Source organism: Methylobacterium sp. 1973 (assembly GCF_040545035.1).
Taxonomy (GTDB): domain Bacteria; phylum Pseudomonadota; class Alphaproteobacteria; order Rhizobiales; family Beijerinckiaceae; genus Methylobacterium; species Methylobacterium fujisawaense.
Map to the genome: position 1 here is coordinate 1 of NZ_JBEPLA010000007.1, position 111,561 is coordinate 111,561.

Sequence of the window (111,561 nt, forward strand, 5' to 3'; positions counted from 1 at the left end):
AGAACAGGTCCGCCATCGCTACCTCCAGGCCGCAAAACGGCCGCCTGGAATCACAAAACGACAAACCCTGCAACGCCTTGGTTCGGTTCACACCCTAAGGCCGTCTCCTCTTCCAACTTGCGGGCTCGGACGAGATTGTCCTTGAACACCTGTACAGCGGCAGCCATCACACCGATTTCGTCGGTGCGCTGCGTGCCGACGACCGTAACCGCCAAATTGCCCTCGGACAGATGGCCCATGACCACGCGCAGGCTCGTCAACGGAGCCAGGGCACGACGCAACGCCAGCCAGAGGAGACCGACGGCGGCGAGTGTCACCAGAAGCCCTATGAGGACCGTCTGCCGGAGGGCCGCATCGACGCCGGCCAGGAAGTCAGACAGCTTCACGCCCACGTAGAGTATCCCGATGACGGTTCCGGCGGCGTCTCGGATCGGCTCATAATGCGCCAAGTAGGGCGTCCCCAGTACATCCACCTCCCCGCGGTACGGGACCCCTCGGCTTAGCACGGCCTCGTAGGCCGGGCCCGGCGCCAGCTTGGTGCCGACGGCGCGCGTGCCATCTGGCTTGATCACGTTGGTCGCCACGCGCGTGTCACCTCGAAAGATAGTCGCGGTGCCACCGATGATTCTTCGTACCCGGTCCACGGCGCTGTCGGCGGTGTCGATAGCGTGCGAGCCAACATACAAGCGGTCATCCCGGACGCTGAACGATCCAGCGGTGCCCTCATCCGAGAGAAGTTGCTGAAGAAGTCGCAGATTGTTGTCGAGCGAGGCCTCCGCGCGAGTAAGCAATTCACCACGCATTTGGACGATCAGCAGAGTGGCGAGACATGTTGTGGCGAAGATGAGTAACAGCGTGCCGAGTAAGCTGATTTTGATCGCTAGCGTGAGCTTTCGGCGCCGCTGCGGGATTGATGTCGTAGAGTTATTGCCCATCGCGCGGATGTCGGCCCTTCCTGCGAGTGCGCAGAACGTGCGTTAGGCCTACATTGATGCAGGTTGAATTCCTCAAGCGTTATCAGAGTAAATATTCGATTTAGATTGCATTAATGACTCTTTAATTTGCTTTTATAGAGCGTTCAACGCAACCTGGAGCGTCCGCTTTTGTAACATTTGCATCATCAGCTGAGCGGCTGGGTGGGGTTGGCGGCCGCATGGCAGCGCTGGGTACCAGCCCGATTGCGGTGATCTGCCCCTAGATCAAAGCCATAGCGATGGCCGCACTTAGGCAGCCGATCCCTAGGGCCATGAAGATCGTCGATACGGTTAGGGGTGATCGGTCGGGTCAGCTGGACAGTTGGGTCATGGGCTCGCAAACAGCGCTCATGATCGGCGGTTCCCGCTCAAAGTGCGTGTTCACTCCGCTGTGGCTGCTGAGTCACTATCCCCTTTTTCAACGACCGCTTCGGATGAGTTCCGAGGGCAACCTGGACGACCGACTTGGATCGGAACCGGCCGCCGCTCCGGTCGAACGGACCGAGCTTTGAGCCGAAAACAGATCAGTCGGCGGTCTGGACCGACCACGTGGCGTGACGAATACCCGGGGCGCGGGCCAGTTCGGCCGTGACGGCGTCGAGCTCCTCGGCCTTCACGGCGCTGGCCGTCAGGGTCGCCACCACATCCACCGCGGTCTCGCCCCGCTCCTCCACCTCGACGCTGCCGACCGGGTAGTTCGCCGCCTCCAGGCGCTCCACCAGCAGATCCTGCGCCGGACCGGCCTCGCCGGGCGCCGTGGTGACCTGGACCTCGTAGGTCGCCTCGGTGGCGGATTCGCGAATCGGCGCGCGGTTGATGGCATTCACCAGCGGCCGGAGCGCGGTGTTGCAGGCTAGAACCGTCACCATCACGAACACGGCCTCCAGGGGCAGGTCCGCACCGCAGAACGCCCCGACGGCCGCCGAGCACCACAGGGTCGCGGCCGTGTTGAGGCCGCGGACGTTCATGCCCTCCTTCATGATCACGCCGGCGCCGAGGAAGCCGATGCCGGAGATCACATAGGCCACCGTGCGGACGCCCCCGTCCGGGCCGGTGAGCCGCATGCCGAGATCCACGAAGGCGCTCGCTCCCACCGCGACCAGCACGGCCGTCCGCAGGCCCGCGGTGCGTTGCCGGTACTGGCGTTCGGCCCCGATGATCGTGCCGAGCACGAAGGCCACGAGCAGGCCGATGGCGGATTTCAGTTCTTCGGGGAGGGCGGTGTAGCTGATCATCCGCGGTCTCATGGGAGCGGGGAGGTGACGAAACCGTGACACCATGGCCCGGCCCGGATCCGTAAGCGTATCCGAACCGGGATTGACGGCCGCACCGGGCAGCGGGCACACCGGCAAGAGCCTGAGGATCCCTTAAGAATTCGGGACCCGGTCGAGGAGACGTGCAGGATGCAGCACACGGCCCGAGCGGCGGACGGGGTCCGCGCAAGATCCCGCAGCGCAAGATCCTGCCGCACAGGATGCGTCCGCGTATGAGCGGCGCCCTCGCCGAGCGTCGGCCCGACACCGTTCCCGACGACGCCCTGCACGGCCGCGTCATGGCGCTCCGCGAGGGGCTGGAGCGCGGCCTGATCGGCAGCGCCGGCCTCGTCGAGCGCCTGCTGATCGGGCTGCTCACCGGCGGCCACCTGCTGATCGAGGGCGCGCCGGGGCTGGCCAAGACCCGCGCGGTCAAGCGGCTCGCCGACGGGCTCGACGGCTCCTTCGCGCGCATCCAGTGCACCCCGGACCTGATGCCGGCCGATCTCACCGGCACCACCGTCTGGCGCCAGGACAGCGGCACGTTCGAGTTCCTGCCGGGGCCCCTGTTCCACGCCCTCGTGCTGGTGGACGAGGTCAACCGCGCGCCGCCGAAGGTGCAGTCGGCGCTCCTCGAGTCCATGGCCGAGGGGCAGGTGACGGTCTCAGGGACCACCCACCGCCTGTCCGATCCGTTCATGGTCGTGGCGACCCAGAACCCGATCGAGCATGCCGGCACCTTCCCGCTGCCGGAGGCGCAGCTCGACCGCTTCCTGCTGCACGTCGTGGTCGACATGCCCGACGAGACCACGGAGCGGGCGATCCTCGACCTCGTGGAGGGCGAGATCACCCACCACGTCGACACCATGACCATGCGGTTGTCGCTGGCGGATGTGCGCGCGGCCCGGGAGGCGGCGCTCTCCACCTACGTGTCGCCGGCCCTCAAGGACTATCTCGTGCGGCTGGTGGCGGCGACCCGCACCGATGCGGCGGCCCCGGACCTGCGCGCCATGATCGAGCACCCGGCCTCGCCGCGGGGCACCCTGGCGCTGATGATGGCCGGCAAGGCCCGGGCCTGGCTGCGGGGCCGCGACCACGTCATCCCCGAGGACGTCACGGACCTCGCCCGGGACGCCCTGTCCCACCGCATCGGCCTGACCTGGCGGGCGGCCGCCGAGGGCAAGACGGCGCGCGGCCTCGTCGGCGAGCTGGTGCAGCGGGTGCGGGCGCTCTGACGGTGTTCGGGCTCCGGATTCCGGGACGTGCTTCCCCGCCCCCCTCTGCGGGGGAGGAGACCCTGCGCGGCAGCGGGGAAGCGGGGCAGCGCGACGGGTCGGGAAATGGCGCCCGTCGCGACCCGTCCGGAAGCGTCGCTCCCCTCGCCCGACCCGGCCTGACGGCCGGGGCCCCCGCAAAGGGGGGAGGAACGGGAAGCGCCGCGGGCATCCACCTCTCGGGCGAGGCGCTGATGGGCCTGCGCCACCTCGCCCGGCGGGGTTCCGCGCCCGCCACCCGGACCCTGGCAGGGCTGCCCGGCGGCATCGTCACCCGGCGCCGCGGCCGCGGCTCCGAGCCGGAGGATGTCCGCCTCTGGTCCGAGGGCGACGACCGCCGCTTCATCGACCGCAACGCCACGGCCCGCACCGGGCAGCTGCATGTCCGCACCCACCACGACGAGCGCGACCGCGCCGTGGTGCTGCTCGCCGATTTCCGGCCCTCCATGCTGTTCGGCACCCGCCGGGCCCTGCGCTCGGTGGCGGCCGCCGAGGCCCTGGCGCTGCTCGGCTGGCGGGTCGCGGCCGATGGCGGCCGGGTCGGCCTCGCGGTGGCCTCGGCCGGCGCGCCGACCGTGCTGCGGCCGGCGGGCGGCGAGCGCGCCATGATCGCGGTGACCGGCGCCCTCGCCCAGGCCCATGCCGACGCCCTCGGGACCGAGTCCGGTTCGCGGGCCCACGCGGAGCCGCCGCTCGAGGCGACCCTCGCCCTCGCCCGCAGCCTGCTGCCGGCCGGCGGCCACCTCGTCATCGCCAGCGCCCTCGACGATCCCGGCCCGGGCTTCGACGAGCTCCTGACGCTGCTCGCCGAGCGGATCGCCATCCGGCTGATCCTGGTGAGCGACGCCTTCGAGCGCGCCCGGCCACCGGGATACTACCCCTTCGCCCTCGCGGATGGCCGCCGCGGGACCGCGCTGCCGACGGCGGCCGGGCCGGCGGGCGAATCCGCCGAGGCCCGGCTCGCCGACTATGCCCGGCGCGGCATCGCGGGCGTGCGCCTCGACGTCGAGACCGGCCCGGAGGCCTATGCGCCGCTCATGGAGCGCCTCGATGCGGTGCTGTGAGGTCCGACACGGCGGTCCGATCCGATGAACCCCGTCACTCCCGCCGAGATTCCCCTGTCCCTCGAACAGCTTCGGGGCCTGCATCTGCCCGGCGGCGCCGCCGGCGCCCTGCAGGGCGAGGTCGTCGCCGCGGCGGCTCTGGGCTTCCTCGCCGCCCTGCTGGTGGGGCTCGTCCGCTACGGGCGCGGCCGGGCGCGGGCCGGCATCCGCCGGGCGGCGCTGGCCGAACTCGCCCGGAGCCGGAACCTCGATCCGGAGGCGCGCCTCGTCGCCCAGGCCCGGCTCCTGCGCCGTCTCGGCCGGACCCTCGGCGGCGAGACCGAGGCCCGGGCGACGGGCGCCGACTGGGCCGCCCGCCTGGACGCGCTGTTCAGGACCGATTTCTTCACCCGGGGCGCCGGCCGGGTGCTCGCCGACGGGCTGTACCGGCGGCAGGATCCCGACCTCGACGCCCTGGACGCCGAACTCGGCCGCCTGATCGGACGGCTGCGGGCATGAGCGCGTTCCTGCCCGCATGGCTCAGCGCCCTCCTGTCGGCCTTCGACTGCGCCGCGCCCTGGGCGCTCCTGGCCCTCCCCCTGCCCCTGCTGGCCGCCCGCCTGATCCCGGCCGAGCCCGAGGGCGGCAGCGGCGCCCTGCGCGTGCCCGGCACGCTGGTGGGCGGGGCGCGCTCCGGCGCCGACCTCGCGGCCCGGGGGCGGCGGCGGGCCCTGCTGACCTGGACGCTCTGGATCGCCCTGGTGGCGGCCCTGTCGGGTCCGCGCCTCGTCATGCCGGCGGCCGCGCTCCCGGCCTCGGGCCGCGAGATCATGATCGCCATGGACCTGTCGGGCTCGATGGAGCGGCGCGACTTCGCCCTCGACGGCGAGACCGTGAACCGGCTCACCGCGGTCAAGCGCGTCGGCACCGACTTCATCCGCCGCCGGGCCGGGGACCGGATCGGCCTCGTGATCTTCGCCGACCAGGCCTACGTGGCGGCGGCCCTGAGCTTCGACACTGCCGCGGTCGCCCGCGCCCTCGACGAGGCGACGATCGGCATCAGCGGCCGCTCCACCGGGATCGGCGACGGCCTCGGCCTCGCCCTGCGCCGCCTGGACCCGCGGGATGCGGACGGCGAGGCCGCCTCCGGGAGGCAGTCCGGCGCCAAGGCCGCGAAAGCCGTGATCCTGCTCTCGGACGGCGCCAACAATGCCGGCCAGACCGCCCCCAAGGACGTGGCGGACCTCGCCAAGACGCTGGGCATCAAGATCTACACCATCGCGCTGGGGCCCCGCGACATGGCCGATGCCGATGGCGAGCAGGACGTGGTCGACACCGAGACCCTGCGCGACATGGCGCAGGCGAGCGGCGGCGAGGCGTTCCGGGTGCGCACCACCGAGGATCTGGTCCGCGTCGCCGACGCCATCGACCGGCTGGAGGGTGGCCGCGCCCTGGCTCCGCCCCTGCCCCTGCGCCGGGACCTCTGGCCCTGGCCGGCCGCCCTGGCGCTGCTGGCCGCCGCCGCCCTGCTGGCCAGCCGGAGGGGGGCGTGAGGGATCCACGTTTCGCCGCCTGTCCGGCACACGCCCTCATCCTGAGGTGCCCGAGCGCAGCGGAGGCCTCGAAGGAGCCCTCCCGCCGGCCGCGCGATCCCTGGAGCCCTCCTTCGAGGCCCGCTGCGCGGTCACCTCGGGATGAGGGGATCCGGGTGGGAGACGCCGCCCGATGAGCTTCCTCGACGCCTTCGCGCTGCTGCGCCCCTGGTGGTTCCTGGCGATCCCGGTGGTCGTCCTGCTGGCGCTCCGCGCCGCGTGGCGCTCGGCGCCGTTGGGCGACTGGGCCCGGGCGGTGGATCCGGCGCTGATGGCCCATCTCGCCCGCACCGGCGCGGTGCTGGGCGGCCGGCGGCAGGCGAACCTCGCCGCCGCCCTGGCGGCCGGGCTGATCGCCCTCGCGCTCACCGGCCCCGCGGTGGAGCGGGCGGACGGGCGGACCTTCCGCAACCTCGACGAGACCGTGATCGTCGTCGACCTGTCCCGCTCGGTCACGGAGGGCGGCAACCTCCAGGGCGTCCGGCAGGCCGCCGCCGCCGTCGCCGAGGCCGCCGGCACCCGGGCGGTCGCCCTCGTGGTCTACGCGGGCGACGCCTACCTCGCCGCCTCCCCCACCACCGACCGCGACAGCCTCGGCACCACCCTGTTCGCCCTCGATGCCGACACGGTGCCGGACCGCGGCACCCATCCCGAGCGTGGGCTGGCGCTGGCCCGCCGCACCCTGGCGGAGGCCAACGTCGTGGCTGCCGACGTGGTGCTGATCAGCGACGGCGACGGCATCGGCGAGGCCGCCACCCGCGAGGCCCGCGCCATCGCCGAGCACGGCTGGCGGCTCCAGGCGCTGTTCGTCCCCGCCGACAAGCCGCTGCCGCCCGGCGCACCGAAGCCCGACCGGGCCGCCCTCGACGCCCTCGTCCGGGCCGGCGGCGGCACCGTCGCCGACATCGCGACCCCCGGCCCGGTGCTCGACGTGGTCGGCGCCGGGCTCAGTCAGCACCTCGCGGCGGGCGGCTACGGCGTCCTGGCCTATGCGGATCTCGGGCGCTGGCTGCTGCTGCTGGCAGCCCTGCCGGTCCTGGTCCTGTTCCGCAGGAGCGCCTGATGCGGCTCACCCTCCCCGACACGGGCTTCGCCGTCCCGCTCCGCGCCGGCCTGCCGCCGCGCTGGCGCCGCCGCGCCCGGATCGCCGGCCTGGCACTGGCGGGGATCGGCCTCCTGGCGCTGCTCGCCGTCTCGCAGCCCCGGACCGGCTTCGGGCGCCTGCTGATGGGCCTCGGCCTGCCGGGGCTGGCCGCGGACGTCTTCGTCGATCCGGCCTGGCGCGCCGCCGCGCTCTACGAGGCCGGCCGCTACGCGGACGCGATCGCGCTGTTCCGCACCGGCGGGCGGCGCGCGAGCTACAATCTCGGCAACGCGCTCGCGAAGGCGGGCGACCTCGAGGGCGCGCTGGCGGCCTACGACGAGGCCCTGCGCTTCAACCCCCGCGACGCCGACGCCCAGGCCAACCGCTCGCTGATCGCCCGGATGCGGGCCGAGGTGATCGATCGCGGGCCCGGCGGCGGCATCGCCAACGGCACAGCCCAGTACGGTGCCCGCTACAACAACACCGCCAACCAGGACCAGAACAACGACATCAACGCCGCCTCCAGCGGCGAGGGGCTCGCCGGCAACAAGGAATCGAACGCCAGCGCGTCGCTGCCCGGCAACAGCAAGGTGTCCCGCCGGGGCAAGGCCGAGCAGCAATCGATCGACACCGGCAAGGGCCAGGCCCGGGGCTCGGCCGGCGACGCGGCGGGCCGGGGCCGGACCGGGGGCGGTTCCGCCATGGTGGCCGAGGCGCCCGAGCGCGAGGTCCGCCGGGTGACCAAGAGCTTCGAGGCCCACGAGATCCGACCGGACCGGCTCTGGCTCCAGACCCTGCCGGACGATCCCGGCCGCTATCTCAAGCTGCGCCTGCGCGCCGAGCAGACCCGCCGGGTCGAGGCCGGCACCGCGATTCCCGCCGGGAGCAACCCGTGGTGAGTTTTTCTGGGGTCTTCGAGAGGCGCGCCCGCGCGCTCCTCCTCCTCGCCTCCCTCCTCGCTCCCCTCCCCGCCCGCGCGGAGATCGAGCCGGGCGACCTCACCCTGACGGTGACCGCCGAACTGAACGGCAACAGCGCGCCTTTCTCCCGCGAGATGGTGCTCTTGAAGATCCACGGGGTCTACAAGCAGCCGATCCTGCTCGAGGAGGTGGTGCAGCCCTCCCTCGCCAACTTCTCCTGGACGCAGCTCGGCCGGGATCACTGGAGCAAGACCAAGCTTCCCGACGGCCAGAGCGCCATCGCGTTCGACCGCACCGTGGCGGTCTTCCCGCACCATGCCGGGCAGTTCACCATCGAGCCGTTCACCCACAAGCTCACCGTCAACGATGTCGGCGAGCGGCGGGTGGTCGAGGTACGCTCGAAGCCGATCCCCTTCCCGGTCGCACAATGGACCGAGCCCAGCGGCGGCCCCGACGCCAAGGAGCCCTGGTGGCTGCCGGCCAAGGACGTGGCGATCACCGATTCCTGGAGCCCGGATCCCGAGACCATCAAGGTCGGCGAGACCACCCGCCGGATCGTCACCCTGGAGGCGCAGGGCATGGTGGCGGAGGGCCTGCCGCCCCGGCCGGTCATGCGCACCCGCGGCATCATCACCTTCGCGGGGCCCGTCACCCGCGAGACCCTGCTGACCCCCTCGGGCCCCGTGGCGCGGGCCACCTACCAGTGGGACGTGAAGCCCGGCGTGCCGGAGATCATCCCCCTCGACGCCATCGCGATCCCGTGGTTCGACACCAACACCCGCACCATGCGCGAGACCGAGATCCCGGCCCGGCAGATCGGCGGCGGCCTGCCCGACCGGGAGACCGACCGGGCGCCCCCCGCGATCCCCTCGCCGCTCGTGGTCGCCGCCTCGGCGCTGGCCGCCTTCGGGCTGGGCTTGGCGCTGATCGGCTTCGGCCTTGGCCGGCCCTCCTTGCGCCTGTCTCGCCCGACCCGGCGCGCGCTGCAGGCGGCGGCCCGTTCCGGAGATCCCGCCGGGTTCCGCGCGGTCCTGGATACGGCGATGCGGGAAGCGCCGGATCTGGCTCGCATCTGGCAGGCGCGGCCCGGTCTTGTCGCATCCTTCGCGGCTCTCGACCGGTCGGTGTTCGGCGCATCGGGCGCGCCGGTCCCGGACCTGAGGGCATTGGCCAACGCCCTGTCCCGGTCCGAACCGGTCGCCGCTGCTGCGCGGGAACCGGACCGGCTCGCCCCCCTCGACGGTCCGGCCCGCTGACTGATCGTCGGCTTGTGAACGCGCCTCCGGGAACGGCGCGCCGCATGGCGGCTTGGGCTGCCGGCGCTGATCGCCACCGGAGATTTCGTTCATGCCCGCGATCCTGAACAGACCCGCATGTGCGCTGGCCGCGATGCTCGTCCTCGGCCTGGTCGTCCCCACCGCGCTGCCGTCGGCGGCCTTCGCCCGGTCCTCCGGCACCGAGCGCACGCTGAAGATGGTCGACACCGACAAGGACGGCACGATCGATCTGGCCGAGGCCCAGGCCGCGGCCGGCAAGGTCTTCGACGCCGCCGAGACCGACAAGGACGGGACCGTCGACGCCAAGGAGCTGAAGGGCCGGGTCAGCAAGACGGACCTGAAGGCCGCCGACACCGACAACGACGGCACCCTCGACCGCAAGGAATACCTCGCCCTGGTCGAGCAGCGCTTCAAGGCGGCCGATCCCGACAAGGACGGCACGCTCGACGCCAAGGAACTCAAGACCCCGGCCGGACGCAGCCTGCTGCAGCTCCTGAAATAGGCGCGGATCCCGGAGACCCGCCGTTGCACAGTCCATGAGCAAGTATTATTCCTGTGCAACGGCTCAAGTTCTGGGCAGGCATCAATATTTTGCACTATCTTGCTTCATCTGAATTGGCCTCGTAGGTTTCGGTCATCCGGGCGGCAAAGCATCGGATGAACCACCAGGGAGGAGCGCGATGGCACGCGCCAACGAGGTCAAGGACAGGTTCCGCGCGCGGCTGCAGGAGGCGGATGCCCGCAGCAACGACTTCCGCAAGAAACTCCTGGAGGAAGGCGCCCGGGCGCTGGAGCCGGTGGTCGGCGTCCTGAACCTCATGGCCGAGGTGCTCAACGAGGAGGACAACGTCCACGGCAGCATCACCGGCCTCGAGGCCAAGATCGATCAGGACAACTTCATCAGCCTCTGCGCGCGGCTGCGCGGGACCGACACCGAGCAGAAGATCAAGATCAAGTACGGTCCGGAACTCGGCGGCAGCAACTACATCTCGGTCTCGGGCCTGAACCAGCGCTACAACGAGCGCCTCGTGCCGGGGGCTGCGAGCTGCGCCATCGGCCGGACCGTCGGCAGCGACATCCAGCTCGACGAGCACCGGGGCGACGAGCTGGCCGAGGTGGTCCGCGAGGTGGTCGAGGATTTCTATGCCGCCCAGATCGAGCAGCGCAGCCACTTCGCCTACGCTCGCTGAGCCTTGCGGCTTCGCCGATCGATCCAGCACGGTGGGTTCATGACAGGGCGCGGGTCCGCTCTCGCACGGGAGGGGACCCGCGCCGATCCGAACCGATCTGTGAACCCGCCGCGCCCCCCCGACCCACCAGCGCGGGAGCCGGAAAACCGGATTCCCCTTCCCGGCATCCTGCGCTAAGCCTGTCCCGATGGGGATGGAGCGCCCCGACAACCGCCCGACTCGGAGGCCGGGCTGATGGCTCCTACCGCACGGGCGCGCCTCAGCCGTCCGCGGTGGGGCCGTGCGCCGAAGCCGCGACAGGACGTGGCTGCCCGACCGAACAGGAAGGGCCGGCATGATCAACACCCTCATCGTCGTTGTCGGAGCCGGGCTCGGGGGCGGGTGCCGCCACGGGATCAACGTGGCGGTCGCCCGGCTGCTGCCGGGCCTCGGCTTCCCACTGGCCACGCTGATCATCAACGTGCTGGGCTCGTTCCTGATGGGCGTGCTCGCCGAGGGCTTCGCCCTGCGCGGCGCGGCGGGTCACCCGGCACGGCTGTTCCTGACCACGGGCGTGCTCGGCGGCTTCACCACCTTCTCGACCTTCTCCCTCGACGCGATCAGCCTGTACCACCGGGGCGAGACCGCCGCCGCCGCCCTCTACGTTGGGGCCTCGGTGGCGACCGGTCTGATCGGGCTGGTGGCGGGCCTCACCCTGGTGCGGGCGGTCCTGAGCGGCAGCTGAGGCCGTCCCGGCTTCAAAAGGGCTGCGACCTCTTGCGGATCCGGGGCGGAGCCCGGGTCGTTCAGGGGCTCCGCCCCCGGACCCCGCCAAAGGGCTGAGCCCTTCGGAAACCCCTCTCAATCCGCGATGAACTTCAGCCGGTGGTCGCGGTAGAGGTCGACGATCGCCGCCGCGGTCTCCTCGATGGAGCGGCGCGTCACGTCGATGGTCGGCCAGCGGTTCCGGGTGAACAGCCGGCGGGAGGCGGTGATCTCGTCCGCCACCGCCGAGCGGTCGACGTAGAGGGACGATTCGTCGGCGTTGAGGCTGGAGAGCCGGTTCTGGCGGATCTGCACGATCCGCTCCGGCGAGGCGAACAGCCCGACCACCAGGGGCTTGCGGGCGCGCTCGATCGCCGGCGGCAGCGGCATGCCCGGCACCAGCGGCAGGTTGGTGGTCTTGAGGCCGCGATTGGCGAGGTAGATCGAGGTCGGCGTCTTCGAGGTCCGGCTGACGCCGAGCAGGATGACGTCCGCGTCCTCGAGATCCTCCGGCAGGTTGCCGTCGTCGTGGGCCAGGGTGAAGTTCATCGCGTCGATGCGCTTGAAGTACTCGGCGTTCAGCATGTGCTGGGCGCCGGGCCGGGCTGTGGTCTCGGCGCCGAGATAGGCGCGCAGCAGGTCGTGGACCGGCCGCAGCACCGACAGGCAGGGCGAGCCGGTCTCCCGGGCGACCTCCTCCAGCCGCTCGCCGAGGTCGCCCCCCACCAGGGTGTAGAGGACGAGACCCGGCGCCGCCCGGATCTCCGAGATCACCCGGTCGAGCTGCGCGGCCGAGCGCACCAGCGGATAGACGTGCTCGATCGCCGACACGCCCTCGTACTGCGCGGCCGCCGCGCGCCCGACATTGATCAGCGTCTCGCCGGTGGAGTCGGAGACGAGGTGGAGGTGGAAGTAGCTGCGGCCCATTCCGATCGCCTCTGCGGTCGCCTTTCGCGGCGCCCACGTTGTCCACCGCCGGCCGCCAGGGGAGTCGATGAGTGTGGATAGGATGCCCCGCCGGGCCGGTCCAGGGCGATACCGGTGCGCGCTATCGACTCCGCCGTTCACAGGCAGACGATCGGGGCGCATGGATTCCGCCTCACTGGGAGAATCCGGGACGCGTCCGGGGTCCGCACACGACTCGGCGTTGCCAAGGCGCTGTCGGATCTGGTCGTTCTCGCAAGATGGAGCAAATCCTTTAAAGCCTCGTTAACGGCGCGGCGCCGGGGACCGCCTGTGGACGCTTTTGTGCCCCCGTGATTCGGCCCCCCAAGAGAAAAAACAGAGTCCTAGATTCTCTCTTTTCTTTTCGAAGGGGCCTGTGTGGGGATCGGCGCGCCTCGACTCGACAGGAGGCCCGCCGACGGGCATGCGGGATGACGGATACGGGATGGGAACGACGATGACGGGGACGGAGCGCAAGTCCGAGCGGAAGGTGCTGCGCGTCCTCGACGGGGAGGCGATCGGTCCGCCCCCCGCCTGGATGATGCGGCAGGCCGGCCGCTACCTGCCGGAATACCGGGCGACCCGGGCCGAGGCCGGCTCGTTCCTCGACCTCTGCTACAGCCCCGACTTCGCCGTCGAGGTGACGCTCCAGCCGATCCGGCGGTTCGGCTTCGATGCCGCGATCCTGTTCTCGGACATCCTGGTCGTGCCCCATGCGCTCGGTCAGGACGTGCGCTTCGTGGAGGGCGAGGGGCCGCGCCTCGATCCCCTCGACGGCCGGGAGGCCTTTTCGAAGCTGCGCGAGGCCGGCGACCCGGCGGTGATGACCCATCTCGCACCGGTCTTCGAGACGGTGACCCGGCTGCGCGCGGAACTGCCCGGCGAGACCACGCTGCTCGGCTTCTGCGGCGCCCCCTGGACGGTGGCGAGCTACATGATCGGCGGTCGCGGCACCCCGGACCTCGCCCCCGCGCGGGCGCTGGCCGAGGGCGACACGACGCTGGTGGACGCGCTGATCGACCGCCTCGTCACGGTGCAGACCGATTACCTCGTGCGCCAGCTCGAGGCCGGCGCCGACGCCGTGCAGATCTTCGAGTCCCATGCCGGCACGCTGCCCCTCGCCGTGCCGACCTCCGACGGCACCGTCGAGCCCGTCGGCGACGTGGCGGAGAGCGCCCTGCCGGGCGCGCCCGCGGCGGACGCCCTCACCCGCTGGTCCCTGCAGCCGATCGCCCGGATGGTGGCGGGCGTCCGCGCCCGGGTGCCGGGCGCCAAGATCATCGTGTTCGCCCGCGGCTCGGGCCTCGACGGCCATGCCCGGGTGGTGCCGGAGACCGGCGCCGATGCCGTCGGCGTCGACTGGGGGGTGGACCTGAAGGCCCTGCGGGCGACGGTGCCGGCCACCACGGTGACGCAGGGCAACCTCCATCCCGAGACGCTGATCGAGGGCGGCGCGGCCCTCGACGCGGCGGTGGATGCCGTCCTGGAGGCGACCGCCGGCCGGCCGCACATCTTCAACCTCGGCCACGGCATCACGCCCCAGACGCCGGTGGCCCATGTCGAGCGGATGCTCGCCCGGCTGCGCGGCCAGGGTTGAGGCTGCGCCCGTGCTGTACGACTGGATCAAGGCCGGCCACGTCATCAGCCTGATCGCCTGGATGGCGGGCATGCTCTACCTGCCGCGGCTGTTCGTCTACCATGCGAGCCTGCCGCCGGGTTCGGAGGCGCAGAGCGCGACCTTCAAGGTGATGGAGCGCCGCCTGCTCAAGGCGATCATGAACCCGGCCCTGATCGCCACCTGGCTGTTCGGGGTGGCGCTCGCCTGGATGAGCGGCTTCTATGCGAGCCCCTGGCTCCAGGCGAAGTTCGCGCTGGTGCTGGCGATGACCGGTATCCATGGCTGGCTCGCCCGGATGGTCAAGGATTTCGCCGCCGACCGGAACACCCGCGGTCATCGGTTCTACCGGGTGCTCAACGAGGTGCCGACGCTTCTCATGATCGGCATCGTCATCCTGGCGATCGTCAAGCCGGGCTTCTGATCCCGGGTCGATTCACCCGGCTGCCGCGCTGCGCGGAGCCTTTCCGCCGCCGGGCCGTTTCCTGGCCATGCCGAAGCCGCTCGTCCTCGCCCTGGCCCTCGCCGCCCTCGCGGCTCCGATCGCCGCCCCGGCTGCCCGGGCCGCGAGCTTTCCGTGCGACAGGGCCGAGGCTCCGGACGAGAAGGCGATCTGTGCCCATCTCCCCCTCAACGACCGGGACGTCGAGATGGCGACCCGGTTCGAGATCCTGAAGAGCGTGCTGCCCATGGGCGGCCAAGCCAAGCTGCGCGACGATCAGGAGGCGTGGCTGACGGAGCGGCGCGCCTGCAGCGGCGACGTCGCCTGCCTGACAGCCGCCTACGACGGGCGGCTCAAGGTGCTGCGCGGGGTACTGTCCGAATTCGCCAAGCAGGGCCCGTAGCCGTCGCGGTGCTCCGCAAGGACACCACCACGACGGTCCGGCCTCCTCAGAGCCGCGCCAGCAGCCGCTCCGCCAGCGGGTTCTCGGCCGCGAAGGCATAGTCGACCCGCCGCACCGTCACGGCCCGCGCCCCCGCCTCGACCAGGGCGCCGGCGAGGTCGAACACCGCGCCCTCAGGGCAGCGCAGGACGATCTCGCCCTCCGGGCCCTTCGGGGCGCCGTAGGGCAGCTCGGCCTCGTGCAGGCCCGCCAGGGTGGCGAGGTCGATGGTGCCGCTCTCCGGCAGGGCGCCCCGCACCTCCCGGGTGGTCCGGGCGCGTTCCTCGGCGGCGATGCGGCCGAGCACGGTGCGGAGCGCCGCCCGCTGGCCCTCGCCCCAGGGCGCCTTCAGCGAGGCGACGAGGTTCGCCTCCGAGCGCAGGATGATGCCGTCGTCCAGCACCTTCAGGGCGTTGGCGGAGAGTGTCGCCCCCGTCGTGGTGATGTCGACCACGATCTCGGCCGAGCCCGCCGCCGGCGCCCCCTCGGTGGCGCCGAGGCTCTCGACGATCCGGTAATCGGCGACGCCCTTCTCGGCGAAGAACCGGCGGGTCAGGTTCACGTATTTGGTGGCGACTCGCAGGCGCCGCCCGTGGCGGGTGCGCATGCCGGCGGCGACCTCGTCGAGGTCGGACATGTCGCGCACGTCGATCCAGGCCTGGGGTACGGCGACCACCACGGTGGCGTTGCCGAAGCCCAGCGGCGTCAGCAGCTCCACTTGGCCGCGCACGTCCGGCAGGGTCTCGCGGATCAGGTCCTCGCCGGTGACGCCGAGATGGGCGGCGCCCGAGGCGAGCTGCGCGGCGATCTCGGAGGCCGAGAGGTAGCGCACCTCGACGTCGGGGACGCCGAGCAGCTTGCCCCGGTAGTCGCGGGCGCCGGCGCCCTGGGCGAGCTTCAGACCGGCCCGGCCGAAGAACGCGCTGGCGTTCTCCTGCAGGCGGCCCTTGGATGGCACGGCGAGGATCAGCGGCATGGCGGTCGCGTCCGAAGCACTCATCGGCCGGCTCCCGCCACGCGCGCGATCCAGAAGGTGCAGCCCACCGCGGGCAGGGGCGCCGGGCTGCCGAGATGGCCGAGCAGGCCGTCGTAACGGCCGCCGCCGACCAGGATCGGGCCCTGCCCTTCGGTCACCTCGAAGATGAAGCCGGTATAATAGTCGAGGTTGCGGGCGAAGCCGCCCTGGAAGCGGAACCGCTCGATCGGCAGCCCGCGGGCCGCGATGAAGCCGGTGCGCTCCTCGAACAGGTCGAGAGCGGCCGCGAGGGCGTCGTGGCGGATGCCCGCGTCGGCCACCAGCGCCCGCAGGTCGCGGGCGGCGGCATCCGGATGGCCGGCGATGGCCCGGTAGCGGTCGAGGAGCGCACGGTTCTCGGCGTTGAGCCCGGCCCCGCCATGGGCCTGCGCGGAGGCCTTGGCGAGGAAGCGCTCGGCGATCTCGCCGGCGCTGCGCCCGCCCACCGCCGAGATCCCGGCGATCGCCAGCACGTCCTCCACGAAGGCGCGCACGCCCCGCGGGTCCTGGCCCTGGATCGCCGCCAGCAGGCCCGCATGGGGATCCTCCGGGCGGGTCCCCTCGGCGCCGTTGGTGACCACGTCCAGCGAGCGCCCGGCGGCCAGCGCCCGGAGCGTCCGGCGCTTGGCGGCGGGCGGGACCGCGAGGCCGTCGAGGAGCGCCACGGTCAGCCCCATGTCGCCGAGCCGCACCGCCGGATCGGTCCGGCCGAACAGGGCGAGGCCCTCGAGGGCGAGACCCAGCACCTCGGCGTCGGCGGCCGGCGTGTCGGTGCGCCCGATCGACTCGATGCCGGCCTGGAAGAACTCGTCGGGCTCGTCGGCGGCGAGGCGGAAGACCGGACCGCAATAGCTGTAATCGGCCACCTGCCCGTCGGCCTCCGCCCGGTGGAGGCGACAGACGGGAATCGTGAATTCCGGCCGCAGGCACAGCTCGGCGCCGCCCGCATCCTGCGTGACGAAGATCCGCCGGCGGATGTCCTCGCCCGACAATTCGAGGAACGGCTCCAGCGGCTGCAGCACCGGCGGCGTCACGGGCCGATAGCCCGCCGCCGCCAAATGCGCGAGCAGCCGCGTGCGCGCCGCATCCCCCGCCCCCGTCTCGCCTGCCTCCGGTCGTGTCATCGGATCCATCCTCGCGGGCGCTCTGTAGCAACCGTGGCCGGACTTGGCGACACGTCGCAGGGCGGTGCGGTGCGCAGGACTGCGCAGGTCCCCGTACCGCGGACCGATACGCGCTACGGCGCCACAGACTTCACCCGCTCGGAGCAGCCGCTCAGAGCGGCCGGCCGCCGCCGAGACGCGCCCCGCGGGGGCGTCGGACCGGCTTGCGGCGGGCGATCACGGTCAGGGCCGGCGCTCCGGCGATCCCGGCGCTCAGGACGGGGGCGCTGCCGGTCCCGGGGGTGGCCTGGGCGACGGCGCTCGGCAACCGGTCGAGGACCGGCCGGGCGGCCCAGACGGGGCCTGTCCCGGCGCAGATCAGGCCGGCCGACAGGATGAGGATCTTCGCGCGCATCCCGACATCTCCCCCGACCCCTCCACGGAACCGACCGAGGATAACGCCGCCGGAGCCGCCGCGTTCGACCTGCGCGCCTCAGGCCTCCGAAGCCGTGAAATGCCGGGCCAGCACGGCGCGGACCTGCGCCACCAGATCGGCCTCCGGACACGAGATCTGCGCGGGCCGCGCCGCCTTCCACTCGGCGTTGCTGGCGATGGATTCGGCCGCCTGGGCACCCGCGATCAGGTCCTTGATCTGGACCTCGCCGGCCAGACGCTCGTTCGAGCCCTGGATCACCGCCACGGGTGCGCGCCGGCGGTCGGCGTATTTCATCTGCGCCTTCATGCCGGCGGCGCCGAGGTAGAGCTCCGCCCGGATGCCGTCGGCGCGCAGGAGCGCCACCAGCCGCTGGTAATCGGCCATGTTCTCCCGGTCGAGGACCAGCACCACCACCGGCCCGGGCGCCTCGGCGCCGGCGAGCAGGGGGCTGCCCACGAGCTGCAGGGCCGAGAACAGCCGCGAGACGCCGATCGAGAAGCCGGTGGCCGGGACCGGCTCGGACCGGAACCGCCCGACGAGCCCGTCGTAGCGCCCGCCGCCCGCCACCGAGCCGAAGCGCACGGTCTGGCCGTCCTCGTTAGTGACCGGAAACGTCAGCTCGGCCTCGTAGACCGGGCCGGTATAGTATTCGAGGCCGCGCACCACGCTCGGATCGGCGCGGATCACGTCGTGACCGTAGCCGGCGGCGGCGCAGAGGCGCATGATCGCGTGCAATTCGGCGATGCCCTCCCGGCCGGTCTCGGACGCGCCGACCGCGTCGTGCCAGCCGGCGAAGAAGTTCTCCCAGAACGCCATCTTGTCGGCGCCGTCCCCGGCATCGGCCTGGAACGACACGTAGGCGAGGATCCGGCCGATCGCCGCCGCGTCGAGGCCCGCGCCCTTGGTGAAGTCGCCGCTCTCGTCCTTGCGGCCGGCGCCGAGGAGGTCGCGCACCCCGTCGACGCCCAGCCGGTCGAGCTTGTCGATCGCCCGCAGGACCGTCAGGCGCTGGCCGGCCTTGTCGGGACCGGCGAGCCCGATCGCCTCCATGACGCCGTCGAGCACCTTCCGGTTGTTGACCTTGACCACGTACTGGCCGCCGAGCCCGAGGCGGTTCAGCGTGTCGGCCATCAGCATGCAGGTCTCGGCATCGGCCGCGACGCTGCCGGCGCCCACGATGTCGGCGTCGAACTGCATGAACTGGCGGAAACGGCCCGGCCCCGGCTTCTCGTTGCGGAACACGTAGCCGGCCCGGTAGCTGCGATACGGCTTGGGCAGGGCGTCGTAGTTCTCGGCGACGAAGCGCGCGAGCGGCGCCGTCAGGTCGTAGCGGAGCGACAGCCACGCCTCGTCGTCGTCCTGGAACGAGAACACGCCCGCGTTCGGACGGTCGAGGTCGGGCAGGAACTTGCCGAGCGCCTCGGTGTACTCGACGAAGGGCGTCTCCAGGGCCTCGAAGCCGTAGAGCTCGAAGCTCTTGCGGATCGTCTCCAGCATCCGCCCCTGCGCGGCGATCTCACCGGCGCGCCGGTCGACGAAGCCGCGCGGCAGGCGGGGCTTCAAGGTCTCGGCCTTCTCGGCCTTGGGGGTGTCGGCCTTGGACATGTGCGCGCGTTCGCTTCTCGCGGACCCGGAGCCCGGGTCCGGCATCGGATCTTGAATCGTCTCCGCCGGGCGGAGAACCCTTGGCCGGGCTCTAAAGCATGCCGCGCGAAAGGGGAATTCGGTTGGCGGGGCTTCGATTGGCGGGACTCAGTACGGCGCCGTCAGCTTGAGCCAGAGCAGGGCCGCGAGGCTCACCACGGCGATCGGCATCTGCAGCGGACGCAGGCGGGCATGCGCCAGCGGCACCTCGCCGGCGCGCGCCGCGATCGGGTCGAGGATCCCGATGGCGGCGTAGCCGAGGATCAGCATCGCCAGCGCCGGCACGGCCTTGCCCATCACCGCCGTGAACAGGCTGGCCAGCCCGAGACCGTACAGGATCAGCATCGTCACGAGCTGCGACACCTGCGGGCCGCCCTCGGTCCGGAAGCTGACGCCCCGGCGCACCCCGGCCAGGAACAGCAGGATCGAGGCCGCATAGAGCAGGGTGAACAGCGCCACCAGATAATCGAGAGGCTGGCCGTTCAGCCACCACGCCACCGCGGCCCCGACGGCGATCGGCACCATGGGGCCGAAGCCGAAGACGAGGTCGAGCCAGGGGATCCGGCGCGGCTCGCGCGTGGTGAGGGTGCGTCCGGTAGCGTCGTCGCGCATGGCGGTCAGGGGGGACTCTCGGTTGGACGGTCTGCTGCGCTGCAGCACCGGGACGGGGAACGGCCGCGCGCCGGCCCGGTTCCGATGACCCCGTCTGCGGGCTTGCCTCTCTAGCGCCGGCTCGGCGCCCCGGCGAGGCCCTTGCGGCCGGGCCTTTGCGGTCCCCGCGCCGGCATCCCGCGCCGGGCCCTTGAGTGCGGGCGAAAAAGGCGTTATCTCTACTGCGCCCTCATCACAAGGTCTGCGCCGCAGCGCGCCCGTGAGCCGCGAGGGTCCTGCCTCATCGGTTTCGCCAATCTGACCCCGGGCCCCTCGCCGCAGCGCGGCCCGCTCTTCGGCGCCCATCCCCCGGGTGCCTGGCACTGAACCGGCCCTCCCACCTCTTCCGTCGGTTGCAAGACACCCCATGACGCCAAACCCCGACGCCCTCGCCGACATCGAGACCGCGGAGCCGGCCGATGCGCCCACCATGCCCGCCGCCCTCGAGGGCGTCCGCGAGGTCAAGCTCCAGGACCTCAAGTCGAAGACGCCCACCGACCTGACGGCCTTCGCCGAGGAGGTCGAGGTCGAGAACGCCTCGACCATGCGCAAGCAGGAGCTGATGTTCGCCATCCTGAAGCAGCTCGCTGCCAAGGAGGTCGAGATCATCGGCTCGGGCACCGTCGAGGTGCTGCAGGACGGCTTCGGCTTCCTGCGCTCCTCCGACTCGAACTACCTGCCCGGCCCCGACGACATCTACATCTCGCCGACCCAGATCCGCCGCTTCGGCCTGCGCACCGGCGACACCGTCGAGGGCCCGATCCGCGGCCCCAAGGACGGCGAGCGCTACTTCGCGCTCCTCAAGGTCAACACGATCAACTTCGAGAACCCGGAGAAGATCAAGCACAAGGTCCACTTCGACAACCTGACGCCGCTCTTCCCGACCAAGCGGTTCAAGCTCGAGCTGGACAACCCGACCAAGAAGGATTTCTCCCCGCGGATCATCGACATCGTGGCGCCGATCGGAAAGGGCCAGCGCGCCCTGATCGTGGCGCCGCCGCGCACGGGTAAGACCGTGCTGATGCAGAACATCGCGCAGTCGATCACCCTCAATCACCCCGAGTGCTACCTGATCGTGCTGCTCATCGACGAGCGGCCCGAGGAGGTCACCGACATGCAGCGCTCGGTGAAGGGCGAGGTCATCGCCTCGACCTTCGACGAGCCGGCCACCCGCCACGTGCAGGTCGCCGAGATGGTGATCGAGAAGGCCAAGCGCCTCGTGGAGCACGGGCGCGACGTGGTGATCCTCCTGGATTCCATCACCCGCCTCGGCCGCGCCTACAACACCGTGGTGCCGTCCTCCGGCAAGGTGCTGACCGGCGGTGTCGACGCCAACGCTCTGCAGCGGCCCAAGCGCTTCTTCGGCGCGGCCCGCAACATCGAGGAGGGCGGCTCGCTCTCGATCATCGCCACCGCGCTCATCGACACCGGCTCGCGCATGGACGAGGTGATCTTCGAGGAGTTCAAGGGCACCGGCAACTCCGAGATCATCCTGGACCGCAAGGTCTCCGACAAGCGCATCTTCCCGGCGATCGACATCACCCGCTCGGGCACCCGCAAGGAGGAGCTGCTGGTCCCGCCGGATTCGCTCAAGAAGACCTACGTGCTGCGCCGCATCCTCAACCCGATGGGCGTCACCGACGCGATCGAGTTCCTGCTCGACAAGCTGCGCCAGACCAAGAGCAACAGCGACTTCTTCGACTCGATGAATACCTGAGGCGCCGGTTCAACGGGCATCCCAACCCGTCGCCTCCTCCTCGGGTGCGGCGCAGTCGCCTCGGAGGAGGGCTCCAGGGATCGCAGGGCATCCGGAGGCCTCCTTCGAGGCCTCCGCTGCGCTACGGCACCTCAGGATGAGGGGGAGGGTTGGAGGGCCGGTGTGCCTCTGTCCCGCCGCGGCACGGAAGCGACCGGCTCCGCGATGCGGCCGTTGACTGTCTCCTAACCCCTCCCTGCCAAGGTCCTCTTCGGGCGCCAGGTTGCGTATCGGCGCCGCGACAGCCCCGCCGGCCGGTCCATCCCGGCGGCGGGGCTCGTCGCAGCCCGCGCGATCCCCGGCTTGCACCGATCCCCGGATCCGTGACACTGGCGCGATGCTCCGCTCGCCCTGGACCGGTCCGGATCCGCTCCTCCTCGCCTCGACCAGCCCGACCCGGCGCCTCCTCCTGGAGAGCGCCGCCCTGCCGGTCGAGACCGCCGCCCCGGATGTCGACGAGCGCGCCCTGGAAGCGGGGTGCGCCGGCCTGTCCCCGCCCGACCTCGCCCTGGTGCTCGCCCGCGCCAAGGCGGAATCGGTGGCGGCGCGCCATCCCGGCCGGATCGTCATCGGCGCCGATCAGGTGCTCGATCTCGACGGCACCGTATTCCACAAGCCGGCCGATGCGCAGGCCGCCCGGGCCCAGCTCGCCCGTCTGTCCGGCCGCACCCACGCCCTGCATTCCGCCGTGGTCCTGGCCGGGGCGGTGCAGGACGCCTTCGTGGAGACCGCCCGGCTGACCCTGCGCCCCCTCGATGAAAGGGCCATCGCGGCCTATGTGGGCTGTGCCGGCGAGGCACGGGTGCGGTCGAGCGTCGGCGGCTACCAGCTCGAAGGGCCTGGGATCCACCTGTTCGAATCGGTCGTGGGCGACCACAGCACCGTGCTGGGCCTGCCGCTGCTGCCGCTCCTCGCCCGCCTGCGCGGGGCCGGGGTTCTGGATTTTTGAGGGAGCCTCCCCTTGGCCGGGCATGACCATTCCCACGACGGCCATTCCCACGAAGGCCACGCTCACGGAGGCCATTCTCACGGAGGCCATGCCCATGGCGGCCACGGCGGCCACGCGCACGCGCCGAAGGATTTCGGCACGGCCTTCGCCATCGGCATCGTCCTCAACACCGCCTTCGTGGTGATCGAGGCGGCCTACGGCTATCTCAGCAACTCCATGTCCCTGGTGGCCGATGCCGGCCACAACCTCTCGGACGTTCTGGGCCTCGCGGCGGCCTGGATCGCCGCCCTGCTGGTGCGCCGCCGCGCCACCGCGCGCTTCACCTACGGCTATCGCGGCTCCTCGATCCTGGCCGCCCTGTTCAACGCCGTGGTCCTGCTGATCGCCATGGGGGCGGTGATCTGGGAGGCGCTGGTCCGGCTGGTCCATCCGGAGCCGGTCGCGGGCACGACCGTGATGGTGGTGGCCGCGGTGGGAATCCTGGTCAACGGCCTCACCGCGTGGCTCTTCGTCAGCGGCGCCAAGGGCGACATCAACGTCCGCGGGGCGTTCCTCCACATGGCGGCCGACGCCGCCGTCTCGGCCGGGGTCGTGATCGCGGGCCTCGTGATCCAGCTCACCGGCTTCGCCTGGCTCGACCCGGCGGTCAGCCTCGTCATCGCGGCTCTGGTCGTCTGGGCGACCTGGGGCCTGCTGCGCGACAGCGTGGCGATGTCCCTCGACGCCGTGCCGCCGCAGATCTCCCCCGATGCCGTGACAGGCTTCCTCCTCGGACGGCCCGGCGTTGCCGGCCTGCACGACCTGCATATCTGGCCCATGAGCACCACCAGCATCGCCCTGACCGTCCATCTCGTGATGGCGGAGGGGCATCAGGCTCACGGCCACCCCGGCAACGGCTTCCTCAACGAGACCGCCGAGGGCCTGCGCACCCGGTTCGGCATCGGCCACGCGACGTTGCAGATCGAGGAGGCCGGCGGCCCGGCCTGCCGCCTCGCGCAGGATTGCGCGGCATGAGCGTCGCGAATCCCCGCGCCTTCGTGGTCGGCCACCCGATCGCCCATTCGCGCTCGCCGCTGATCCACGGGTACTGGCTCGCCGCGCACGGGATCCCGGGCTCCTACGAGCGGCTCGACGTGCCGCCGGCGGCGTTTCCGGACTTCATCCGCGCCCTGCCGGATTCGGGCTTCCGGGGCGGCAACGTCACGATCCCCCACAAGGAGGCGGCCTTCGCGCTGGCCGACACCCTGACGCCGCGGGCCAAGGCGATCGGCGCGGTGAACACCCTGGTGGTCGAGCCCGACGGGCGGATCCGCGGCGACAACACCGACGCGCCGGGCTTCTGCGCCCATCTCGACCACACCTTAGGCGCAGCCTGGCCGGCGCGGGCGGGCGGCACCGCCCTGGTGCTCGGCGCCGGCGGCGCCGCGCGGGCGATCGTGGTCGGGCTGGCCGAGCGGGGCCTGCGGCGCATCTGGGTCGCCAACCGGACCGCGGCCCGGGCCGAGGCGGTGGCGGCGCTCGCGCCGGGCATCGGCGCGGCGCTCGCCTGGGACGACCTGCCGGCGGCGCTCGCCGGGACCGGCCTCCTGGTCAACACCACGTCCCTCGGCATGAAGGGCCAGCCGCCCCTCGCCATCGACCTATCGCCCCTGCCGGCGGAGGCGGCCGTGGCCGACATCGTCTACGCACCCCTGGAGACGGAGCTCCTCGCGGCGGCGCGCCGCCGGGGGCTCGCGGCCGTGGACGGGCTCGGCATGCTGCTGCACCAGGCGGTGCCGGGCTTCGAGGCGTGGTTCGGCCCGCGCCCCGCCGTCACCCCGGCGCTGCGCGACCGGATCGTGGCGGATCTCGCCGGATGACCCCGAAGGCCGGATCCGGACCCGTCATCCTCGGGCTCACCGGCTCGATCGGCATGGGCAAGTCCGCCACCGCCCGGATGTTCGCCGACCGCGGCATCCCGGTTCACGACGCCGACGCCGCGGTCCACGCCCTCTACGGGCCCGGAGGCGCGGCCGCCGCGGCGATCGGCGCGGCCTTTCCCGGCGTGCTCGACGGCGACGGCGGCGTCGACCGGACGCGGCTGCGCGCCGCGGTGCTCGACGCGCCCGACCGGATGGCGGCGCTGGAGGCCATCGTCCATCCCCTGGTCCGGGCGGCCAACACGGACTTCCTGGCGCGGCACGCGGCGGCGCCGCTGGTCGTCCTCGACATCCCGCTCCTCTACGAGACCGGCGGCGCGGGCCGCTGCGACGCGGTCGTGGTGGTGAGCGCCCCGCCCGAGATCCAGCGCGCCCGGGTGCTCGCCCGCCCCGGTATGACCGAGGCGGCCTTCGCGGCGATCCTGGCCAAGCAGATGCCCGACGCCGAGAAGCGCGCCCGGGCGGATTTCGTCATCGACACGAGCCGGGGTTTTCCCGCCGCCGAGGCCGAGGTGGCGCGGATCGTCGAGCGCCTCACGGCGCATCGTGCGGAGCCGCACCACGGCACCGGATGACACGCCCGCGCGGATGAATATCTGCGGTTGCGTTCCGGGGGGAACACGAACGGCAGGATGGACGTGATGGCGCGGCACTCCGGCGGGATGGATCCGGTCCGGTCCGGCGGCCTCGGGGCCGCGACCCTTCTCGTGCTGCTGGCGGCCATGCCCGCGCAGGCCCAGTACGCCGCCAGCTGCCCCCCGCCGAAGAAGTTCGCGGCCGGCGCCTGCGTCACCGCCTGTCCGGGCGGCTACGAGGACCGGGGACCCGTCTGCGTCTACCGCAACACGTCCCGCTGAGGCGCACGGGAGCTTAACCCCTCCGCCTTATCCGGCTAGGGTCCGCCCCCACCCCGCGAGTCGCGAGACCCATGCTGCGCGAGATCGTCCTCGACACCGAGACCACCGGCACGGAGGCGAAGGGAGGCGACCGGCTGATCGAGATCGGCGCGGTGGAACTCCTCAACCACATCCCCACCGGCCGGAGCTTCCACCGCTATTGCAACCCGCAGCGGGCGGTCTCCGAGGGGGCGTTCAATGTCCACGGCCTGTCCGACGCGTTCCTGGCCGACAAGCCGGTCTTCGCGGAGATCGTCGGCGAGCTGCTGGCCTTCCTGGCCGACGGACGCCTCGTCATCCACAACGCGCCCTTCGACGTCGGCTTCCTCAACATGGAATACGCCCGGCTCGGCGCGAACGCCCCGCCCCCGATCCGGCTGGAGGACGTGGTCGACACCCTGCCGATGGCCCGGCGCAAGCATCCGGGCGCGGCCAACAACCTCGACGCCCTCTGCAGCCGCTACGGCATCGACAACACCCGGCGCACCAAGCACGGGGCGCTCCTCGACGCGCAGATCCTGGCCGAGGTCTATGTCGAGCTCCTCGGGGGCAAGCAGACCAGCCTCGGGCTCTTGGACGCGGAGCAAGCCGCCCCGGTGGCCGGATCTTCCGCCCAGGCCGTGGCCCCCGTGGCGCCCCGTCCCTACCGGAGCCGTCTTACCGATGCGGAGCGCGCCCGCCACGACGGCTTCCGCGCGAGCCTCGGTCCTGCCGCGATCTGGGCCGACTATATCGGGGCGGACGATCCCGTCTGATCCGGCGGTCTGATCCCTAAGCCTGCTGCGCGGCGCCGACGGTTGTCGCATTGCACAGGGGCGTTTATTGCAATGCACAAAACATCCTCGACACATCATCTCGCAGGATGGTGAGGGTCGGCTCATGCGATGCCCGTGCGGTGGCGCAGGCGCATCGGGTCCGGCCGTGACAGAGACATTGAGGCAGTGAGGCGCGCACGCATGACCGAGAATTTCGGCAGTCGCGACGGACAGCGCGACGACAAGACCGGCCTGTCGCCCTTCGCCGACATGATCGAGGCCACCCGTCTGACCGGCCTCGGTCGGCTCGAGGAGGCGACCGCCCTGATCCAGCGCAGCCTTGCCGGCCAGAGGGCCGCACCCGCTGAACACGCGTCGACAGACTCTTCCCCGCACCACGCCGATCCGTCGGCCGTGCCGCAGATTCCCGCAGCGGAATCCGGGACGCGGATGCGCGAGGTGGTGGGGCAGGTCGTGCGCGGCCTTGCACCGGTGCTGAAGGGCCTGGGCAACCCGCTGCGGCACCCCGCTCCGCCGCCCGCCGACCGGGGGGGCGGGACCGGGGGCCGCTTCGTCGCCCTGACCCATGCCGAGCCCGCCGGCACCCGCGAGTACAAGCTGTTCATCCCGAGCCATCCGGACGCGGCCGCGCCGCTGATCGTGATGCTGCATGGCTGCACGCAGAATCCGGACGATTTCGCCGCCGGCACCGGCATGAACACCCTCGCCGAGCGCGCCGGCGTGTTCGTGGCCTACCCGGCCCAGAGCCGTCAGGCCCATGCCCAGCGCTGCTGGAACTGGTACGAGCCCCGGGACCAGGGCCGGGGCACGGGCGAGCCGGCGATCATCGCGGGCCTCGCCCGCGCCATCATGGCGGAGCACCCGATCGACCGAGCCCGGGTCTACATCGCCGGCCTGTCGGCGGGGGGCGCCGCCGCCCTGAACATCGCCCGCGCCTATCCCGACCTCTTCGCCGCCGTCGGCGTGCATTCCGGCCTCGCGGCCGGCTGCGCCCGGGATCTCGGCTCGGCGCTGATGGCCATGCAGGTCGGCGCCCCGGGCCTCGGCACCGCCACGGCTTTCGGCAGCCCGGCCCCGGCCACCCGCGTGCCGACGATCATCTTCCACGGCGAGGACGACGGCACGGTGAGCGTGCGCAACGCCGATCAGGTTCTGGCCCAGGCGCACGTCGCCGGTCTGATCGCCCGGTCCGAGACCTTCGAGGGCCGCGGCCACCCCTTCACCCGCACCCGCTACCGGGACGAGGCGGGCCGGGTCGTGGTCGAGGATTGGCGGGTGCGCGGCGCCGGCCATGCCTGGTCCGGGGGCCGCCCCGACGGCAGCTACACGGACCCCGAGGGGCCCGACGCGTCCCGGGCGATGCTCGACTTCTTCGCCGAGCACCGGCTGGGACCGGCCCGGCGCCCGTAAGGGGTTTCCCCAAGGGCCGCGCACTCTGGCGGGTTGTCAGGGCGCGGCCCTGCTGTATCGCAGGGCTTTGCCCTGCACCCACAAAAGGTCCCGGACCTTTTGAATCCAGGACCTTCCAGGACCTTCCATGACCGCGACCGCCACCCCCGCGCCGATCCCGACCCTCCAGGGTCTCGCCGAGGTCGCCGACCGGTACGACCTGATCCTCTGCGACGTCTGGGGCGTGCTGCATGACGGCCAGAAGGCCCACGAGGCCGCCGGCGAGGCGCTGATCCGCTTCCGTGGCCGTCCGGGGGCGCGGCCCCGCCGGGTCGTCCTCGTCTCGAACGCACCCCGGCCCGGCGACGGCGTCGGCCGCATCCTCGACCGGTTCGGCGTGCCGCGGGAGGCCTACGACGCGATCCTGACCTCGGGCGACCTCACCCACGACCTGATCGCCGCGCGCCCGGGCGCCCGGATCCGGCATCTCGGACCGGAGCGCGACCTCGGCATCTTCCAGGGGCTCGACCTCAGCCTCGTCCCGGAATCGGAGGCCGACCTCGTCGTCTGCACCGGCCTGTTCGACGACCGCAGCGAGACCCCGGACGATTACCGGCCGGAGCTGGAGCGTCTGGCCGCCCGCGGGCTGACCATGATCTGCGCCAATCCCGACCTCGTCGTGGAGAGCGGCAACCGCCTGATCCCCTGCGCGGGCCTGCTCGCGGCGGCCTATGCGGAGATCGGCGGCCCCGTGGTCTATGCCGGCAAGCCGCACCGCCCGGTCTACGAGGCGGCCCTCGCCAAGGGGGCGGCCCTCACCGGGGCCCCGGTGGATCCGGCGCGGGTCCTGGCGATCGGCGACGCGATCCGCACCGACATCGCGGGCGCCCGCGGCTTCGGCATCGCCAGCGTGCTGGTGGCCCGGGGCATCCACGCGGAGGAACTCGGCGTCACGGCCGCGCATCACCGCCTGGGCGACGTGGCCGAGTGGCTCGGCCGGCAGGCGGTGCATCCGGACGGGGTGATCGAGCGGCTGGTCTGGTAGCGCCCTTCCGGACCTCGGCGTATTGCCGTCAGTCCAACTCTCTGAAATCCGCGACAAGCTTGACACCGCGCGGGAAATTGCGTGGATTTACGGGCGTGAATCGATCCCGCGTCCAACAATCAGCTCCGACATTCGCTTCGCTCGTCATGCGATTCGACCGGGAGACCTGTCCGGCTGCGGTGCTTTCGACGATCGGGGCCGGTGAGACGGCGGGTCTTGCGTGACCCTGGTCTCCGGACTGCCGGACTTCCTGCTCTATCTCGGCACCGCGACCGGACTGATCGGCCTCTACCTGCTGATCTACACCCTCGCCACCGCGCATAACGAGGTCGCGCTGATCCGCCGGGACGTGACGGCTGCGGCCATCGCGCTGGGCGGAAGCCTGCTCGGCTTCACCCTGCCGCTGGCGGTGGCGATCTACAACGCGCGGTCCCTGCTCGACTGCCTGATCTGGGGCCTGATCGCCCTCGTGATCCAGATCGCGATCTACTGGCTCGTGCGCCTTGCGGTGCCGGACCTGTCGCGGCGCATCGAGGAGGATCGCGCCGCCGCCGCGCTCCTCCTCGGCGCGGCCTCGCTGGCGGGCGGCGTCGTGAACGCCGCCGCGATGACCTATTGAGCGGCCGGTGACGGAGACCGCCCCCGCCCCCGCAGCCGTCGGCGCGCCCGAAACCGGTTTCGCCGCCGCCCGCCGCTCCAAGCGCTCGGCCGCCGTGTCGCTGGTTCTGGTCGCGGGCGCCGGCGCGGCCGCCCTGACCCTCGGCGGCCTCGACCCGTCCCAGCGGGAGGAGGAGGCGCTCGTCTACGGGACGCTCGGCGCCTGCATCGCCCAGCAGCTGCGCAGCGCCGAGGCCTGCATCGCCGCCTACAAGACCGCGCAGGAGGCCTATGCGGCGACGGCGCCGCGCTACGAGACCGAGGCCGATTGCCAGCGCCACCACGGGACCGGCGGCTGCACGCCGGGCGGGCCGGTCACGGAGGCCGCGCGCGGCCGCTACCTGCCGGTGATGGCCGCCTTCCTGATGGGGCGGACGGACGCGCAGGACCTGCCGGTCCAGCCGCTCTACCCGCACGCCCCCGAAGAGGAGCGCGACGCGGCGGAGGCGGGGACGGCCGGACATGGGGGCGGCTACTGCACCGGCACGGGCGGCCGGGTCGCCTATGCGGGCGGCGTCTCGCGGGTCCATGTCCCCGCCTCGGTCGCCCGCACCACGAGCACGACCCCGCGCACGATCAGCCGCGGCGGCTTCGGCGGCACCGGGCGGGCGACGGCGTTCTCCGGAGGCTCGGGCGGCCGCACGGGCGGTTTCGGAGGCGGCTGATGCGCCGGGTGGCGATCCCGGAGCGGCCCGACTGGCGGCTGCACGCCGCGCGGGCCGGCTTCGCCTTCCACACGTTCGACGGCGCCCCCTACTGGGACGAGACCGCCTACTACGCCTTCAGCCTCGCCGAGATCGAGGACGCCATCGAGGCGCCGAGCGCCGCGCTGCACGAGCTCTGCCTCGCCTTCGTGGACCGGGCGGTCCGCGACGAAGCGATTCTCGCCGCGCTGCGGATCCCCGAGCATGCCTGGGACGCGATCCGGGCGAGCTGGGAGCGGCGCGACCCCAGCCTGTATGGGCGCTTCGACTTCAGCTACGGGGGAACCGGGCCGGCGAAGCTCCTCGAATACAACGCCGACACGCCCACCGCCCTCTACGAGAGCGCGGTCTTCCAGTGGCTGTGGCTGGAGGACGGGCTGGCCCGGGGACGCCTCCCCGCCGGCGCCGACCAGTTCAACACCCTGCACGAGGCGCTGGTGGCGCGCTTCGCCGCCGTGGCGCCCCCGGAGGGCGTCGCCTTCGCGGGCTTCCCCGACGCGCCGGAGGATCGCGGCACGCTGGCCTATCTCCAGGATTGCGCGCTCCAGGCCGGCCGCGCCGCCCCCTTCCTGCCGGTCGAGGCGATCGGGCTCGCCGTGGACGGGCGCTTCGTGGACGCGGCCGGTGCCCCGATCGGCTGCCTGTTCAAGCTCTACCCGTGGGAATGGATGTTCGCCGACCCGTTCGGCCGCGCGGTCGGCACGGCATCGACCCGATTCCTGGAGCCGCCCTGGAAGGCGGTGCTCTCCAACAAGGGGATGCTGGCGCATCTCTGGGCGATGGCGCCGGGCCATCCCAACCTGCTGCCGACCTACTTCGAGGAGGACCCGGCCAAGGCCGCGCTGGGCCGGAGCTTCGTGAGGAAGCCCCTCTACGGGCGCGAGGGCGCCAACGTGCTGATCGTGCGCGACGGCGCCGTCGCGGCGCGCGACGAGGGTCCCTATGGCGGCGAAGGCTTCGTGCGGCAGGCCCTGGCCGCGTTGCCCGATTTCGAGGGCCGCCGCGCGCTGGTCGGCAGCTGGATGGTCGGCGATCGACCCGCCGGCCTGTGCCTGCGCGAGTCGGACGGCCTCATCACCACCGACCGGGCCCGGTTCGTCCCGCACCTCATCGCGCCGTGACCGGGGCCCGGGTCGCCGGTCACCGGCCCAGCGCCGCGAGTTCCCGCCGCATGTTCGACCGCGCCGGCCCCTCCAGCTCCGCCCGGGCCCGGTCGGTGACGAACAGCGGCCGGCCGGATGCGAGGGCCCCCCGCAGGAAGGCCGCGCGCCCCTGCCGGTAGGCGGCCTCGCCCACGACCGGGACGAATTCCCGCGCCACGCCCGCGGCGTAGCCGTCATAGGCGGCTCGGGCCGCCCCGAGGATCGCCATGTCCAGATCGAGGAAGAGCGCGACGTCCGCGGCGAGCGCGGCCGGGAGACCGTCCGGGACGGCGTGCCGCTCGGTCGCCAGGATCATCGTCTCGGCCGCCGCCAGCGTGGGTGCCGGGACCGCGCCCTCCAGCAGCACCCGCAGGAGCGCGGCGCTGCGGCGCTCGTTGTCCGGGGCGCCCGGCTGGTAGACGGCGTCGTGGAACCAGATCGCCAGTTCCACCGCGTCGGGATTCCGGACGGTCGCGCGGTGGGCGCGAAACGCCTCCAGGAGCGCGTCGATATGCGCCTGGCCGTGATAGACGCGCTGCGGCTCGGCCAGCCGGGCACGCAGGTCAGCCAGGATGCGGGGATGGCCGTCGAGCATCGTCCGATCCTCTATCCGATCCGCCTCCGCGGGACGAGACGGGACCGCACCGATCCGGGTTCGTCGATGGCCCGTCCGCGCGCGGTATGTCGAGCAACGTCCGGCCTGTCGTGGCCCGCCCCGGCGCAAATCCTGACATCCGCATGCGCTGCCCGGTTCAAGCGGCGCTGTGCGTCCGAAGGCTGAATCGGTCGCGTCCGGCGAGACCATCGTCTCCACATCCATGATCAATCATGCAATCTTCGATTTTGCGCAATGCAATGCCGTTGTCCGTGACAGGGTCTCTACTGGACGGATGACACCGGTTATCGCATCTGGTCTTCACGCCGGGCGCCGGCTACACGGGCTGAACGAATCCGGAGGATCCCCCGCGCCCATGAGAACGAGGACCCTGACAGCGACCACGTGGCTGGTTCTGACGACGCTGCTCGCCGCCGCCCCGGCTCGCGCACAGGCCCCTGCCTCCGCCCCCGCCTCCGCCTCCGCCCCGGCGGGTCAGGCGTCCAAGCCCGATGTCGATCCCGCGCAGGAGACGATCCGCAAGCTCAACGCCTATGTCGGGCTCCTCAACCGCACCCTGCGGGCGCAGGAATCGCTCAGCCGCTATCAGAGCTGGGTCAACATGAAGACTGGCCCGACCGGCCGCGAGCGGATCATCTACGGCCTCTACGGGCTCTACGATGTCCGCGGCGAGATCGCGAAGGCGGAGGCCGCGACGGCGCAGCCGCCCGCGATGCCGAACCTCGACGGCGCCATGACGCGCTACATCGCCGCCTACCAGGCCCTCGCGCCGACGATCACCGAGGCGGAGGGCTATTACGAGCGGCAGGATTACCGCGCGGACAAGATGGAGCAGGGCAAGGCGCTCCACGCCAAGCTCGCCGTCGCGGGGCCGGCCTTCCTGGCGGCGCGTGCCCAGGTCGACGCCGCGCTGCGGGTCGAGAAGGAGAAGAGCAACGCGCTGGAACTCGCCGCCATCGAGGCGCGGGAGGGCCGCAAGGCGCGCTGGCACGTCGCGAACGTGATGACCGAGGCGCGCAAGGTCATGGACCTGCTGCCCACCGACGCCAAGCCGGTCGTCGACATGGCGGCCTTCGAGGCCGCGCTCGGGCGCTACGCCGTCGCCGTGAAGGACCTGGACGGGTACAGCGCCGCCAACCCGAACGCCTTCCACGTGTTCGAGAGCCGGCCGCGCGCATTGCTCGGCAAGCTGCGCGAATTCGACGCCAAGCTCGCCAAGGCCAAGGGGGATGCCCGCCGCGGCGCCGGGCGCGACGTGACCTGGATCGTGAACGACTACAACACGATGGTCTCGACCGCGCAGACGGCCACGACCTTCTCGCGGTGATCGGGGGCGCCGTCAGCGGCTGTCCCGGCCCGGTTCCGTCAGCCGCAGCGAGGTCGCGGCCGTGGTGACGGCCGCCTGCCAGCGCGCCCGCTCGGCCACGGGATAGCGGATGCGCAGGGTGACGAAGGCGCCGCCGCTCCCGCCCGCCCGGAGGGTCTTCCGGTACAGGATGCCGTCGGCGGTCGTGCAGGAAAACACGATCCAGCCGGGCTTGCGCGCCCCGTATTCGGGCGGTTGCCGCAGGCAGGTCTTCCGGTCCGCGGCCACGACGGCGTCGAGATCCTGGTCGAGCCCGTCGTTCAGGCCCGACACCGTCAGGTGCAGATGGCCGTCGGCCGAATGGAAGGCCTGCCCGTCGCCGTTGTCGGGCGGCGGCTCCGCGACGAGGTCGGCGGGAACGTCGATGGAGAAGCCGAAACGGGCATTGACCACGTGCCGGAGCGCGGGTGTGTCCGACAGCGCTTCGCTCCAGTCGCGCCGGACCTGCGCGATCCGCGCGGTATAGACCCGCGTCAGGCAGGCGGCATCCGGGCAGGCATCGCGGATCCGCGTGCGCCAGCGTGCGTGGTCCGCACCGAATGTGTCGATCGCCCGGCCGGTCTCTCCGTCGATCCCACGTGTCTCCCCGGCGATCCTGTCGAACAGGCGCCTGAGTTCGTCGTCCAGCCTCGTCAGAGCGGGGTCGGCACAGATCAGCGTCTCGACCCGGCTCCGGCTCCCGGCGCAATCCGGAGCCGCCTGCGCGGCGGACGCGCCCGCGCTCAGGCCGAAGCCGAGCGCCAGCACGGGGCACGCGGCCCGCCATCGCCGCGGCTGGAAGGCCGGGCGCTCCGCGAACGCCGCTCTCGGCGAGGCCTGACCGGAAGCCCGGGCGGGACCGGGCATCGATCCGCCGCCTGCCGGCCGTGATCGCTTCGGCGGAGGCGTCTTCCGTCGCAGCACAACATCCTCCCTCCAGCGCGCCGCCACATCCCGGAACGGGCCGGGAGCCCGGGTCACCGGATCGTCGGCGGACCGAACGAAAGCTTTCGGGCAGAGTTGAGGCCGACCGTGAAGACCGCACAGGGTCGAGGCGGAGTGAAAACGCTGCCGTCGGCGTCGCCTGCGCACCCGTGTGCCCGGCCTGGCGGATGTCGTCTCCCGACCCGGGCGCGCGATACAGGGGTACGCGGCGAAACCACCGGACATTGATTCCCAAAGATCGTTCTCCATGATCTGTCGGACGTTCTCGTTCACAAATCTATTTGCCAAAACAGAAAGGCATCGCTCAACGAGCTGTCGATGATCGAGGGACACGGGCTGCCGCTTCCTGCCGCCCGGTCAAGGCTGCGTCGCGCGATCGTGCCGTCGGCCGGATCTTCGCGGTGACGCATGCCGGCAGCCCCGACGAGCGGGAGCGCCGCACAGCATCCCGCGATCGTCGCACGACGGCATCCCTGCGAGACCGATCCCGGGACCCACGTTTCACCCGGTCTCGATCGGAAGCGGCCGGTCCGGTGCGCGCGGCCGCGATCGATTGCGCTGAGGAGACCGTTCGGTCTATCGCCTGCGCAGGACGGCCGGCGGCCTCGGGCGCCGGCTCGATCCGCGAGGAGCGCGCCCATGTCAGCCGCACACGCCCCGATCGGCCGCTTCCCGATCCCCCGCCTGGAGGATCTGCCGGCCGACATCCGCGCGCGGATCGAGGCGGTGCAGGAAAAGTCCGGCTTCGTCCCGAACGTGTTCCTGGTGCTCGCCCATCGCCCGGAGGAATTCCGAGCCTTCTTCGCGTATCACGACGCCCTCATGGACAAGCCGGGCAACCTGACCAAGGCCGAGCGCGAGATGATCGTCGTGGCGACCTCGGCCATGAACCAGTGCCAGTACTGCGTGATCGCCCACGGTGCGATCCTCCGGATCCGCGCCAAGGACCCGCTGATCGCCGATCAGGTCGCGATCAACTACCGCAAGGCCGACCTCACCGATCGGCAGAAGGCGATGCTCGATTTCGCCATGCTGGTCAGCCAGTCCGCGCATCTCGTGGGGGAGGCCGCGTTCGAAACGCTCGGGGCGCACGGCTTCGACGACGCGGATGCCTGGGATATCGCCGCCATCGCGGCCTTCTTCGGCCTGTCGAACCGGCTGGCGAACGTGACCGGCCTGCGGCCCAACCCGGAATTCTACACGCTGGGGCGCGGCTGACGGCATGGCCGTCCCGCCAGCGCCGCGGCGCACCTGACCGGCGCAGCTGAAAGCGACACCGCCTTGGACCCTCTCCCGTGACCGGCGCGGTGCTGCTCGCCCTGTTGCCGATCGTGATCCTGACCGCGCTGGGACTGGCCCTGCGGCGGCGTGGTTTCCTGGCCGAGGGCTTCTGGCCGCAGGCCGAGCGGCTGGGCTACTTCGTGCTGCTGCCGAGCCTGTTCTTCCACGGCCTCGCGACGGCGCGGATCGAGGCCGTGCCGGTCGGCGCCCTCGCGCTGACGCTGATCCTGTCGACCCTCGCCGTCGCGGTTCTCGTGATCGTCCTGAGGCCGTGCCTGAGGCTCGACGGACCGGCCTTCACCTCGGTGTTCCAGGGCAGTGTCCGCTTCAACAACTATGTCGGGGTGACGCTGGCCGCCGGATTGTTCGGGCCGCAGGGCATCGCGCTGGCGGCCATCTGCAACGCGGCGATCGTGCCCACCGTCAACATCCTCTGCGTGCTGGTCTTCGCCCGGCACGGCACGGTGCGGCTGACGCCGCGCGGCATCGCCCGGCAACTGGCCACCAACCCGCTGGTGGTGTCCTCGCTCGGCGGAATCCTGGTCCAGGGCCTCGGCCTCGGTATTCCGCCGGGGCTGGAACCGGCCCTGCGGGCCCTCGGGGCCGCGTCGCTGCCCCTCGGCCTGCTCTGCGTCGGCGCGGCGCTCGACTTCGGCACCGCCCGGCACTGGGCGGGGCCCGTGCTCGCCGCCTCGACGATGAAGTTCATCGCCATGCCGGCGGCGACGGTTCTGGCGGCCCTGTGCCTCGGGCTGCACGGCCCGGCGCTGACCACCGCCCTGCTCTTCCAGGTCCTGCCCACCGCCTCCTCCGCCTACATCCTGGCCCGGCAGCTCGGCGGGGACGCCCCCCTGATGGCGGGGATCACGGCGGCGCAGACCGTGCTGGCCCTGGTGGCGATGCCCCTGGTCCTGATCGCCCTCGCCGCCTGGGTTCCGCTCTAGGCTCCCGGCGCGCCGCCCGGCCCCGTCGTGCGACCTGGCGTCGCGCGCGCATGGCGGATCCGGTCGCCGTGCCCTTCGGCCACCCGGCACCGGCCTCCCGCGCGGACGGTTAGCCCGCCTGTGCCAATCCTTTAGCCCTATAGGAGCGGCACGGTTCGGCTGTTAACACGCTTTAAGTTTTGCGGCCGACCCGGTGAGGAGGCGAACCCCGGCTTGAACCTACGAAGCGGCGCGGCTCAGCGTCTTGATGTGACTGCGTGCGATCGCGAGCCCATCCATATCGTCGGCAGCGTCCAGCCGCACGGATTCCTGCTCGGGCTCGACGCCCGGTCCCTCGCCATCGTCCAGGCGAGCGCCAACGCCCCAGCGGCGGCGGCGGTCGGGACCATCCTCGACGCGGCTCTGCCCGACCTTGCGGCCGTCGTCCGGCACCACCTCGCGGCGGCGGAGACCCAGGACGGGGCCCTCTATCTTCGCACCGTCACGCTGGAGACCGGCAGCGGGCGCCAAGCCTACGAGGTGGCGGCCCACCGGGTCGATGACCTTGTGGTGGTGGAACTGGAGGAGATCGACGCGGCCGCCGCCGACATCGGCGTCGACCTGCTCACGCCGCGCCTGCGCGCCTTCGTCGAACGCCTGCACACCGCCCGAACCGTCGAGGACCTCTGCCGGTTCGTCGCCGAGGACATCCGCCAGATCACCGGTCTCGACCGCGCCCTGGTCTACAGGTTCGACCGCGACTGGCACGGGACGGTGCTGGCCGAGGCCGGGAACGGCGTCCTGCCCTCCTACCTCGACCTGCGCTTCCCCGCCTCCGACATCCCCGTCCAGGCGCGCGAACTCTACCGCCGGAACCGCCTGCGCATCATCCCCGATGCCGGCTACGTCCCCGTGCCGATCCGGCCGGCCACCACGCCGTCCGGCCGGCCCCTGGACCTCAGCCAGTCGGTGCTGCGCTCGGTCTCGCCGGTCCATGTCGAGTACATGCGCAACATGGGCACGATGGCGTCCATGTCGGTGTCGATCCTCGTCGACGGCGCGCTCTGGGGCCTGATCTCCTGCCACAACCGCGCGCCCAAGCGCGTGCCCCTCCAGGCGCGCAACGCCTGCGACGTGCTCACCCAGATCTTCGCGCTGCAGCTCTCGGCCCGCGAGCGCGGCGCCCAGTCCGAGAGGCGTCTGGCCCTGGGCGCCGTGCAGGCGCGCCTCCTCGGCTTCATGGCCGAGGAGGACAGCTTCGTCGACGGCCTGCTCAACCATCCCGACGACGTCCTGGCCCTGGTGGACGCGACCGGCGCCGCGGTGGTGACGGCGGACCGCTGCCGGCTGCTCGGGGCCACGCCGACCGAGCGCGAGGTCCGTGGCCTGTACCGGTGGCTGTCCGCGCGCGAGGAGGCCGAGGAGGTCTTCGTCTCCGAAGCCCTGTCGGAGGCGTTTCCGGCGGCCGCGGCCTTCGCCGGGCGGGCGAGCGGTCTCCTGGCGGTCTCGGTCTCGAAGAAATACGCGAGTTACATCCTCTGGTTCAGACCCGAGGTCGTGCGGACGGTGAAGTGGGGCGGCAATCCCGTGAAGGCCGTCGAGCCCGATCCGGACGGCGGCCCGGACCGGCTGCACCCGCGCAAGTCGTTCGAGATCTGGAAGGAAACCGTGAAGGGCCGCTCCCTGCCCTGGTCCGACCCGGAGGTGGAGGCCGCCAAGGACCTGCGCGCCTCGGTGCTCGGCATCGTGCTGCGCCGGGCGGAGGAACTCGCCGCCATGAGCGAGGAGCTGCAGCGCACGAACAAGGAGCTGGAGGCCTTCTCGTACTCGGTCAGCCACGACCTGCGCGCGCCCTTCCGCCACATCGTCGGCTACGCGAACCTGCTCAAGACCCGCGAGGGGGCCCAACTGTCCGACAAGGGCCGGCACTACGTGGAGACGATCATCGAGGCGGCCTTCTCGGCCGGAACCCTGGTCGACAGCCTCCTGAGCTTCTCGCAGATGGGCCGGCACGCCCTGAACAAGGTCTGGGGCGACATGAACGCCCTGGTCGAGGAAGTCCGCCGCAAGGTCCTGCGCGACGTCACCCCCGACCGGACCATCCGCTGGGAGATCGCCCCGCTCGGCCGCGCCTATGCCGATCCGGTGATGCTGCGGCTCGTCCTCGAGAACCTGCTGTCGAACGCCGTGAAGTACACCCGCGACACCGCGGAGGCGGTGATCGCCGTGGGCAGCCTGCCGCCCCGGGACGGGGAGGCGGTCTACTACGTCCGCGACAACGGCGCCGGCTTCGACATGGCCTATGTCGACAAGCTGTTCGGCGTCTTCCAGCGCCTGCACCGGGTCGAGGAGTTCGAGGGCACCGGCATCGGTCTCGCCAACGTCCGGCGCATCGTCGAGCGCCACGGCGGGCGGACCTGGGCCGAGGGAACGCTCGGCCGGGGCGCCACATTCTACTTCACCCTGCCCATCCGGGAGGAGGCGCACTGAGATGGCAGGACTGAAACCCATCCTCCTGGTCGAGGACAATCCGAACGACATCGAGCTGACCCTCGCGGCCCTCGAATCGAGCCAGCTCGCCAACGAGATCGTCATCTGCCGCGACGGCGCCGAGGCCCTCGACTTCATCTACTGCCGCGGCGCCCACGAGAAGCGGCAGGCCCAGGATCCCGCCGTGGTCCTGCTCGACCTGAAGCTTCCCAAGGTCGACGGCCTGGAGGTGCTCGCCAAGATCAAGGGCGACCCGGTCACCCGCAAGACGCCCGTGGTCATGCTGACCTCGTCCCGCGAGGAGACCGACCTGGTGCGCTCCTACGACCTCGGGGTGAACGCCTTCGTGGTGAAGCCCGTGGGCTTCGAGGAGTTCTTCGCCGCGATCAAGGAGATCGGGGTGTTCTGGGCCCTCCTCAACGAGCCGCCGCCATACCGGGGAGGCTGGCCATCGAACGCGTGATCGGACGTTCCGCGGGCCCGCTGCGCATCCTGCATCTGGAGGACAGCGATCTCGACGCCGAGCTGATCGAGGCCGAGCTGGAGACGCTCGGGCATCCGGTCGAGATCGAGCGGGTGATGACGCGCGACGCCTTCGCCCGCGCGGCGGTGCCCGGCCGGTACGATCTGATCCTGGCGGACTACGTCCTGCCGACCTTCGACGGGGTGAGCGCCCTCGGCATCGCCCGGACGCAATGCCCGGACACCCCGTTCATCTTCTGCTCGGGCACGCTGGGCGAGGACGTGGCCGTCGAGGCCCTGAAGAACGGCGCCACCGACTACGTCGTCAAGCAGCGCCTCGACCGGATGCCGCGCACCATCGTCCGGGCGCTGGCCGAGGCGCGGGCGCGCGCCGAGAAGCGCGAAGCCGAGGCCGCCCTGCAGGCGCTCAACGAGACCCTGGAGGCGCGCATCGCCGAGCGCACCCGGGAACTCGCCGCGGCGAACGACGCTCTGCAGGCTCAGATCGTCGAACGCGAACGGGCGGAGGACGCCCTGCGGCTCGCCCAGCGCCTGGACGCGGTCGGGCAGCTCACGAGCGGCGTCGCGCACGACTTCAACAACCTGCTCACGGTGATTGCCGGCAACATCGAGTTCCTGGAGCGCGCCGTCTCCGACGCCCGCTCGAAGCGCCGCCTCGACATGATGCGCGGGGCCGCCGAGCGCGCCGCCCGGCTCACGGCACAGCTCCTCGCCTTCTCCCGGCGCCAGCGCCTGGAACCCACCCCGGTCAGCCTGAACCAGACGGTCGCCTCGATGCGCGACCTGCTGCAGAGTTCGATCGGCGGCGCGGTTCGCATCGAGACCGCGCTCCAGCCCGATCTGTGGCCGGCCCTGGTCGACGCCACCCAGATCGAGCTCGTGATCCTCAACCTCGCCATCAACGCCCGCGACGCGATGGCGGTGGGCGGCCGGCTCGCCATCGAGACCGCCAATGTCAGCGTCACCGGGGCGCCGACGCGGCCCGAACAGCCGGCGCCCGGCGCCTACGTCATGGTGGCGGTGAGCGATACCGGCACCGGGATGACGCCGGACGTGCTGGCCCGGGTGTTCGAGCCGTTCTTCACCACCAAGGAGGTCGGCAAGGGGTCGGGTCTCGGGCTCGCCCAGGTCTACGGCTTCGTCAAGCAGTCCGGCGGCGGCATCCGCATCGACACGGTCGCCGGCGAGGGCACCTCGATCAAGGTCTACCTGCCCCGGGCCGCGGAGGCGAAGGGGGACGCACCCCGCAATGCCGCCGCGGCCGAGGCCGCGCGGATGCATCCGCCCGGAAGCGGCCCCCGGCTCTTGGTGGTCGACGACGACGCCGAGGTGCGCGAGGTGACGACGACCCGCCTGACCGAGGCCGGCTACGCGGTGCGCGAGGCGGCCTCCGGCCTGCAGGCCCTGGCGGCCCTCGAAGCGGATCCGGGCGTCGACCTCGTCGTGATGGATTTCGCCATGCCCGGCATGAATGGAGCCGAGACGGCTCTGGAGATCCGGAAGCGCTGGCCGACGCTGCCGGTGCTGTTCGTCACCGGCTTTGCCGACACCACCGCCCTGACGAAGGCCGGGGCCGTCGGCAGCGACGCGATCGTGCTGAAGCCGTTCCGGGTCGGCGAGCTCGAGGGCAAGGTCGCCGCCGCCCTGGCGGCCCGCCCGCCGGCGCAGCTCCGCCTGATCTCGGGCCGCGACAGGAGCGCCTGAGGCGTCCTCGACCCGGGCCGTGGCCATCGGACGGTCCACGTCGGCGAAAGGCTGCCCCCGGCAGTCGGCGCTGCGACCGGAGCGGGGTGTCTGGCCCTGCCGGTGGTGCCGGCCTCCGGCTACACCCACGCCCGGGCCGAGATGGGGGATCCGCGCTTTCGCGCAGCTGCCAATCGCGGCACGGGGCCTAGATCAGGGTCATGCCCCCTTCGCGCCCCATGACCCGCGCCGCCGGCCTCGAGGCCCTGGCGACATTCCTGACCGGTCCCGGCGCCGCCTACGCGGCGTCCCGGAACACGGATCGCGGCCCCGGTGCGACGCCGACGACGTCGGTTCTGTCGCCCTACCTGCGCCGCCGGCTGCTCACCGAGGAGGAGGTCGCCCGGGCCGCGCAGAGCGCCTTCGGCATCCCGGGCGCGGAGCGTTTCGTCTCCGAGGTGTTCTGGCGGACCTACTTCAAGGGCCACCTCGAAACCCATCCCGGCGCCTGGACCGGCTATCGGGAGGGTCTGGCGGCCGCACGGACGCGCCTTGCCGCCGAGCCCGGCCTGCGCCGGACCTACGAGCGGGCCGCCGCGGGGCGCACGGGCCTCGACGGCTTCGACGCCTGGGTCGGCCAGCTCGCCGAGGAGGGCTGGCTGCACAACCATGCCCGCATGTGGTTCGCCTCGATCTGGATCTTCACCCTGCGCCTGCCCTGGGAGCTGGGCGCCGACCTGTTCCTGCGCCACCTGCTCGACGGCGATCCGGCCAGCAACACCCTGTCGTGGCGGTGGGTCGCGGGCCTCCACACCCGGGGCAAGCCCTACCGCGCCCGGCGCGACAACATCCGGCAGTACACGGAGGGCCGCCACGATCCCGCCGGGCTCGACGAGGGGGCCGCGCCGCTGGAGGAGGACATGCCCCCGCGGGAGGTGCCCCTCGCCCCGGCCGACACCCCGCCGGACGGGGCGGTCGCCCTGCTGCTGCACCTCGACGACCTTCATCCCGAGAGCCTTCCCCTCGGACCGGCCCGCGTGGTCCGCGTCGGCGGCCTTCTCGCCCACGCGGAGGGGGCGGTCGACCGGGTCCGCGCGGCCGACGCGGCGGCGCTGGCGGATGCCCTGACCCGGGCGCAGGCGCAGTTCGGCTGCCCGGCCGTGCCCGTGCAGGACGGCTGGGCCGGCGACCTGCCCGTGGTGACGGCCTGGGCGCCGGCAGGCCCCTCGGCGGAGGTGCTGCCGCGGGATTGCCTCCGGGTCCGCCGCCCCTGGGATTCGCGGGCTTGGCCCCTCGCGAACCGCGGCTTCTTCCGCCTGCGCAGCGCCATCCCCGGCCTGATGGAGGCCTGACGCCGCAGATGGTCGGCGGCAGGCGCCCCCGACGCCATGTTCCCGGGACCGCGGGGCGACGCCCGCGCCCGCATCCGGAGCTTCCGCCATGGACAGGGTCCTGTACGTGCTCGTCACCCTCGTGGAATCGGTGCTCGGGATCTTCGGCGTGCGGGCGCTCTACGAGCAGCCCGCCTACACGGTGGTCGAGCGTCTCGACCGCGGGGTCGAGATCCGGTCCTACGCGCCGCGCCTGGCGGTCGAGACCGATTCCCGCGGCCAGGGCGACGGCGAGGCCTTCGGCCGGCTGTTCCGCTACATCACCGGTGCGAACCGGGGGGGCGACCGCATCGCCATGACCGCGCCGGTGGAGACCGGCGGGCGGCGCATCGCCATGACGGTCCCGGTGGAGCAGGACGGGGCCGGCACGATGCGCTTCTTCCTGCCGCGCGCGGTGGCGGCGGCTGGGGCACCCGCGCCGACCGAGCCGGGGATCCGGCTGGTCGAGATCCCGGCCGAACGGATCGCGGCGTTGCGCTTCTCCGGCCGTCTCACCCCGGAGGCGCGGGCCGCACAGGCGCGCATCCTCGCCGACGTGCTGGCGGCGGCGGGACGGAGAACCGAGGGCGCGCCGTTCGTCATGGGATACGATCCCCCCTTCGCGATCCCGTTCCTGCGCAGGAACGAGGTGGCCGTCCGGCTGGCCTCCCCGTGAGCTGAGGCGGCGACGGGGGCCGGTCCCGGCCGGCATCCCGATGGCCCGTCGCCGAACTTCCCGATTGCGTAATATTCCTGGAAGTTACTTCCAAATATGCCCGAAGATCCCGGACGATCGTTCGATGATGTTATATCTGCGCAACACTGTGCGTCATTCGATGGTCTTTTCCGGCACGGGCAGGGATTAAACAAAACGTGAATTGCGACCCGAACCCGACCCGAGATCAGTGACGCTCACGCAGCCGACGGGAAGCGGCGCGAGCCTTGAATTCAGGTTGGGGGAAGATATGCACGCCCTACGTGGCAGCTTGATCGCGTCCGTGGCCCTGTTGCCCGGTGTCGCGCAGGCTCAACAAGCCGTCACCCTCGGTGAGATCAGCGTCGTCTCGACGTCGCCGGTGGGTGCGGGCGGCGGCAATTCCAGCGGCGCCCAGACCCTCGATACCCTCGCCCAGACCGCGCCGACGCTGCCGGCTCCGGCCGGCGGGGTGCGCCTGCGGGGCTCGGAGCAGCCGCTCAACAAGATCCCCAGCACCGTCGAGACCGTCACGGCGCGGCAGATCGAGATCGACCGGGGCTCCGACAACGTGATCGCCACGCTGGCGCGGCAGACGCCCGGCGTGAACCTCAACGATTCGCAGGGCAATTCGAACCGGGTCGATCTCAGCTATCGCGGCTTCACCGCCTCGTCCGTGCAGGGCGTGCCGCAGGGGCTCGCCGTCTATCAGAACGGCGTGCGCATCAACGAAGCCTTCGGCGACGTCGTCAATTTCGACCTGATCCCCCCGCAGGCGATCCAGCGGATCGACGTCGTCACCGGCAACCCGGTCTTCGGCCTCAACGCCATCGGCGGCGCGGTCAACATCCAGATGAAGAACGGCTTCACCTGGCAGGGCACCGAGATCTCGGCCTGGGGCGGCTCGGACGCGCGCACCGCCGGCTACCTCGAATACGGCAAGGTCTCCGGCCCCTGGAGCTTCTATTTCACGGGCGACGGCCTGAACGACCGCGGCTGGCGCTACCAGAGCCCGAGCACGATCGGCCGCCTCTACGCGGATCTCGGCTACCGCTCCCAGGATTCGGAGTTCCACCTGATCGGGCTCGCCGCCCGCAGCTTCTACGGCGCCGCCGCCGCGACCCCGGTGGACTTCACCCACCGCGATCCGCGGGCGATCTTCACCTACCCGCAGACCCAGACGACGCAGGTCGGCACGATCCAGCTGACCGGCCGGGTGGACATCTCGCCGACCTGGGATCTCGCCGGCAACGCTTATTACCGGCGCTTCAGCGAGAATTACGTCGACGGCAACCAGGGCAACTTCGAGAATTGCAGCAGCCGCAGCAGCTTCCGGGGCTCGCTCTGCTACCAGGACGACGCGTTCAACGTGAACGCGCCGCCCACCAGTCAGGTGGCGGCCCGCCGGGCCTACGCCAACCAGTTCGCGATCCTGGGCCTGAACAACCGGACGATCCCGTTCCTGCGGAACATCCCCTACGGCACGATCGACACGACCCTGACCGAGGCCGAGTCGTATGGTGGCTCGCTGCAGGCGGCCAACCGCGACCGGATCTTCGGCCTGAACAACGCCTTCGTGGTCGGCGGCAGCGTCGACGCCTCAACCTTCGCGTTCAAGTCGTCCAGCCAGCTGGGCGTGATCAATCCGAACCTGTCGATCACCGTCGACCCGAACAACCCGTATTACGGCACCATCCCGGGGCTCGGCACGCCGGACATCCGCACCCTCGGGGCGATCGGCCTCGCGCCCAGCTCGGTGACCGGCTCGACGTTGTATCTCGGCCTCTACGCCACCGACACGCTGGACCTCACCGACCGGCTGTCGCTGACCGGCGGCTTCCGCCTCAACTACGCCCGCATCCAGACGCGCGACCAGACCGGCTTCTCGCCGGACGTGACCGGCGTGCACGAATACACCAAGGTCAACCCGCTCGCGGGCCTGACCTACCAGTTCGACCCGGCGGTCAACCTCTACGGCAGCTATTCGGAATCGAACCGTGCCCCGACCCCGCTGGAGCTGTCCTGCTCCAGCCCGACCCAGCCCTGCCTGCTGCCCAACTCGCTGGTGGCCGATCCGCCGCTCAAGCAGGTCACCGGCCGGACCTACGAGGCCGGCTTCCGCGGGGTGATCCCGAGCTTCCTGTCGGGCGGCGCCCTGACCTACAAGGCCGGCGTCTACCGCACCGACCTGAGCAACGACCTCTATCAGGTCGCCGTCGCCGGCAATGCCGCCAGGGCCTACTACATCAACGTCCCGGCGACCCGGCGCCAGGGCATCGAGGTCGGCGCCGAATACGCCGTCACCCCCGACCTGCTGGTCTACGCCAACTACGCCCTGGTCGACGCGACCTTCCAGTTCAACGCGACCCTCTCGTCGCCCAACAACCCCCTGGCCAGCACGGGGGCGACCGGCGGTGCCGTGGGCGGCGACGTGATCCCGAACGGCGGCATCCGGGTGCGGCCGGGCGACAAGATCCCGCTCATCCCCGATCACCAGATCAAGGCGGGCTTCGAGTACAACATCACCCCGAACTGGCGCTTCGGCCTCAACGTCTCGGCCTTCTCGTCGTCCTATTTCCGCGGCGACGAATCGAACCTGAACCGCAAGTTGCCGGCCTACTACGTGATGAACCTGACGACGAAGTATCAGGTCACCAAGAACCTGGAGATCTTCGGGCTGATCACCAACCTGACGAACAACCGCTACGCCACCTTCGGCACTTTCGCCGAGACGGGGGCGGTCGCCGGCAACCTGTCGATCAACGATCCCCGGACCACGACGCTGGCGCAGCCGCTCTCGGTCTATGCCGGCCTGACCTACTGGTTCGGGGAAGATCCGGTCCCGATGGCGCCGGAGCCGATCATCCGGAAGTACTGATCCCGCCCGCGGGACCCTGACGGCACCCGTGAGCGCGACGCGGCCGGGGTGAACGCCTTCACCGCGCGCGCCTGCGACGCGGACGGCCGGCCCGTGCTGGTGCGGGCCGGGCCGGCCTCCTCAGCGTCGATCCAGCCGGGGACGTCCGCCGGACGTCCCCGTTCCCCGGTCAGGCCGCGTCCGGCATGCGGTCCAGGAGCTTGTCGAGGGTGATCGGGTAGTCGCGCACGCGGATGCCGGTGGCGTTGTAGATCGCGTTCGCCACCGCGGCGGCGATCCCCGAGATCCCGAGCTCGCCCACGCCCTTCGCCTTCATGGGCGAGGACCGCGGGTCGACCTCGTCGAGGAAGATCACCTCCTGATGCGGGATGTCGGCGTGGACCGGCACCTCGTATCCGGCGAGGTCGTGGTTGGCGAAGAAGCCGCGCTTGGTGTCGACGGCCAGCTCCTCCATCAGGGCCGCCCCGGTGCCCATGACCATCCCGCCGATCACCTGGCTGCGGGCCGATTTCGGGTTGAGGATGCGACCGGCCGCGCAGACCGCCAGCATCCGCCGGACCCGGACCTCGGCGGTGTAGACGTCCACGGCGACCTCGACGAAATGCGCCCCGAAGGTCGAGACCTGCTGCTCTTTCGAGACCTTGCCGAACTCGATCGTGTCCTCCGCGACCAGCTCCCCGTCCGCGGCCGCCTGGGCGAGCGGGATCGCGCGGTTGCCCGCGCGGACCTCGCCCTCCTCGAACACCGCGTCGGTGGCGTTGAAGCCGAGCTTCTGCGCCACGGACTCCCGCAGCTTCACGCAGGCCGCATAGACGCCCGCCGTCGACGAGTTGGCGCCGAACTGGCCGCCCGAGCCCGAGGAGACCGGGAAGTCCGAGTCGCCGAGCCGCACCGCCACCTTGTCGAGGGGCACGCCCATCATCTCGGCGGCGGTCTGGGCGATGATCGTGTAGCTGCCGGTGCCGATATCGGTCATGTCGGTCTCGACCGTGACCGTGCCGTTGCCGTCCAGCCGCACCCGGGCGCCCGACTTCATCACCATGTTGTCGCGGAACGCCGCCGCCATGCCGAGGCCGACGAGCCATTGCCCGTCCCGGACCTGGCCGGGCTTCGGGTTGCGCTTGGCCCATCCGAACTTCTCGGCGCCGAGCTTGAGGCAGCCGACGAGGTCGCGGTGGGAGAAGCGCAGGTCCGGCTGGGTCGGGACGACCTGCGTGTCGTTGCGGATGCGGAACTCCACCGGGTCGAGGCCGAGCTTCTCGGCCATCTCGTCCATGGCGACCTCGAGCACGGCGAGGCCCGGGGCCTCGCCCGGCGCCCGCATGGCGTTGCCCTCGGGCAGGTCGAGGTGGGCGAGCTTCATGGCGGTGAGGCGGTTCTTCCCCGCGTAGAGGAACTTGGTCTGGTTCACCGCCGTCTCGGGATCGCCGTCCGGCAGGTTGCCGGAAGTGCTCTCATGCGCGATCGCCGTGATGGTGCCGTCCTGCGTGGCGCCGATCCGGACCCGCTGGATCGTGGCCGGCCGGTGCGTGGTGTTGTTGGCGATGAGCGGGCGCGTGAGCGCGACCTTCACGGGCCGCCCCGTCGCCTTGGCGGCCAGCGCCGCCAGCACCGCGTCGGCGCGCACGAACAGCTTGCCGCCGAAGCCGCCGCCGACATAGGGGGCGTCGAGCCGGACCTTGTCCTTCGGCAGGCCGAGCATCTTGGCGAGGCTGCCGTGGCCCCAGCCGATCATCTGGTTGGCGGTCCAGAGCGTCACCCGGTCGCCGTCCCAGGCCGCCGTCGTGGCGTGCGGCTCCATCATGGCGTGGCTCTCGTCGGCGGTCGTGTAGGCCGCGTCGAGGGTCACGGGCGCCTGCGCGAAGGCCCCCTCGAAATCGCCGACGCGCTCCTCGCCGTCGCCGCCGCTGCCCTCGCCGCTCTCGGCCGGGACCGGCTCGGCGGTCTTCGCCGCCGCCGCGAGGTCGAAGGCGCCGGCTTCCGGGGCGTACTCGACCGCGACCAGGAAGGAGGCCGCCCGGGCCTGCTCGAAGGTTTCGGCCACCACCACGGCGATCGCCTGGTGGTAGTGCTGGATCACGTCGCCGCCGAACAGGTAGGCGACGTTCATCACGCCGCGCTCGATCCGGGGCGTGTCGAGGGTGGTGACGATACCGATGACGCCGGGGGCCTGCCGAGCCGAAGCGGTGTCGATGCTGCGGACGCGGCCCTTGGCAATGGCCGAGCCGAGCACGTAGCCGTAGGCGGCCTCGGGCGCCGCGTCGTGGCGCTCGTAGGCGTAGGGGGCGGTGCCGGTGGTCTTGTACTTGCCGTCGATCCGGTCGGTGGGCTGGCCCACGACCTTGAGCCGGTCGATCGGGTTCGGGCCGGCGGGGGTGTCGAACTTCATGGCTCAGGCCCTCGCTTGGTTGAGCGCGGCGCCGAGGGTCCGCTCGGCGAGCTTCAGCTTGTAGGCGTTCTCGGGGGTGGGCTTGGCGTCGGCGAAGACCCGGTCGGTCACGGCCTTCGCGCCCTTCGGCAGGTCGGCCTCGGCCGCCGCGTCCCGCCAGGGCTTGGCGGCGACGCCGCCGAAGGCGACGTGACCCGTCCCGTCCTTGCCGAGGATGGCGGCCACCGAGACCAGCGCGTAGGCGTAGGAGGCGCGGTCGCGGACCTTGCGGTAGATATGCGTGCCCGCCACCGGCTTCGGCAGCGTCACCGCGGTGATGAGTTCGCCGGGCTCGAGGTTCGTATCCCGTTCGGGGGCGTCGCCGGGCAGGCGGTGGAACTCGGCGATCGGGATCCGGCGCTCCGTGCCCGCGGCATCGACCGTCTCGACGGTGGCGTCGAGCACCCGCATGGCCACCGCCATGTCGCCCGGATGCGTGGCGATGCAGGCGTCGCTGCCGCCGATCACCGCGAGCTGCCGGTTGACCCCGTCGAGGGCCGAGCAGCCCGAGCCGGGCCGACGCTTATTGCAGGCCTGGGCCGTGTCGTAGAAATACGGGCAGCGGGTCCGCTGGAGGAGGTTGCCGGCGGTGGTCGCCTTGTTGCGTAGCTGGCCCGAGGCGCCGGCCAGCAGCGCCCGGCTCAGGACCCCGTAATCCTTGCGCACCCGCGGATGGGCCGCGAGGTCGGTGTTGCGCACCAGGGCGCCGATGCGCAGGCCGCCCTCCGCGGTCGGCTCCACCGTGTCGAGGCCGAGGCCGTTCACGTCCACGAGGTGGCGCGGGGTCTCGATCTGCAGCTTCATCAGGTCGAGGAGGTTGGTGCCGCCGGCGATGAACTTGGCGTCGGGCGTCCCGGCGACGGCGGCGGCGGCTTGAGCGGGCGTGCTCGGGCGCTCGTAGGTGAAGGACTTCATGCCTGCCCCCCGGCGACTTCGGTCATCGCCTCGACGATGTTGGAATAGGCGCCGCAGCGGCAGATGTTGCCGCTCATGCGCTCGCGGATCTCGGCTTCGGTGACCCGGGGCGCGGCATCGAGGTCGACGGTGACGTGGCTCGGGATGCCGGCCTTGATCTCCTCGAGGACGGCCACGCCCGAGCAGATCTGGCCCGGCGTGCAGTAGCCGCACTGGTAGCCGTCGTGCTTCACGAAGGCCGCCTGCATCGGATGGAGCTGGTCCGGCTGGCCGAGCCCCTCGATCGTGGTGATCTCGGCGCCCTGGTGCATGATCGCGAGCGTCAGGCAGGCATTGATGCGCCGCCCGTCGACGATCATCGTGCAAGCGCCGCACTGGCCATGGTCGCAGCCCTTCTTGGACCCGGTCAGGTGCAGGTGCTCGCGTGCTGCGTCGAGCAGGCTGGTGCGGGTGTCGAGGTCCAGCGTGCGCCGCTCGCCGTTCACCGTGAAGGTGACGGTGGCGAGGACCGGCGCGTCGGTCCGTGCGGTGGTCTGTGAAGTCCCGGCACCCCGGTCCTGGGGCGCGGCGGCGGTAGCTCCCACCATCAAGTTTCTCTCCGGTTCAGATCACAAGGGCAGGGACGGCGCGTCTCGGTCTCCGGGCCGGCGCCGCCGCCGACGCGCGTCGGCCCATCGAAGGCGGGACACCCGGGGAAACACCGACACCCTGGATTGGCTCCAAGGTAGCGCCCACGTCCCCGATGGTCAGGGGGCGACGGGATCATCGACCCGAAAATCGCGGGCCCCGCGGTCGGAGGCCGCGGGCCCGACCGATCATGAGACGCATGCGCGCCGATCGCGGTGCGGCGCTGCGGGTGGCGCCCGGCGGCGGCCGGGGACGTTGACGCCAAACGAAAGGGCCGACCCGAAGGCCGGCCCCATCGTGCGCCCTGCGAAAATTCCTACTCGGCCGCCGTCATCTCGGGGGTGTAGTGGCCGCACCAGTCCTGGGCACCGACAATCGGCCACAATCCCTTGGACTCGGGCGCGGGCTGGCTGACCGGCGGGTTGAAGCGGCACAGGCCGGCATCGTTCTGGGCGACGGCGCCGTTGCCCTTGTGCTCGTCGAAGAACCGGCAGGTCTCGCACTTGGCGTTCATGGTCAGGCTCCTGTGAGGCCGGCGGCCGGGGCCGCCCTGGCGGGGAACGGAGAGCGTGGACCTTAGAAGTGATCCAATCTGCTGGCCCAACGTCGGACGGATCCGGCGGGTTCCCCATCGGGTAAGGCCGGCGACGGCCCTCACCCGGCCGCGGCGAGGTCCGATCCGGCGGCGACCGCCACCGCGGGAGCGCCGACCGCCGCGGCGTAGTCGGCGATCGGGCGCGGCTTGCCGAACAGGTAGCCCTGCATCTCGCCGCAGGCCTCCTCCGTGAGGAACTTCATCTGCGCGTGGGTCTCGACGCCCTCCGCGACCACGCCCATGCCGAGGCTGCGGCCGAGGCTGAGCACGGCGCGCACGATCACGGCAGCCTGCGGTCCGGTCCCGAGCTGCGCCACGAAGGAGCGGTCGATCTTCAGCTTGTCGAACGGGAAGGCCTGGAGGGTGGCGAGCGACGCGTAGCCGGTTCCGAAATCGTCCATGCTGATCCGGATGCCGTAGCCCTTCAGGCGCCGGAGGATGCCCACGGCCCGCGCCATGTCGTTGATGATGATGCTCTCGGTGACCTCCAGCTCCAGGCGGTCCGGCGACAGGCCGGTCTCTGCCAGGATGGCCAGGACGGACTCGGGCAGATCGGGCTTCTGGAACTGGCGCGGCGAGAGATTGACGGCGACCTTCAGGGGCTGTGCCCATTGCGCCGCCTCGCGGCAGGCCTCGCGCAGCACCCAGTCGCCGAGCACCACGATCAGGCCGGTTTCCTCGGCGAGCGGCACGAAGACGCTCGGCGCCACGCTGCCGCGGACCGGGTGCGTCCAGCGCAGCAGCGCCTCGAACCCGACGAGCGCCCCCGTATAGCCGTCCACCTGCGGCTGATAGTGCAGGCTCAGGGTATCGTCGTCGAGAGCCTGCCGCAGGTCGCGTTCGAGCATCCGCCGCTCCTCGGCCTCCTCGTCCATGGCGGGGGTGAAGATCCGGTACGTGCCGCGGCCCTCGGCCTTCGCCCGGTAGAGGGCGAGGTCGGCGCGGCGGTAGAGGGGCTCCGCATCCATTCCGTGCTCGGGCGCCAGCGCGATGCCGATGCTCAGGCCGACGCCGACCCGGTGCCCGGCCACGCTGAACGGGCTGTCGAACAGGGCGATGAGGCGCTCGGCCAGGGCGGCGGCCTCCGCCGCGCCCCCGTCCGAGAGCACGGCGAACTCGTCGCCTCCGAGCCGGGCCACCGCCCCGTCCCCCGCGGCGCGCCGCAGGCCGGCCGCCACGCGGCGCAGGAGTTCGTCCCCCGCTTGGTGGCCGAGGCTGTCGTTCACGCTCTTGAAGCCGTCGAGGTCGAGGTAGAGGACCGCGCAGGCGCCCCCGCGCAGGGCGATGTCGGCGAGGCTGCGCGCGAGGGTCTCGTGGAAGAGCGCCCGGTTCGGAAGGCCGGTGAGCACGTCGTGGCGCGCCAGGCGGGCCACTTCGGCCTCGGCGGCCTTCCGCTCCGTGATGTCGGTGAAGGTCCGGACGAAGCCGCCATCCGCCAGCGGCACGGTGCGGATCTCCAGCACGAGGCCGTTCGGCCGCGCCCGCTCGTGGACCTGCGTCTGCCCGGCCTCGCCGCGCTCGATCCAGGCCCGGGAGGAGCGGTCCGTGAGTCGGCGCTCGCGGCGGCTTGCCTCATGGCGCAGCACCGCCCGGTAGCTCGGCTGCGCCTGCATCATCGCCCGGGGCAGATCGAGGAGCGCCAGCGCCCGCTCGTTGCACACGCGCACCGCACCGCCCGCGTCGACCATGATCAGACCCTGGTCCATGCTGTCGAGGGTGGCGTCGAGCAGCAGGGTCTTCTCCCGCAGCATGTGGCTCTGTCGGGCCAGGGCGACGTTGATCCGGCGCAGGTGGTCCAGCATCAGCGTCAGCGCCGCGAAGGCCAGGATCACGGCCATCATGGCGGCGATGCCCCCGGCCAGCACGCCGCGGGCGAGACCGAGCTGCGGGATCGCCAGGGCGGGATCCGGCACCACCCGGGCGGCCGCCATGGCCAGGAAGTGCAGGACCGCGATGGCGAGGGTCAGGACGGTCGCGGCCGCGAACCGGGCCCGCGGGCCGGCGGGCCCGACATGGATGGCCATCCCCACCGCCGAGAGCAGGCAGCCCGCCGCGATCGCCGTGACGGCCAGGGCCGGGTCCCAGGTGAAATGCCCGGGCAGCCGCACGCCGGCGATGCCGAGGAAATGCATGCCGGCGATGCCGATCCCCAGCACCAGGCCGGCCCCGGCCCCCGCCCAGCGCGACGGCGTGGCCCGGGCGAGCAGGAAGGCCGCGGTGGCGGCCGCGATGGCGACCAGCAGGGAGAGCAGGGTCGTGCGTGGCTCGTAGCCGAGCACCACCCCGGGATCGTAGCCGAGCATGCCGATGAAGTGCGTGCTCCAGATCCCGGCTCCGATCGAGAAGCCCGAGGCCAGGAGCCAGATCGGCCCGTGCCTGTGGGCCTGGACGCGCTGCTCGAGCTTGAGGGCGACCGCGCAGGAGATCCAGCAGATGCAGGCCGCCAGCGCCACCACCCAGGCGGTGTGTTCCTCGGTCAGGCAAGCGAAAGCGCGATACATCGAGGTGCCCCGCCCATCTGCGATGGCCGGAACCGTAACCTGCGGATACTAATCAGAAGTTGCATAAACTGCGGTCGCGGACGGCCCGGCACCCGCGGGCGGGCGTTTCCGGCGCGATTGTCACATCCCTTCAGCGCAGCCTCTTTGCCCTATAGCCTCGCCCGGGTCGCGGCGACGAACGGGCCGCGCCGGCCTTCAACCGTGGCTTTCAACCGGCCGCACCGCGAAATCCGCCAGCAGCTCCTGGAGTTCGTCCTCGTGGACGAGGCGTGCCGCCTCTTCGGGGGGGAACCATCGCAGCGTGCGCTGATCCTGCTCCGGCCAGCGCGCATGCTGGGCTTCGACCCGCAGCGGGTAGACGCGGACCATGCAGGGGAACGCCCGGCCGTGATCGAAGCGCTTCTGATAGTGGTACCGACCGACCGGGCTCGCCGCGATCTGCCCTTTGAGACCCGCCTCCTCGAAGGCCTCCCGTTCGGCCGCCTGATGGGCCTTCCGGCCGGACATCGGCCAGCCCTTCGGAATGATCCAGCGGCCCGTATCCCGCGAGGTGATCAGCAGGATCTCGATCCGGCCCTCCGCGTCGACGCGGAACGGCAGGGCCGCCACCTGCTTGAGCGGCTTCAGCGGTTTGACATGCGCCTTCCGGAGCAGCTTCTTCAGGTTCGGCCGCTTGGATGACGTCTTCAGCGCCGACCTCGGGGATGTTGGGGGGCGGGGTTTCTGATGTTGCTTTTGCAAGGCCAAGACACCTCGCGCTTTTACATAAGTTTAATACGATCCCAATTCAGCCCGTGCGGATCGGCACCGAGCCATGCCCGCAGCGCTGTGCTCATCCCCGGCAGCCCGCTTGTCTCGGGCCGGCTCCTCCGCGAAAGCTCCTGCGTCAAATGTCCACGAGGCACGGTATGCCGGTCGAGATCGAGCGCAAGTTCATCGCGAACCCGTCGGTTCTGGCACTGTGCCGGGAGGGGACGCACTTCGTTCAGGGCTATCTCTTCACCGACGCCGCCAACACGATCCGGATCCGCCGCGCCGGGGCGCGCACGCTCATCACGTGGAAGAGCCCGCGCCGGGGCGCCTGCCGGGACGAGATCGAATTCGCCATCCCGCCCGAGGACGGCGCGGCGCTCCTCGCCACGGTGCCGCCCGACCGGCGGCTGGAGAAGACCCGCTACCGGGTCGTCCATGCCGGAGCGACGTGGGACGTCGACGTGTTCGGCGGGGGGCTCTCGGGCCTGATCCTGGCCGAGATCGAGCTGGAGCGCGAGGACCAGCCGGTGGTGCTGCCCCCCTGGGTCGAGGGCGAGGTCACCGGCGACGCGCGCTACCGCAACTCGCGCCTGGCCGCGGGACTGGTGCCGGAGCGGCAGGCGGCTTGACCGTCTGCGCCCCCGCCGGATCCATCGGGTTGGACAGGCGGCGTTCCGATGGGACGCCGCCAAGCGCCGGATTGCCGGGACGAGCCGCCCGGCGTGCCGCTCCCGGGGCTGACGGATCGAGCCGGTTCCGGACCTGATGGAGCCCGCCGGCCGAGGGCGCCGGACCGGCTTGCGAAGCCTGTCTGCGCGGATGGCTCGAGACCTTCAGACCGTGCAGTCCCTGACGGATCCGGGCGAAGGCGCCAGAACCGGTCAGCGCAGCCTGGGTCAGCGCAGGGCCGGCGGAAGGCGCCGCTTCCAGCGTTCCCCGAGCCGCAGGTCCTTCGTTCGCCGCCCGGCCGTCGATCGCGGCGACGGACCTTGACCGGACGCGGCCGCCAGGGGGGGCGCCTCCGCGACGGGCAGGGGCGGCTCTGCGGCCGGACGCGGCGGTGCCGCCTGCACCTGGGGGGCGATGTCCTGCTCGGACGCGGGAGCCCGGATACGACGCGGCCGCCGCACCCGAGGTGCCGGCACGGCCTCGTCCGCCGGTTCGGCCACCGGCTCGTCCGGAATCTCGAACATGGGGACGAGGCTCGGCAGAACCCGGCGAGCCGGTGTCTCCGGCGCCTTCCGTTCCGGGCGTTGGGCCGGTGCCGCCTGAGGCACGGATGCCGGCGGCTCCATCGCGGCCTGCGCCAGTTCCGGCCATAGAGTCTTGTCCGGGCGGGAGCGCGCTTCAGTGGCAGTCAGCGATGTGCGGGCCGGACGGGTCTGCTTGACTTCGACCATGAACGGTCGCGCGCTGCGGCGCTTCATGTAAGACGATCCTTGGAAGCATTCGAGCCCGCACATCGGCGGCACGAACATATCCAGGTTAAGCCTGATCTCGGCCGTTGTCCAGAAAGACGGGCGCGTACTGATCAAATTTCTTTGTAGTTGAAATCGGCTGCCGTCATATCCAAGCGGTGAGCCGAGAAATGGAAGTCGTGTTCACCGGGGCCATTCAGGAAGGTGTTGCGTGCTGCCGCAGGACGGGCGCCACCCGGCCGGCCCGCGTGCGGGAGCTGCGGCGGCGAGGACCAGGGTCCTTCCGGATCGGGCGGCCTGCGCCGGCCCGGAGCTCGGCCGGCGCCCGCACCCGGACGCTGCCGTCCGTGATCGTCACCGCGGCGGTGCCGGACGCGACGCCTTGCAGCGCTGCAGGGCGCCCTGGATCGTCGCCGACAAAGTCATCACCTCGGCGAGAACTTGCTCATGGCCGATCGTCGCGCGTGATGATCGGCGATCGATCGCCGACGTCAGTTCAGGCGCCGTCGCTGCTCCACCACGTGCCGCTGTGCCAGCCGCCGTCCCAGCGCCATCAGCAGCGCGTCCGCCTGGGCCTTCAGCACCGGATCCCCGGCGGCGACGATCGCGTCCTGCGCGGCGATGGCATGCTCGACCGCCCGGTCCAGCGGCGTCTCCCCGGCACCGGGCGTGACCTCATCGGAGAGGCCCTCGCTCGCGCGCAGCCGCGTGACATCCACCAGGATTCCGCGACCGCCGGCCGGCCGGCCCGTATGGTCGCCGAAGATGCGGCCGCGGGCCAGAACCCAGTGCGTCCGGCCGTCGATGGAGATCACCCGGTACTCGGCGATGTACGGGCTCCCCTCCGCGGCGCTGCGGCGGATCAGGCCGATGACCCGTTCGCGGTCGTCGGGATGGGTGATCCCGTCGTAGAACGCCAGCGGGAGACCCGCTTCGGCCTCGGCCGGATCGACCGTGAAGAGGCGAGCCGCGAAGGCATCGACCCGTACGCGGTCCGTGGCGGCATCCCAGTCCCAGTGTCCGATCATGTCCGCGGTCTCGCCCGCGATCGGGAACGCCCTGGAACGGTTCCGACCGGCGTGCGGCTTAGTCTTGGGCATGGCGGTGTTCGTATTCGTCCCCGATCACCTCTTATTAGGATGTCTGTCACAACCTCAAGGGATTCTTAGCGCAATTATGCAACTGTTGCTTGCTGGGCACTCGCGTGTCGGCATTCTTCTGTATTATGAATGCTCCCGCCAGCCTGCGTGCCGAAGCTTGACCGCCGATGGGACCCAAAGCACCTGATCCGGGCGGATCCTCCGGGGATGCGGCGCCGGAGGACAACCCGTTCGATCACCGGGCCCGTCCGCCCGAATCGGCGACGGGGCGGCTCCTGCAGCGGATCGCCGAAGCCCTGGCGATTCCGGCAGCCACCCTGTACGGCCCGCGCGCCGCCGAACGGGACGATGGCGGTGCCGAACGGCGCGCCGACGAGGCGGAGGCTCTCCTGTCCGCCTTCCGGCGGATCGAGGATCCCGAGCTTCGCCATCGTCTCCTGGACCTCGTGCGGAATCTCGCGGAGCGACGCGCATCGGCTCACCCGTGACGCGCTTCGCCCCTGATCCGCTTCGCCCGTGACGTGCTTGGCCCGCCACGTGCTAACCTTTGCCGGGTTGCAACGCTCGGGCGAGTCGGCATGCTGAACAGACGATCCTTCATGGCCCTGTCGGGCGCCGCCCTCGCGGCCCCGGCCTTGGCGCAGGGCAGTGCCGCGCGGACGCTCAAATTCATCCCGCAGGCCGACCTGACGGTGCTCGATCCGATCTGGACGACCGCCTACGTGACCCGCAATCACGGGCTCGCCGTGTTCGACACGCTCTACGGCACCGATGCGCGCTATGCCGCCCAGCCGCAGATGGTGGCGGGCCACACGGTGGAGAACGACGACAAGCTCTGGCGCCTGACCCTGCGGCCCGGGCTGACCTTCCACGACGGCAGCCCCGTGCTCGCCCGCGACTGCGTGGCGAGCATCGCCCGCTGGGGCAAGCGCGACGCCATGGGCCAGACGCTCATGGCCTACACGGACGAACTCTCGGCCCCCGATGACCGGACGATCCAGTTCCGGCTGAAAAAGCCCTTCGCACTCCTGCCGGAGGCCCTCGGTAAGGTCGGATCCTCGATCTGCGCCATCATGCCGGAGCGGCTCGCCAAGACCGACCCGTTCACGCAGGTGACCGAGATGGTCGGCAGCGGCCCCTTCCGCTTCAAGGCGGACGAGCGCGTCGTCGGCGCCCGGGTGGTCTACGAGCGCTTTGCCGGCTACGTCCCCCGCGAGGGCGGCGAGCCGCAATGGACCTCGGGTCCGAAGCGCGTCTTCGTCGACCGGGTCGAGTGGCACGTCATTCCCGACCAGGCCACCGCCGCCTCGGCCATGCAGACCGGCGAGATGGATTGGTGGGAGCAGCCGCCGGCCGATCTCGTTCCGACCCTGGGCGGGCTCACGACGCGGATCACCGACCCGACCGGCCTGATCGGCTGCCTGCGGATGAACCAGCTTCAGCCGCCCTTCGACAACCCGGCCATCCGGCAGGTGCTGCTGAAGGTCGTCGACCAGACCGACTTCATGCAGGCGGTGACCGGCACCGATCCCAAGCTGATCCACGTGCCCACCGGGTTCTTCTGCGCCGGCCTGCCGATGGCGAGCGATGTCGGCCTCGATGTCCTCACGAGCAAGCGCGACTACGAGGCGGCCAAGACGGCGCTGGCGGCGGCGGGCTACAAGGGCGAGAAGGTGGTGCTGATGGGCGCCTCGGACTTCCCCAGCCTCAAGGCGCTCGCCGACGTGGCGGCCGACATGCTCACGCGCGCCGGCTTCAACGTCGACTATCAGGTCATGGACTGGGGCTCTGTGGTGCAGCGGCGCGCCAAGAAGGACCCGATCGCCCAGGGCGGCTGGAGCGCCTTCTGCACCTTCTGGGCGGGGCTCGACCAGGCCAACCCGGCGGTCAGCGCCTTCCTGCGCGGGACCGGGCAGAGCGCCGCGATCGGCTGGCCCACCAGCGAGAAGATCGAGGCGTTGCGGGACCAGTGGCTGGATGCTCCGGACACCGCCGCGCGCAAGCAGCTCGCGGGCGCCCTTCAGCGGCAGGCCTTCACCGACCTGCCCTACCTGCCCCTCGGGCAATACTTCAACCAGACCTCGTACAAGCCGTCCCTGACCGGCGTGCTCGACGGCGTGCCGATGTTCTGGAACGTGAAGAAGGGGTGACGGGCGGCGGACCGCCGTCCCGACCCGGACCTGCGGCACGGCGGTCGCTCCGAACCAGACCGAGGCCCCGGCGTCGGGAGCCGCCCGCCGTGTCTCCGTCCCGGCGAGCGGCGCCGGCAACCCGGAATCGCGGGACGTCGCCGAGCGTCGCGCGGCCTGGATGGCCGCCGGATGGCGCTTCGCGGCCCGCAGGTGCGGCAGCCCGGCGCGCGCGCCTGCAGGCGATCGCGGCCGTCAGCCTGGCGGACGCATACGCCGTCGGGCTTCGACAGATCCGATCCGTTGAAGCCCGATGGCGCTTCCCAGCCGCGGCGGCCGCGGGTTAAGCTGAGGTTGGCACAGGTCACAACCAGAGATGACCGGCCCGCGAGGAAGCCCGAGACGAGACGCCCGGCCCGCCGCTCACGGGGGCCCCCGCGGCGACGTCGAGCCCCGTGCGGGCCCGGCCGTTATCTGGAGCCGTGACCTGGATCGATCCGGACCCCGGGGGGCCGGCCCGAGCCCACGACACGCGCGAGGATAGGCCATGGACGACGCCGCCCTGGAACGCTCGGCGATGCGCAGGATCGGCTGGCGGCTCGTGCCGTTCCTGATCCTCGCCTACTTCGTGTCCTTCCTGGACCGCGTGAATGTCGGCTTCGCGGCGATCCAGATGAACCACGATGTCGGCCTGTCGGCGACCGTGTTCGGCTGGGGCGCCGGGATCTTCTTCCTCGGCTATTTCCTGATGGAGATCCCCAGCAACCTGATGCTGGAGCGCTTCGGGGCGCGGCTGTGGATCGCCCGGATCATGGCCACCTGGGGCCTGATCTCCGCCGCCATGGCGCTGGTGCAGGGGCCGTGGTCGTTCATCGCCCTGCGCTTCCTGCTGGGGCTCGCCGAGGCCGGCTTCTTCCCCGGCGTGATCCTCTACCTCACCTACTGGTTCCCCTCCGCCTACCGGGCGCGGATCATCGGGATCTTCATGATCTCGATCCCGATCTCGTCCTTCCTCGGCTCGCCGATCTCCGGCGCGCTGCTCAACGTGACGGGGTTCGGCCTCGCCGGCTGGCAGTGGCTGTTCATCCTCGAGGGCCTGCCGGCGGTGGTCCTGGCCGTCGCGGTCCTGTGGTTCCTGCCGGACGGGCCGCGGGAGGCGGCGTGGCTGCCGGCGGCCGAGCGGGACTGGCTGGAGCGGCAGCTCCGGTCCGAGGCGGCGCGCAACACCCGCCGCGGCGCGCCCGCGAAGCCGCCGCTCTGGGAGATCCTGCGCGACCGGCGGCTCGCCCTCTTCGCGGCGATCTATTTCGGCTCGACGGCGAGCAGCTACGGGCTGTCGTTCTGGACGCCGCAGATCGTCAAGAGCTTCGGCCTCGGCAATGTCGAGACCGGGCTCCTGAACAGCATCCCGTACGGATTCGCGTCCTTGGCCATGGTCCTCTGGGGCCGGCACAGCGACCGGACCGCCGAGCGGCGCTGGCACCTCGCGCTCTCGTTCCTGGTCCTGGCGCTGGGGCTCGCGGGCGGGACGGTCCTCTCGGGGCTCGGCCCGGTCGTGGCGGCGCTGACGGTCGCGGCGGTCGGCGTCTACATGCTCAAGGGGCCGTTCTGGGCGCTCGCGACCGAGCAGATGCCGCCCGCCACGGCGGCGGCGAGCATCGCGGCGATCAACGCGGTCGGAAATCTCGGCGGCTTCCTGGGCCCCTACCTGATCGGCGCGATCAAGGACGGGACCGGCAGCTTCACCCTGAGCCTTCTGCCCCTGGTGGCCTTCGCCTTGCTCTCGGCCGCCCTGTCACTGGTGCCGGGCCGTGCCCCGCGTCCCGACCGGGGTACGCCGCGCCCGTCGACCGTCTGAGCCCGGCGCGGCGGCGAACCGAGTCCGGGACCGGCCGGTTGGCCCTGGTGCCGCCATCGCCCGGCACGGGGCCGATCCGGACCGGATCGGGGCCCGCCGGCCGGGCGCACCGATGACCGGGAGCCGGACCCATGACGTTGGACGACGCCTTACGGGACGCCGTCCGGGCGGAGCCGACGCGTCAGGCCGAGGCGGATCGACCGCGAGGCTCTGCCGATGGTGACCGCCGGCGCGGTCGCCGGCGGACCGCGCGGCTCGCGCGTCGTCGCGGAACATCCCCGCCGGACGATCGAGCCCGGCGGCCGGGCCGCCCGTGACCGAGATGCCGTCAGGAGATCGCCGTGCCCAAGCTCAACGCCATCCTGGAGACGGCGCTGTACGTCGCGGATCTCGACCGCGCCGAAGCCTTCTACCGCGACACGATGGGATTGCCCTGCCTCTTCACGGATTTCCGCATGCGCGCCTTCGACGTCGGCGGCCGCGGCGTCCTCCTGCTTTTCCCGGAGGGCGGGTCCCTGCAGCCGATCGAGACGCCGGGCGGGCTCATCCCGCCGCATGACGGCCGCGGCCCGGCCCATGTCGCGTTCTCGATCGACGCGGACGCCCTCGCGTCCTGGGAGGAGCATCTCGCGGCCTCCGGCGTGGCCGTCGAGGGGCGCACCCGCTGGCCGAGGGGCGGCGTCAGCGTCTACTTCCGCGACCCGGACGGGCACCTGCTCGAGCTGGCCACCCCCGGCCTCTGGAAGGGCTACTGAGGCGGCGCCGGGCCGCGTCGGGGCCGCCTCCAAACGCCAAAGGGGCCGCGTCCTTTCGGACGCGGCCCATTGCGAGCTCGGCTTGGCGCGGCGGTCGGGATCCGACCGCCGCGGTGCGGTCTTAGTAGGAGCCGAACTTGTAGTTCAGGCCGGCGCGGACGACGGCGAACTCGTCGGAACGGCGGCCGATGCCGCTGTAGACGACGGGGAAGTTGTTGGCGGCGTTGATGACGAACGCGCCCTGGTTGCGGGTGTTGCGGTCGAGGTTGACGTACAGGCCTTCGACCTTGAGCGTCACGGCCGAGGAGCGGAAGAAGTTCAGGAAGGAGTCGGTGGGGAGCGCGTACTCGACGCCGCCGCCGACGGCCCAGCCGGTGCGGAAGCTGTCGTTGCCGGCGTAGCCGCCGAAGGAGCGGTCGGCGCTGCCGGAGCCGTAGGCGAAGCCGCCGGTGCCGTACACGAGGGTGCGGTCGAAGGCGTAGCCGAGGCGGCCGCGGACGGTGCCGAAGAAGTCGAGGCTTGAGAGGCCGCGCGGGTCGGTGACGTAGTAGCCGGGGGCCAGCGCGCCGGCGACGAAGGCGTTGTTCCGGTTACGGCCGAAGTCAAGGTACTGGGCGTCGGCCTCGATACCGAACACGACGCCGGAGCCGGGGGTCAGCTGCCAGTTGTAGCCGATCTGGCCACCGCCGGAGAAGCCGTCCTGGCTGCGGTTGCGGAAGGAGGCGACGGTGCCGGGGGCGGCGTAGGGGAACGGCACGGCGAAGGTGTTGCCGGTGTTGCGGTCGCTGGCGTCGAAAGCGTAGCCGGCGTTGATACCGAAGTAGGCGCCGGTCCAGGTGAAGACCGGGACGGGGGTGAAGACCGGCGGCGGGGCGGCGCGGCGCGGCAGGTCGGCAGCCGAGGCGGCACCGGTCAGGAGGGCCGTGGCGGCGCTCGCGAGAAGAAGCTTCTTGATCATCTGGTCCTCTGTCTCCCGTTAGGCGGGATGTGTGCGGGGCGGACAGGACGTCAGGATGTGCGGACGCGATAGTGCATTGTTGCAACAGCGTCGGCGGGGGTCCGGAGGCGGTGGACCGGAAGGTGCGCTGGAGCACATCATCTCGGCGTCGTGATCGAAGGATCGGGAACTATTTCGTGACATCTGCCGCGTCGCCCCGCCGCGATGACCAATATGTCGGGCGTCGCCCGCTCATCTCTCCGCGTCTCGCCACGCGCGGGCGATCCGATCACGCCGAACCGCTTCGGCGAAACGCTTGATCCAAGTTGTTGTCCGCGCCGTCGCGCGCAGTGAGGCTTCAACCGAAGAAGACGCCCGAGGCGACCCCGCGGCGACGTCGCGGAGGGCGCTTCATGGATCGATCGGCCTGCTTCCACGACGCGTCCCAGATGGCTGAACGTCCCCTGGATTCCGACGCCGGTCTGGTTCGGGCCTCGTGCCGGCTGGCGACCGCCCGCTTCCTCGAGGACATCGTGACGATCCTGCGGGAGACGGCCCGGGAGATCGCCGGCTCCGATGGGATTGCCGTGGTGCTGCGCGAGGGCGACGCCTCATTCTACGCCGCCGAGGACGCCATCGAGCCGTTGTGGCGCGGCCGCCGGTTTCCGTTGACGGACTGCGTTTCGGGACGGGCCATGCTCGATGGCGCGACCATCGTCGTGCCGGACATCGAGTGCGATCCCCGGGTGCCGATCGCGGCCTACCGACTGACCTCGATGCGCAGTCTCGTGGTGGTTCCGATCGGCTTCCCCGAGCCGGTCGCCGCCCTCAGCGCCTATTGGTGCGCCTCCGTCATCCCCGACGACGGGACCGTTCGCCGGCTCGAGGGTCTGGCCCGGCACGCGGCGGCGGCCTTGGATCGGATCCGTCCGAGCGGGCCGTGACGGTCGGTGCCGGCCGTTCGGATCCTGCGTGCCGGCGGGATCGATCGGCCGCTCAGGCCGTTCCCCGCCTTCATCGCCCTGCACGGAAGTCCCAGACCCGCCTCATGAAGCGCCTCACCCTCATCGGCATCTTCGTCGCCCTGCTGCTCGCCATTGTGGCGATCGCGGCCACGTGGTCGACGGTCACGCCCGTCAATCCGGCCGTCGCGCCGGATACGTCGTCGACACCCAACCCCACCGCCCAGCGGAAATGATGCGGCATGACGGGCCGCCCGGCGTGCCGATCCTGATCGACCGGACCCGCTTATGAAATCTCCGTCGAGATTCTGGCAAAGAGGCACATTTCTATGCCAGATCATCCCGGTTGTGCGGCCGGGATTCGCGTCATGAGTGAGATTTCGAGGACGCCGATCGACGCGACCGACGGATTCAATACGCCGTCCGACCGGTTGCAGGCCGCCCTCGATGCATCCGGCGTGGTCGGCGCCTGGGACTGGGACATCCGCCGCGGCACCATAGTCTATGATGCCGGCGCGGCCTGGCTGCTCACCGGCGATCCGGCCCTCGCCGGTACGGAGATCAGCGGCGCCGACGCGCTGGCCGCCGTCCATCCGGACGACCGTGCGTGGCTGCTGGACCAGGTCCAGCGGGCCGTGCGGTCGGGTGGTCTGGTGCTGGCCGAGTACCGCGTCGTGCAGGGCGGAGCCGAGCACTGGCTGATCAGCCGCGGACGGACCGTCCCGGATTCCGCGGGGCGTCCGGTCCGGGCGCGTGGCATCATCATCGACATCACGGAACTCCGGGAAGGCGGCGACCGCTACATCTTCACCAGCGCGGCGGCGCCGGACGACCCCTTGAGCCGTGCGGCCGATCTGGCCATCGCGCTGAGGCAGACGCTCGGCGAGGATGCGGCGGCGGAACTCCGCCTCGCGGCCGACGGATTGTTGATGAGCCTCGGCCGCGCCCTGGCCCGGACGATGGGTCGACGCTGAGCGGGATCCGGGTGAACTCCGACCGGACCGCCCACGCGATCCTCCGGGAGGATCCGCCGGGCTGGCCGGGAGGAACGCAAGGCACAGGATCTCGAGGCCGCCCGCGAAGCGTTCGGAACGCGTGCGCCGGACGTTCGGCCGGCCCGGCGAAAGCGTCCGATCCTGCGGCTCTCGGCAGCGGTCCCGCGTCCGCGGCCCTGCGGATCCCGGGCCCGACGAAGCTCCCGAACGCGGCGGCCAGGACACCCGGCCGCCCGAGCCGCTGCGCGGCATGCCAACCTGGGGCGCCTGACGGCGATCGCCGGCACGGTCCGGGGCCACCGCCGACCGTCGCGTCGGAGACGCGCCTGTTCGCGATGCCATTGCCGGTTCCGGCAAGCGGGCGGCTGCGCCGCACGGGTGCCGAATCTGGCCGCCACCCGGGTGTCCATGATCCCGGACGAGCTTCGGTGGCACGAGACGGGTCGTCACGCGATCCCGGTGACCGACGCGGCGCCATCGCCTCTCGGAGGCCGTAGGGCACGAGAAAATCGGAATCTATTCGATGAGTCTTCGTTCGATTTTTACTTCGTTTAAACCCTTGTTGAGCCCAAACGATCTGAACGTAAACCGCTATTTGGAAATCTGCACATGAACGAGACCTTCGATGAAGCCTCCAACACCTTGGCCGTTATAACGGCCGAGCTTGTTGCGGCCTACGTGTCGAACAATCCGGTTCCGGCCTCGGAGTTGCCGGCCCTGATCGCGCGGGTGCATGGCGCGGTCAGCGGGCTCGTCGCCGGGACCCTGACGCCGGAATCCGGGGCGGCGCCCCAGGCCGAGATCGAGAAGCCGGGCGCGGCCCAGGTCCGCAAGTCGGTCCGGCAGGACGGGATCGTCAGCTTCATCGACGGCAAGACCTACAAGACGCTGAAGCGCCACTTGGCCAGCCACGGCCTCGATCCACGCAGCTACCGGGACCGCTACGGCCTTCCGGCCGACTACCCGATGGTCGCCCCGGGCTATGCCGAGCAGCGCTCCGCCCTCGCAAAGGCGATCGGCCTGGGCCAGCCCGGCGCCATGGCCCGTCGCGGCGGCGCGAAGCGCTGATCCCCCGCGGGCGTGACGTCGCCGGACGGCGCCGCGTCCCGTTCCCCCCGACGGAGCCGGGATCTTCAATCGTCCGTCACGGCGACGGACCGGCCGGGGGCAGCCGCGGGGATATCGTCCGCCTCCGTCCGGCCACGGCATAATCCCAAGCGATCAGCCGTCTTGCCGGTCGAGGCGCTGCGCCATCGCCCTTCGCCGCCCGGTGATCGGCAAAGGCGATCGGCAAAGGCGATCGTCTCGGCCTCCCTGAGACGAATCTCCGCAGGTCTCGTCTCGGGACCAGGGTGCATCGCGCTTCGAATCTGTATAGAACAGATCGTGAACAGAGCGCTTCGGATCGGCAGTTTCAACCGCCGACGCGTCCTGTCTCGGATCGCGGTGGAGCCCTGTGGATTGATCGAGAGAGCCTCAAGGCCGACGCGGCTGTACCGTTTCCACTGTACGGACGGCCACGAGCTGGTGACCGACCTGTGCGGCAGCCGGTTGCCCGACGGGGCGCCGATGCGGGCCCATGCCGAGCGCGTCGCCCTCGCTCTGATGGAGCGGGTCGTGGAGCGGTTCGATTGGTCGGGCTGGCAGGTCGAGGTCTACGACGCCAAGGGGCGGCGCGTCTGGATCCGGGCCTTTCCCGACGTGAACGTCGACACGCGGGCCGCCTGAGGCGGGCGGCCGCCGAGAAGGAGAAGCAGATGGCCTACAAGCCGAAATCCGCCGCGGAGACCAAGGCGCGGGATCTAGGGCTCGCCCTCGCCCGGATCGCCGAAGGGGCGGGCCTGCCGGCGAGCATCGGGGTCGATCAGGTGCGGCGCGCGAGTCCGCGGCTGACCCCTCTGGCGGTCGGCCAGATGGTGCGCAAGGAGCGGGACACCGTGGAGGCGACCCTGGCCGAGCGCGGACTGGCGCTCGTCGATTATTCCGATCAGGGGCCGGGTCGCGGGATGGAATTCTGCATCGACACGGCCACCTGAGCGGCTCGATCAGGCGGTCGCCGGGCGGCTGCGCAGGAGACGGCCCAGGAGGCGGAACGGCAGCAGCGGCAGCTTGATCAGCGCCGTGACCACCAAAACTGCCACGACGGTAAGAAGCGCCAGAACAGAGTTCATCATGCGCGTCGGACTCCCATGACCGGCTCGCCCCTCGGGCCGGGAGTGCTACGAGGCGCCCGGAACACGGCGAGACTATGAACGGGTCAGGGCCATTCGGTCGCAGCCGGGCGTCGGGTATGAGCGTGGGCTCTGTGGCTCCGCTCGGGTGGTCCCACCCCGCAGGCCCACGCCGCGCCGTCGGGAAGCGGTTCGGGGAGGAGTTCGACATGTGCAGGCGTCTCGCCGGCGGCTGGGCCGGGTTCGCGGTCACGGTTCTGCTGCCTCTGGCCGGACCAGCCGCCGCCCAAGTCCAGGCTCAGGTCGTCCAGGCTCAGGTCGTCCAAGCTCCGATCGTCCAGGCACAGGTCCATGTGCGCTATGCCGATCCGGATCGGTTCACCGATGCCGAGAACCGGTTCGGCTCCGGGCAGCCGCTCCGGGTCACCCTCGCCGAGCTGACCCGGATCTTCCGAGATCTCGGCACGGCGTGGCTCCGCCCGGATGAGCGCCTCGACATCATCGTCCTCGATGTCGATCTCGCCGGCTTCGAGCGCCCCGGCTTCGCGACGCCGACGGGCCTGCGGGTCGTGACGGATGCGACGCCGCCACGGATCCGCCTCGCCTATGTCCTGCACCGCGGCGGTCGAATCGTCGCGCAGGGCGAAGACACGGTGACGGATATCAACTTCCTGCTGACGTCCAACCCGCGCTTCTCCACCGGCAGCCTGTATTACGAGCGCCAGCTCCTGCGCGACTGGTTCGCCCGGCGCTTTCTGGAGCCGGCGGGCCGCCGCTAGGGCACGTCACCGGCGGTTCGTCCCTGCATTCGTCCTGTCGGATCCGACAGGGCCGCGGACATCCGCCGTGGCGCTCGTGGAGCGCGCTGTGGCGTGGTGGCGTGAAGACCGATGCGATGTCGCGACATCCGGCTTTCCGGACCCGTCGGATGGTCGCAAGACCCGGAGCCGATGGCCGCTTCGACGATGAGGGCGCCCCTATCAAGCCCCGGGGCTGTGTAGTACCTGGTCGTGATCTGCACGACGGGCCGCCCCCGGGCCGGTCGCGGAACGGTCCCCGCTCCAGTCCCGCGGCGCTCGCCCGGGCTGGAGCCTCTTCAGTCGGTCACCGCATGAGCGAGGCCTGCATCTTCTCGGCCGGCTGCAGCGAACTCGCGGACCTGGTCCGGACCTATGATTGGACGCAGACGCCGCTGGGGCCCCTGGCGGATTGGCCCCAGAGCCTGATCTTCACGGTCAGCACCCTGCTGCAATCGCCGGTGCCGATCGTGCTGCTGTGGGGCGAAGACGGCATCATGATCTACAACGATGCCTATTCCGTCTTCGCGGGGGCGCGCCATCCCAAGCTCCTCGGCTCCAAGGTGCGCGAGGGCTGGCCCGAGATCGTCGATTTCAACGACAACGTGATGCGTGTCGGACTGGCCGGCGGGACGCTCTCCTACAAGGACCAGGAACTGACCCTGCACCGCTACGGCCAGCCCGAGCCGGTCTGGATGAACCTCGACTACTCGCCGGTCTTCGGCGCGGATGGTCGGCCCGCCGGGGTCATCGCCATCGTGGTCGAAAGCACCGAGCGGGTGTTGGCCGAGCGCCGCCTGCGGGAGAGCGAGGAGCTGTTCCGCACCCTCGCCCAGGGCATCCCGCAGCTCGTCTGGCGCGCCGCGATCGACGGTGCCTGCATCTGGTCCAGCCCGCAATGGCACGCCTATACGGGTCAGACCGAGGCGACGAGCCGGGGCTGGGGCTGGCTGGACGCGGTCCATGCGGACGATTACGCGGCGGCCGAGACCGCTTGGCGCGAGGCTCCGGTGAGCGGCCACCTCTCCTTCGAGCACCGGCTCCGCAACGCGGCCGAGCAGCGCTTCTGCTGGTTCCAGACCCGGGCCGCCCCGGTCCGCGACGCGCAGGGCCGGATCGTCGAGTGGCTCGGAACCTCGACCGACATCGACGATCTGCGCCAGTTTCAGGAGCGGCAACAGGTCATGGTCGCCGAGCTGCAGCACCGGACCCGGAACCTGCTCGGCGTCGTGCGCTCCATCGCCCAGCAGACGATGGCTCAGACTGGGCCCGGCGAGACGTTCCGGGAGCGCTTCAACGACCGCCTGTCCGCCCTCTCCCGGGTCCAGGGCCTCCTCTCCCGCTCGGATCAGGAGCCGATCACGCTCCGCGCCCTGATCGAGACGGAACTCGCCGCCCTCGACGCTCCGGCCATGCAGGGGCGCATCCGGCTCCACGGCCCCGTGGTGCGGCTGCGCAAGGCGACGGTGCAGACCTTCGCGCTGGCCCTGCACGAACTCGCCACCAACGCGCTGAAATACGGCGCGCTCACCAGCGAGGAGGGGCGCCTGACGGTGACGTGGCGGACCTACCGGGCGGACGATGGCGGCGGCCGGCTGCTGGTGGAATGGGTGGAGGACGGTCTCGTCCGTCGACCGGATTCGGCGGACGCGCCGCCGCGGGGCGGATACGGGCGGGAACTGATCGAGCGCGCCCTCCCCTATGCCCTCAAGGCGACCACCAGCTACGAACTCGGCGACACCGCGCTCTATTGCGCGATCAACATTCCCCTCCCCGACGGAGAAGCCGCAGGCAGCCCCGCATGACCCCGACTCCACGCCCGCTGGCCGGCAGGCGGGTCCTGCTGGTCGAGGATGACTACTTCATTGCCATCGATCTCAAATCCGGCTTCGAGGCGAGCGGTGCCCAGGTGCTGGGACCGGTGCCCAGTGTCGGCGAGGCGCTGGCGCTGATCGCCCGCACGGCCGCGATCGACGCCGCGGTGCTCGACATCAACCTGCAGGACGAGCTCGTCTATCCCGTCGCCGACGCGCTGTACGCGCGGGGTGTGCCGTTCCTGTTCGCGACCGGTTACGATCCGGTCGCGGTGCCGTCCCTCCACGGAGCCGTGGCCCTCTGCCAGAAACCTCTCGACCCGCAAATCGTGGCGCGCGCGCTGTTCGGCTGAAGCACCGGGTCCCGCGTCCGCGCCGGACCCGGTTGTCGGGGCTTCGGCCAATCGGGCGGGTGTTTCCCGTGAAACATCTCCGCCTGCGCGCCGCTCTGCATCGGAGCGCCGTTACTGTCCCGAACGACACGGGACGGGCTTCGGACGGAGCGGCCATGCATCGGCAGGGGATGGTGGGCCCGCCGTGCGGCTCATCGATCCCCGAAGGCGCGCACGAGGGCCCCGGCGGCCAGCCACAATCCTCTCAGGAGCCATCCGACCAGCCGAACCGCCTGGACCAGCAGCTCGATCCCTTCGAGCAGATCGACCAGCCGCCGCAACCGGCCGGGCTGGTGCGATGCCGGCTCGGCCTCGATCGACGGATCGCCCGATTCTCCGCGGTCCTGCATGCCTCCCTCCTCAGCACGGCGCCGGCCTGCGTGCCGTCGGCGTGCCTCACCATGCGGCCTGGAGGCCTGCGGCGAAGACCTGGGCGGTGGCGCCCGGACGCACGTCACCGGTGTAGCCCAGGGTCAACCGCACGCCGTCCGCCACCGGCCCGGTCAGACTCACCCCCAGGACCGCCCCGTCCCGGCCGAGGGCGCTGGTGCGGGCGGCAAACTGCGCCCCGAACAGGCCGGAGCGGACCACCGCGTAAGTGTCGGCCAGCTCGTGCGCCCAATAGGCCCGACCCTCCAGCCGCAGGTCCGGCACGCCCGCGAAGGCCACGCTCGCCACGCGGCCGCCCACGAGGCTGCGCGCCGCGTCGAGATCGGCCACCGCGAATCCCTGGCCGCCCAACCCTTGGCCCCCGACCCCCTGGCCCACCAGGCCGCCCCGCTCGGCCACCCGGCCGCGCGTCAGCCGGTCGTAGCTGAACCCCACCTCCGGCACGACCTCGACCGGCAGATCCACGGCCAGCGCGTACCCGGCAAAGCCCGCCACCCCGCCGTTCCAGCCCGAGGCCAGACCGCTCGCCTGCGACACCGCCGTGCCCAGGGCCACCGTCCGGTCGATCCGCCCGTCCGCGTACGACACCCCCGCCGTCCCGCGCAGCACCACCGGCCCCAGACGCGTCTGCGCGTACAGGCTGCCGCCGTAGCTGTCCGTGGTGAACCGGCCGAGCCCCGCCCCCCGCGACGTGCCGGTCTCGCGCAGGTAGCTGAACGCCCCGCCCACCTGCGTCTCCGCCCCAACCTGCCGGTCGACGCCCACGAGCAGGCCGCCCGCGCCGTAACCGGCGCCCGAGGCCGCCCGATCGCCGGCCCGGTCGCCGAACCCGTACAGCGCGTCCGCCCAGACCCGGCCCTCGCCCACCGCCAGCGGCTGGTCCGGCACCCCGGCGGCGCCGCGCACCTGCAGCGCCGTGCGGTTCGGGCCCAGGCCCGGATCGCCCGCGCCGAACGCCGCCGTCCCGCCGCCCAGCCCGCGCTGGTGCCGGTCGATCGCGTCGGCGATCAGCCGGCGCGCGGAGAGATCGGTCATCACCGCGTCGCCGTAGCTCTGGCCCGACAGGCTGGCCAGGCCGCCCGGCAGGGTGGCCGGGTTGGCCGCGTAGAGCGGATCGTAGACCCGCGCCCGGGCCGCGTCCGGCCGGGTGCCGGCGGCCGGGCGGGCGACGTCCAGCGCCGCGCCCACGGCCTGGGCGTTGCCGGTCTGGGGGAGGCCCAGCCCGGCGAGGTTGCCGTAGGCCGCCGGCGTGATCACGAGGTCGAGGCCGGTGGCGGCGTAGAGGGCGTCGAAGCGCGTGCCGGCCGGAAGCCCCGTCGTCGGCTGGGCGAGGCCGGTGAACGAGCCCGACAGCCCCCCCTTGAGCGGTGAGCACGCCGAAGCGCTGGCCGAGGGCCGGGGTGAAGGCGTTGGTGGCGTTGCCGGTGAGGCCGCGCAGCTCCGGCACGAGGGTGCCCCCCGCCGACACCGTGCTGGTGGCCCCCAGCGCCAGGAGCCGGGCGTAGCTGCCGGCACCCGTGCCGGTGCCGGGTCCGTCGATGTCGAGGCCGAGACGGCTGCTAGGGGCGAAGGCCACCGGGCCGAGCACCGTGAGGGTGCCGGGGGAGTTGCCCGGCCGCAGGGCGCCGGCCACCGTGACCGGGGCGGCGATCGTGCCGATGCCGCGCAGGGTGCCGGCGGCGGCCACCGTCACGGGCGAGGCCCAGAGGCCGTTGAGCGCGAGCGTGCCGGCCTGGATCGTGGTCGGGCCGGAGAAGCGACCGGTGCCGGTGAGCGTGAGCGTGCCCGTGCCGGCCTGGGTCAGGCTGGTGGGGCTTGCGGTCTCCAGGATGGCGCCGGCATAGGTGGTGGAGGCCGGGCCGGCGACCGTGAGGGCGCCGTTGCCCAGGACGGCGGAGGCGGGGCCGGACAGGCTCGCCACCGTGAGGGCGCCACTGCCGAGGTCGAGGGCGCCGGCATTGGTCAGGGTGGTGAGGCCGGCCAGCGGCCCGGTGACCTGGATCAGCCCGGTGTTGGTCAGCGCGCCGTTGAGCTGCCCGGACAGGCGGGCGAGGCCGGTATTGGTCAGGTCGGTGGTGAGGGTGCCGTCGCTGGCGACGAGGCCGGCATTGCCGAAGCCGGCCGGCGCGGTGAGGCTGGCGGTCTGGGCGAGGACGACGATGCCGGCATTGGCGAGCGGCCCGGCGAGGCTGTAGCGGCCGCCTGCGGTGACGGCGAGGGTCGCGCCGGCGGCGTTGGCGAGGGTGCCGTCGCTGGCGACGTTGCCGGAGACGGCGAGCAGCCCGGCGTTGTTCGCGATGGCGCCGTCGATGCGGCCGGCGCTGGCCAGCACGGTGCCGGTGTTGGTCAGGCCGCCCGCGAGGGCGCCGCTGCTGGCGAGGCTGCCGGTGTTGGCCACGCCGCCCGCGAGGGCGCCGCTGTTGCCCAGGCTGCCGGTGTTGGCCACCCCGCCGGTGATCGTGCCGGTGTTGAGGGCCAGCCCAGCATTGGCGAGGCCGCCCGCGATGGTGCCGCTGTTGCCCAGGACGCCGAGATTGCCGACGCCGCCGGAGACCAGGCCGGCATTGAGGAGGCTCGCCGCGGGGCCGATGCGGACCGGTGCGGCGAGGCTGCCGGTGGCGGTCAGGGTCAGGGTGCCGGCGCCGACCAGGGCGCCGCCGGTGACGGTGTTGGCGGCCGACAGGATGGCGGTGCCGGGTCCGCTCTTGACGAGCACGCCCGGCTGGCTGCCGTCGGCGATCGGACCCGCGAAGGTGGACGTGCCGCCGTCGATCTGCAGGGTGCCGGGGCCGGAGAGGGTGAGCGGGCGGGCGGTGGCGAATCCGTCGGCCAGGACCTCGAGGGTGCCGCCGCCGAGGGTCAGGCCGGTGCCGGCGGCGCCGAGGTTGGCGTCGCGGGAGACGGCGAGGGTGCCGCCGTAGACGGCGGTGCCGCCGGCATAGCTGTTGGTGCCGGCGAGTTCGAGGGTGCCGAGCCCGGTCTTGATCAGGCCGCCGACGCCCGAGATGTCGTTGGCGAAGCGGCCGTAATAGGCTTGGCCGTTATAGGTGGTGTTGACCGTCCAGGTCGAGGTGAACTGGCCCGGACCGTCGATCGCCTTGCCGAGGTTGAGCAGGCCCCAGCCGAAGGTGGCGTTCGGGGCGTTGGCCGGTCCGTCGCCGAGGTGGGTGGCGGTGGTGAACATCGTCTGGGCGATCTGCGGCGCCGTCAGGAACGGGAACGCCTGCATCAGCACGGCTGCGGCACCGGAGACATGCGGCGCTGCCATCGATGTACCATTTTTTAACCCGTATCCGCCGCCTGGAACGGTCGAGTAGATACCCACGCCGGGCGCGGCTATACACCAAGCTGCTGTCACGCCGCATAGATTGCTGAAAGATCCGATTTGATTGTTTTTGTCAGTTGCGACGACTGAAACGATGTAGCCTGACAAGTCTGAAAAATCGACCTTCGACTGATCGATCGGCCGATTTTGACCATCATTGAGCTGATAGACGCCGCTGTTTGCGTTGCTTGGACGTATGAAAGGATAGAACGCAACGCCGGTCGGATTGACGGCGACTTTTTCCTGATCTTCACGCTCATTGCCAGCCGCAAAGACTAGCAGCATACCTTTGTCTGCGGCACGTTTGAGGGCGCTGTACTCCGCCAGTGCGTCACCGTATTCGTATGATTGTATTTTCAGCTGAACGTAATAAGGATTGGATATTACATTGCCGTTATCATCGAGAATGAGCTTGGTCGGCAAGGAGGGGCCATAGCTGCCATTGAGAACTCGCGCCCCATTGGCTGCCGCGAAATCAACCGCGGCATTGGCATCGGTCGAGATTTCGTTGAGGCCCAATCTCTGCTTGATAAAATTGGCCTCGGCCGGGCCCATGATCGCATTCAGTGAGAGCAGCGTGCTTTCAAAAGCGACGCCCATCATCTCGCCGCCGGCTGCAGATGCCCCGATCGTTCCTGAAACGTGCGTCCCATGACTGTTGAGGTCGACGAGAAGAGTGCTGCGGATCGCTCCAGGGGGATCGGTGAGCCAAAAGTTCCGAGAGGCAGACGATATCCGCCCAGCAAATTTCGGGTGATTGGGGTCGATGCCGCTATCGACAACTGCCACCGAGACGCCGAGCCCCGTATAGCCATGCGCGTAAGCCGTCGCGGCATTGATCGCGGCGAGCCCCCAATCACCTTGGTAAGCCGACCAGTTCGAGAAATCAGCCGCTGTCAGTCCGAAAGTCGAGGGCGAGCGCGCCGGCACGGTCTGCGCCGCCACAGGTCCCAGAGCCAGCGCGAGCGTGGCGAGCGAGCTGCCGACCAGCAATCCCATCCGGACGGGGCCGCACCGTCGCGTTCCGGCGCCCGTGCTCCTGCTCGGATCACAGGATCCGGTCGCATGCTCGACGTCGCTATACTGTTGGACCATCGGACTGACCCCCGTCATGCCTGTCACAGACTTTGCGCGGGGGTTAGAAAATGCGGCTTTAACGAACTATCACATTGCAGCCACACTCTGCTCCGCGCGCAACATTCTGAAACGGGGATCCCCCTTTCTGAGACGGAAGGAACCATCCCACCGGCGCGCAGGTCAGAATCCTCCGATGCTGGGCCCGCTGCGGCCCGGTCGGGCGACACCTGCGTCGAATCGCACGCCGCAGCGACAAACGACAGTGTACAGCTGCTCGGGGCGGCGGGAGATAGGAGGACTGTCCGGATGGACGCGGCTAACGTGCGGGACGACCGGACCGCGTTGCCACGCGTCACCTTGGGGCAGGCCCTCGTTCTTCATCGGTCGCGCTAACAGCAGGTGTCAGGCTCCACGTATGTCTTCCGAGGAGAGAAACCGGGACCCGGACGTGGCACCGGCCGGCGGCGCCGCTCCGGGCGGCGAGGTCGCCTGCCTGCGGTTCGAGCCGCCCGGTGATCCGGAGGCGCTCGGCCGGGCCTGGCAGGACCATCTCGCGCCCATCTTCGACGTGAGCTTCCGCCCGGAGACCGATCTCACCATCCCGATCGCGATGCGCAGCTACCATCTCGGCGACCTGCTGGTCGGCGACGTGGTGGCGCCGGCGCACACCCTCGTGCGGACGCGGGAGATGATCGGCCAGCAGGGCCTGGATCACATCCTGCTGCAGTTCTACCGCCGGGGGCAGAGCCGCGTGGAGACCGATCACGGCACCGGCCCGGTGAACGAGGTCCAGTGCATCGTCTTCGATCTCGCCCAGCCCGTGCGCATCGTCGCGGGCGCGGTCGACGCCACCAACGTCGTGATCCCCCGCGCGCTTCTGGAGAAGCAGGGCTGCCACCCGGACGCCCTGCACGGCCGCCCCCTCGACCATGACGGCGACCCGTTCGGGCGGCTGGTCCACAATTTCGTCGCCAACGTCGTCGCCTGCGGCGACCTCCTCGACCGGCGCGAGGCCCTGGCGGCCTCGACGGCGATCACCCAGCTCTGCGCCAGCTGGCTGCGCGGCCAGGAGGAGGGGCGCCCGTCCCAGAACCAGGACGTCCGGATCCGCGTCCGCCGCCTCGTCGAGGCGGAACTCGGCAACCCGAAGCTGACGCCCGCCCTGGTCGCGGCGCGGCTCGGCCTGTCGCGCTCGACCCTGTACCGCCTGTTCGCCCCCAACGGCATCGTGGCGTATATCCGCGACCGGCGCCTGATGGCGGCGATGCGGATGCTCGTGCGCGACGATGCGTCCAAGCCCCTGCGCATCTCGCAGGTCGCCTTCGCGGTCGGCTTCTCGGACGAGCGGACCTTCCGGCGGGCGTTCAAGCGCCGGTTCGGCTTCATCCCCAGCGATGCGTCCCAGCGCCTGGACGCCCACCCCGACCCCGCGCCCGGGGCCGTCCTGCGCAACTGGATCGAGAGCCTCTGACATGCCGCGCCCGTCCACCGGTCGACGGCGCGCCGTCGCGCCTGCGGGCGTCGTGGCGTTCTGCCTCTGCCTCGCGGCCGCCGTGCCGCTCGCCGCGGACCCTTTGCGCGCCGAGACCCGGGACACGGCTCGGACGGCATCCGAGGGCGTGTCGGAGGGGCCGTCCCTCGCGCTCCGCACGAACGATCCCGAGACGTGGCGGGTCGCGACGCATCCGGTGCCGCCCCTGGTCATGGAGGCGGAGGGCCGGCTGCGCGGGTTCAGCATCGATCTCTGGAACGCCATCGCCCGGGAGCTGGGCGTCCGGACCGCCTTCGTCCGCGTCGACGACCTGCCGGCGCTGTTCGGGGCGGTCTCGGACGGGTGCGCGGACCTCGCCATCGCGGCGGTGTCGATCACCGCGGAGCGCGAGCGGCGGTTCGACTTCTCGGTCACGATGCTGGAGACCGGCCTGCGCATCGCCGTCCCGGCGGCGCCGGACGCGACCGGCTCGGCCACCGGCCGGGCCCTCCGGGCGCTCCTGAGCGACGCCACCTTCCTGCAGGTCCTCCTGGGGCTCGCCGCCCTCATCCTCGCGGTGGCGGCGCTGATCTGGTGGCTCGAACGCCGCCATCCCGGCGGCATGGCGGCGCGGGCCCGGCCGGCGCACGGCTTCGCCCACGTCCTCTGGTGGGCGCTGAGCAGCCTCGCCGCGCAGGCGGAGGAGATGCCGCGCAGCCCCCTCGCGCGGGCCATCACGGTGGTCTGGCTGTTCACCTGCATCGCCCTGGTGGCGTGGTTCACCGCCGGCCTGACCAGCACGGCGACGGTGGAGCGCCTGCGCGGCGCGATCAACGGCCCGCAGGATCTGCCGGGCAAGCGGGTGGGCACGGTCGCCCACACCACGTCGGTCGCCTATCTGGCGGACCACTTCGCCACGCCGGTGGGGTTCGCGAGCCTGGAGGAGGCCTGCGCGGCCCTGCAGGCCGGCACGGTCGCCGCGGTGGTCTACGATGCCCCCGCCCTGAGCTACTACGCGACGCAGCCCGGCCACGCGCCGCTGCGCCTGATCGGGCCGGCCTTCAACCGGCAGGCCTACGGCATCCTGTTCGCGGCGAACGACCCCCGGCGCAAGCGCGTCAACCAAGCCCTCCTCGGCCTCAGGGAGGATGGCCGCTACGACGAGATCTACAGCCGCTGGTTCGGCTCCGAGAGCGGCGAGGCTCAGGATCGCTGAGGCGCGCCGCGGTGGCGGTGGGCCTCGGCCGGGTGGCGCGCGGGCAGCCGGTCCCCCTGGCCGAAAAGCTTCGTCCGCAGCGAACCCTCGGCATAGGCGGTCTTGTAGAGGCCGCGATCCTGCAGTTCCGGGATCACGAGGTCGATGAAGTCGGAAAAGCTCTCCGGCACGACGATCCGGCTGAGGTTGAAGCCGTCGACCTCGCCCTCCTCGATCCAGGCCTGGAGCTCGTCGGCGATGGCGACCGCGTCGCCGGTGAGCACCGGGTAGCGGCCGCCGAGCTGCAATTCCGCCAGGAGGTCGCGCTTCGTCAGCCCGCGCTTGGCCGCCGCCGCCGTGGCCGACTGGATGGCGTTGCCCGGCGCGTAGGGGATCGCCTCGTCGAGGCCGTAGCGGGCGAAGTCGATCCCCGTGGAGGCGGAGAAATGCGCGAGCCCCGCCTCCGGGCTCGCGTAGGACAGGTATTCGTCCCGCTTGGCCTCGGCCTCCGCCCGGGTCCGGCCGGGGATCACCGCGAGGCCGACGAAGACCTTCACGTCGTCGGGATTGCGGCCGGCCGCGACCGCCTCGGCCCGGATGGCGCGGACGGACTCGCGGGCGGTGGCCGTGTCGCGGGCCGAGATGAACACGCACTCGGCATGCCGGCCCGCAAAGGCGCGGCCGCGGCCCGAGGCGCCCGCCTGGTAGAGGACGGGCGTGCGCTGGGGCGACGGCTCGGACAGGTGGTAGCCGTCGACCGCGAAGAACTCGCCCCGGTGGGCGACCTTGCGGATATGGGCCGGATCGCTGAACACCCGGGCCGCCCGGTCGCGGCGCATGGCGGCGTCGTCCCAGCTGCCCTCCCAGAGCCGGTAGAGAACCTCCAGATACTCGTCGGCGTAGTCGTAGCGCCGGTCGTGTGCCGGCAACGTGCCGCCGCTCTGGGCGCGGTGGGCGCTGTCGAGGTAGCCGGTGACGATGTTCCAGCCGATCCGGCCGCCGGTCAGGTGGTCGAGGGTCGAGAGGCGCCGGGCGAAGGTGTAGGGCGCCTCCTGGTGGACGTTGATCGTCACCCCGAAGCCGAGATGTTCGGTCACAGCCGCCATGGCGGTGATCATCACGGTCGGGTCGTTGACCGGGAGCTGCACGGCCTCCCGGGCGGTCACGTCGATGCCGTCGCCGTAGACGTCGTAGACGCCGATGATGTCGGCGATGAACAGGCCGTCGAACAGGCCGCGCTCCAGGAGCTTCGCCTGGTCGGTCCAGTAGCCCAGCGTGTTGTAGGCCGACGAGCGGTCGCGCGGGTGCGTCCAGAGCCCGTGATTGATGTGGCCCACGCAGGCCATGTTGAAGGCGTTCAACAGGATCTGCTTCTTCTGGGCGGCCATCAGAGCGCTCCGTGCCGGGGCGGCAGCCGGCCGTCGAGGTGGTAGGCGCCGATCCAGTGGTACTTCCAGCGTACCGGATCGTGCAGGGTGTGGGTGCGGACGTTGCGCCAGTAGCGGTCCAGGGCCTCGGCCCGGTCGGTGGCGGAGGTGCCGCCGAGTTCGAGGAGCCTGTTGGACGCCAGCAGCCCGGCCCGGTGGCTCGCCGCCCGGGCCTCCGCCACCGCCACGGAGGCCGCCGCGACGTTGTCCGCATCGGGGGCGTCCTGCGCGGCGTCCACGAAGCGGCCGGCCCGCGTCAGCAGGGCGTCGGCCGCCGCGAGGCGGACCTGGACGTCGCCCAGCGCGTGGAGGGTCAGGGGATCCTCGCTCGCCCGGGTGACGCCGGAATCGATCCAGGGCCGGGCGCGGTCCCGCACGAAAGGCAGCGTCGCCGCGAAGGCGCCTTCGCCGATGCCGAGATCGATCCCGGCGTGCAGGATCTGCGCGAAGGGGCCGATGGCGGTGGGCCGCTCCAGCGAGGCCTGGAACGGCACCACCCAGCCGGGCTCCACGGCGACCCGCTCGAACAGGACCGAGCCCGAGCCGGTGACCCGCTGGCCGAACCCGTCCCAATCGTCCACCAGGGTCACGCCCGGCGCGTCCCGGGGGATGAAGACCAGGTAGGTGGCCGTGCGGCCCGCCTCCTCGGCCTCGACCAGCGTCGGGATGCGGTGGGCATAGAGCGAGCCGGTGCAGTAATACTTGCGGCCCTCGACGAACCAGCCGGCCGGATCGCGCACGAGCCGGGTGCGGCGGGTGTGGTCCCGCGCGCCGATCTCGGCCAGCGCGTTGCCGAAGCGCTCGCCCGCCAGGACGCGGCCGTAGAGGTCGCGCTTCTGGGCCTCGGTGCCGCCGTTGCGGAGCACCTCCAGGGCGTAGAAATGGTTCTGCGGGATCTGGCCGAGGGACCCGTCCGCCGCGGCGATCCGGGCGATCACCTGCGCGACCGTGGCGCTGTCGAGGCCGGGGCCGCCATAGGCCTTCGGCACCGTGATCGCCCAGAGGCCGGATTCGCTGAAGCGCTCGACCTCGGCGACCGGCAGGCGCCGCTCGAGATCGCGCGCGACCGCGGCCTCCGCGAACGCGGCCGCCAGCGTGTCGGCGATGGCCAGCGCCGCCGCGGCGTCGGCGATCACCGGCACCGGGCGCGGCGGTGCGGGCGCCTGCGTGAAGGCGGTCTCGTGGGGCTGGAGCGGCATAGCCCGATCCTCAGTTCCACTGGTGGCGGGCCGGCAGCACGCCGTTCAGGGCGTGGTTGCCGAGGAGGTGGTACTTCCAGCGCACGGGGTCGTGCAGGGTATGGACCCGGGCATCCCGCCAGAACCGGCCGAGATTGTACCCGTCGCGGGTCGCCGAGGCGCCGGCGAGTTCGAGCAGCCGCTCTGAGGACTCCAGGGCGACCTCGGTGGTGAGGATCTTCGCCTGCGCCACCGCCACCGAGGCCTCGGCCGCGCTCTGGGCGGTGACGGGGGCCGCGGCGATCCGGTCCAGGGTCCGGCCGGCCCGGGCCAGGACCGCCTCGGCGGCGTGGAGGTCGACCGTGATCCGTCCGATCTCGCCGAGGATGTGGGGATCCTCCGCGACGGTCTCGGCGGTGAAGGGATAGGGCCGCGTCCGGGTGCGCAGGAAGTCGAGGGCGGCGGCGACTGCGCCCCGGGCGAGGCCGGCATCGATCGCCGCGTGGATCAGCTGGGAGATCGGCCCGAACAGGCCCGGGCGCCCGGCGAGGGGCGCGAGGTCGATCGTCAGATCCGCCTCGACGGGGGCGTTCTCGAAGATCACGCTGCCGCTCGCCGTGGTGCGCTGGCCGAAGCCCTGCCAGTCGTCCACGACCCGCACGCCGGGGGCGTCCCGGCGCACGAAGACCAGGAGCGGTCCTCCGTCGGGGCCGACCGCGCGGGTCGGGATCCAGTGGGCGAAGAGTGCGCCGGTGGAATAGAAGCGGTGGCCGCTCAGGCGCGGGCCCGCCGGCCCGGATGTCAGCCGCGTCTCCACGCGGGTGATCGCCTTGCCGTTGCGGGCGGGGCCGGCATTGCCGATCCGGTGGCCGGCGAGGACGTCGCGGTAGATCCGCGCCTGCTGGGCGGGGCTGGCGGCGACCGCGACCAGCGCCAGGACGCCGAACTGGTTCTGGGGGATCTGCGCCGCCGAGCCGTCGGCGGCGGCCAGGATCGTGAACACCTCGGCCAGCGTCGCGTAAGAGACTTCCGCGCCGCCATGGGCCCGCGGCACCGTGAGGCCGCCGAGCCCGCTGTCGGTGAACGCCGCGATCTCCCCCCAGGGCAGGCGCCGGTCGCGGTCGCGCTCGGCCGCGCCCGCCGCGAAGATCCGGGCCACGGCCTGTGCGGCCGCGATCGCCTCGGCGTCGGATCCGATCCGGTGCGGGGGCGACGGCGGCGGGGGCATCGGCTCGGCCGCCCCGTCGGCGACGGATTCGTCCATGTCCAGGCTCATGGGTGCAGGCTCATGGGTTCAGCCTCAGGGATGCGGCCTCGGGTGTGGGCCGCCTCGTGCCGGGGCGCGGGGCCGTCAGCGGGCCCGGAGCCGCCGCACCGCGGTGTCGCCCGCGAACTGGACCACGCACACGAGGGCGATCAGGATCGCGATCACCACCATCATCACGGTGGTGTCGAAGCGCTGGTAGCCGTACCGGATGGCGACGTCGCCGAGGCCGCCCGCGCCCACCGCCCCGGCCATCGCGGAGGCGCCGATCATCGACACCACCGTGATGGTGAAGCCCGCGACGATCCCCGGCAGCGCCTCGGGCAGGAGCACGTGGGCGAGGATGTGCCGGCGTCGGCAGCCGATGGACTGGGCGGCCTCGATCAGGCCGGCATCCACCTCCCGCAGCGAGACCTCGGCGATCCGGGCGAAGAACGGGGTGGCGCTCACCGCGAGCGGCACGATGGCCGCCCAGACGCCGATGGTGGTGCCGGCCACCAGCCGGGTGAACGGGATCAGCGCCACCAGTAGCACGATGAACGGCACGGCCCGGAAGCCGTTGACCACGGCCCCGACCACCCGGTTGGCCGCCGGTGCCGGGACGATGCCGCCGGGCCCGGAAATGACGAGGAACAGCGCCAGGGGCAGGCCGGCCAGCACGGCGATCCCGGCCGAGACCCCGACCATGAGCCCGGTGTCGAGGAAGGCCTGCCAGAGGCGGTCGATCATCTGCGGGGTCATGCGGGGCTCCGGGTCGGTGGGTTCGAGGGGGAACCGCTTGCGCGGCGGAGTCTCTGCCGGATTCCGCGGGGAAGGCGGCCCATCGTCGCCTCACCCCGCCTCCGCTTCCGGGGCGACGTAGCCGAGCCTCTCGACGGCCCCGCCGAGCGCCCGCAGGCGCGCCTCCACGTCCGGATCCGCGCCCGGGACGGCGACCAGCATCCGGCCGACCGCGTGGCCCTGGATCCGCTCGATGCCGGCCTGGAGCAGGCGCACCGGCGTGCCGGCCGCCACGGCGAGGCCCGAGAGATCCGGCGTCCCCTGCCCGGCCCAGGTGATCCGCAGGATCGCGGATCCGCCGGGTGTCGGCAGCGGCTGCAGCCGGTCCGCCAGATCCGGCGGCAGGCCGCGGGTCAGCGGTTCGAGCAGCGCCTGCGTGGTCGGGTGCTCGGGCGCCCCGAAGACGCGCCAGACCGGCCCGGTCTCGACCACCCGGCCCCGTTCCAGCACCACCACGTCGCTGCAGATCTCGCGGATCACGTGCATCTCGTGGGTGATCAGGATGATGGTGATCCCCAGGCGCCGGTTGATGTCGCGCAGCAGGTCGAGGATCGCCAGCGTGGTTTCCGGGTCGAGGGCGGAGGTCGCCTCGTCGCAGAGCAGGATCTCCGGATCGCTCACGAGGGCCCGGGCAATGCCGACCCGCTGCTTCTGGCCGCCGGAGAGCCGCGACGGGTAGGTGTCGGCCTTGTCCTCCAGGCCGACGAGGCGCAGCGCCTCCGCGACCCGCGGGCCGATCGCGCTTCTGGGGACGCCCGCGACCGTCAGCGGCAGCGCCACGTTCTGCCGGACGGTCTTGGCCGCCAGCAGGTTGAAGTGCTGGAAGATCATGCCGACGCGCCGGCGCAGGGCCACGAGCCCGTCGGTGTCGAGGGCATCGACGGGGGCGCCGTCGACCAGAACCCGGCCGGAGGTGGGCGCCTCCAGCCGGTTGACCATGCGCAGGAGGCTCGACTTGCCCGCCCCCGATCGGCCGATGATGCCGAAGATCGCCCCCGCCGGAATGGCGAGGTCGACGCTGTCGAGCGCGCGGACCGGTCCGGCGGCGGACGGATAGGTCTTGGAGACCGCCTCGAACCGTACCGTGCCGGGCCTCCGGCCGGGCGCTGCGGCCGGACCTGCGGCCGGACCTGGGGCGGTGGCCGCGGCGCCCGGACTCCGCCGTCCGGTCGCGACCGGCGTGCCCGGAGTGTGCAGGCTGTCGAAGACGAGGCCGACCATCAGTTCTGCCACGCCAGCAGGTAGAGCTTGTCGCTGTCGGCGAAGGACTTGCGGATCTGCCGCTTCACGGCGTCCGAATTCTGAAACAGGGTCACGAACTTCCGGATCGCCGGGTCGTCCTTGCGGGACGTCTTGGTGACGAAGCTGACCGTGAACAGCTTGTCCTCGATGCCGGAATAGATCAGCCCGCTGGTCGGGTCGAAGCTTCCGGCCGCCACGATGAAATGCGGATAGCCCTGCGCGAGATCGACATCGCCGGTGATCCGCGCGAGCTGCGGTCCCTCGACCTCGGTGAATCGCAGCTTCTTCGGGTTCTCGACGATGTCGTCGAGGGTGCCGAGGAAGCCGACACCGTCCTTCAGCCTGACCAGCCCGGCCTTCTGGAGGAGCAGCAGGCCGCGGCCCTGGTTCACCGGATCGTTGGCGAGCGCCACCGACCCGCCCACCGGGATCTCGTCGAGGCGCTTATGCTTCAGGGAGTACAGGCCGATATTGGACAGGATCCCCTGCCCGACGATGTCGAACGCGTAGCCCTTCTGCTTGGCCGCGTTCTCCATGAAGGGGCGGTGCTGGAAGAAGTTCACGTCGATGTCGCCGGCATCGAGCGCGACGTTGGGCGTCGTCCAGTCGCTGAACTCGACCACCTTCACGTCGAGGCCCTCCGCCTTGGCCTCCCGGGCCGCCACCGTGACGGCATCGCCGTAGGCCCCGGGCACGACGCCGATCCGGAGGGCCTCTGCCCCGGCGGAGGATGCGCCGAGGCAGAGCGCCGCGACGGCGAGGAGACGCAGGATCTTCATCGGGCAGGACTCCGGCGGGGCAATGATCGGGCAATTCCGGATGTGGAGCCGCGAGACAACGGTCGGCATCCGACGCGCAGGCGCGGGCGATCCATCGATTCGATAGGCACAATCTTGTCCGGATGAGCTTCTTGAGAAAGTCTAGATCAGCTCAACGCGATCCGAAATTCCAAAGATGATCGTTTGGCGACATGAAAGATCTCCGGAAGGCCCGGTCAGGGGGATGCGGATGCTGCGTGCATCCCGTACGGCGCCTCTCGAGCCTCGTCTCGGACGAGACCGGACCAGTGCCCGTCGGATCGGGACCGTACCGGTCATCGAGCACGAACCGTGGCTCATCCAAGACCGCGTTCGTCCGCGAACAGGCCGCGACCGATAGCCCTGGATCCGGGGGATGAGCCTGCGCGGGAGGATTCCGTGCCCCGTTGGGCGGCACCCAGGCGACGCCGGCACAGCCTGGGGACCGCGCCCGACGTCCGCGTCCCCGGCCGACGGCGATCCCCGCAGATCTGTCGCGCGAGAAGACATCGAGTGTCTGTTTTCGCGACACTTTCCCGGCTCGACGGCGCGTATGGCCCTGACTCACGAAAATGTAGGCTCCCGCCACCGCGGGCATCATCCCGAATCCGGAACCCGGCCGTGTCCGAAACGTCGGGCCGGTCGCGACCACCGCGGCCGATCCCCGGCCGGGGCGGGCTGGCCTGTCCGGGGAGCATGATGGCGCAGGGGAACGACAGAGCGCGCGCGGCCCACGGGGCCGTGTCCGGCCCCGTGGGCGCGCCATGACCGCAGATCACGGTGTCTTCGCCTTCGCGCATGTCGGCGATCTCCATCTGGAGCGGAGTTCCGACCCCCATGCCGCCGACCTGCGGGCGATCCTCGCGGAGGTGGACGGGCTGCACGGACACGGCCTCCTCGACTTCGCCTACCTCCCGGGCGATCTCGCCGAGGACGGGCGGGCGGAGCAATACGCGGTCCTGCGCGAGGCCCTGCGCCGGCACCCGGACCTGCCGGTGCGCCTGATCGCCGGCGACCACGACCGCCAGCACGGCACGATGACGGATTTCGACGCGCTGTTCGCCGCGGTGGCGGGCAGCCCCCGCGGCGGCGGCCACGCGGCGCGGCGCCATGACCTGCCGCGCCCGCACGACCCGGCCCCCGTCACGCATTACTACTTCGCCGAGACGTTCGCGGGCGTGCGCTGCCTGTTCCTCGACATGGTCAGCCCCGGCTACGGCCGGAAGGGGTTCGGCCTCGACTTCCGGCTCGGCCCCTGCCAGCTCGCCTGGCTCGCCGAGGAGCTGGCCCGGGCCGACGAGGAGGGCCGGCCCTGCGCGGTCTTCACCCACACCTACCCGGACGATCTCTGCGTGCCCGACGAGAAGGCGGCGCTGGCCGGCCTGATCCGCCACCACGGCGTGCGCCTCGTCGAGATGGGCCACACCCACTACAACGAGCTCGCCCCGGACGGGCGCACCCTCTACGCGGCGGCCCGCTCCGTCGGCCAGAACGAGGACGGCTCGGTGGGCTACGCGGTCGCGGCGATCGACGGGCCGGTCACGAGCTGGCGGTTCAAGCCCCTCGACCGGGCGCTGCCCTTCGTGATGATCACGAGCCCCGCCGACCGGCGCCTCGCCACGGCGCCCCTCGCCATGGCGGACGGCCGGATCTCCGTGCGCGCCCTCGTGCTGTCGGACAGGCCGCAGGGCGACTGGTGCTGCTGCGTGCGCGTCGATGACGGGCGGCCCCACGCGATGGTGCCGGACGGGCCGCGCACCGTCCATGCCCGCATTCCCTGGCCGGAGGGCGCCCGCCGCCTCGCGGTCACGGTCACGGACGGCACGGGGCAGGCCGATACCGAGGTGATCGAGCCCGTGGGCCGGAGCTTCGTCCCGCCGCCCGCACCCGATCGCCCCGGCAGCGACGCCACCCGGCTTCCCGCCTGGCCGCAGAAGGGGCTTCGGGGCGACCAGCTCGGCCCGAACCGCAACGGCCGGCCCTGGTAGCCGGCCTCACCCGAATCGCGGCACACCGCACCGCACGATCCACTCCACCAAAGGACCACCGGACCCGATGGGCGCGCTGACGCTGACCCCCAATATCGCGACCTGGGCGATCGCCGCGCTCGCCACCCTCGGCGTCATCCTGCGGCCGTTCGCGTGGCCGGAGGCGATCTGGGCCGTGCTCGGCGCCGGCGCCCTCGTGGCCCTCGGCCTGCTCGCCCCCGCCACCGCCTGGGACGGCGTCCTCAAGGGGACCGACGTCTACCTGTTCCTCGTCGGCATGATGCTGATGTCGGAGGTGGCCCGGAAGGAGGGCCTGTTCGACTGGCTCGCCTCGATCGCCGTGCGCGCCGCCAAGGGCTCGGCGACGCGGCTGTTCACCCTGGTCTATCTCGTCGGCACCGTGGTCACGGTGTTCCTGTCGAACGACGCCTGCGCGGTGGTGCTGACGCCCGCCGTCTACGCGGCCACCAAGGCCGCCAAGGTGGAGAACCCCCTCCCCTACCTGTTCATCTGCGCCTTCATCGCCAACGCGGCGAGCTTCGTGCTGCCGATCTCGAACCCGGCGAACCTCGTGGTCTTCGCCGAGCACATGCCGCCGCTGGTGCGCTGGCTCGGCCTGTTCGCGCTGCCCTCGCTGCTGGCCATCGCGACGACCTACGCGGTGCTGCGGCTGACCCAGGCGAAGACCCTGCGCGGGCAGGAGGTCGCCACCGACGTCGAGGCGCAGCCGCTCTCCCGCACCGGCCTCGTGGCGGGGATTGGCATCGTGGCCACCGGCGGCGTGCTGATCGCCGCCTCGGCGCTCGGCCTCGACCTCGGCCTGCCGACCTTCGTGGCCGGGCTCGCCACCACGATCGTCGTGCTGCTGCTCAAGCGCGGCGGCCTCGTCGAGGTGGCCAAGGACGTGTCGTGGAGCGTGCTGCCGTTGGTGGCCGGCCTGTTCGTGCTGGTGGAAGCGCTGGAGAAGACCGGCGTCCTGGCGATGCTGGCGGACCTCCTCAAGGGCTACGCCCACGCCGCTCCGGAGGCCACCGCCTGGGGGGCGGGCGGCCTGGTCGCGGTGCTGTGCAACCTCGTCAACAACCTGCCGGCCGGCCTGATCGCGGGCGCCGCCGTGCAGGCCGCCCACGTCCCCGAGAAGGTCGCGGGCGCGATCCTGATCGGCGTCGATCTCGGGCCGAACCTCTCGGTCACCGGCTCGCTCGCCACGATCCTCTGGCTCACCGCCATCCGCCGCGAGGGCCAGGATGTCGGCGCCTGGACCTTCCTCAAGCTCGGCCTGCTGGTGATGCCGCCGGCCCTCGCGCTGGCGCTCGCCGGCCTGCTCCTCGTCTGATCCCTTCCCGGAAACCCAAGGTCCGCGCCCGTGACGGCAGCCCTCCTCTATCCCTTCATCCTGGTGGCGGGCGCGCTGCAGGCCATCGGCAACGCCATGAACGCGCAGCTGCGGGGCCGCATGGTCAATCCGTGGCTCGCCGCGACGGTGTCGTTCCTGCCGATCGTCTTCGTGTTCACGACCCTGTTCTTCACGATGCCGACGCCGCTGCCGAGCCTCGACAGCTTGAGCAAGATGCCCTGGTACGCGCCCCTCGGCGGCCTGGCCGGCGCGGTGGCGGTGTTCGGGGGGCTGGCTTTCATCGACAAGGTCGGTGCCGGGCCGTTCAACGGCCTGACCCTCACCGCCAACATCCTCACCTCCCTGGCGATGGACGCGCTCGGCCTGTTCGGCCTGCAGGCCGCGGGCTTCAGGCCGATGCCCTGGCTCGGCGGCCTGCTGATGGCCGTGGGCGTGATCTTCATCGCGCGCTCGGGGGGCAAGAGCAACGGCGGCGAGGGGCACGGGATGTCGGGCAAGCTGCTCTACCCGTTCATCCTCGTGGCCGGCGCCCTGATGGCGATCGGCGTGGTCTGGAACGCGCAGCTCCGCGGCGCCCTGGAGAACCCCTGGCTCGCCGCGACGGTGTCGTTCGTGCCCGTGGTGTTCGTGTTCGCCCTGATGTTCCTGCTGCGGCCGTCGCCGCTGCCGACCCGGGACGACATCGCGGGCGTTCGCTGGTGGATGCCGCTCGCCGGGATCACCGGGGCGGTGGCGGTGTTCGCCGGGCTGCTCTTCGTCGACAAGGTCGGGGCCGGGGCCTTCAACGGCCTGCTGATCACCGCCAACCTCCTGACCTCGGTGGCCCTGGACCATTTCGGCTGGTTCGGCATGAAGCAGGTCAAGGCCGGCCCGCCGCGCCTGATCGGCGCCGCCGTGATGGTGGCCGGCATCGTGCTGATCTCGCTGTTCTGAGCATCCGGACCGATGTGGAGCCTGCCCGCCTGGTTGCTGCGCCGGGAAATGCTTCTCCTGGCGGGCGCCGCCCTCCTGGGCGCGGGCGGGATCGCGGCGTGGGTCCTGCTCCAGGCGACGGTCCTGACCATCGCGGTCGCGCCCCGCGACGGCACCGAGCCCGGCCTGATCAAGGCCTACGCGGACGCGCTCGAGGCCGCCCACGAGAATGTCCGCCTGAAGATCCTGTCCTTCGACGACGTGCGCGAGAGCGCCGCCGCCCTGCAGGACGGCCGGGCCGACCTCGCGGTGGTCCGCCCCGACGTGCTGCTGCCGACGAACGGGCTGACCCTGGCGATCCTGCGCGACCAGGCGATGGTCATCGCCTCGCCCGAGCAAGCCGGGATCACGAGCTTCCCGAAGCTCGCCGGCAAGCGGCTCGGCATCGCGGCGCACCGGGACGCCGACCTCTGGCTGCTGCGGAACCTCCTCGGCTATTACGGCCTCACCCTGGAGGAGGCCGCCGGCCCGGCCCGGGACTCGACGGTCCTGCTGGTCCCGGTCGATCAGGAGGCGGTGGCCGGCGCCTTCCGCGAGAGGCGGATCGACGCCTTCGTCAGCATCATCGCCCCCTCGGCGCCCAAGGCGCTGGCCCTGGTCTCGGCCGTGCAGGGCGTCGCCCGCGGAGGCAAGGTGGCGTTCGTCGCCGTTGAGGATGACGGGGCGGTGATCGAGCGCTTCCCGCGGCTCCAGGCGGTCACCGTCCCGGGCGGCCTGTTCGGCGGCCGCCCGAAGCTGCCGGCCGACGACGTGAAGACGGTGGGCGCCTCGTACCGGCTGATGGCCCGCGCCTCCCTGAGCCGCGTGGTGGCGGCCGACGTGACCCAGCAGCTCTTCGAGAAGCGCAGCGCCGCCGCGCTGGCCACCGACGCTGCCGAGTACGTCCAGGCCCCGGCCTACGACACGACCGTGGCCGCCACCAGCGCCCGGATCCCGATCCATCCCGGCGCGATCGACTATTACGAGCGCGACCAGCACGGCTTCATCGAGCGCTACGGCGACACCCTCTACCTCCTGGGCGCGCTGGCGGGCGGCCTCGTCTCGGTGCTCGCCTGGATCCGGAAGCGCCTCGCCAGCTTGCGCCGGGAGCGCATCGACGAGATCTTGGACCGGCTCCTGCAGATCGCCGGGCAGGCCCGGGCGCTGCGCGACCCGGCGGCGATCGAGGCGCTCACCGTCGAGGTCGACGCGCTGGCCATGGACGTGGTGCGCTACGCCCGGCAGCGGGAGCCGGACACCCGGATCCTGTCGGCGGCGTCCGTCGCCATCGACACGGCGCGGGCGACCATCGCGGATTGCCGGACGCAGGCGGTCGAGGGCGGGGGGCGGATCGGGCGGTCCGTCCGGCTGCACGGCGCGGGCGGGGCCTGACATGTCCGGTCCCGCCACCGTGCCCGCGCCGGACCGGAGCGAGGCCGCGCCGGACGTCGCCTCCGTCCGGGACCGCGTCGAGGCGCGGGTGCAGCGATCCCTGCGCTCGCGCACCGTGACCTGGATGACGGTGGGCTTCGCCACGATCCTGGTGATGACCGCCATCGCGCTCGGCGCCTTCGTCTACCAGCAGCGCGGCATCGACGCCGTGCGCCACACCGTGGCGGTGGACGGGCGCCTCGCCCGGGTGCTGTCGGCGGTGCAGGACGCCGAGACCGGCCAGCGCGGCTACCTGCTCACCGGCGACGAGGCCTTCCTGCTGCCCTTCACCGAGGGCCGGCTGAACGTCGACCGCCAGCTCGATTGGCTGCGCGACCTCGTCCAGGATGACGCCGACCAGAGGGCCGAACTCGACACCCTGGCCGCCCTGATCCGCGAGAAGCTCGACGAACTCGGTGCCAGCGTCGCCCTGATGCGCGGCGGCGACAGCGCCGCGGCCCACACCTCGGTGGCGGACGGACGCGGCAAGCAGGTGATGGACGCGATCCGCGACCGCGTGCGCCGCATGGAGACGTACGAGGCGGACAGGATGGAGCGGCGGCAGGCGACGGTGTCCCGGATCGCCCTCGTCCTCTGGATCATGGTCGGTGCCCTCGCCGTCCTGTTCGTGCTGTTCGCCGTCTCGGCCCTGCGGGAGGCGACCCGCCGCAACCGGCTGTCGCGGTTCCTGCCGCAGGAGCTGGTCCTGCGGCTCGCCGACGGCGACGGGAGCCTGAAGGCCGGCCGCCGCCAGCAGGCCGCCATCGTGTTCGTCGACATGCGCGGCTCGACCACTCTGGCCGAGAACCTGGATCCGCACCGGCTCTCCGAGTTCCTGTCCGCCTTCCGGCGGCGGGTGACGCGCCTCGCCCGCCTCCGGGGCGGGGTGGTCGACAAGTTCATCGGCGACGGTGCCCTGGTGGTGTTCGGCCTGCCCGAGCCCAGGTCCGACGATGCCGCCCGTGCCCTCGCCTTCGCCCAGGATCTCGTCGCGGTGATCGCCCGCTGGACCGACAGAGCCGGGCCCACGGGGACCGTGCGCATCGGCGTGGGCGTCCATTACGGCGAGGTGTTCTGCGGGATCATCGGCGAGGAGGCGCGCTACGAGTTCACGGTGCTGGGCGATGCGGTCAACGTCGCCGCCCGCCTGGAACAGGCGACCAAGCTCCACGGTGTCCCGATCCTGGTCTCCGAGGCCGCGCGGCGCGCCGCCGGGGCCCCGGTCGAGGCGTGGCGCGAGGTCAGCCGCGAGCCCCTGCGGGGACGCCGGGAGCGCATGGCCTATCATACCCCCGCCGGCCCGGGGCCGGCCGCGCCGGCGCCCTGTGGAGACGAAGATGTGCCGCTTCCGGCGGCAGGAACGGCGGTCTGAGAAGAACCTGTTTGCCGCCGATGGCGGATAGAGAACAAGCATCTCCCCGGACAGAGAAATACGAAAGACGCGTCCATTGCGAAGGGACAGGCCGAGCGCGACATTCGCCATCATGCGCAGCGCCTCCGAAAACCAGTCGCCGGCCTTCGATCCGTTCGGCGAGCCCGTCGCCGACGGCGTCGCCCGCGCCTGCCCGGCCACCGCGGCCGGCGACCGCACGGCCCGTCGCGTCGGCGGTGCGGTGTTCTGGACGCTGGCCCTGGCGATCCTGGCCGGTCGCGTCTACGCGTACGATCTTCCGGCCGTTCAGGCCGTCGCCACGCACGCCGCACAGGCCCTCGCCCTGCGCTGACAACCCGGATCGGGTTTCCGGCGGGGGCGTCGTTCCAGGCCTCTCAGTACGTATCGGCCAGATAGGCGGCGATCGCGCCGGCATCGGCCTGTTCGATGGGGGCGTGGTAGGCCTTGATCATCTTGGACACCTCGGCATCCCAGAACGCCTTCCCGCGGCCGGGCGGCTGCGTGGCGATGTAGTCCACCGAGTGGCAGGTCTGGCAATTGGCCTGGGCCGCCTCGTAGCCCGGGGTCAGGCTGTCCGCCTTCGGCGGCCGCAGCTGCGCGGTCGGGTCCGGAACCGCGTAGGTCCGTGGCGCGGCCCAGGCCGAGCCGGCCGTCAGGCCCCCGATCATCGCGCCGAGCAGAAGCATACGCATCCCGTTCGTCCTCCCGTTCGCGTTCACGCCGCCTGCACCCGGGTGGTCTCGACGCCGTTGCGCATGTAGCCGGACGGGTTCCAGCGGGACGCCATCGGCTGGCTGCTGCCGTCGTTGGCGGTGGCCCGGACCCGGATCGCGTGGGCGCCCGGCGTGAGCGCGGCCGTGAGCGACCAGGGCCGGAACGCGTAGGGGCCGAGATCCCGGCCGAGCGCGGCCTCGGTCCAGGTGGCGCCGTCGTCGGTGGAGACCGCGACCGTCCGGATGCCGGAGCCGCCGTCGAAGGCGATGCCCCGCAGGGAGACCGGACCGGCGGTCACGCGCGCCCCGTCGGCCAGATTCGTGAGGAACGACCGCACGTTGAGGCGCCCGATCGGCACCGTGGCGGCGGCCGCCTGGCCGGGCTCGGTGCAGGCGCAGGGATTGTCGGGGATGCGGTAGGCGGTCTTCATGAAGAAGCCCTCGAAGGGCTTGTCCAGCACCGTGACGGTATCGAGGTGCTTGACCCAGTAGGTGCCGTAATAACCCGGCACCACGAGGCGGAGCGGGTAGCCGTTGAGCCAGGGCAGGTCCTCGCCGTTCATGCCCCAGGCGAGCAGCACCGCGCCGTCGCCGGCCTGGTCGAGGGTGAGCGCCTTGGCGAAGTCCGGCGTCTCGGGCAGCACAGCCCGGTCGAGCCCGTTGAAGGCGACCTGTACGGCCCCGGCCTTCACGCCGGCCCGGTCCAGCACGCTTCTCAACGGCACCCCCGTCCACCGCGCGCAGCCCATGGCGCCGTTGCCGAGCTGGCCGCCGGCCATCCGGGGCTCGAAGAAGCCGCGGGAATTGCCCGAGCACTGGTTGACCGCCACGATCTCGGTCCGGCCCGGCAGCGCCTTCAGCTCCGACAGCGACAGCGCGACGGGTCGCTCCACATGGCCGCCCACGGTCAGCCGGAACGCCTCCGGGTCGATCTCCAGGGGGATGTCGGCGAGGTGGTAGCGGACGAAGAAGGCGTCGTTCGGCGTGATCGCGCCCTCGTCGAACACCGCGAACGGCGTCTCCAGCTGGGGCGGCCGGGCGGTGGTCTGCAGCAGCGGCCGCTTGCCCGGATAGGCGACGAGCGGGCGCTCGCCGTTGCCGAAGGGCAGCTGCGCGTCCTCTCCGGCCCAGGCGGGCCGCAGGCCGCTTCCCGCCGCCAGGGCACCGAGCGCGGCGCTCTTCAGGAAGGCCCGTCGTGCCGGATCGGTCATCCCCTGCTCCCTCCCGGTCTGCCCCGACAGCCTCGGTCGCGCGGCGCCGGATCCATGGGATAGCCTGCGCCGGGCGAAAGGCCCAGATCCCCCGCGTTCAGCCCTGCGTGAGATGCCGGCGCACCGCCGCGGCGATGACGGCCGAGACCCGGACGTTCGATTCCTGCGTCACCCCGGCGATGTGGGGCGTGAGGATCAGGTTCGGCACGCCCGCGAACGGGGCGCCGGCCGCGGCGTCGAGGGGCTCGCGGTCGAACACGTCGAGGGCCGCGCCGCCGAGATGCCCGGACCGCAGGGCGGCCGCCACCGCGGCCTCGTCGACGATGCCGCCCCGGGCGGCGTTGATCAGCACGGCGCCCGCGGGCATCCGGGCGAGGGCGGTCGCGTCGATCAGGCCGCGGGTCTCCGCGGTGAGCGGGACGTGCAGGGAGAGCACGTCGCTCTCCGCGATCAGCGCCTCCAGATCCCGGCGCCGCACCGGACCGTATGGGGGCGTCCAGGCCGGATCCTCGGCGGCCAGGAACGGGTCATGGGCCGCGATCGCCATGCCGAGGGCAGCGGCGCGGCGGGCGGTCTCCCGGGCGATCGATCCGAAGCCCACGAGCCCGAGGCGCTTGCCGGCGATCTCGCGCCCCATCAGGGCGTTGCGCGGCCACGTCCCCGCCGCGACCGCCTCGCTCGCCCCATAGGCCCCGCGCAGCAGCAGCAGCGCGGTGGCGACGACGTACTCGGCGACCGCGCCGTCATTGGCGCCCGTCGCCGGCTGGACCGTGATCCCCCGCGCCCGGCAGGCCGGAACGTCGATGTTGTCGAGGCCGACCCCGAGACGCCCGACGATCCGGAGGCGTCGGGCACCCGCGAGCAGCGCGCCGCGGACCTGCGTCCGGTTGCGCACGATCAGGGCGTCGGCCTCCGCCACGGCGGCGGCGAGTGCCTCGGGCCGGTCGACGAGTCCGGGATCGTACAGGGTGTCGAAGCCCGACAGGTCGGCGGCGATCGCCGCAGGGTCCATGAATTCGCTGATGACGACCTTGGGCATGGCGCGCCTGTTCCCCGGTTCCGCGTGGTCGCCCCCCGCTAGAGCCGTTCCCGGGCGCGTGGCAACACGGATCCGTCCCCGCCCGCGACGCGGCCGGGCCGATTCCGGCGCTCCTTCAGGCGACCGCGCGGACGGTCTGCTCCGCCGGAGCGGCCGTGCGCGGCGCGCACGCGATCCGTATGCGCTCGATCAGGCCGGGGATCTCCCCGGGCGGCCGGGCCGGGCTGTAGAGGAAGCCCTGCGCGCTGTCGCAGCGCCGCAGCCGGAGCAGTTCGGCCTGCTGCTCGGTCTCGACGCCCTCGACCGTGACGTCGATGCCCAGGTCGCGGGCGATGACCATGATGGCCGCGATCACCGTCAGGCATTCGGGGCGGCTGCTCAGGTCGCGGACGAAGGCGCGGTCGATCTTGATCTTGTCGACCGGGAACTGCGTCAGGTAGCTCAAGGAGGAATACCCCGTCCCGAAATCGTCGAGGGCGATCCGCACCCCGAGCGCCCGCAGGGAGCGGAGATTGTCCAGCACGTGCGGCGTGTTGGCCAGGAAGATCGACTCGGTGATCTCGATCTCGAGGCGGTTCGCCGCCAGGCCGGTCTCGGCCAGGACCGCCGCGACGTCGGCGAAGAAGTCGGGCCGGCGGAAATGGACCGACGAGATGTTGACGGCGACGCGCAGGCTTGCCGGCCAGGTCAGCGCCTCCGTGCAGGCCCGCCGCAGGGCCCAGCGCCCGATCGTGACGACGAAGCCCGTCCCCTCGGCGATCGGGATCAGCTCGGCGGGCGAAACGGGACCGAGGCCCGGCCGGGTCCAGCGCAGCAGCGCCTCGCAGCCCACCACGTGGCCGTCCTGCAGGCTCACGAGCGGCTGGTAGTGCAAGGTCATCTCGCCGTCGGCGAGGGCTTGGCGCATCGCCTCGTCGAGTTCGCGCCGGCGCTGCACGCGCACTTCCAGGCCGCTGTCGAAGTCCCGCCAGCGCCCCTTGCCGGCCTCCTTGGCGCTGTAGAGCGCGAGATCCGCCTTCCGGAGCAGATCCTCGGGATCGGTCGCGTCCGCGGGCGCGCAGGCGATCCCGATACTGACGCCGATCTCCGCCCGGACGCCGTCGATGAGGTAGGGCTCGCGCAGGGCCCCGATGATGGCTTCGGCCAGGGCCTGCGCCGCCGCGGCATCCCGGCCGCGCTGCAGGATCGCGAACTCGTCGCCCCCGAGGCGGAACGCCTGCGCGTCGGCCGGGAGCAGGGCGCGCAGGCGATCGCCGACCTGCCCCAGCAGGGCATCGCCGGCGGCGTGGCCGATGCTGTCGTTGACGGTCTTGAAGCCGTCGAGGTCGAGGTAGAGCAGGCTGACCACCGGGGCCGGCCCCTGCGCGACCGCTGCCGCGCAGGCCTCCGACGCGACCGCGTGGAACATGACCCGGTTCGACAGGCCCGTCATCGGGTCCCGCGTCGCCAGGAAAGCGATGTGCGCTTCCGTCCGGCGGGCCTCCGTCATGTCCGAGCCGACGCCCCGGAAGCCTGCGAAGCGCCCTCCCTGGTCGAGGAAGGGCTTGCCGCTGAGCCGGAGCCAGCGCCGGCCGGCCGGCGTGTCGATGGCGATCAGGAGCTGGTGGAAGGGGGTGCCCCCGCGGAGGCGCTCCAGCAGGTCGACGCTCTGATCGGCCTCGATCGGCGCCTCCCTCCGCCCGGCGAGCAGGGCCTGGAACCGGGCGTGCTGGAGCGTCTCCACCGGGCGGGCCAGGACATCCGCCATCCGGGTGGAGACGTGCTGGAACTGCCCGGTCTCGTCCGTCTCCCAGAGCCAGTCGCTGGCATTCGCCTCGAAGGCGTTGAGCAGCAGACCGATCGTCTCACTCTGATCCTCGACGCGCACCCGGTCCAGGATGCGCTGGCAGGACAGGCGGCTCATGCGGCGCACGCTCGTCACCACGAACACCGCGTAGACGGCGAGCAGGAAACCGATGCTGAGCGCGATCGGCTCCCCGGACCGGGCGAGCCCGACGAAGCTGCCGACGATGACCGGGACCGCGAACAGGTACGAGACCGACAGGAGCGGCCCGACCACGTAGGCGTCCGAGATCAGGCCCGCCACGATGGCGACGACGAGCAGCCGCTCCTCGCTGCTGCAGGGGGTGAACAGCACGACCGGCATGGTCGCCCAGGCGAGGCCCAGGGCGAAGGCCAGCCCTGCGGAGATCCGGCAGCCCCACCGGACGCTGCGTTCGGACGCGGTGCCGGCATAGGCGCGCCAGTAGAGCCAGGTCGTGTAGGTCGTTGCCGTGATCAGCGCCGCGACCACGGCGAGCAGGCCGAGAAGATAGGTGTGCGAGGCCGAGCCCCAGAAAAAGTACGTGACGGCCAGCGCGATGATCAGGTGCGTCACCGCCGAGTAGGTGGCGAGCTTCAGCGTCTCGTCGAGGAGCCCGGTGCGCACCTGCAGCCGGTAGCGGTTCGGCAGCGCGTCGACCGTGTCGGGGCCGCGGAGGCGGCCGAGCAGCGATCCCGTCCGGCGCCGCGATTGCCGGGCCGGATCGGGCCCGCCGGCCGGGCCGGCCGCCGCGGCGGACGTCTCACGCGACATGGCGGGGCTCGACCCTCATCGTCAGGCCGCCCTTGGGCCGCAGCGTCACGCGGAACTGCGTCGCGGGCATCGCCCGGGTGACCGGTCTGAAGCGGAAGGCGGGCAGCAGCGTCGCCAGGATGACGAGGCACTCGGTCAGGGCGAGGCTCATGCCGATGCACACCCGCGGGCCGGCTCCGAACGGCAGGTAGGCGTAGCGGTCGCGCGCGGCGGCCCGCTCGGGGGCGAAGCGATCCGGATCGAACACCTCCGGCCTGTCCCAGAGCAGGGCATGCCGGTGCAGGGCGTAGACCGGCACATGGACCGATTGCCCGGCCGGCACGACCCTGTCCCCGAGCCGGACCGGCGCCCGGGTCCGCCGCACGATCAGCGGCGCCGGCGGATAGAGGCGCATCACCTCGAGGAGCACCTGGCGGGTGTAGGGCAACCGGTCCGCGGCCTCGGGATCGGCGGCGGGATCGTCGCCGATTTGCGCCATCTCGGCGACGACGCGCGCCTCCACCTCCGGGTGTTCCGCCAGGACCCGGAGGGTCCAGGCCAGCGCCAGGGCGGTGGTCTCGTGGCCCGCGGCCACGAAGGTCAGCAGGTTGTCGACGACGCGCGCCTCGGGGAGCGGCTGTCCGGTCTCCGGATCCCGCGCCTCCAGCAGGAGGCCGAGGAGGTCGGTGCCGGGCTCGCCGCGCGCCCGGCGGCGCGCGATCGTCCGGGCGACCTCGCCGCGCAGGTGGCGCACCGCGGCCGCGCCCCCCCGGGCCCCGGGATGCGGGACCCAGGCCGGGGCGCGCAGCATCGCGAGGGCGATCTTCCAGCTGGTCTGGCCGAGATAGGCGTCCATCGCGCGCCCGAACGGCTCGACCTCCAGATGGGGATCGCCCGACACCATCGTGGCGACGATCACCTCGAAGGTGGTGCGCATCATCTCGTGCAGGACGTCCCGCTCCGCCCCGGCCGGATCGGCGCCATGCCAGCGCGTCCGCGTCGCCGCGGCGGCCCGGGCCATGGCCGGCACGAAGCTCCGGACCCGGTCCGGGCGGAACATCGGGCTGGCGGTCCTGCGCTGCCCCCGCCAGTGGGAACCGTCCGCGGTGAGGACGCCCGAGCCGAGGGCGGGCGCGAGGGCCCGCAGCATGAACGGCTCCCGCTCCAGCGCCTCGGCCTGATCGACCAGCAGGCTGCGGATGTGTCCGGGGTCGCAGACGTAGGTGGTGCGCTGGCCGAGGAAGCGCGTTGTCACCAAGGGTTGTGTGTAGATCTGCCGGGGCCAAGCCTCGATCAGGCTGCCCAGCATCGTGACGAGCACCGATGGCAGGGCGATCGCCTCCGCCACAGCCTCCCCCACGGCCTCCGTGAGCGGCAGCCTTCCCGGCTCGCAGACCCTGAACGTTCCGACCGCTGGCATCCCGGCACCCTCGCGGGACCAGATTCGAGGCTCAACGTTAAGTTTTGGCGCTCCTCGGCACCGCCGTCGAGGCATTCGCGCCCGGGCGGTGCGGAAATCGCCGCGTTGCTTACCGGAGGCTTACCGGAATGCCTCCGGGAAGCCGTGCGGCCGGACGGCGGATCCGGCACGCGCCGCCGACGCGGATGCCGGGCGGGCGGGTCAGACCGACGGCCCTAGCGGGCCTGCGCCCGGAGGGCCTCGCGGAGCCGGCCCTCGATCAGCAGGGCCGAGCCGTAGTGGAACTCGATGTCGAAGGCGTGGCGCTGGTTCATCGAGAGCGACGCGCTCTGCATCGCGACGAGATGCCCGGCCTCGTCGAACAGGCCCGAGCCCGACCCTCCGTAGCCGTCGTTGCAGTCGTGGCGGGCGCGGCGGATGTCGCCCTCGCTGGGCGGATCGATCCGCCGGATGGCACAGGATTCCCGGCTGCTCTGACCGCGGTAGTTCTCGTGGCCGGCGGGGGAGACCATCGTCACCGGGAGCGTCAGGTCGCCGGTCGGAAGGTGCGGGGCGTCCGGGATCGGCTGCGGCCGTGCCTCGGCCGGCTCGGCGAGGCGCAGGAGCGCCCAGTCGTCGGTGATGTGCAGGCGCCGCGCCTCCGGCTCGATGCCGAGTTCCAGAAAGTCCGGCGCGAAGCCGTAATTGCGGCCGGCGATCTGGAAGTAGCAATCGGCAACGGTGCGGGTGACCTCCAGTTGGCGATTGCGGAAATTGTGCGCGTTCATCAGCACGAGGGAGCGGGTCCCGATCAGCCAGGCGGCGGCGGCTTTCTGGGGGATCCCGTCCGGGCGGCGGCACCACAGGACGCCCGCGCCGGTAAAGCGCTCCAGATCCGCCCCCGTCAGTTCGCGCCGCCCGTCCTGTGCGTAGAGGGCGGCGAGGCGTTGTCCGCCGCCGGTCCCGGCCGCCGTGGCCGGAATCGCGACACAGGTCGCCAACGCCAGAAAGCGGCCTGCGCCGCCCGTGACAAGACCCATCGCGTCCTCCCGGAGCGGGTCGGCGGACGGCACCGTGCCCGCACGCCCGCATATCGTTTCCGCTTGTCTGGGATGGATGTCGGCGATCGGTCAAGACCTCGCTGATCTTACCAAATCTCCGGTGGCGTATTGCCAGATTGTCCCGAAAAGAAATGTTTCGTTTTGCAAAGACACGCATTACAAGCCGTGCGAATAATCGAGTGGCGCACAACGATAATAAGTCTTTCATAAGCCTAGCGAATACTGGAAATAGCCGGGATATCGCGATGCTGAAAGCGGATTTGTCGTCGGAAGACGTGTCGCCATCGGATGAACACCACGATGACTGCGAGGCCAAACGGCGTGGCAGTCCGGCGAGGAGACGCAGGATGATCAGGCTCCGGAATTCCGTCTCGGCATTGGCGATCATGGCGCTCGCGCCGGTCGCCATGGCGGGCGTGGCGCAGGCCAACGACAAGCTCGTCGAGAAATCGAAGAGCGACGAGAACTGGGTGATGCCCGGTAAGAACTACGACTCGAACAATTACAGCGATCTGACCCAGATCAACAAGAGCAACGTCAAGCAGCTCAAGCCGGCCTGGACGTTCTCCACCGGCCTGCTCAACGGCCACGAGGGCGCGCCGCTCGTCGTCGACGGCGTCATGTACATCCACACCTCGTTCCCGAACAACACCTTCGCCCTCGGCCTCGACGACCCGGGCAAGATCCTGTGGCAGGACAAGCCCAAGCAGAACCCGGCCGCCCGTTCGGTCGCCTGCTGCGATCTCGTCAACCGCGGCCTCGCCTACTGGCCGGGCGACGGCAAGACCCCGGCGCTGATCCTCAAGACCCAGCTCGACGGCAACGTGGCGGCGCTGAACGCCCAGACCGGCGAGACGGTGTGGAAGGTCGAGAATTCCGACATCAAGGTCGGCTCGACGCTCACCATCGCCCCCTACGTGGTCAAGGACAAGGTGATCATCGGCTCCTCGGGTGCCGAGCTCGGCGTCCGCGGCTACCTCACCGCCTACGACGTCAAGACCGGCGCGCAGGTCTGGCGCGCCTACGCGACCGGCCCGGACGAGGACCTGCTGCTCGCCAAGGACTTCAACATCCACAACGCTCATTACGGCCAGAAGGGCCTCGGCACCTCGACCTGGGAGGGCGACGCCTGGAAGATCGGCGGCGGCACCAACTGGGGCTGGTACGCCTATGACCCGGGCACGAACCTGATCTACTTCGGCACCGGCAACCCGGCGCCGTGGAACGAGACCATGCGTCCCGGCGACAACAAGTGGACGATGACGATCTTCGGCCGCGACGCCGACACCGGCGAGGCGAAGTTCGGCTACCAGAAGACCCCGCACGACGAGTGGGACTATGCCGGCGTCAACGTGATGATGCTGTCCGACCAGAAGGACAAGGACGGGAAGATGAGGAAGCTCCTCACCCACCCGGACCGCAACGGCATCGTCTACACCCTCGACCGGACGGACGGGACGCTGGTCTCGGCCAACAAGATCGACGACACCGTCAACGTGTTCAAGTCGGTGGATCTGAAGACCGGCACGCCGGTGCGCGATCCGGAATACGGCACCCGGATGGACCACCTCGCCAAGGACATCTGTCCCTCGGCGATGGGCTACCACAACCAGGGGCACGATTCCTACGATCCGAAGCGCCAAGCCTTCTACATGGGCATCAACCACATCTGCATGGATTGGGAGCCCTTCATGCTGCCCTACCGGGCGGGTCAGTTCTTCGTCGGCGCGACGCTGAACATGTATCCGGGCCCGAAGGGTGACCGGCAGAACTACGAGGGCCTCGGCCAGATCAAGAGCTACAACGCCATCACCGGCAAGTTCAACTGGGAGAAGATGGAGCGCTTCGCGGTCTGGGGCGGCACCACCGCCACCGCCGGCGACCTGGTCCTCTACGGGACGCTGGACGGCTTCATCAAGGCGCGCGACTCCGACAACGGCGACCTCCTCTGGAAGTTCAAGCTGCCGTCGGGCGCCATCGGCTACCCGATCACCTACACCCACAAGGGCACGCAATACGTCGCCATCTACTACGGCGTCGGCGGCTGGCCGGGCGTGGGCCTGGTGTTCGACCTCGCCGACCCGACCGCCGGCCTCGGCGCGGTGGGCGCCTTCAAGAAGCTCGCCAACTACACCCAGATGGGCGGCGGCGTGATGGTGTTCTCGCTGGACGGCAAGGGCCCCTACGACGACCCGAATGTCGGCGAGTACGAGCAGCACGCCGCCAAGTAGGACCCGCCAAGTAGGGCCATCCAAGTAAGGCCCGCCTTCATCCCGCCGGCCAAGCGGCCGGCGGGACTCCGGGCCGGGTCCGGGACGCGCGGGGCGCCACGGCGCCCCGCAGCCCGGCCGCGCCCCTCCGGACCGCCATCAAGAAACGCTTCGACAACAGGGATCAACGTCCATGCCGCGCCCGCGCGCCCGCATCCTGGCGGCCCGTTTCGCCGCCGTCCTGACGCTCGCCACCCTGGCCGCCGGGCCGGTGGCGGCCCAGGACTCCGAGGCCCAGGCCATCCAGCAGGATCCCGGCAAGGCTCCGGCCGCCCCGCCGGCCGACCCCGCGACCCTGCGCATCTGCGCCTCCGAGAAGCAGCCGCCGCTCTCGATGCGGGACGGATCGGGGCTCGAGAACCGCGTCGCCGTGGCGGTCGCGGAGGCGATGGGGAAGAAGCCCGTCTTCGTCTGGCTGCCGAAGCCCGCGATCTACCTCGTCCGCGACGGCCTGGAGAAGCGGACCTGCGACGTGGTCGTCGGCCTCGACAGCGACGACCCGCGGGTGCTGACCACGAAGCCGTACTACCGGAGCGGCTACGTCTTCATCACGCGCGCCGACAAGGATCTCGACGTGAAGTCCTGGTCCGACCCGCGGCTCAAGACCCTCGACCACATGGTGGTGCCGTTCGGCTCCCCCGGCGAGGCGATGCTCAAGGATATCGGCCGCTACGAGGAGGACATGGCCTACCTCTACTCGCTGGTGAACTTCCGCTCGCCGCGCAACCAGTACACCCAGATCGACCCGGCCCGCATCGTCAGCGAGGTGGCCAACGACAAGGCCGATGTCGGCGTCGCCTTCGGTCCCGACGTCGCCCGCTACGTCAAGGATTCCCCGACGCCCCTGCGCATGACGCTGGTCCCGGCCGACACGGTCGGCAGCGACGGCCGCAAGGTCCCGCAGGTCTTCGACCAGTCGATGGGCGTGCGCAAGGACGACGAGGCCCTGCGCAAGGCCCTCGACGCCGGGATCGAGAAGGCGCGGCCCGCCATCGCGGCGATCCTCAAGCAGGACGGGGTGCCGGTCGTCGCCTCGAACTGAGCCCCGCCCGCCCCGACTCCCCCGAGACCGGCCCGGCGCGCCCGGGCCACCGACCAAGACATCAGGATCCGCTCAACAGATGCTCATCGTTCGTTCGGCACGCGTCGCCCTTCTCACCCTCGCCGTGGCCATGCCCGTTGCGGCCCGCGCGCAGCCCCAGTCCGGCCCGCAGACCGGGATCGTCTTCCGCAACACCATCACCGGCGAGGCGATGGACACGGCCGAGGGCAAGCCGGGCGGGCGGGACACGCAGGCGGTCAAGACCTTCTTCCAGACCGGCAAGAATCTCTACATCGACGACAAGTCCTGCCTGCGCAACGGCGAGAGCCTGTTCCTGACCTCGTGCTCCGGCTGCCACGGCCATCTCGGCGAAGGCAAGGTCGGGCCCGGCCTCAACGACGATTACTGGACCTACCCGGCGAACACGACCGATGTCGGCCTGTTCTCGACCCTCTGGGGCGGCGCCAACGGCATGATGGGACCGCACAACGAGGATCTCAATCCCGACGAGATGCTTCAGGTCATTGCCTGGATCCGCCATCTCTACACGGGTCCGGTGAAGGATGCCGAGTGGCTCACCGACGCGCAGAAGAAGACTTACAAGCCCTTCAAGGAGGGCGAGACCTTTGCCAAGGACGTGCCCGGCCAGTGCAAGCCGCTGGACTAGCCGTTCTCGGCAAGTCGCGCCCCGCGGGAGACGGGGCGAACCGACGGCCCGACCGGCCGGCCAAGGAAGAGACGGAGGAATCAACGATGCGCACAGTGATCACGACGGCGATGCTGATCGCGGGGGCGGCCTTCGCGGTGCCGGCGCTGGCCTATGACGGGCAGACCTGCAAGGCGCCGGGCAATTGCTGGCAGCCGAAGCCCGGCTTCCCCGAGAAGGTCGCCGGGACCAAGTACGATCCCAAGCACGACCCGAAGGAGGTCAGCAAGCAGGCCGAATCCATCAAGCAGATGGAGGAGCGCAACAAGAAGCGGATCGAGAACGCCAAGAAGACCGGCAAGTTCGAGTACGACGTCGCCAAGATCTCATCGAACTGATCGCGTCGAACGGATCGCGTCGAACGGATCGCGGCCGACCGATCCGGCCGGCCGATCGGGCGTCCTGGGGCCGGCCCGCGCCGCGGCGCCGGCCCGCAGCGACGCTCGGTACCGCGCGCCGCACCGACACGCAGCATCGACACCCGGCGCCACCGTACCGGCGCCCCGCCCGACACCGCAGGCACCGCCTCATGAACACCCTCCGTCCCGGAGACACGATGCTCACCGACTGGCGGGCCGCGGCGGCCCGCTTCGAGGCGGAGGTCGCCAAGGCGGTGGTCGGACAGGAGCGGGCGATCCGCCTCGTGACGATCGCGATCTTCGCCCGCGGCCACGTGATGCTCGAGGGCGATGTCGGCGTCGGCAAGACCACCCTGCTGCGGGCGGTGGCCCGGGCGCTGGGCGGCGCCTACGAGCGCGTCGAGGGCACGGTCGACATGATGCCGACCGACCTGATCTACCACACCTATCTCGGCCCCGACGGCCGGCCGCGGGTCGATCCCGGTCCGGTCCTGGCCCGGGCCGAAGATCTCTCGGTGTTCTTCTTCAACGAGATCAACCGGGCGCGGCCGCAGGTCCACGCCCTGCTGCTCCGGCTGATGGCCGAGCGCAGCGTCCAGGCCTTCGGCCGCACCTACACGTTCCCGAACCTGCAGGTCTTCGCCGACCGCAACCGCGTCGAGCGCGAGGAGACCTTCGAGCTCCCGGCCGCGGCCCGCGACCGCTTCCTGATGGAGATCGGCCTGGAGGCGCCCCGGGACGCGGCGGTGCGCCGGACCCTGGTCTTCGACCCGCGCTTCCACGACACCGACGCCCTCGTCGGCGCGGTCGCGGAGGGCGTGCTCGACCACGCCCGGATCGGCGGCATCGCCGCCGCGATCCAGCACGCCGTCCGGGCGGAGCCGTCGATCGAGGCCTACGTGGTCGCCCTCTGGGACGCCCTGGTTCGCCCCGCGGAGGCCGGGATCCGGCTCCCGGGCCTCGACACCGCCACCCTCGTCCAGGGGGGCGCCTCGCCGCGCGGCGTCGCCTTCCTGGTGCGCGCCGCCCGGGTGCGGGCGTGGCTGGAGGGGCGCGACTGGCTGGTGCCGGAGGATGTGCGGGCGGTCTTCACCGAGGTGATGGCCCACCGCGTCTTCCTCGAACCCGTCCACGAATTGCAGCGCGGCGCGATCGTGCCCGCCCTGTGCCGGGCCGCGTTCGAGACGGTGCCGGCGCCGTGAGCGACCCGCGCACGGCCGACATCGTCTACCTGCCGCGCTGGCGGCCGCGCGGCAGCCGGGCCGGCCTCCACCGGGGACGCGACGCCGGCGGCTCCGGCCCGTTCCGCGATCAGGTGCCGTTCCTGCAACTGCCGGATGCCCGCCGCATCGACCTGCGCGCGACGCTGCGCGACCCGTTCGAGGGGGTGCATGTCCGCCGCTTCGAGGCGCGGACCGCGGTCGAGACCTGGGTTCTGGTCGATCTCTCGGCCTCCATGGGCTTCCGCGGCACGGCGGACCGGACGCGGCTCACGGGCGATCTCTGCCGGGCGCTGGCCGTCTCGGCGACCCGGATCAGCGACGGGTTCGGCCTGATCGGCTGCGACGAGACCTTGCGCGACGACCTCACCCTGCCCGCCACCCGCCACCGGGGCGCGGCCGTCGCCGCCGCCGAGCGGGTCGCGGGCGCGCCCCGCGCGGGTCGCGGCTGCGCCGGCATGCTCGAGGCCGCGCGGCGGCTCGCCGGGCGGCCGAAGCTCGTCTTCCTCGCCTCCGACTTCCGCTGGCCCGAGGCCCTGATCGCCCAGGTCTTCGCCGCGCTGGCGCCGCACGACACGGTGCCGATCCTGCTCGCCGACCCCGCCGAGGCGGAGGCGCTGCCGGCCTTCGGCCTCGTCGAGCTCGACGATCTGGAGGGCGGCGGCCGCCGCGTGGTCCTGCTGCGCCCGAGCCTGCGCCGGGCCTGGATCGCCCGGGAGCGGGACCGGATCGCCGCCCTGGAGCGCGCCGCCGCGCCCTTCGCCCGCCGGGTCTTCCAGCTCGCCGGGCGCTTCGACGCCCAGGCGCTCACCCGCCACCTGATGACGACCTGAGCATGGGCGCGCGCGTTCCCGCCCTCCTGCTGGCCGGCCTCCTCGCCGCGCCCCTCGCCCTGACGGCCGGCACGGCGGCCGCGCAGGTGCGCTCCGTCGAGGTGCGCAGCCCGCGGCCCTTCGGAATCTTCCTGGGCGACCTCGTCGAGGCGCAGGTGGAGATCCTGGCCGATCCCGATTTCCGGCTGCAGCGCGCGACCCTGCCCCAGCCCGGTCCGGTGACCTACTGGCTCGACCTGCGCGCTGTCGCGGTCGACGACGTTACGGTGGCCGGCGCCCGGCGGGTGCGCCTGCGCCTCACCTACCAGAGCTTCTATGCCGCCCTCGACGCCCGCACCCTGGAGGTGCCGGGCTTCCCCCTGACGCTGGCGAGCGAGGCGGCGACCGGCCTGACCACCGCCGCCGTCCAGGTGCCGGGCTGGAGCCTCGGCGTCTCCCCCCTGCGCGAGGTGCAGCCGCAGCGGCGCGAGGATCCGGCCGAGTACCTGCGCCCGGACGGTCGCAGCGGGCGGATCGATCCCGGGCCGGATGTGGCGGCGGCGGCGGGCCTCGGGGCCCTGGCCGGTCTCGCGGCGCTCGCGCTGGCGCATGACCGGGCCTGGGGGCCGTTCCGGACACGGCGCGGCCGTCCCTTCGCGACGGCCCTGCGGGTGCTCCGGCGGCAGCGGGCGGGGGCCGAGCCCGATCAGGCCTACCGGGCGGCGCTGCTGGCCCTGCATCGGGGGCTCGACCAGACCGCCGGCCGGCGGGTGCTGGCCGACGATCTCGGGGACGTCCTCGCGCGCCACGGGGCGTTTCGGGGGCAGGCGCAGGGGCTCGCGCGCTTCTTCGAGGCCTCGCGCCTCGCCTTCTTCGGCGGCCGCCTGCCCGCCGCGCGCGCGGCCTGGCCCCTCGCCGAGGCCGAGATGCTCCTGACCCGCCTCGCGGCGGCGGAGCGGAGCGCGTGACGCCGTGACCGATCTCCTCGCCCGCCTCGGCGCGACCGAACCCTGGATCCTGTGGCTGCTGCCGCTGGCGCTGCTGCCGCTGGCCCGCTCGGCCCTGCGCCGGACCTCCGTGCCGGCGGTCGCCGCCGCCCCGGCCGATCCCCTCTCGGCCTGGCTCGGCCGGGCGCTGACGCTTGCCGGAATCCTGGCCATTGCCGGCCTGATCGTGGCCCTGGCGGGCCCCTACCGGACGGGGGCGCGGATCGAGCGCCTCGGCATCGGCGCGCAGGTGTCGCTGCTGATCGACCGCTCGGGCAGCATGAACGAGACCTTCGCGGGCCGGCAGCCCTCCGGCGCCGAGGAATCGAAGGCCGCCGCCTCCCGGCGCCTCCTGGCGGATTTCGTCGGCGCGCGGGGGCACGACCTGTTCGCCGTGACGGCCTTCTCCACCGCGCCGATGCTGGTCATGCCGATGACCGACCGCCACGACGCCGTGCGGGCGGCGATCGCCGCCATCGACCGGCCCGGCCTCGACTACACCAATATCGGCCGCGGCCTCGGCATGGCCCTGTCGCAGTTCGGGGTCGATGTCGGCGCCTCGCGGGTGCTCCTGCTCGTGTCCGACGGCGCCGCGGTGATCGACCCGCGCATCCAGGACCAGCTGCGCGCCGCCGTCGCGCGGATCCGGCCGAACCTGTACTGGCTGTTCCTGCGCACCAAGGGCTCGCCCGGCATCGCCGACCGGCCGGCCGGCGAGGACACGCCCCAGGCCGCGCCGGAGCGGCACCTCGACCTGTTCTTCAAGAGCCTCGGCGTGCCCTACCGCGCCTTCGAGGCCGAGGGCGCCGCGGCGGTGGAAGCCGCGATCCGGCAGATCGAGGCCCTGGAGCGGGACCCGATCCCCTATGTCGAGGAGCGCCCGCGCCGGGACCTGACCGGGCTCGCCGCCGCGCTCGCCGCGCTGGGCCTCGCCGTGCTCGTCCTCGCCAAGCTCGTGGAGGCGGACCTCGCGAATGCGCCGGCGGAGGCGGAGGCGGAGACGGCGACGGAAGCCGCGGGCGCGGCGCCGCGGAGGGCGGCATGAGCTCCGGCGCCCTCCTCGACGGCCCGGCCCCGCGCCGCCGCGCCGCCCTTCCCCGCCTCGGCGTGGCCGCGGCCTGGCGCCGGGTCCGGCCGGCCCTGCTGGTCGCCCTGCCGCTGGTCCTCGCGGCCGCCGCCCTGTGGTTCGCCGTCTCGGGCTGGAGCGCCGCGCGCGACGACGACCGGATCGCCGCCCTGGAGGCGGGCCGCGACCGGCCGGTCGACCCGGATGCGCGGCCGGCCCTCCTGATGGCGCGGATCGGCTTCCTCGCCGCCCGGGACCGTCTCGGCGAGACCGAGCCCCTCCTCGACGCCCTCGACCGCGCCGGCGCGGTGCGGGAGGCGGCCCGGGCGCGGTACGTGATCGGCAACGCGCGGATGCGGCAGGCCTTCGTGCTGATCGGCCGCGGCGATCTCGACAAGGCCGCGCCCCAGGTGACGCTGGCGCGGCAGGATTACCGCCGCGCCCTCCAGGCCCGGCCCGAATTCTGGGACGCCAAGTACAATCTCGACGTCGCCTCGCGCCTCGTGCGCGACTACCCGGAATTCGACCGCAAGACCGGGGACGAGCTGCGCGCCGAACCGAAGAAGATCTGGACCGACATCCCCGGCCAGCCGCGGGGCGGCCCGTGAGACCGCGGCGCGTCCTGCCCCCCGTTCGGCCCTCCGTCCTGCCCCCCTTCGTCGCCAGCAACCTGCGCGACGGGCGGTTCCGCATCCTGGCGGCCGCCCTGGTGCTGGCGCTGGCAGCCCTCGTCGCTCCGCCGATCCCGTTCACCCGCACCGGCGTGTCGGTGCTGGCGGTGGTCGACATCACCGGCAGCATGGCGGTGCGCGACTATCCCGCCGCCGCGGGATCCGTGAGCCGGCTCGAGACCGTCAAGGCGGCTCTGCGGGCGATGCTGCCCGACCTCCCCTGCGGCTCGCGGGTGGCGCTCGGCCTGTTCACCGACCGGCGGCCGTTCCTGCTGTTCACGCCGGTCGAGGTCTGCGCCGATTTCGCGCCGCTGGACGGCGCCATCGCGGCCCTCGATCCGCGCATGGCCTGGGAGGGGGACAGCCGCATCGCGGCCGGCCTGTTCCGGTCGATCGCCATGGCGGGGGAGATCGACGCCGACCTCCTGTTCCTCACCGACGGCCAGGAGACGCCGCCCCTGCCGGCCTCCGGCGGCCCGACCTTCGACGGCAAGCCCGGCGCGGTGCGCGGGCTGATCGTCGGCGCGGGCGGCTACGGCCTGTCGCCGATCCCGCGCTTCGACGATCGCGGCCGGCCGGCGGGCTTCCTGGGCGAGAGCGACGTCCAGCAGGAGAACCGCTCCGGGCCGCCCCCGGCCGACGCGGAATCGCGCGAGGGCTACAATCCGCGCAACGCCCCCTTCGGCGCCCAGGCGGCCCATGGCAGCGAGCACCTCTCCGCGGTCCGCGAACCCTACCTGAAGCGCCTCGCCGCCGAGACCGGCCTCGGCTACGCCCATCTCGACGGCCCGGGCGGCCTGGCCGCCCCCCTGCGCGCCGCGGCGACGCCGCGCCCGCTGCCCGGCCGGCTCGACCCGCGCCCCGCCCTCCTGGCGGCGTCCCTGGGGCTGACGCTCCTGTCCCTCCTGGCGAACCCCCTCGCCCTCGTCCAGCGCGCGCGCCGCGGGCGCGCGGCCCACCCTGTTCCAACCCTCGTTCCAACCGGACCGATCAGGACCTGACCATGCGGATGCCCCTCGCCCTCGTCCCGGCCGTCGCCGCGGGCCTCGCCGTCGTCGGCCTCGCCGGCGCGGCGCTGGCCCACGGGCCGACGCCGCAGAAGATCGACCAGTCGATCACCATCCAGGCGCCCCCGGACGCGGTCTGGAAGGTGGTGGGCGATTTCGGCGGCATCGGGCGCTGGCACCCCGACGTGGCCAAGGCCGAGGCCAGCGGCGGCAATGTCGAGGGCACGACCCGCCGGGTGACCCTCAAGGCCGGCGGCACCCTGGTCGAGGGGCTGGACGAGTGGCTGGCCGACGGCCGGACCTACTCGTACCGGATGTCCGACCCGGACCTGAAGGCGCTCCCGGTCTCCTCCTACTCGGCGACCCTCACGGTGACCCCGGACGGGACCGGCTCCAAGGTGTCGTGGATCGGCCGCTTCTACCGGGGCGACACCGGCAACGAGCCGCCGGAGAACCTCAGCGACGAGGCCGGGCGCACGGCGATGAACCGCTACTTCGCGGACGGGCTCAAGGGGCTGAAGGCGGCCGTCGAGGGCCGGACGACCCATTGAGGCCCCGCATGCGCCACCTCCGGCTGATCGCGACGCTCGCGCTCGCGGCCGCCACCGGGACCGGTGGCGCGTCCGCCTCCGCCGACCCGGTCTGGGTCGTCAGCCAGCAGGGGGCCGAGCTGGCGCGGATCGAGGCCGGGACCGTGGCCGGGCGGATCCCGCTCGGGCCGGCGCCGGTGGCGGCGGCCGCCGACCGGGCCGGCCGCCTCTATCTCACCCACCCGGACGGGCGCGCCGTGACCGTCGTCGAGCCCGGCAAGCCGCCCCGCCGCCTGCCCGTCCCCGGCCAGGCCTTCGGCCTCGCGGCGAGCCCCGACGGCGCGCACCTGTTCGTCGGCGACTGGTCGGGCGACCGCGTGCTGCGGATCTCCGCGGCGACCGGCGCCGTCGAGGGCACCGCGGCGGTGGGGCACGAACCGGCCCATCTCGTCCTCGACCGGCGCGGGCGGCTCTACGTCGCCGACCGCGAGAGCCGTCAGGTCAGCGTGATCGACACGGGGACGATGACCCGCGTGGCCGTCGTCCCGACCGGCGAGGCGCCCTTCGCCCTGGCGCTCGCGCCGGACGAGGCCAGCCTCTACGTCGCCAACGTGCGCAGCGGCGACCTCACGGTGATCGACACGGCGACGTTGCGGGCTCGTGCCACGGTCCCGGCCGGCCGGATGCCCTACGGCGTCGCGGTCACCGGCGACGGCAGCCGGATCCTGGTCACCAACCAGCATGCCGCCGCCGTGACGGTGATCGATGCGGCCCGGCTCGAGATCGTCGCCACCGTGGCGGTGGGGCCCTATCCCGAGGGCATCGCGGTGGTCGGTCCGCGGGCCTACGTGGCGAACTGGTTCTCGGACGATGTCTCGGTGATCGATCTCGCCACGTGGCGCGAGACGGCGCGCATCAAGGTGGCGGAGGGCCCGCGCACGGTCCTGGCGCCGGGGGAGCCCGCGCGATGAGACGGGCCTGCCGCATCCGGATCGCGTCCGGCCTGGTCCTGCTGGCCCTCGGCGCCTGCAACCGGGACTCGGACGAGCGCGGCGACGCCGCGGGCGGGGTGGTCGCCACCACCGCCGAGGGCACCCTGCCGGCCTGGCTCGCGCCGACCGACGGGACCGACCCGGCCCGCTGGCTCGCGGGCCGGGAGGCCGGCAAGGCCCTGCCGGCCGACGAGCCCCGTGTGCGCGCGATGGTGGCGGCGCTGGCCCGGGCCCGCGACGGCTTCATCGAGGATCCGCGCATGATCGCCAACCGCACCGTCCAGCTCGGCCAGATGCTGGCCGAGGCCGGCATCGGCGAGGGCTACGGCGCGATCCTCGACGGGCTCGGCGGGATCGCGGCCGAACGCGGGCGCCGCAAGAGCCTCTACGGCGAGATGTGCCAGCACTACTACAACGCGCGGATGCAGGGGGCCGACCATGCAGCCGCGCTGGCGCGCCTCGCCGCCCCGCATCCGGTCCTCGAGGGCACGCCGTGAGCGCCGCCCGGGCCTCGGCCGATTGGCCGGCGGGGGGGGACGGTGCGGCCATCCTCGACGCGGTGCTGATCGTCGACGACCACCCGGTGGTGCGGCGCGGCTTCCGCCACCTCGCGGAGGATGCCGGCGTCCGGGCGGTCCACGAGGCCGCCGACGTGGTGTCGGGATACCGCATGTTCCACCGCCACCGTCCCGGGCTGGTGGTGACCGACCTCGGATTCCGCGACCAGGGCCTCTCCGGCCTGTCGCTGATCCGCCGGGTGCGGGCCCTGGAGCCGGCGACCCGGATCCTCGCCTTCAGCATGCACGACGACCCGGTGATCGTCGCCCGCGCCATCGAGGGCGGGGCGCATGGCTTCGTCCTGAAGGACACGGCGGTGACGCGCTTCCACGAGGCGCTGGCGGCCGTCTCGGCCGGGCACAGCTACCTGCCGCACGAGGTCGCGACCAAGATCGCCATGCTGAATGCCGGTCTGCTGGACTCGCCCCTCGCGCGCCTGACCGCGCGGGAGGTTCAGGTCCTGTCGCTGCTGGGGGCGGGCAAGTCCAACGAGGCGATCGCCGACAGCCTGTCGATGAGCCACCGAAGCGTGTCGGCCATCGTCTCGGGCATGAAGCAGAAGCTCGGCGCCGGCAGCCTCGCCGACCTCCTCCGCATCGCCCTGTCGCGGGACGGGCGGCCGGTGTGAGGCGGGCAGCCGACAGCGCCGCCGACAGCGGGCCGGGGCTACCGCGGCACGATCAGGCCGGGAATGATCGATCCCTGCGGCCCGAACGTCGCCTCGGCCTTCCGGCAATTCGCCGCCACGTCCTTCTGGTAGGCCGCGATGTACCGGGTCGCGATCAGGTGCAGGTCGCCGGTCTCCAGGCTGGCGGCATCGACGCCCAGGGCCTCGACGGTCTGCTTGAGGCGCGCGGGATCGCTCCGCAGGCCGGGGCATTCGAGGTTCACGAATCCGGCGAGCCCGGCGAGCTTCGCCGCCTGGTTGCGCCGCGGGTCGCCGGCCGATGGGTCCTGAGTCTGGGTCTGGGTCTGCGCCTGGGCCGTCAGCAGGCTCAGAAGGAGGCCGGCCGAGACCAGACCGGACAGACGGACCACGCGCATGGCTTCTCTCATCCTGTTCGAAGAGCAGCGCGTCCGTCCACCGTCACCGCTGCGCAGAGTCACGCAGGGGTATGCCGCAGGATCGGGGATTTACAATGCAGACCAAGCTTATAATCGTCTTAATTGCTCTGACCTGCGGGACCTTGCCGGCGGATGCCGCCCGCCTGACCATGGACGACAAGGCCTCGCTGTGGCCGCGGGCGAGCATGACCGACAAGATCGATTTTTCCAGCCGGATGGGCCGGGCCTTCCACACGCTGTCGCCCAAACTCGACGAAGCGTATTTCATGCGGTGTCTGGAAGAGACCGCCAATATCGGTGAC

At 71.8% G+C, this 111,561-nt stretch carries 106 protein-coding genes, 1 pseudogene and 1 riboswitch (1 of these 108 only partly in view); of the genes and pseudogenes, 71 read left to right on the forward strand and 36 right to left on the reverse strand.

Annotated features, from left to right (window positions below; all coding sequences use genetic code 11):
• Positions 1-50: 50 nt before the first annotated feature.
• A complete protein-coding gene (locus ABIC70_RS14845) occupies positions 51-935 on the reverse strand; it encodes a methyl-accepting chemotaxis protein (RefSeq protein WP_354439990.1) in 885 nt (294 codons plus the stop codon).
• Positions 936-1,498: 563 nt separating this feature from the next.
• Positions 1,499-2,209 carry an MgtC/SapB family protein gene (locus ABIC70_RS14850; protein ID WP_043346286.1) on the reverse strand — a complete coding sequence of 237 codons (711 nt, stop codon included), beginning with the start codon at positions 2,207-2,209 and terminating at the stop codon, positions 1,499-1,501.
• A 251-nt stretch (positions 2,210-2,460) separates the two neighbouring features.
• On the opposite strand from ABIC70_RS14850, the gene ABIC70_RS14855 reads away from it, so the two are divergent.
• From ABIC70_RS14855 to crcB, 10 genes are all read left to right on the forward strand, one after another.
• On the forward strand, positions 2,461-3,462 hold the full coding sequence (locus tag ABIC70_RS14855) for an AAA family ATPase (RefSeq protein WP_354439991.1): 1,002 nt from the start codon (positions 2,461-2,463) through the stop codon (positions 3,460-3,462).
• 233 nt (positions 3,463-3,695) lie between these two features.
• A complete protein-coding gene (locus tag ABIC70_RS14860) occupies positions 3,696-4,565 on the forward strand; it encodes a DUF58 domain-containing protein (protein WP_043386180.1) in 870 nt (289 codons plus the stop codon).
• Positions 4,566-4,589: 24 nt separating this feature from the next.
• Positions 4,590-5,063 (forward strand): DUF4381 family protein, encoded by a 474-nt coding sequence (locus ABIC70_RS14865; protein WP_051976194.1) that lies wholly within the window; start codon positions 4,590-4,592, stop codon positions 5,061-5,063.
• A complete protein-coding gene (locus tag ABIC70_RS14870) occupies positions 5,060-6,097 on the forward strand; it encodes a VWA domain-containing protein (RefSeq protein ID WP_170861886.1) in 1,038 nt (345 codons plus the stop codon). Before ABIC70_RS14865 ends, ABIC70_RS14870 begins: the two co-directional genes overlap by 4 nt.
• 172 nt (positions 6,098-6,269) lie before the next feature.
• Complete coding sequence (locus ABIC70_RS14875) at positions 6,270-7,199, forward strand: vWA domain-containing protein (RefSeq protein ID WP_075381015.1); 930 nt, start codon at positions 6,270-6,272, stop codon at positions 7,197-7,199.
• Positions 7,199-8,119, forward strand: coding sequence for a tetratricopeptide repeat protein (locus ABIC70_RS14880; protein WP_075381014.1), 921 nt, complete (start codon positions 7,199-7,201; stop codon positions 8,117-8,119). The genes ABIC70_RS14875 and ABIC70_RS14880 overlap by 1 nt, the downstream gene beginning before the upstream one ends.
• A complete protein-coding gene (locus ABIC70_RS14885) occupies positions 8,113-9,396 on the forward strand; it encodes a hypothetical protein (RefSeq protein WP_354439992.1) in 1,284 nt (427 codons plus the stop codon). Before ABIC70_RS14880 ends, ABIC70_RS14885 begins: the two co-directional genes overlap by 7 nt.
• A 91-nt stretch (positions 9,397-9,487) precedes the next feature.
• Positions 9,488-9,919: a lanmodulin LanM gene (gene lanM, locus ABIC70_RS14890; protein ID WP_043346265.1), complete on the forward strand. Its 432-nt coding sequence runs from the start codon at positions 9,488-9,490 to the stop codon at positions 9,917-9,919.
• A gap of 178 nt (positions 9,920-10,097) precedes the next feature.
• The gene (locus tag ABIC70_RS14895) at positions 10,098-10,607 is read left to right on the forward strand and encodes a hypothetical protein (protein WP_043346263.1); all 510 of its coding nucleotides are present in this window, start codon (positions 10,098-10,100) and stop codon (positions 10,605-10,607) included.
• 180 nt (positions 10,608-10,787) lie between these two features.
• A riboswitch (Fluoride riboswitch) is annotated at positions 10,788-10,858 on the forward strand.
• Positions 10,859-10,941: 83 nt separating this feature from the next.
• On the forward strand, positions 10,942-11,331 hold the full coding sequence (gene crcB, locus ABIC70_RS14900; protein ID WP_091955375.1) for a fluoride efflux transporter CrcB: 390 nt from the start codon (positions 10,942-10,944) through the stop codon (positions 11,329-11,331).
• 116 nt (positions 11,332-11,447) lie between these two features.
• Here crcB and ABIC70_RS14905 read toward each other — a convergent pair whose 3' ends face one another.
• Positions 11,448-12,278, reverse strand: coding sequence for a pyruvate, water dikinase regulatory protein (locus ABIC70_RS14905; protein ID WP_043346269.1), 831 nt, complete (start codon positions 12,276-12,278; stop codon positions 11,448-11,450).
• Positions 12,279-12,741: 463 nt separating this feature from the next.
• Here ABIC70_RS14905 and ABIC70_RS14910 point away from each other — a divergent pair, with 463 nt between their 5' ends.
• The 3 genes from ABIC70_RS14910 to ABIC70_RS14920 all read left to right on the forward strand — a co-directional run bounded on the left by ABIC70_RS14910 (position 12,742) and on the right by ABIC70_RS14920 (position 14,756).
• Positions 12,742-13,893: a uroporphyrinogen decarboxylase gene (locus ABIC70_RS14910; RefSeq protein ID WP_354439993.1), complete on the forward strand. Its 1,152-nt coding sequence runs from the start codon at positions 12,742-12,744 to the stop codon at positions 13,891-13,893.
• A gap of 10 nt (positions 13,894-13,903) precedes the next feature.
• Positions 13,904-14,335, forward strand: a complete 432-nt coding sequence (gene hemJ, locus ABIC70_RS14915) for a protoporphyrinogen oxidase HemJ (RefSeq protein WP_043346260.1) — start codon at positions 13,904-13,906, stop codon at positions 14,333-14,335.
• A 67-nt stretch (positions 14,336-14,402) separates the two neighbouring features.
• A complete protein-coding gene (locus tag ABIC70_RS14920; protein ID WP_043386172.1) occupies positions 14,403-14,756 on the forward strand; it encodes a lysozyme inhibitor LprI family protein in 354 nt (117 codons plus the stop codon).
• A gap of 46 nt (positions 14,757-14,802) precedes the next feature.
• On the opposite strand, the gene hisG is transcribed toward ABIC70_RS14920, so the two are convergent.
• From hisG to ABIC70_RS14945, 5 genes are all read right to left on the reverse strand, one after another.
• A complete protein-coding gene (gene hisG, locus ABIC70_RS14925) occupies positions 14,803-15,795 on the reverse strand; it encodes an ATP phosphoribosyltransferase (protein WP_182592663.1) in 993 nt (330 codons plus the stop codon).
• Positions 15,792-16,934 (reverse strand): ATP phosphoribosyltransferase regulatory subunit, encoded by a 1,143-nt coding sequence (locus ABIC70_RS14930; RefSeq protein WP_043386166.1) that lies wholly within the window; start codon positions 16,932-16,934, stop codon positions 15,792-15,794. Before ABIC70_RS14930 ends, hisG begins: the two co-directional genes overlap by 4 nt.
• A gap of 151 nt (positions 16,935-17,085) precedes the next feature.
• Positions 17,086-17,328 (reverse strand): hypothetical protein, encoded by a 243-nt coding sequence (locus tag ABIC70_RS14935; protein WP_043353874.1) that lies wholly within the window; start codon positions 17,326-17,328, stop codon positions 17,086-17,088.
• Between the two features lie 78 nt (positions 17,329-17,406).
• Complete coding sequence (gene hisS / locus ABIC70_RS14940) at positions 17,407-18,954, reverse strand: histidine--tRNA ligase (protein ID WP_354439994.1); 1,548 nt, start codon at positions 18,952-18,954, stop codon at positions 17,407-17,409.
• 147 nt (positions 18,955-19,101) lie between these two features.
• Positions 19,102-19,605 carry a DUF3429 domain-containing protein gene (locus ABIC70_RS14945; protein WP_043353871.1) on the reverse strand — a complete coding sequence of 168 codons (504 nt, stop codon included), beginning with the start codon at positions 19,603-19,605 and terminating at the stop codon, positions 19,102-19,104.
• 406 nt (positions 19,606-20,011) lie between these two features.
• Between ABIC70_RS14945 and rho the strand changes: the two genes are divergently transcribed.
• The 12 genes from rho (at position 20,012) to ABIC70_RS15005 (ending at position 30,856) form a co-directional block, all read left to right on the forward strand.
• A complete protein-coding gene (gene rho, locus ABIC70_RS14950) occupies positions 20,012-21,361 on the forward strand; it encodes a transcription termination factor Rho (RefSeq protein WP_043386160.1) in 1,350 nt (449 codons plus the stop codon).
• Between the two features lie 376 nt (positions 21,362-21,737).
• On the forward strand, positions 21,738-22,349 hold the full coding sequence (locus tag ABIC70_RS14955; protein WP_043386158.1) for a Maf family nucleotide pyrophosphatase: 612 nt from the start codon (positions 21,738-21,740) through the stop codon (positions 22,347-22,349).
• A 12-nt stretch (positions 22,350-22,361) separates the two neighbouring features.
• Entirely contained in the window at positions 22,362-23,363 is a 1,002-nt protein-coding gene (locus tag ABIC70_RS14960; RefSeq protein WP_274926570.1) for a cation diffusion facilitator family transporter, read from the forward strand.
• The gene (locus ABIC70_RS14965) at positions 23,360-24,208 is read left to right on the forward strand and encodes a shikimate dehydrogenase (RefSeq protein WP_043353865.1); all 849 of its coding nucleotides are present in this window, start codon (positions 23,360-23,362) and stop codon (positions 24,206-24,208) included. Before ABIC70_RS14960 ends, ABIC70_RS14965 begins: the two co-directional genes overlap by 4 nt.
• Positions 24,205-24,843 carry a dephospho-CoA kinase gene (coaE, locus tag ABIC70_RS14970; protein WP_354439995.1) on the forward strand — a complete coding sequence of 213 codons (639 nt, stop codon included), beginning with the start codon at positions 24,205-24,207 and terminating at the stop codon, positions 24,841-24,843. Before ABIC70_RS14965 ends, coaE begins: the two co-directional genes overlap by 4 nt.
• 66 nt (positions 24,844-24,909) lie before the next feature.
• Positions 24,910-25,125: a hypothetical protein gene (locus ABIC70_RS14975; protein WP_043353881.1), complete on the forward strand. Its 216-nt coding sequence runs from the start codon at positions 24,910-24,912 to the stop codon at positions 25,123-25,125.
• Between the two features lie 71 nt (positions 25,126-25,196).
• Positions 25,197-25,919 carry a DNA polymerase III subunit epsilon gene (dnaQ, locus tag ABIC70_RS14980; RefSeq protein ID WP_354439996.1) on the forward strand — a complete coding sequence of 241 codons (723 nt, stop codon included), beginning with the start codon at positions 25,197-25,199 and terminating at the stop codon, positions 25,917-25,919.
• Positions 25,920-26,120: 201 nt separating this feature from the next.
• Positions 26,121-27,350, forward strand: a complete 1,230-nt coding sequence (locus tag ABIC70_RS14985) for an extracellular catalytic domain type 1 short-chain-length polyhydroxyalkanoate depolymerase (protein WP_051044910.1) — start codon at positions 26,121-26,123, stop codon at positions 27,348-27,350.
• Between the two features lie 127 nt (positions 27,351-27,477).
• A complete protein-coding gene (locus ABIC70_RS14990; RefSeq protein ID WP_043353860.1) occupies positions 27,478-28,374 on the forward strand; it encodes a TIGR01459 family HAD-type hydrolase in 897 nt (298 codons plus the stop codon).
• Positions 28,375-28,594: 220 nt separating this feature from the next.
• Positions 28,595-28,993, forward strand: a complete 399-nt coding sequence (locus ABIC70_RS14995) for a DUF350 domain-containing protein (RefSeq protein WP_043353858.1) — start codon at positions 28,595-28,597, stop codon at positions 28,991-28,993.
• Between the two features lie 7 nt (positions 28,994-29,000).
• Positions 29,001-29,696 (forward strand): DUF1190 domain-containing protein, encoded by a 696-nt coding sequence (locus ABIC70_RS15000; protein ID WP_342142166.1) that lies wholly within the window; start codon positions 29,001-29,003, stop codon positions 29,694-29,696.
• The gene (locus ABIC70_RS15005; protein WP_354439997.1) at positions 29,696-30,856 is read left to right on the forward strand and encodes a glutathionylspermidine synthase family protein; all 1,161 of its coding nucleotides are present in this window, start codon (positions 29,696-29,698) and stop codon (positions 30,854-30,856) included. The genes ABIC70_RS15000 and ABIC70_RS15005 overlap by 1 nt, the downstream gene beginning before the upstream one ends.
• Positions 30,857-30,875: 19 nt before the next feature.
• Here the strand turns inward: ABIC70_RS15005 and ABIC70_RS15010 are convergent, their stop codons facing one another.
• Positions 30,876-31,472, reverse strand: coding sequence for an HD domain-containing protein (locus ABIC70_RS15010; RefSeq protein WP_354439998.1), 597 nt, complete (start codon positions 31,470-31,472; stop codon positions 30,876-30,878).
• Between the two features lie 376 nt (positions 31,473-31,848).
• On the opposite strand from ABIC70_RS15010, the gene ABIC70_RS15015 reads away from it, so the two are divergent.
• Positions 31,849-32,820: a YiiG family protein gene (locus ABIC70_RS15015; protein ID WP_354439999.1), complete on the forward strand. Its 972-nt coding sequence runs from the start codon at positions 31,849-31,851 to the stop codon at positions 32,818-32,820.
• A 12-nt stretch (positions 32,821-32,832) separates the two neighbouring features.
• On the opposite strand, the gene ABIC70_RS15020 is transcribed toward ABIC70_RS15015, so the two are convergent.
• Positions 32,833-33,705 carry a lysozyme inhibitor LprI family protein gene (locus ABIC70_RS15020; RefSeq protein WP_354440000.1) on the reverse strand — a complete coding sequence of 291 codons (873 nt, stop codon included), beginning with the start codon at positions 33,703-33,705 and terminating at the stop codon, positions 32,833-32,835.
• A 717-nt stretch (positions 33,706-34,422) separates the two neighbouring features.
• Between ABIC70_RS15020 and ABIC70_RS15025 the strand changes: the two genes are divergently transcribed.
• The 8 genes from ABIC70_RS15025 (at position 34,423) to ABIC70_RS15060 (ending at position 45,585) form a co-directional block, all read left to right on the forward strand.
• Positions 34,423-35,001, forward strand: a complete 579-nt coding sequence (locus ABIC70_RS15025; RefSeq protein ID WP_043759571.1) for a peroxidase-related enzyme — start codon at positions 34,423-34,425, stop codon at positions 34,999-35,001.
• Between the two features lie 77 nt (positions 35,002-35,078).
• On the forward strand, positions 35,079-36,008 hold the full coding sequence (locus tag ABIC70_RS15030) for an AEC family transporter (RefSeq protein WP_043759569.1): 930 nt from the start codon (positions 35,079-35,081) through the stop codon (positions 36,006-36,008).
• A gap of 213 nt (positions 36,009-36,221) precedes the next feature.
• A complete protein-coding gene (locus ABIC70_RS15035; protein ID WP_043759567.1) occupies positions 36,222-38,477 on the forward strand; it encodes an ATP-binding protein in 2,256 nt (751 codons plus the stop codon).
• 1 nt (position 38,478) lies between these two features.
• Positions 38,479-38,940: a response regulator gene (locus ABIC70_RS15040; RefSeq protein ID WP_043353847.1), complete on the forward strand. Its 462-nt coding sequence runs from the start codon at positions 38,479-38,481 to the stop codon at positions 38,938-38,940.
• On the forward strand, positions 38,937-40,664 hold the full coding sequence (locus tag ABIC70_RS15045; RefSeq protein WP_179697430.1) for a hybrid sensor histidine kinase/response regulator: 1,728 nt from the start codon (positions 38,937-38,939) through the stop codon (positions 40,662-40,664). Before ABIC70_RS15040 ends, ABIC70_RS15045 begins: the two co-directional genes overlap by 4 nt.
• 200 nt (positions 40,665-40,864) lie before the next feature.
• The gene (locus tag ABIC70_RS15050) at positions 40,865-41,995 is read left to right on the forward strand and encodes an FAD-binding domain-containing protein (RefSeq protein WP_354440001.1); all 1,131 of its coding nucleotides are present in this window, start codon (positions 40,865-40,867) and stop codon (positions 41,993-41,995) included.
• Positions 41,996-42,083: 88 nt separating this feature from the next.
• The gene (locus tag ABIC70_RS15055) at positions 42,084-42,689 is read left to right on the forward strand and encodes an SOUL family heme-binding protein (protein ID WP_043759561.1); all 606 of its coding nucleotides are present in this window, start codon (positions 42,084-42,086) and stop codon (positions 42,687-42,689) included.
• Between the two features lie 289 nt (positions 42,690-42,978).
• Positions 42,979-45,585, forward strand: coding sequence for a TonB-dependent receptor (locus ABIC70_RS15060; RefSeq protein WP_354440002.1), 2,607 nt, complete (start codon positions 42,979-42,981; stop codon positions 45,583-45,585).
• Between the two features lie 169 nt (positions 45,586-45,754).
• Here the strand turns inward: ABIC70_RS15060 and paoC are convergent, their stop codons facing one another.
• From paoC to ABIC70_RS15090, 6 genes are all read right to left on the reverse strand, one after another.
• Complete coding sequence (paoC, locus tag ABIC70_RS15065; protein WP_043759557.1) at positions 45,755-47,974, reverse strand: aldehyde oxidoreductase molybdenum-binding subunit PaoC; 2,220 nt, start codon at positions 47,972-47,974, stop codon at positions 45,755-45,757.
• A gap of 3 nt (positions 47,975-47,977) precedes the next feature.
• Positions 47,978-48,928: an FAD binding domain-containing protein gene (locus ABIC70_RS15070; protein WP_043386121.1), complete on the reverse strand. Its 951-nt coding sequence runs from the start codon at positions 48,926-48,928 to the stop codon at positions 47,978-47,980.
• A complete protein-coding gene (gene paoA / locus ABIC70_RS15075) occupies positions 48,925-49,515 on the reverse strand; it encodes an aldehyde dehydrogenase iron-sulfur subunit PaoA (protein WP_043759553.1) in 591 nt (196 codons plus the stop codon). Before paoA ends, ABIC70_RS15070 begins: the two co-directional genes overlap by 4 nt.
• A gap of 356 nt (positions 49,516-49,871) precedes the next feature.
• On the reverse strand, positions 49,872-50,069 hold the full coding sequence (locus ABIC70_RS15080) for a hypothetical protein (RefSeq protein WP_043353828.1): 198 nt from the start codon (positions 50,067-50,069) through the stop codon (positions 49,872-49,874).
• A 140-nt stretch (positions 50,070-50,209) separates the two neighbouring features.
• Complete coding sequence (locus ABIC70_RS15085; RefSeq protein WP_043759550.1) at positions 50,210-52,651, reverse strand: bifunctional diguanylate cyclase/phosphodiesterase; 2,442 nt, start codon at positions 52,649-52,651, stop codon at positions 50,210-50,212.
• 195 nt (positions 52,652-52,846) lie between these two features.
• Entirely contained in the window at positions 52,847-53,314 is a 468-nt protein-coding gene (locus ABIC70_RS15090; RefSeq protein WP_051044698.1) for an NUDIX hydrolase, read from the reverse strand.
• 245 nt (positions 53,315-53,559) lie between these two features.
• Here ABIC70_RS15090 and ABIC70_RS15095 point away from each other — a divergent pair, with 245 nt between their 5' ends.
• Positions 53,560-54,033 carry a CYTH domain-containing protein gene (locus tag ABIC70_RS15095; protein ID WP_043348059.1) on the forward strand — a complete coding sequence of 158 codons (474 nt, stop codon included), beginning with the start codon at positions 53,560-53,562 and terminating at the stop codon, positions 54,031-54,033.
• A 267-nt stretch (positions 54,034-54,300) separates the two neighbouring features.
• Here ABIC70_RS15095 and ABIC70_RS15100 read toward each other — a convergent pair whose 3' ends face one another.
• Positions 54,301-54,831 (reverse strand): hypothetical protein, encoded by a 531-nt coding sequence (locus ABIC70_RS15100; protein WP_279901006.1) that lies wholly within the window; start codon positions 54,829-54,831, stop codon positions 54,301-54,303.
• A 482-nt stretch (positions 54,832-55,313) separates the two neighbouring features.
• Complete coding sequence (locus ABIC70_RS15105; RefSeq protein WP_246410813.1) at positions 55,314-55,850, reverse strand: PAS domain-containing protein; 537 nt, start codon at positions 55,848-55,850, stop codon at positions 55,314-55,316.
• A 239-nt stretch (positions 55,851-56,089) separates the two neighbouring features.
• Here ABIC70_RS15105 and ABIC70_RS15110 point away from each other — a divergent pair, with 239 nt between their 5' ends.
• The 4 genes from ABIC70_RS15110 (at position 56,090) to ABIC70_RS15125 (ending at position 60,664) form a co-directional block, all read left to right on the forward strand.
• Entirely contained in the window at positions 56,090-56,410 is a 321-nt protein-coding gene (locus ABIC70_RS15110) for a hypothetical protein (protein ID WP_182592678.1), read from the forward strand.
• 90 nt (positions 56,411-56,500) lie between these two features.
• Positions 56,501-58,072, forward strand: coding sequence for an ABC transporter substrate-binding protein (locus ABIC70_RS15115; RefSeq protein WP_354440003.1), 1,572 nt, complete (start codon positions 56,501-56,503; stop codon positions 58,070-58,072).
• Positions 58,073-58,598: 526 nt separating this feature from the next.
• Positions 58,599-59,909 carry an MFS transporter gene (locus tag ABIC70_RS15120; protein WP_043348042.1) on the forward strand — a complete coding sequence of 437 codons (1,311 nt, stop codon included), beginning with the start codon at positions 58,599-58,601 and terminating at the stop codon, positions 59,907-59,909.
• Between the two features lie 341 nt (positions 59,910-60,250).
• Positions 60,251-60,664, forward strand: coding sequence for a VOC family protein (locus ABIC70_RS15125; protein ID WP_043386105.1), 414 nt, complete (start codon positions 60,251-60,253; stop codon positions 60,662-60,664).
• 121 nt (positions 60,665-60,785) lie between these two features.
• Here ABIC70_RS15125 and ABIC70_RS15130 read toward each other — a convergent pair whose 3' ends face one another.
• The gene (locus tag ABIC70_RS15130; protein WP_083683604.1) at positions 60,786-61,622 is read right to left on the reverse strand and encodes an outer membrane protein; all 837 of its coding nucleotides are present in this window, start codon (positions 61,620-61,622) and stop codon (positions 60,786-60,788) included.
• 428 nt (positions 61,623-62,050) lie between these two features.
• Here ABIC70_RS15130 and ABIC70_RS15135 point away from each other — a divergent pair, with 428 nt between their 5' ends.
• The 6 genes from ABIC70_RS15135 (at position 62,051) to ABIC70_RS15160 (ending at position 65,594) form a co-directional block, all read left to right on the forward strand.
• A complete protein-coding gene (locus ABIC70_RS15135) occupies positions 62,051-62,545 on the forward strand; it encodes a GAF domain-containing protein (RefSeq protein ID WP_354440004.1) in 495 nt (164 codons plus the stop codon).
• Positions 62,546-62,649: 104 nt separating this feature from the next.
• A complete protein-coding gene (locus ABIC70_RS15140; RefSeq protein WP_164706361.1) occupies positions 62,650-62,799 on the forward strand; it encodes a hypothetical protein in 150 nt (49 codons plus the stop codon).
• 132 nt (positions 62,800-62,931) lie between these two features.
• On the forward strand, positions 62,932-63,537 hold the full coding sequence (locus tag ABIC70_RS15145; protein ID WP_354440005.1) for a PAS domain-containing protein: 606 nt from the start codon (positions 62,932-62,934) through the stop codon (positions 63,535-63,537).
• Between the two features lie 630 nt (positions 63,538-64,167).
• Positions 64,168-64,626, forward strand: coding sequence for a Ros/MucR family transcriptional regulator (locus ABIC70_RS15150; protein ID WP_043348035.1), 459 nt, complete (start codon positions 64,168-64,170; stop codon positions 64,624-64,626).
• A 393-nt stretch (positions 64,627-65,019) separates the two neighbouring features.
• Positions 65,020-65,286 carry a DUF6894 family protein gene (locus ABIC70_RS15155; RefSeq protein ID WP_210274908.1) on the forward strand — a complete coding sequence of 89 codons (267 nt, stop codon included), beginning with the start codon at positions 65,020-65,022 and terminating at the stop codon, positions 65,284-65,286.
• 29 nt (positions 65,287-65,315) lie between these two features.
• Positions 65,316-65,594, forward strand: coding sequence for a hypothetical protein (locus ABIC70_RS15160; RefSeq protein WP_043348032.1), 279 nt, complete (start codon positions 65,316-65,318; stop codon positions 65,592-65,594).
• 9 nt (positions 65,595-65,603) lie between these two features.
• Here the strand turns inward: ABIC70_RS15160 and ABIC70_RS15165 are convergent, their stop codons facing one another.
• Positions 65,604-65,732 (reverse strand): hypothetical protein, encoded by a 129-nt coding sequence (locus ABIC70_RS15165; protein ID WP_257787387.1) that lies wholly within the window; start codon positions 65,730-65,732, stop codon positions 65,604-65,606.
• Between the two features lie 206 nt (positions 65,733-65,938).
• Between ABIC70_RS15165 and ABIC70_RS15170 the strand changes: the two genes are divergently transcribed.
• The 3 genes from ABIC70_RS15170 (at position 65,939) to ABIC70_RS15180 (ending at position 68,693) form a co-directional block, all read left to right on the forward strand.
• Positions 65,939-66,508 (forward strand): DUF3016 domain-containing protein, encoded by a 570-nt coding sequence (locus ABIC70_RS15170; protein ID WP_354440006.1) that lies wholly within the window; start codon positions 65,939-65,941, stop codon positions 66,506-66,508.
• Positions 66,509-66,840: 332 nt separating this feature from the next.
• Entirely contained in the window at positions 66,841-68,331 is a 1,491-nt protein-coding gene (locus tag ABIC70_RS15175) for a sensor histidine kinase (RefSeq protein WP_354440007.1), read from the forward strand.
• Positions 68,328-68,693, forward strand: a complete 366-nt coding sequence (locus ABIC70_RS15180) for a response regulator (RefSeq protein WP_043759537.1) — start codon at positions 68,328-68,330, stop codon at positions 68,691-68,693. Before ABIC70_RS15175 ends, ABIC70_RS15180 begins: the two co-directional genes overlap by 4 nt.
• A 191-nt stretch (positions 68,694-68,884) precedes the next feature.
• Here the strand turns inward: ABIC70_RS15180 and ABIC70_RS15185 are convergent, their stop codons facing one another.
• The 3 genes and pseudogenes from ABIC70_RS15185 to ABIC70_RS15195 all read right to left on the reverse strand — a co-directional run.
• A complete protein-coding gene (locus tag ABIC70_RS15185; RefSeq protein ID WP_354440008.1) occupies positions 68,885-69,082 on the reverse strand; it encodes a hypothetical protein in 198 nt (65 codons plus the stop codon).
• Positions 69,083-69,128: 46 nt separating this feature from the next.
• Positions 69,129-70,379 carry an autotransporter outer membrane beta-barrel domain-containing protein gene (locus tag ABIC70_RS15190; RefSeq protein WP_354440009.1) on the reverse strand — a complete coding sequence of 417 codons (1,251 nt, stop codon included), beginning with the start codon at positions 70,377-70,379 and terminating at the stop codon, positions 69,129-69,131.
• A 499-nt stretch (positions 70,380-70,878) separates the two neighbouring features.
• Positions 70,879-73,560, reverse strand: a pseudogene (locus tag ABIC70_RS15195) (S8 family peptidase); the annotation flags it as partial.
• Between the two features lie 412 nt (positions 73,561-73,972).
• Here ABIC70_RS15195 and ABIC70_RS15200 point away from each other — a divergent pair.
• Positions 73,973-74,995 carry a helix-turn-helix domain-containing protein gene (locus ABIC70_RS15200; protein WP_236961936.1) on the forward strand — a complete coding sequence of 341 codons (1,023 nt, stop codon included), beginning with the start codon at positions 73,973-73,975 and terminating at the stop codon, positions 74,993-74,995.
• A gap of 1 nt (position 74,996) precedes the next feature.
• Positions 74,997-76,211, forward strand: a complete 1,215-nt coding sequence (locus ABIC70_RS15205; RefSeq protein WP_354440010.1) for a transporter substrate-binding domain-containing protein — start codon at positions 74,997-74,999, stop codon at positions 76,209-76,211.
• Here the strand turns inward: ABIC70_RS15205 and ABIC70_RS15210 are convergent.
• From ABIC70_RS15210 to ABIC70_RS15235, 6 genes are all read right to left on the reverse strand, one after another.
• Positions 76,199-77,578 carry an LLM class flavin-dependent oxidoreductase gene (locus tag ABIC70_RS15210; RefSeq protein WP_354440011.1) on the reverse strand — a complete coding sequence of 460 codons (1,380 nt, stop codon included), beginning with the start codon at positions 77,576-77,578 and terminating at the stop codon, positions 76,199-76,201. The two genes, ABIC70_RS15205 and ABIC70_RS15210, sit on opposite strands and share 13 nt — an antisense overlap.
• The gene (locus ABIC70_RS15215) at positions 77,578-78,816 is read right to left on the reverse strand and encodes an SfnB family sulfur acquisition oxidoreductase (RefSeq protein ID WP_354440012.1); all 1,239 of its coding nucleotides are present in this window, start codon (positions 78,814-78,816) and stop codon (positions 77,578-77,580) included. The genes ABIC70_RS15210 and ABIC70_RS15215 overlap by 1 nt, the downstream gene beginning before the upstream one ends.
• A 10-nt stretch (positions 78,817-78,826) precedes the next feature.
• The gene (locus ABIC70_RS15220; protein WP_354440013.1) at positions 78,827-80,071 is read right to left on the reverse strand and encodes an SfnB family sulfur acquisition oxidoreductase; all 1,245 of its coding nucleotides are present in this window, start codon (positions 80,069-80,071) and stop codon (positions 78,827-78,829) included.
• A gap of 75 nt (positions 80,072-80,146) precedes the next feature.
• The gene (locus tag ABIC70_RS15225; RefSeq protein ID WP_043352323.1) at positions 80,147-80,800 is read right to left on the reverse strand and encodes a methionine ABC transporter permease; all 654 of its coding nucleotides are present in this window, start codon (positions 80,798-80,800) and stop codon (positions 80,147-80,149) included.
• Positions 80,801-80,890: 90 nt separating this feature from the next.
• A complete protein-coding gene (locus ABIC70_RS15230) occupies positions 80,891-82,060 on the reverse strand; it encodes a methionine ABC transporter ATP-binding protein (protein WP_043386625.1) in 1,170 nt (389 codons plus the stop codon).
• Complete coding sequence (locus tag ABIC70_RS15235; RefSeq protein ID WP_043352335.1) at positions 82,060-82,860, reverse strand: MetQ/NlpA family ABC transporter substrate-binding protein; 801 nt, start codon at positions 82,858-82,860, stop codon at positions 82,060-82,062. Before ABIC70_RS15235 ends, ABIC70_RS15230 begins: the two co-directional genes overlap by 1 nt.
• Positions 82,861-83,642: 782 nt before the next feature.
• Between ABIC70_RS15235 and ABIC70_RS15240 the strand changes: the two genes are divergently transcribed.
• The 6 genes from ABIC70_RS15240 (at position 83,643) to ABIC70_RS15265 (ending at position 90,329) form a co-directional block, all read left to right on the forward strand.
• Positions 83,643-84,866 carry a metallophosphoesterase family protein gene (locus ABIC70_RS15240; RefSeq protein ID WP_075380985.1) on the forward strand — a complete coding sequence of 408 codons (1,224 nt, stop codon included), beginning with the start codon at positions 83,643-83,645 and terminating at the stop codon, positions 84,864-84,866.
• Positions 84,867-84,933: 67 nt separating this feature from the next.
• Positions 84,934-86,202: an arsenic transporter gene (locus ABIC70_RS15245; RefSeq protein ID WP_182592688.1), complete on the forward strand. Its 1,269-nt coding sequence runs from the start codon at positions 84,934-84,936 to the stop codon at positions 86,200-86,202.
• Between the two features lie 30 nt (positions 86,203-86,232).
• Entirely contained in the window at positions 86,233-87,156 is a 924-nt protein-coding gene (locus ABIC70_RS15250; protein ID WP_354440014.1) for a DMT family transporter, read from the forward strand.
• Positions 87,157-87,168: 12 nt separating this feature from the next.
• Positions 87,169-88,566: a TAXI family TRAP transporter solute-binding subunit gene (locus ABIC70_RS15255; RefSeq protein ID WP_179697418.1), complete on the forward strand. Its 1,398-nt coding sequence runs from the start codon at positions 87,169-87,171 to the stop codon at positions 88,564-88,566.
• Position 88,567: 1 nt separating this feature from the next.
• Entirely contained in the window at positions 88,568-89,977 is a 1,410-nt protein-coding gene (locus ABIC70_RS15260) for an adenylate/guanylate cyclase domain-containing protein (protein ID WP_354440015.1), read from the forward strand.
• A 112-nt stretch (positions 89,978-90,089) separates the two neighbouring features.
• Positions 90,090-90,329, forward strand: coding sequence for a hypothetical protein (locus ABIC70_RS15265; RefSeq protein WP_043386634.1), 240 nt, complete (start codon positions 90,090-90,092; stop codon positions 90,327-90,329).
• Between the two features lie 43 nt (positions 90,330-90,372).
• Here the strand turns inward: ABIC70_RS15265 and sorB are convergent, their stop codons facing one another.
• The 6 genes from sorB to ABIC70_RS15295 all read right to left on the reverse strand — a co-directional run bounded on the left by sorB (position 90,373) and on the right by ABIC70_RS15295 (position 97,954).
• Positions 90,373-90,690: a SorB family sulfite dehydrogenase c-type cytochrome subunit gene (sorB, locus tag ABIC70_RS15270; RefSeq protein WP_053610245.1), complete on the reverse strand. Its 318-nt coding sequence runs from the start codon at positions 90,688-90,690 to the stop codon at positions 90,373-90,375.
• Positions 90,691-90,713: 23 nt separating this feature from the next.
• Positions 90,714-91,922, reverse strand: coding sequence for a SorA family sulfite dehydrogenase catalytic subunit (gene sorA, locus ABIC70_RS15275; protein WP_354440016.1), 1,209 nt, complete (start codon positions 91,920-91,922; stop codon positions 90,714-90,716).
• 97 nt (positions 91,923-92,019) lie between these two features.
• The gene (locus ABIC70_RS15280) at positions 92,020-92,961 is read right to left on the reverse strand and encodes an NAD(P)-dependent oxidoreductase (protein WP_043352342.1); all 942 of its coding nucleotides are present in this window, start codon (positions 92,959-92,961) and stop codon (positions 92,020-92,022) included.
• A 115-nt stretch (positions 92,962-93,076) separates the two neighbouring features.
• Entirely contained in the window at positions 93,077-95,536 is a 2,460-nt protein-coding gene (locus ABIC70_RS15285; RefSeq protein WP_354440017.1) for a putative bifunctional diguanylate cyclase/phosphodiesterase, read from the reverse strand.
• Positions 95,526-96,935: a cytochrome P450 gene (locus ABIC70_RS15290; RefSeq protein ID WP_043386648.1), complete on the reverse strand. Its 1,410-nt coding sequence runs from the start codon at positions 96,933-96,935 to the stop codon at positions 95,526-95,528. The genes ABIC70_RS15285 and ABIC70_RS15290 overlap by 11 nt, the downstream gene beginning before the upstream one ends.
• A gap of 215 nt (positions 96,936-97,150) precedes the next feature.
• Entirely contained in the window at positions 97,151-97,954 is an 804-nt protein-coding gene (locus tag ABIC70_RS15295) for a trypsin-like serine peptidase (RefSeq protein ID WP_051976220.1), read from the reverse strand.
• Positions 97,955-98,322: 368 nt separating this feature from the next.
• On the opposite strand from ABIC70_RS15295, the gene ABIC70_RS15300 reads away from it, so the two are divergent.
• From ABIC70_RS15300 to ABIC70_RS15365, 14 genes are all read left to right on the forward strand, one after another.
• On the forward strand, positions 98,323-100,206 hold the full coding sequence (locus ABIC70_RS15300) for a methanol/ethanol family PQQ-dependent dehydrogenase (RefSeq protein ID WP_043386654.1): 1,884 nt from the start codon (positions 98,323-98,325) through the stop codon (positions 100,204-100,206).
• A gap of 172 nt (positions 100,207-100,378) precedes the next feature.
• Positions 100,379-101,287, forward strand: a complete 909-nt coding sequence (moxJ, locus tag ABIC70_RS15305; RefSeq protein ID WP_043386657.1) for a methanol oxidation system protein MoxJ — start codon at positions 100,379-100,381, stop codon at positions 101,285-101,287.
• A 79-nt stretch (positions 101,288-101,366) separates the two neighbouring features.
• A complete protein-coding gene (gene moxG, locus ABIC70_RS15310) occupies positions 101,367-101,954 on the forward strand; it encodes a cytochrome c(L), periplasmic (protein ID WP_043759515.1) in 588 nt (195 codons plus the stop codon).
• A gap of 86 nt (positions 101,955-102,040) precedes the next feature.
• Positions 102,041-102,331: a methanol dehydrogenase [cytochrome c] subunit gene (locus tag ABIC70_RS15315; RefSeq protein ID WP_043386662.1), complete on the forward strand. Its 291-nt coding sequence runs from the start codon at positions 102,041-102,043 to the stop codon at positions 102,329-102,331.
• Between the two features lie 191 nt (positions 102,332-102,522).
• Positions 102,523-103,554, forward strand: coding sequence for an AAA family ATPase (locus ABIC70_RS15320; RefSeq protein ID WP_043386668.1), 1,032 nt, complete (start codon positions 102,523-102,525; stop codon positions 103,552-103,554).
• Positions 103,551-104,405: a DUF58 domain-containing protein gene (locus tag ABIC70_RS15325; RefSeq protein ID WP_043761499.1), complete on the forward strand. Its 855-nt coding sequence runs from the start codon at positions 103,551-103,553 to the stop codon at positions 104,403-104,405. The genes ABIC70_RS15320 and ABIC70_RS15325 overlap by 4 nt, the downstream gene beginning before the upstream one ends.
• 2 nt (positions 104,406-104,407) lie before the next feature.
• Positions 104,408-105,352: a nonribosomal peptide synthetase MxaA gene (locus tag ABIC70_RS15330; RefSeq protein WP_354440018.1), complete on the forward strand. Its 945-nt coding sequence runs from the start codon at positions 104,408-104,410 to the stop codon at positions 105,350-105,352.
• 4 nt (positions 105,353-105,356) lie between these two features.
• A complete protein-coding gene (locus ABIC70_RS15335; protein WP_354440019.1) occupies positions 105,357-106,415 on the forward strand; it encodes a vWA domain-containing protein in 1,059 nt (352 codons plus the stop codon).
• Positions 106,412-107,044: a hypothetical protein gene (locus ABIC70_RS15340; protein ID WP_043357072.1), complete on the forward strand. Its 633-nt coding sequence runs from the start codon at positions 106,412-106,414 to the stop codon at positions 107,042-107,044. Before ABIC70_RS15335 ends, ABIC70_RS15340 begins: the two co-directional genes overlap by 4 nt.
• Positions 107,041-108,108 (forward strand): vWA domain-containing protein, encoded by a 1,068-nt coding sequence (locus ABIC70_RS15345; RefSeq protein WP_354440020.1) that lies wholly within the window; start codon positions 107,041-107,043, stop codon positions 108,106-108,108. Before ABIC70_RS15340 ends, ABIC70_RS15345 begins: the two co-directional genes overlap by 4 nt.
• A 2-nt stretch (positions 108,109-108,110) precedes the next feature.
• Positions 108,111-108,665 (forward strand): SRPBCC family protein, encoded by a 555-nt coding sequence (locus ABIC70_RS15350; protein WP_043386677.1) that lies wholly within the window; start codon positions 108,111-108,113, stop codon positions 108,663-108,665.
• An 8-nt stretch (positions 108,666-108,673) separates the two neighbouring features.
• Positions 108,674-109,615: a YncE family protein gene (locus ABIC70_RS15355; protein ID WP_043759503.1), complete on the forward strand. Its 942-nt coding sequence runs from the start codon at positions 108,674-108,676 to the stop codon at positions 109,613-109,615.
• Positions 109,612-110,133, forward strand: coding sequence for an MxaH protein (locus ABIC70_RS15360; RefSeq protein WP_354440021.1), 522 nt, complete (start codon positions 109,612-109,614; stop codon positions 110,131-110,133). Before ABIC70_RS15355 ends, ABIC70_RS15360 begins: the two co-directional genes overlap by 4 nt.
• On the forward strand, positions 110,130-110,822 hold the full coding sequence (locus tag ABIC70_RS15365) for a response regulator transcription factor (RefSeq protein ID WP_354440022.1): 693 nt from the start codon (positions 110,130-110,132) through the stop codon (positions 110,820-110,822). The genes ABIC70_RS15360 and ABIC70_RS15365 overlap by 4 nt, the downstream gene beginning before the upstream one ends.
• A gap of 38 nt (positions 110,823-110,860) precedes the next feature.
• Here ABIC70_RS15365 and ABIC70_RS15370 read toward each other — a convergent pair whose 3' ends face one another.
• A complete protein-coding gene (locus ABIC70_RS15370; protein ID WP_043357064.1) occupies positions 110,861-111,238 on the reverse strand; it encodes a hypothetical protein in 378 nt (125 codons plus the stop codon).
• Positions 111,239-111,333: 95 nt separating this feature from the next.
• On the opposite strand from ABIC70_RS15370, the gene ABIC70_RS15375 reads away from it, so the two are divergent.
• Positions 111,334-111,561: the 5' portion of a hypothetical protein gene (locus ABIC70_RS15375; RefSeq protein WP_236952738.1), read on the forward strand. The gene runs 69 nt beyond the window's last position; 228 of the gene's 297 nt are visible here — the first part of the coding sequence; its start codon is at positions 111,334-111,336; its stop codon lies off the right edge, out of view.

What these genes read in the sequence shown, in the direction of transcription:
- ABIC70_RS14875 (WP_075381015.1), top strand. Translation starts at nt 6,270, where the DNA reads ATGAGCTTCCTCGACGCCTTCGCGCTGCTGCGCCCCTGGTGGTTCCTG.
- ABIC70_RS15295 (WP_051976220.1), bottom strand. Translation starts at nt 97,954, where the DNA reads ATGGGTCTTGTCACGGGCGGCGCAGGCCGCTTTCTGGCGTTGGCGACC.
- ABIC70_RS15175 (WP_354440007.1), top strand. Translation starts at nt 66,841, where the DNA reads ATGAGCGAGGCCTGCATCTTCTCGGCCGGCTGCAGCGAACTCGCGGAC.
- ABIC70_RS14860 (WP_043386180.1), top strand. Translation starts at nt 3,696, where the DNA reads ATGGGCCTGCGCCACCTCGCCCGGCGGGGTTCCGCGCCCGCCACCCGG.
- ABIC70_RS14935 (WP_043353874.1), bottom strand. Translation starts at nt 17,328, where the DNA reads ATGCGCGCGAAGATCCTCATCCTGTCGGCCGGCCTGATCTGCGCCGGG.
- ABIC70_RS15285 (WP_354440017.1), bottom strand. Translation starts at nt 95,536, where the DNA reads ATGTCGCGTGAGACGTCCGCCGCGGCGGCCGGCCCGGCCGGCGGGCCC.
- ABIC70_RS14855 (WP_354439991.1), top strand. Translation starts at nt 2,461, where the DNA reads ATGAGCGGCGCCCTCGCCGAGCGTCGGCCCGACACCGTTCCCGACGAC.
- ABIC70_RS15130 (WP_083683604.1), bottom strand. Translation starts at nt 61,622, where the DNA reads ATGATCAAGAAGCTTCTTCTCGCGAGCGCCGCCACGGCCCTCCTGACC.
- ABIC70_RS14865 (WP_051976194.1), top strand. Translation starts at nt 4,590, where the DNA reads ATGAACCCCGTCACTCCCGCCGAGATTCCCCTGTCCCTCGAACAGCTT.
- ABIC70_RS15320 (WP_043386668.1), top strand. Translation starts at nt 102,523, where the DNA reads ATGAACACCCTCCGTCCCGGAGACACGATGCTCACCGACTGGCGGGCC.
- ABIC70_RS15220 (WP_354440013.1), bottom strand. Translation starts at nt 80,071, where the DNA reads ATGAGCCTGGACATGGACGAATCCGTCGCCGACGGGGCGGCCGAGCCG.
- ABIC70_RS15055 (WP_043759561.1), top strand. Translation starts at nt 42,084, where the DNA reads ATGGACAGGGTCCTGTACGTGCTCGTCACCCTCGTGGAATCGGTGCTC.
- ABIC70_RS15010 (WP_354439998.1), bottom strand. Translation starts at nt 31,472, where the DNA reads ATGCTCGACGGCCATCCCCGCATCCTGGCTGACCTGCGTGCCCGGCTG.
- ABIC70_RS15005 (WP_354439997.1), top strand. Translation starts at nt 29,696, where the DNA reads ATGCGCCGGGTGGCGATCCCGGAGCGGCCCGACTGGCGGCTGCACGCC.
- coaE (WP_354439995.1), top strand. Translation starts at nt 24,205, where the DNA reads ATGACCCCGAAGGCCGGATCCGGACCCGTCATCCTCGGGCTCACCGGC.
- sorA (WP_354440016.1), bottom strand. Translation starts at nt 91,922, where the DNA reads ATGACCGATCCGGCACGACGGGCCTTCCTGAAGAGCGCCGCGCTCGGT.
- rho (WP_043386160.1), top strand. Translation starts at nt 20,012, where the DNA reads ATGACGCCAAACCCCGACGCCCTCGCCGACATCGAGACCGCGGAGCCG.
- ABIC70_RS15210 (WP_354440011.1), bottom strand. Translation starts at nt 77,578, where the DNA reads ATGGCCGCCCAGAAGAAGCAGATCCTGTTGAACGCCTTCAACATGGCC.
- ABIC70_RS14930 (WP_043386166.1), bottom strand. Translation starts at nt 16,934, where the DNA reads ATGACACGACCGGAGGCAGGCGAGACGGGGGCGGGGGATGCGGCGCGC.
- ABIC70_RS15140 (WP_164706361.1), top strand. Translation starts at nt 62,650, where the DNA reads ATGAAGCGCCTCACCCTCATCGGCATCTTCGTCGCCCTGCTGCTCGCC.
- ABIC70_RS15290 (WP_043386648.1), bottom strand. Translation starts at nt 96,935, where the DNA reads ATGCCAGCGGTCGGAACGTTCAGGGTCTGCGAGCCGGGAAGGCTGCCG.
- ABIC70_RS15280 (WP_043352342.1), bottom strand. Translation starts at nt 92,961, where the DNA reads ATGCCCAAGGTCGTCATCAGCGAATTCATGGACCCTGCGGCGATCGCC.
- ABIC70_RS15360 (WP_354440021.1), top strand. Translation starts at nt 109,612, where the DNA reads ATGAGACGGGCCTGCCGCATCCGGATCGCGTCCGGCCTGGTCCTGCTG.
- ABIC70_RS15235 (WP_043352335.1), bottom strand. Translation starts at nt 82,860, where the DNA reads ATGAAGATCCTGCGTCTCCTCGCCGTCGCGGCGCTCTGCCTCGGCGCA.
- ABIC70_RS14910 (WP_354439993.1), top strand. Translation starts at nt 12,742, where the DNA reads ATGGGAACGACGATGACGGGGACGGAGCGCAAGTCCGAGCGGAAGGTG.
- ABIC70_RS15215 (WP_354440012.1), bottom strand. Translation starts at nt 78,816, where the DNA reads ATGCCGCTCCAGCCCCACGAGACCGCCTTCACGCAGGCGCCCGCACCG.
- ABIC70_RS15230 (WP_043386625.1), bottom strand. Translation starts at nt 82,060, where the DNA reads ATGGTCGGCCTCGTCTTCGACAGCCTGCACACTCCGGGCACGCCGGTC.
- moxJ (WP_043386657.1), top strand. Translation starts at nt 100,379, where the DNA reads ATGCCGCGCCCGCGCGCCCGCATCCTGGCGGCCCGTTTCGCCGCCGTC.
- ABIC70_RS15145 (WP_354440005.1), top strand. Translation starts at nt 62,932, where the DNA reads ATGAGTGAGATTTCGAGGACGCCGATCGACGCGACCGACGGATTCAAT.
- ABIC70_RS15165 (WP_257787387.1), bottom strand. Translation starts at nt 65,732, where the DNA reads ATGATGAACTCTGTTCTGGCGCTTCTTACCGTCGTGGCAGTTTTGGTG.
- ABIC70_RS15120 (WP_043348042.1), top strand. Translation starts at nt 58,599, where the DNA reads ATGGACGACGCCGCCCTGGAACGCTCGGCGATGCGCAGGATCGGCTGG.
- hisG (WP_182592663.1), bottom strand. Translation starts at nt 15,795, where the DNA reads ATGAGTGCTTCGGACGCGACCGCCATGCCGCTGATCCTCGCCGTGCCA.
- ABIC70_RS15170 (WP_354440006.1), top strand. Translation starts at nt 65,939, where the DNA reads ATGTGCAGGCGTCTCGCCGGCGGCTGGGCCGGGTTCGCGGTCACGGTT.
- ABIC70_RS15110 (WP_182592678.1), top strand. Translation starts at nt 56,090, where the DNA reads ATGGGACCCAAAGCACCTGATCCGGGCGGATCCTCCGGGGATGCGGCG.
- ABIC70_RS14955 (WP_043386158.1), top strand. Translation starts at nt 21,738, where the DNA reads ATGCTCCGCTCGCCCTGGACCGGTCCGGATCCGCTCCTCCTCGCCTCG.
- ABIC70_RS14975 (WP_043353881.1), top strand. Translation starts at nt 24,910, where the DNA reads ATGGCGCGGCACTCCGGCGGGATGGATCCGGTCCGGTCCGGCGGCCTC.
- ABIC70_RS15080 (WP_043353828.1), bottom strand. Translation starts at nt 50,069, where the DNA reads ATGAACGCCAAGTGCGAGACCTGCCGGTTCTTCGACGAGCACAAGGGC.
- ABIC70_RS15015 (WP_354439999.1), top strand. Translation starts at nt 31,849, where the DNA reads ATGAGAACGAGGACCCTGACAGCGACCACGTGGCTGGTTCTGACGACG.
- ABIC70_RS15085 (WP_043759550.1), bottom strand. Translation starts at nt 52,651, where the DNA reads ATGTATCGCGCTTTCGCTTGCCTGACCGAGGAACACACCGCCTGGGTG.
- ABIC70_RS15150 (WP_043348035.1), top strand. Translation starts at nt 64,168, where the DNA reads ATGAACGAGACCTTCGATGAAGCCTCCAACACCTTGGCCGTTATAACG.
- ABIC70_RS14880 (WP_075381014.1), top strand. Translation starts at nt 7,199, where the DNA reads ATGCGGCTCACCCTCCCCGACACGGGCTTCGCCGTCCCGCTCCGCGCC.
- ABIC70_RS14845 (WP_354439990.1), bottom strand. Translation starts at nt 935, where the DNA reads ATGGGCAATAACTCTACGACATCAATCCCGCAGCGGCGCCGAAAGCTC.
- ABIC70_RS15115 (WP_354440003.1), top strand. Translation starts at nt 56,501, where the DNA reads ATGCTGAACAGACGATCCTTCATGGCCCTGTCGGGCGCCGCCCTCGCG.
- ABIC70_RS15330 (WP_354440018.1), top strand. Translation starts at nt 104,408, where the DNA reads ATGGGCGCGCGCGTTCCCGCCCTCCTGCTGGCCGGCCTCCTCGCCGCG.
- ABIC70_RS15135 (WP_354440004.1), top strand. Translation starts at nt 62,051, where the DNA reads ATGGCTGAACGTCCCCTGGATTCCGACGCCGGTCTGGTTCGGGCCTCG.
- ABIC70_RS15095 (WP_043348059.1), top strand. Translation starts at nt 53,560, where the DNA reads ATGCCGGTCGAGATCGAGCGCAAGTTCATCGCGAACCCGTCGGTTCTG.
- ABIC70_RS15260 (WP_354440015.1), top strand. Translation starts at nt 88,568, where the DNA reads ATGTCCGGTCCCGCCACCGTGCCCGCGCCGGACCGGAGCGAGGCCGCG.
- ABIC70_RS15245 (WP_182592688.1), top strand. Translation starts at nt 84,934, where the DNA reads ATGGGCGCGCTGACGCTGACCCCCAATATCGCGACCTGGGCGATCGCC.
- ABIC70_RS14850 (WP_043346286.1), bottom strand. Translation starts at nt 2,209, where the DNA reads ATGATCAGCTACACCGCCCTCCCCGAAGAACTGAAATCCGCCATCGGC.
- ABIC70_RS14965 (WP_043353865.1), top strand. Translation starts at nt 23,360, where the DNA reads ATGAGCGTCGCGAATCCCCGCGCCTTCGTGGTCGGCCACCCGATCGCC.
- ABIC70_RS15105 (WP_246410813.1), bottom strand. Translation starts at nt 55,850, where the DNA reads ATGATCGGACACTGGGACTGGGATGCCGCCACGGACCGCGTACGGGTC.
- ABIC70_RS14985 (WP_051044910.1), top strand. Translation starts at nt 26,121, where the DNA reads ATGACCGAGAATTTCGGCAGTCGCGACGGACAGCGCGACGACAAGACC.
- sorB (WP_053610245.1), bottom strand. Translation starts at nt 90,690, where the DNA reads ATGCGTATGCTTCTGCTCGGCGCGATGATCGGGGGCCTGACGGCCGGC.
- ABIC70_RS15315 (WP_043386662.1), top strand. Translation starts at nt 102,041, where the DNA reads ATGCGCACAGTGATCACGACGGCGATGCTGATCGCGGGGGCGGCCTTC.
- dnaQ (WP_354439996.1), top strand. Translation starts at nt 25,197, where the DNA reads ATGCTGCGCGAGATCGTCCTCGACACCGAGACCACCGGCACGGAGGCG.
- ABIC70_RS15355 (WP_043759503.1), top strand. Translation starts at nt 108,674, where the DNA reads ATGCGCCACCTCCGGCTGATCGCGACGCTCGCGCTCGCGGCCGCCACC.
- ABIC70_RS15340 (WP_043357072.1), top strand. Translation starts at nt 106,412, where the DNA reads ATGAGCTCCGGCGCCCTCCTCGACGGCCCGGCCCCGCGCCGCCGCGCC.
- moxG (WP_043759515.1), top strand. Translation starts at nt 101,367, where the DNA reads ATGCTCATCGTTCGTTCGGCACGCGTCGCCCTTCTCACCCTCGCCGTG.
- ABIC70_RS15255 (WP_179697418.1), top strand. Translation starts at nt 87,169, where the DNA reads ATGTGGAGCCTGCCCGCCTGGTTGCTGCGCCGGGAAATGCTTCTCCTG.
- ABIC70_RS14920 (WP_043386172.1), top strand. Translation starts at nt 14,403, where the DNA reads ATGCCGAAGCCGCTCGTCCTCGCCCTGGCCCTCGCCGCCCTCGCGGCT.
- ABIC70_RS15240 (WP_075380985.1), top strand. Translation starts at nt 83,643, where the DNA reads ATGACCGCAGATCACGGTGTCTTCGCCTTCGCGCATGTCGGCGATCTC.
- ABIC70_RS15180 (WP_043759537.1), top strand. Translation starts at nt 68,328, where the DNA reads ATGACCCCGACTCCACGCCCGCTGGCCGGCAGGCGGGTCCTGCTGGTC.
- ABIC70_RS15185 (WP_354440008.1), bottom strand. Translation starts at nt 69,082, where the DNA reads ATGCAGGACCGCGGAGAATCGGGCGATCCGTCGATCGAGGCCGAGCCG.
- ABIC70_RS15350 (WP_043386677.1), top strand. Translation starts at nt 108,111, where the DNA reads ATGCGGATGCCCCTCGCCCTCGTCCCGGCCGTCGCCGCGGGCCTCGCC.
- ABIC70_RS15300 (WP_043386654.1), top strand. Translation starts at nt 98,323, where the DNA reads ATGATCAGGCTCCGGAATTCCGTCTCGGCATTGGCGATCATGGCGCTC.
- ABIC70_RS15265 (WP_043386634.1), top strand. Translation starts at nt 90,090, where the DNA reads ATGCGCAGCGCCTCCGAAAACCAGTCGCCGGCCTTCGATCCGTTCGGC.
- ABIC70_RS14905 (WP_043346269.1), bottom strand. Translation starts at nt 12,278, where the DNA reads ATGGGCCGCAGCTACTTCCACCTCCACCTCGTCTCCGACTCCACCGGC.
- ABIC70_RS15070 (WP_043386121.1), bottom strand. Translation starts at nt 48,928, where the DNA reads ATGAAGTCCTTCACCTACGAGCGCCCGAGCACGCCCGCTCAAGCCGCC.
- ABIC70_RS15100 (WP_279901006.1), bottom strand. Translation starts at nt 54,831, where the DNA reads ATGAAGCGCCGCAGCGCGCGACCGTTCATGGTCGAAGTCAAGCAGACC.
- ABIC70_RS15205 (WP_354440010.1), top strand. Translation starts at nt 74,997, where the DNA reads ATGCCGCGCCCGTCCACCGGTCGACGGCGCGCCGTCGCGCCTGCGGGC.
- ABIC70_RS14945 (WP_043353871.1), bottom strand. Translation starts at nt 19,605, where the DNA reads ATGCGCGACGACGCTACCGGACGCACCCTCACCACGCGCGAGCCGCGC.
- ABIC70_RS15060 (WP_354440002.1), top strand. Translation starts at nt 42,979, where the DNA reads ATGCACGCCCTACGTGGCAGCTTGATCGCGTCCGTGGCCCTGTTGCCC.
- ABIC70_RS14990 (WP_043353860.1), top strand. Translation starts at nt 27,478, where the DNA reads ATGACCGCGACCGCCACCCCCGCGCCGATCCCGACCCTCCAGGGTCTC.
- paoA (WP_043759553.1), bottom strand. Translation starts at nt 49,515, where the DNA reads ATGGTGGGAGCTACCGCCGCCGCGCCCCAGGACCGGGGTGCCGGGACT.
- ABIC70_RS15040 (WP_043353847.1), top strand. Translation starts at nt 38,479, where the DNA reads ATGGCAGGACTGAAACCCATCCTCCTGGTCGAGGACAATCCGAACGAC.
- ABIC70_RS14870 (WP_170861886.1), top strand. Translation starts at nt 5,060, where the DNA reads ATGAGCGCGTTCCTGCCCGCATGGCTCAGCGCCCTCCTGTCGGCCTTC.
- ABIC70_RS15050 (WP_354440001.1), top strand. Translation starts at nt 40,865, where the DNA reads ATGCCCCCTTCGCGCCCCATGACCCGCGCCGCCGGCCTCGAGGCCCTG.
- hisS (WP_354439994.1), bottom strand. Translation starts at nt 18,954, where the DNA reads ATGTCCAAGGCCGACACCCCCAAGGCCGAGAAGGCCGAGACCTTGAAG.
- ABIC70_RS14895 (WP_043346263.1), top strand. Translation starts at nt 10,098, where the DNA reads ATGGCACGCGCCAACGAGGTCAAGGACAGGTTCCGCGCGCGGCTGCAG.
- ABIC70_RS15160 (WP_043348032.1), top strand. Translation starts at nt 65,316, where the DNA reads ATGGCCTACAAGCCGAAATCCGCCGCGGAGACCAAGGCGCGGGATCTA.
- ABIC70_RS15225 (WP_043352323.1), bottom strand. Translation starts at nt 80,800, where the DNA reads ATGACCCCGCAGATGATCGACCGCCTCTGGCAGGCCTTCCTCGACACC.
- crcB (WP_091955375.1), top strand. Translation starts at nt 10,942, where the DNA reads ATGATCAACACCCTCATCGTCGTTGTCGGAGCCGGGCTCGGGGGCGGG.
- paoC (WP_043759557.1), bottom strand. Translation starts at nt 47,974, where the DNA reads ATGAAGTTCGACACCCCCGCCGGCCCGAACCCGATCGACCGGCTCAAG.
- lanM (WP_043346265.1), top strand. Translation starts at nt 9,488, where the DNA reads ATGCCCGCGATCCTGAACAGACCCGCATGTGCGCTGGCCGCGATGCTC.
- ABIC70_RS15370 (WP_043357064.1), bottom strand. Translation starts at nt 111,238, where the DNA reads ATGCGCGTGGTCCGTCTGTCCGGTCTGGTCTCGGCCGGCCTCCTTCTG.
- ABIC70_RS15020 (WP_354440000.1), bottom strand. Translation starts at nt 33,705, where the DNA reads ATGCCCGGTCCCGCCCGGGCTTCCGGTCAGGCCTCGCCGAGAGCGGCG.
- ABIC70_RS15025 (WP_043759571.1), top strand. Translation starts at nt 34,423, where the DNA reads ATGTCAGCCGCACACGCCCCGATCGGCCGCTTCCCGATCCCCCGCCTG.